Raw genomic sequence first — 115,343 nt, forward strand, 5'->3', positions numbered from 1 at the left:
ACGAAAAGTACGCCATCCGCTCGCAGCACGCGCGCCAATTCGTCTAAGGTTTTACCGGTGTCCGACGTGTGCTCGAGCGCTTCGAAACAAACGACGACATCGAATTGTCCGTCTTCGAAAGGCAGGTCCATCAGATCGCCAACCTCAAACGAGGCATCCGGTACGCGGGCTACTGCGTTGGTGATGGCTTCTTCGGAGATGTCGAGACCGGTCACCTTCAGCGCGCCGGCGTCGAGCAGAAGCTGCGACCCCCATCCGACCCCACATCCGGCGTCCAGCACGGCCTTGCCCCGCACGTAGGGCAGCGCGAATCTGTAGCGAAGCTGGTGTTCGGCCTCGATGAGATCGCCACCCATCGCCTCCGGGATGAATCGTTCACCGGTGGCTTCCAGCGCCATGGCTTTAGGGTCCTGCATAACTAAACGCTCCATATTTTCGGGGTTCAAACGAACTCGACCGGCTTGCGGCAACTGCGGATCATTCTCAGGTATTCGTCGGCGTAACCCTGGCCGTCAAAGGACTTCGCATCGTGCTCGCACTGCGCACGGATCGCAGCTAGTTTTTGAGGGGAGACGCCCAGCGCTCGACGAAGACCGGCCAATAGAGACGTCCCGCTGCGTGGTTGACACAGCCAGCCGTTCTCGCCGTCGCGTATGACCTCATTGAGACCGAAGACATCGACCGCGAGCGTGGGTAGCCCAAACGCCATGCTCTCGAGCACCGATCGTGGCAGCGACTCGACATCGGAGGCGCTAACCAGAATGTCAGCCGCCTGATACCAGGGGTAAGTTTCAGGCTGGATCGGAATGATCCTGATGAACTCGTCAAGCCCTAGGGCGGCGACAATCTGCCTCACGCAGGCCGCATATTCTGTTGGATGGTCGCCGACCAGGACGAGTCTTGCGTCGGGGAACACCTGTGCGATTTCGGCATAAGCCATCACCAGCGCCAGTTGGGACTTGCGCTCCTGAAAGACCCCCATGCAGAGAAGTACACGATGCTTGCGCTCGAATCCCAGCGAGGTGCGGATCTCGTCACGATCATTGGCGCCCCGGTAGTCGGCGATCCGCTGAAGGTCGATGCCGTAGCGCACACACCGCCCGTCGAGATCGGGCACCTGCTCGGCGTACATCTTCAAGGTGGCCTCGGCCTCGAAGATCGTCTTCGCCTGGGTGAGACTGCGATGCCAGTGCTCGGTGATCGCGGGGTGAATCCCATGCTCACCGAAGTTCAGGTAACTGAAGACTTCGAGCGTGAACGACTCATGGATGGCCCAGAAAACCGGAAGTCCGGCCAGCAGCGCCGCCTCCACCATCTGGAAAACGCCGAGAGTGTTGGCGATAACCACCTCGGTGTTCCAGGCACGCAGCAGGTAGACGAGTTCGGTGACTCGCCCAAGGTAGTGAGCCGGGCTCGGCCCCTGCTGGAAGGCCAGGTGGACGGTGATTCCGGCATCTTCGAGTTCCTGCCGCAGCGGTCCATCGTTCGGCGACACGACGAGCAGCTCGACGTCCGGAGCCTCCGCCATCCGCAGGAGCAACTCCTGAAGGTACAGCTCCCCGCCGCCCAGATTCAGCGAGTGGGTGAAGACGCACACCTTGATGGGAGTGCCCGTCTCGCGCGGTACGTCCGGCCGAGCGGGCAGAGACGACAGCAGCGGTGACGGCTGGAGCCGGCCTATCGCCGGAGGGGCTTCGATGATTCGAAGGGATGCCGGGGGAGAGATCCAGGTGCTTCCGGTGGCGGAGGTGGCCCTGACCTGTGCGGTCACCTCGGTCCCAGCCCAGTGTCGGGGAATCGCGACCAGTTCGGCGAAACCAGCGCCGATGGCGTACGGCTCGGTCTCGCCGATCGCTTCAGCCAGGTCGGCCCGACCCTCCCCGCGACGGACCAGGAGGGGGGGTTCGTCACCGAGGAAGAGTTCGATCCGGTCGGCTGGTCGACCGGCAATCAGTATCCATCCGGAGACGTGAATGACCCCGCCCGCGCTGAAGGTGCTGCCATCCATCGGGTAGTCGAGAGCACCCTCGGTCCGAAGCAGGGGGAGGGTTGGCTGGGGGCGGCCCTGCACCCTGCGCGTTCCCAATACCCTGCGTCCGTTTCGGTCGGAGGTCACGACTTCGATCGTGGCGCCGCGGTCGGCCGCGGTCAGCGTCAGGATCGTCGACCAACGCCCTCCGACCCGATCTTCATTGGTGAATTCAGCCGAGCCGGCGCCATCGGCGGGCGTCTCGAAGCTGGCGATGACGCTCGCATCACGGATGATCTGAACGCGGCTCGGGCCGGCTTCGTGGCTGGTCGCCGACCACCCGGCGAAGAGGACATCGCCCTCGGGATAGATGCCGTCGGTCACTGGGAAGTCCCAGTAACCGTCGAGGGAATCTTCTCGGAGCTTGGCTGATAGCCGGTTGCGACCCTTGCCCAGGAGACGACGGGCGCTGCCCTGTGCGGTCATGTAGCTACCTGGCTCCGGCGACGAACGCTCGCGTGGCGCCATCGGGTGGGCCTATCAATTGTTGACCACACCGGGAATCCTCGGAAGCCTGGGCAGCGGGAGGTCCTCGGCGGCGAGGCGGGAGACGTCGTGCCAGGTTCGCGCCAATCCGGCGCGAATATCGGTGGGTTGATAGCTGATCAAGCTCTGCAGCGAACGACTGTCGAGCACGCTGTGGCGAACGTCGTAGGAGCGGGCATCGTGAAATCTGAGCTTTATCCGGTGACCGGTGATTTCGCGCACGATCTGGACCAATTCCACGATGCTGTGGCCGGCACCCGAACCGACGTTCAAGATGCGGGGGGCATCGTCGCGCTCAAGTAGTTCGGCAACCGCGAAGGCGATGTCGTCGACGTAGATGTAGTCGCGGGTGTAGTCACCCGGTCCGTAGACCGGAAGCGTCTCGTGATTGATCGCGCAGCGCATAAGCCGGGCGACAATGCCCTGCCCTCCGGCCCATGATTGGCCGGGACCGTAGGCGTTGGCGATTCGCAGAATTCGAATCGGCAGACCGTACAGGTTGGCGTACATCGAGATGTACCGTTCGGCCGTCAGCTTGAGAATGCCGTACGAGCTGATCGGCTCCGGGGTGGTCGACTCATCGGTCGGTACCTGTTCGACGTTGCCGTACACCGCGCCGCCGGAGGACAAGTAGGTCAAGCGCACCTGGGGTCGCAAGCGCAGCAGTTCGAGCAGTCGCACCAGCGGCGGGATCACCACCGACACATCGCTGGCCGGGTCGAGGTCGGACTCCGTGGGAGATGAGGATCCGACGGCGTAGATCAGATGGTCCACATCGGCCAACGAGCCGGCGATGGTGCTCATCTGGGTCACGTCACCGAGCACCACCGAGGCGCCGGCCAGTAGCGGAGCCACTTCTGGTGATGGTGCTGTCCGGGTTACCACGTCGACGTCGTACCCGCGATCGACAAGTGCGCGAATAACCCGCGCGCCGATGAAACCGGCGCCGAGTACCAGTACTCGCCCGGTTGCCTGATGCGTGTCGTTGACCGGAGAGAGGCGCCGGGGGCGGCTGGATGTTCGTGGCGTCCTTGGCGTTCTGGGCGTTCTGGGCGTTTTGGCCACCTATCACCTCCGTCAAGAGAGGGGGCGATATGCCTTCCGAATAGTGTGCAATCCGTGCCCTCCAGGGACATTAGTGTAACCACGCGCACCTGCCGCTTCGGGGGGACCCGCCGCAGATCGGCAATCCTCGACCAAGCCCGCTCGCGCAGTAGTCTTCGCATTGGCCGAAGTTCGGCGAACAGAACGACGGAGACCGCAGACGTCATGCAGGACAAGCAGGATCTTGCCAGTGCCACGCCCCTGCGCCGGGAGGGTGTACGACATGCTCTCGGTTACATCCTGCTCAACGATGTCGGCTACGCCTATCGAGATGGTGCCGAGTCGGTTTTGCTGGATCGAATACGGGCCGCCTCCGACATCTCGTCGTTGAGTGACGAGCTGAGTTCATCGGCTCAGAACTGGCCTGAGCAGGCTCACCTCGACACCGCCCGGGCAAATGTGATCCGGGCTTTCGACCTGCCGGCGCAGGCCCGAGTGCTCGAGATCGGTGCCGGCTGTGGGGCCGTGACCCGCTATCTGGGCGAGGTCTGCGCCGTCGTTGACGCTTTGGAGCCGGTCGCCGAGCGGGCGGCCATCGCGCGCGAGCGCACACGGGACCTCGCGGGCGTCGAGGTCTTCGTCGGGGATCTTTCGGATATTCCGGATAGTCCGACCTACGACGTTATCGTCGTCGTCGGCGTGCTCGAATACGTCGGCTCAGGTAGTGCTAACCTGACGTACTACCAGGATTTCCTAACCGCCATTCGGCGGCGCTTGATCGACGGCGGAACCCTCATCCTGGCCATCGAGAACCGGCTGGGAATCAAGTATTACGCCGGTGCTCCCGAGGATCACAGCGTGCGGGTCTTCGACTCCGTCGAGGGGTACCCGCACGCACAGACGCCGGCGCGGACCTTCTCCCGTCAGCAACTGGTGTCGCTCATGCGCGACGCTGAACTCGACCCGACCGTCTACCTCGCGTTCCCGGACTACAAGCTGACGCGGGCGGTGATGGACCCGCAGATGCCGCCCCATCTCAACAGCCTTCTCTACCGGATTCCCACCTTTCCGAGTCCGGATTGGTCCCGCCCCCGCCCCAGACTCGCCGACGAGCGCGCGCTCTGGCGTACCTCGGTCGAGGCCGGACTCGCGGCCGAGCACGGGAACTCCTTCGTCGTGGTCGCTCGCAAATCCGGGGCCGAGGCGCTGACGTTGTGGCCGGCTAATCGGGCCGTCTGCTACTTCTCGGTCGGGCGTCGGGCATCCGTCGCTGAGCAGACCACCGTCGACGTCGATGCTGACGGGGAAGCCGCGTGGTTCAACCGTCGGCAACTGCTACCGCCGGACGGCGAGCTGACCAGCGCCCGATTCGTGCCCGGCGAGGATTTTGTGGATGCTTTCCTCGCCTCGCCCGACAGTGAGCGCGCCGCCCTGATGCAGGAGTGGGGCGCCATTGTGGACAACTACGCAGGGCGCGGCGAACTCTCCATGGATATCGTGCCGCACAACTTGATTCGCGGCCTCGACGGCGCACTGCACGTCATTGACATAGTGTTTGAGTCAATTCCGGTCACGGCGCAGCAGGTGCTCGCCCGTGGCGTCTACTGGCTGGCGAATCGGCTGGCCAACGAGACTGCTGCCGACCGGTGGCCCGGCGCACAGTCGATTCGTGATCTGGCCAGTTGGCTCGGATCCCTCGTTGGCCTCGCTGCGGATGGTTCCTGGTTAGAGACCTTCTACGTAGAGGAGGTCGAGATTCAAGCTAGATTCGGCTACCCGCCTGCTGGTCAGGGTGAGGACGCGTGGCGGGCCAGTCTGGCGGCCCGCCTGCGCAGCTGGGGCGAGCGATCACTCACCGAGATGACCCTCGGTACCCGAGACTTCGAAGTGCAGGCCGATGTCGAGCAGTCGAATGCAGTCATGAGCGCCGAGTCCGAGTTGATGCGCGGTCAGTTGGCCGAACTGGATAAGCGTCTGGACGATGCCCGGGCCGAGGTCGAGCAGCTGACCATCGAGCAGGCTGAGTTGAGCGCAGAGCGCAGTGCGCTCGCCGCTGATCGGGCCGCGCTTCAGACCAACCTCAGCGACCTGACGACGGCGCAGCGGTCAGTCCTGGCTGAGCGCGACGCGGCCCGGGCCAGTCTCGCCGGTGCCGCGGACGAGCTCGCTCAGCTGCAGGCGTCGCGGTGGCTGCGGGCCGCCCGAGGCTACCGTCGAGGCTTGGAGCGGTTACTGCCGAACGGCTCGCTACGACGTCGCGTCTACGGCAAAGTTCTTGGTCGGCGCTGACCCGTCGAGCGAGAGCCGCTTTCGACGGAAATCGGCTCTCAGAGTTCATCAAGTCAACGAGATTCGTCGTAGATCAGCGAATTGTTGCGGTGTAGCGTTGCGAGAAGCGAGTTACCGCCGACCTCACAGGAGCCGCCCGATGTCGAAGACCATCCAGAACTTCATCGGGGGCGAGTCCCGGGACGCGCTCAGCGGAGCCCGCGCCGATGTGATCAACCCGGCCACCGGGCTGGCCCTCGGCTCGGCCCCGGTCTCCGACGAGCAGGACATCGACCTGGCCTACAAGGTCGCCGCCACCGCCTTCGAGTCCTGGCGGGACACCACCCCGAGCGAGCGGCAGCAGGCGCTGCTGAAGTTCGCCGACGCCATCGAGTCGCGGGCCGAGGAGATCATCGCGGTCGAGTGTGAGAACACCGGCAAGCCGCTGGAGATGACCCGCACCGAAGAGATCCCCCCGATGGTCGACCAGATCCGCTTCTTCGCCGGCGCCGCCCGGCTGCTGGAGGGGCGCTCGGCCGGTGAGTACATGGCCGGACACACGTCCTACGTCCGTCGCGAACCGGTGGGCGTCTGTGGCCAGGTCGCCCCCTGGAACTACCCGATGATGATGGCGGTCTGGAAGTTCGCCCCGGCCCTGGCCGCGGGGAACACCATCGTGCTGAAGCCGTCGGACACCACCCCGGCCTCCTCGGTGCTGTTGGCCGAGATCGCGTCGGAGTTCTTCCCGCCAGGCGTCTTCAACGTGGTCTGCGGTGACCGGGACACCGGCCGGGCCCTGGTCTCTCACAAGATCCCGGCGATGGTCTCGATCACCGGCTCGACCCGCGCCGGCATCGAGGTGGCCCGCTCGGCCGCCGAGGACATCAAGCGCGTTCACCTCGAGCTCGGTGGCAAGGCGCCGGTCGTGGTCTTCGACGACGTCGACATCGAGGCGGCGGCCGAGGCGATCGCCGTCGCCGGATACTTCAACGCCGGTCAGGACTGCACCGCGGCCACCCGGGTACTGGCCCGCGAGGGCTTCGCCGACGAGTTCGCGGCGGCGCTGGCCGAGCAGGCCCGCAACACCCGCACCGGCCGGCCGGACGAGGACGTCCTCTACGGTCCGCTGAACAACGCCAACCAGCTGGCCCACGTCTCCGGGCTGGTCGATCGCCTCCCGGATCACGCGTCGCTGCTGGCCGGTGGGCATCGTCAGGGTGAGAGCGGCTACTTCTACGAGCCGACGGTGCTCTCAGGCATCAAGCAGGAGGATGAGCAGATCCGCACCGAGATCTTCGGCCCCGTCATCACCGTGCAGTCCTTCAGCGACGAGGACGAGGCGGTGCGCTGGGCCAACGACGTCGAGTACGGCCTGGCCTCCTCGGTCTGGACCCGCGACCACGGTCGGGCGATGCGGGTGACCCGCCGGCTGGACTTCGGCTGCGTCTGGGTCAACACCCACATCCCGATCGTGGCCGAGATGCCGCATGGTGGCTTCAAGCACTCCGGCTACGGCAAGGACCTGTCGATGTACGGGCTCGAGGACTACACCCGCATCAAGCACGTCATGCACAACATCGACTTCTGACACCTCCACCGCTTCACCTCCGCAAGCTAATCCCCCGGCGAAAGATAGGGAAAATCGATGGCACATACCGTCTCCGCGGAGCTGGTCGGCAGTATCGGGCAGGTCTCCGTGCAGGTGGGGGACACGGTGCTGGCCACAGACACCCTGGTCATCATCGAGTCGATGAAGATGGAGATCCCGGTGCTGGCCGAGGTGCCGGGGGTGGTCTCGGCGCTGGCCGTCGAGGTCGGTAGCCAGGTCACCGAGGGTGACGTGATCGCCGTAATCGAAGCAGCGAGCTAGGGAGTCCAGATGAGCGTCAGCCAGCAACGAATCCTCAAGACCGCGATCCCGGGGCCGCTCTCCGCCGAGTTGCAGGCCCGCAAGCTGGCGGCCGTGGCGACCGGCGTGGGCACCACCCTTCCGGTCTACGTCACCGCCGCCGGGGGTGGAATCGTGGTGGACGTCGATGGCAATCAACTGATCGACTTCGGCTCGGGGATCGCGGTGACCTCGGTTGGCAACGCCGCGCCGCGAGTCGTCGCCCGGGTGCAGGAGCAGGTCGCCGACTTCACCCACACCTGCTTCATGGTGACGCCCTACGAGGGGTACGTCGCGGTGGCCGAGAAACTCAACGAACTGACCCCCGGCACTCACGAGAAACGCACCGCCCTCTTCAACTCCGGTGCCGAGGCGGTGGAGAACGCGATCAAGATCGCCCGGGTCGCGACCGGACGGAGCGCGGTGGTCGCCTTCGACCACGCCTATCACGGACGAACCAACCTGACCATGTCGCTGACGGCGAAGAACATGCCGTACAAACAAGGCTTCGGCCCCTTCGCCGGTGAGGTCTACCGCACCCCGATGGCCTACCCGTACCGCTGGCCGACCGGGCCGGAGCACTGCGCCGAGGAGGCCTTCGAACTCTTCGTCTCGCAGGTTCACGCCCAGGTCGGAGAGCAGAACACGGCCGCCGTCATCATCGAACCGATCCAGGGTGAGGGCGGGTTCATCGTGCCGCCGGAGGGATTTCTGCCCCGGCTGGCTGACTGGTGCGCCCAGCACGGCATCGTATTCATCGCCGATGAGATCCAGAGCGGCTTCTGCCGAACCGGTGACTGGTTCGCCTGTGACCACGAAGGGGTGGTGCCCGACCTGGTCACCACGGCCAAGGGCATAGCCGGTGGGCTGCCGCTGGCCGGTGTCACCGGCCGGGCCGAGATCATGGATGCGGTGCACGCCGGGGGCCTCGGCGGAACCTATGGCGGCAACCCGGTCGCCTGTGCGGCCGCCCTCGGCTCGATCGAGACGATGCAGGCCGAGGACCTCTGTGGGGCGGCGAGGCGCATCGAGTCGGTGATGCGGCCCCGGCTTCAGCTGCTGGCCGAGAAGTTCGAGGCGATCGGGGACGTCCGGGGGCGCGGTGCGATGCTGGCCGTCGAGCTCGTCCAGCCGGGGAGCAAGACGCCCGACCCGGCGCTGACCGCGGCCGTCGCGTCGGCCTGCCACCGGCAGGGACTGATCGCGCTCACTGCCGGCACATTCGGAAACGTGCTGCGTTTCCTGCCGCCGCTGGTGATCGGCGACGAGCTGCTGAGCGAGGGCCTGGACATTTTGGACGCCGTCTTCGCGGCCGAAAGCTAGCCGGTTGGGCGCCGGAGAGTAGGGATCTGCCCGGCGGCTAAGTACGCTAGCTGGGGTGAGGGGAGAACTCCGGTGGCCATGACGAGCGGGGGGTTCGGCTCCGGTCCGACCCGACCGCCGCCGGACGAGGAACCGCGGTGGCTCTTTGGCGCCGATTCGGAGCCGGGCACCGCAACCGCGAACTCGCCGTATGACCCGTCATATCCGGCTGGACCCGTCGGTGTCGATTTCGCCGAGGCGTACCGCATCCATTCGCTGGCCATCGCTCGCCTGTCGGTGCTGCTCACCGACGACCGGGCGCACGCCGCCCAGGTCACTCAAGCCGCATTCGTCGCCCTGGATCTGCATCTGAGCGAGTTCGGCGATCTGGCTGATGCGCTGGGGTACCTGCAGCGGAAGGTGATCGAGAAGGCCCGAATCCAGCGACGGCACGAGAAGCACCCGCCTCCGGTCGGTGATCCCTTGATCGACGCGCTGCGGGCGCTGCCGGGTGAGCAGCGCGAAGCGATGGTGCTTGGGCACTGGGCCGGGCTCGGCCAGGCCGACTCAGCGGAACTGCTCGAGGTTCCGCTCGAGGAGGTCGAGCGGCTCAACCGCGAGGCGCGGGCGTCGATAGCGGCGGCCCTGGGGATCGCGCCGCCGACCCCAATGCCCCGCGAACCAATGCCCCCCGAGCCCGTGCCCCCCGTACCGGTGCCACCGGTTCAGCGAGGCAGCGCATGAGCGGCGGTTGGGGCCCGTCCGGTGCGGATCGTGACCCGCTCGACCAGTGGATCAGCGGCGGCCTAAACGCTTTCGCGCAGCGACAGGTGCCGGCCGGTTCGATGCCGCCGGAGATGATCTTTCCGATCGACGACGAGCCGGACGGGCACCGGGTGGCGAGTTGGATTGCGCTGTCTTTTGCGGCCGTCATCGTCGTCGCCATCGCCGTCACCGTGACGGTTGTCGGCGCTCGCAGCCACCGCCACCCCACGGCCCAGACCCTGGCGTTCTCGGCCACCCCGACCCCCGTTCCGGTGGCCGTTGTGCCGTTCGCGATCACCCCTACACCGACTCCGCTGTTGCGTCCGTCGCCCAAGCCGACGCCGAAGCCGAGCCCGACGCGTCGACCGTCGCCGTCTCCGAAGGCCACGGCGAAGCCAACGCCGACCTCGCGACCCACCCCGACTCCTCGGCCCAGGGTGGCGACTCCGAAGCCGACGCGGGCGCCGGCCGGGTCGGTTTCGGCCGGCATCGGTGACGCCGGCGGCACCATCTCGCTGGTCGTCGGGCAGCGACTCGTGGTGAGCCTCGGTGACGGTCAGCCGGGCGGGGCGGACTGGCGGATCCGCAAGGGGACGCCCGGGTCGGTGCTGGATAGCAATCCGCAGAACGTCGACTCGAGTACCGGCCCCGGCTGCTCGCCGGCCGACGACTGCGGGTCGGTCACTCGTAGCTTCACCGCACTGCAGCCCGGCGTCGCCGGCATCTCGGCGACTCGGGACTGCGGGGCGGCCCCCTGCTCGGGTCCCTCCGACTTCCTGCTCGTGGTCATGGTCAGCGACTGAACTCCTCGGTGAACATTTCGATTGGCCGCGGCGGGTAAACTCAGGCGTTGGAAATCGTCATCCGCTCGAGAGGACACCCGGTGGGGCTCGTCGTGCAGAAGTACGGCGGCTCATCAGTCGCCGATGCGGAGCGCATCAAGCGCGTCGCTGAACGCATCGTTGCCCGGCGTCGGGCCGGTGATGACGTTGTCGTCGTCGTGTCGGCCATGGGCGACACCACCGACGAGCTGATCGATCTCGCCGAGCAGGTCGTCCCGGTTCCCGGTGGACGCGAGTTCGACATGCTGCTCACCGCGGGCGAGCGGATCTCGATGGCACTGCTGGCGATGGCGATCAACTCCCTCGGCTACACCGCGCAGTCCTTCACCGGCTCGCAGGCCGGCGTCCTCACCACTTCAGCGCATGGTCGGGCCCGCATCGTTGACATCACCCCGGGGCGCGTCGAATCCTCCTATCGGGAGGGGAACGTCGCGATCGTCGCCGGCTTCCAGGGCGTGAGCCCCGACACCAAGGACATCACCACGCTCGGACGCGGCGGCTCGGACACCACCGCCGTTGCCCTGGCCGCGGCCCTGAAGGCCGACGTCTGCGAGATCTACACCGATGTCGACGGCGTCTACTCGGCCGACCCGCGCATCGTGCCGAACGCCCGCCGGCTGGACACCGTGACCTACGAGGAGATGCTCGAACTCGCGGCCTGCGGGGCGAAGATCCTGCACCTGCGCAGCGTCGAGTACGGCCGCCGGTACGGCGTTCCGATTCACGTCCGCTCGTCATTTTCGAACAAGACCGGCACCACGGTCACCGGATCAATGGAGGACCTCGCAGTGGAAGACGCGATCATCTCAGGAGTTGCGCACGACCGCAGCGAAGCCAAGATCACCGTGGTCGGGGTTCCCGACCGTCCGGGCGAGGCGGCGGCGCTCTTCCGGGTGCTGGCCGAGGCCGAGATCAACCTCGACATGATCGTGCAGAACATCTCCACCGGCGGCACCGGGCGCACCGACGTCTCTTTCACGCTGCCCTCCTCCGACGGCGCGACCGCGCTGCAGGCCCTGAACCGGGTCAAGGAGTCGGTCGGCTTCGCCGACGTGCTCTATGACGACCACATCGGCAAGCTGTCGCTGATCGGGGCTGGGATGCGCTCGCACCCCGGTGTCTCGGCGAAGTTCTTCGCGGCGCTGGCCGGGGCCGGCATCAACGTGGAGATGATCTCCACCTCGGAGATCCGGATCTCGGTGGTCTGCCGCGACACCGACCTGGACAACGCGGTGCGTGCGGTGCACGACGCCTTCGAGCTCGGCAGCGAAGACGAGCAGGCCGTGGTTTACGGGGGTACCGGACGATGAGCGCTTCGAGCAGCGGGCTGCGTATTGGCGTTGTCGGGGCCACCGGCCAGGTCGGCGGCGTCGTCCGCAGCATGCTGGCCGAGCGCGGGTTCCCGGTGTCGGAGATCCGTTACTTCTCCTCGGCCCGTTCCGCCGGCACCAAGCTCCCGTGGCAGGGCGAGGAGATCATCGTCGAGGATGCCTCCCTGGCCGATCCGAGCGGCCTCGACATCGCGATCTTCTCGGCCGGCGGCGCAACCTCGAAGGTGCTCGCACCCAAGTTCGCCGCGGCCGGGGTGAAGGTCATCGACAACTCCTCGGCTTGGCGGATGGACCCGGACGTGCCGCTGGTCGTCAGCGAGGTGAACCCGGAGGCGATCCACGACGCCCGCAAGGGGATCATCGCCAACCCCAACTGCACCACGATGGCGGCCATGCCGGTGCTGAAGCCGCTGCATGACGAGGCCGGGCTGATCCGCATGATCGCCTCGACCTTCCAGGCCGTCTCCGGGTCGGGGCTGTCGGGGGTCGAGGAACTCGATACCCAGGCCAGGGCCGTGGTTGACGGTGCAGCTGGTCTGACGTTCGACGGCCGGGCGGTGCACTTTCCGGCGCCGGTGAAGTATGTCGCGCCGATCGCCTTCAACGTGCTGCCGATGGCCGGCTCGATCGTCGACGACGGTAGTTTCGAGACGGACGAGGAGCAGAAGCTTCGCAACGAGAGCCGCAAGATTCTCGGTATCCCGGAGTTGCTCGTGTCGGGTACCTGCGTGCGGGTGCCCGTCTTCACAGGGCATTCGCTCTCGCTGAACGTCGAGTTCGCGTCGCCGCTGTCGGTGAGCCGGGCGCTGGAGCTGCTGGGCTCGGCGCCGGGGGTGCAGGTCGTCGACGTGCCCACCCCGCTGCAGGCGGCCGGGGCAGACCCGAGCCTGGTTGGTCGGGTGCGGCAGGATCCGGGCGTGCCGGATGGTCGCGGTCTGGCGTTGTTCGTCAGCAATGACAACCTGCGCAAGGGTGCCGCGCTGAACGCCGTCCAGATCGCCGAACTCTTCCTCTAAACCCCTCCCGCTTTTGGCACACCTGCAGGGATAGTCCCTGCAGGTGTGCCAAAAGTTTTGCGGACGGTGCCCCTGTGGACAACCGAATCCACGGTTGCGCAAAATTAGCCACAATCGGCAGCTGTGCACTGGGCCGACATCTCCCGACGCCAAGCCGGCGTGCTCTCCAGGAGCCAGCTGCTCGCAGCGGGCGTCGGCCGGGTCCGGATCGATGAGCTGATACGCCGCGGTCGGTTGGGCGCGACTCGGTGGAGTGCGGTCTATCTCGCGGCGGGGGCGCCGATGACACCGGAGGCGGTTCAGTGGGCCGTCGTGCTCGATACCGCGTCGGTCCTCAGCTACGTCTCGGCTGCTCAATGGTGGGCGCTGCCGGTGGGCAGCGACGGGCGCGTGCACGTCACGGCTCCGGACCGTCGGCGAACCAGAATGCCTTCGGGTGTGCGGGTGCATCGCGTGCAGTTGGCCGCGTCAGCGGTGACGGAACGATTCGGTATGCCGATCACCACCCGAACCGAGACCCTGCTGGACTGCGTCGGGTGGTTGCCCCTGCGCGAGGGAAGCACGCTGCTCGATCGGTCGATGCAGCAGCGTTGGTTGACCGCTCGCGACGTAGAGCAGCGGCTGGAGGAGCAGCCCGGACGGTGGGGCAACCGCCCACTGAGCACCCTTCTGCGGCAGTCTGGTGATGGCGCGCACGCCGAGTCCGAACGTCGAATGATCCGAATCCTGCGTGCGGCGGGACTGACGGGATGGGGCGTCAACGTCGCGGTAACTGTGGCTGGGTCGCGGTTCGTTCTCGATTTCGCCTTCGTCGCCGCGCGGATCGCGATCGAGGTCGACGGGTGGGCCTTCCACTCCGACGTAGACCGATTCCGCGCTGACCGGCGGAAGGGCAACGCACTGGTGGCGGATGGCTGGACGTTGCTTCGGTTCACCTGGGCCGACCTGTTCGATGACAGCAGCCGAGTTGTGGCCACCATCGTCGCGCTTTTGGCACAGGCGCAGGGATAGTCCCTGCAGGTGTGCCAAAAGCGGGCTAGGCGTTCCAGGCGAAGGGTTCCATTGCCCGCAGTACCTTGCGACGCCGGTTTCGCGGCAGGTGGTCGATGTAGAGGATCCCGGACAGATGCTCGGTCTCGTGGATCAGGCAGCGAGCGAAGAAGCCGGTCCCGGTCACCTCCAACGGCGCCCCGGTCTTGTCCACCCCGCGCACGGTCACCGACGACGGCCGATCCAGCTCCTCAAAAGGCCCCGGCACAGACAGGCACCCCTCCTCGCCGTCGTCGATCGGCCCCGCGGTCGCCACCACGACCGGGTTCACGACGTGCCCCACGTGCCGGTGGTGGTCGGAGTCGATGCAGTCGTAGACGAAGACGGCCCGGTCCACCCCGATCTGGGTAGCGGCCAGCCCGACCCCCTCGGCCACGTACATACTCGCGAACATGTCGTCGATGAGATCGCTGAGTTCGGCGTCGAACTCGGTTACCGGCCGGGTGACGGCGTGCAGTACCGGATCGCCGACAACTCTGACCTTGCGTGCGGTTCCAGACACGGCTGCCGAGTCTAGCGGCGCCGCCGGTCGCTCTCCGACGCGTGCTCTGGAGGCTGGTCGGACGGCTGGTCTGGAGGCTGGTCGGACGGCTGGTCGGACGGCTGTTCACCGCCTAGACGGGACGCCCGGACGAGGCAAACCTGCAAAATTGCACGTAACCCAGAGTTTGTCCAGGGTTTTCTCGTCAACGTTCCGTTGCAGGGCGATCACCGTGCTACCGTTGTAAGCGGTTGCCTGCAAGGCATCCCGGTGATTGGCTGACCGCAAGGTCGAAGGTCATCGGGGTTAAAGGCAGCGAGTTTCTTGTTCTTAGTTTTGGGGCCTTGTTTCACGTACGGCCACGGCGCAAGCCGCGGAAGTATCAAAGGCGCGCTCCATGTTGGGATAAGCGATCACGCGGCAACCCGTGGTTCTGCACGGTGCAGCGCCGCGATCATCGCCCCACCTGCCTCACAAAGGCCCCCTCAAGGGAGAAAAACAGCATGACCCAGGGAACCGTTAAGTGGTTCAACTCGGAGAAGGGCTTCGGCTTCATCTCACCCGACGGCGGAGGACCGGACGTCTTCGTTCACTACTCGGCAATCGCGTCTGACGGCTACCGTAGCCTCGACGACAACCAGCGCGTGGAGTTCGACACCACGCAGGGCAAGAAGGGCCCGCAGGCGGAGAACGTCCGCCCGGTCTGATCTAAGACTTAGATCGCCACAACAACCCCCGACCCACTCGGTCGGGGGTTGTTGTGCATTCAGGGCATATGCGGCATCCCCTCGCATACCGTGCAGGGTCCTAGGGCGGTTGGCGCGTTCCAGTCCGCTGCGGGGTTACTGAGCATCCGTGTAAGGACTGCGTTTTGTGGCTGCCTGGGTGGTCGATCACGGTAAAGTCTGCGCATTGGTTGAACATGCGTATGAAATCGCGTGAGGAATGAGGTCCCCGCACGCCCGTGACGTCGGAAGGTTGGTAGAGCTTGAGTCGTCATGCTGCCATCCCGGCGAACCGGTCGAAGGCGGCCCGTCCGGCCGACCCGGTCCCGGCGTCGGCGTCGGCGTCGGCGTCCGGCTCCGGATCCGTCCGTAGCGACTCCGGTCGCCGGAGCACCCCAGGGCTGAGCCGAAGGCAAGCCGGGGCGCTGCTCTGCGCCCTGCTGCTGCTCGTCGGGGCGGTGGTGGCCGCCTCGTCCCTCGTCAAGCCGAGCAAGGCCCGTGCCTTCGACCTCTTCCACGGCTCGATCTTCCTCGGCGATGACCGAGCTCCGGTCGCCGTCGATCTGACCAACGGAAAGCCCACCGTCCGGCTGCTTAACGCCTACGCCCAGGTCAGCGCCGAGAGCGAGACCGGGATCGACGTCGTGCCGCTCAACTCGGGCACGCTGCTGGTGAACAAGGCGACCGGTGAGTTCAATGTGGTCGACACGGCGGGATTCGTCGTCAAGACCACCGACGGTGGCGTGGCGCTGCCCAAGGTAGCCGGGCAGAGCGGAACCCAGGCCGTCCCGGCCGGCGACTCGGCCTACGTCATCCAGTCCGGCGCCCAGAACACGGCCGTCTACCTCGTCGGTCAGACGACGGTCGAAGCCGCCCGCACGGCCTCGGCCCAGGTCCGACCACGGGCCTCGGTGAAGATCGCCGAGTCCACCGCCGGCGCCGCTGGGTCGGCCGTCAGCGCGAATGGCGACCTCTGGATCCTCTCCGGGTCAGCCACCGGCGACCGGACGCTGCGCCAGCTGAGCCTCCCGGCCAACTCCACCGACGGCGTGGAGCTGACGACGGTCATCCGGGGATCCGCCCCGCAGCTGGGGGCACTGGCGGTCAGCTCCAGTGAGGCGACGGGCTCCACGACCGGCACCAGCAATCCCGGCAGCCTCGGCAGCGGTGATTCCATCGCCCTGGCGACGGCGACCACACTGACCCGCTACACCCAGGATGCACAGGATGGCACTGGTTACCACGCCAGCCGTTTCACGATCTCCGGCCTGCCGGGCACCGACCGGATCCTGCCGGCCACCGGCGGGGTCGGGGCGCAGCGATTCCTGTTCCACGGCCCGCAGGGCTGGTCTCTGGTCACTACCCCGTCCTCGGGGCAGTCGGCCGAGCTGACCCGTCTGACCGGAGTCGCGGGCGACGCCGACCTGGTGGCGCCGGCGATCAGCAACGGCACGCTGTACACACTTGACCGGACGAACGGCACGCTGCTGGCCGTCGACCTCGGCAGCGGGCGGAGCAGCGGGGTCGCCGGGATGGCGAAGTACCCGGTGGTGGCCGACGCGACCGGAAAGGCGCTGGAATCGGCCGACTTCGTCGACACCTACATCTTCGCCCGTGGCAGCCGCATCGTGGTGAACTCGCCGAATCACCGCCTCGCGGTCATCCTCTTCACCGACGGAAAAGCCAAGCCGCTCTCGATCGACAAGAGCACCGCGGTCGACCTGAACGCGGCCGGCGGCGCGGCGGCGGTGGCTGACACCCGGACGGCCGAGCAGCGCCGGCAGCATCCGGCCCCGGCCCCGGGGCAGCCGACGCCGGCGATCGCGGCCCCGGCCCAGCAGGTGAACAACACCGCCCAGTGCACTACGACGACCCAGATTCCGCACATCCCGAAGATCACCACGGTTACGCCGGCCGCCCGCTCGGTGAACCTGCTCTGGAGCTACCCGCTGCTCGACAGCCAGGACTGCATACCGTCGACGTACACCGTTGCGGTGACCCTCGTCGGCGGGTCGGCCCCGAAGCCGCCGGGCGCCCTTACCGTGCAGGGACAGAGCGGGGCCAACTTCACCGGCCTCTATCCGAACTCCCGCTACCAGGTGGTGGTGACGGCCTTCATCAACGGCCGGGGCACCTCCTCGACTCCGACGACGTTCACGACCGGACGCGAGGGGCCGGCCGCGCCGACGGCGGTGCAGACGTCGGCCGACAGCAGCGGAGATTGGACCGTCACCTGGAACGCCTGCAACTCGACCCTCAGCGGCTGTGTGCAGGCGGCCAACTGGTCGATCACCCCGACGTTCTGTGACGGCGCAGGGCTGTCGTCGCCGCTGTCGCCGTTGGTGATCACCGCCGATCCGACGCTCTCCAAGGTCACCGCTACCTACCCGGGCACGGCCTCCACCCTCGGTCGCGGGGTGAGCTTCGCCGTGCAGGGCATCGGCCCGCAGGGCGACGCCGGCGCGACGACGGCCGACAGTTCGTGCGTCTACAGCTGGTCTCCGCTGGTCGCTTCGGCTTACTCGCTGCGGGCTAGCCAACCACCGACGACCGGCTTCGGGGAGACCTCGACCTCCACGTTCACCCTGTCGATCACCGGTGATCCGGTGGTCGTCGGGGGCGGCGCCGGGGTTCAGTACAACTACAAGCTGCTCTCCGACGGCAACACCGTGAACAGTCAGGGTCCGACCTCCAAGACCTCGGTCGTCTTCTCCGGGCTGATAGCCGGGAAGGAGTACCAGGCCGAGGTGCTCGTCGTCCCGCCGCCGCATTCGCCGGCCAGTGGCGTCGTCGTCGGCCCGATCGCGATGACCCCGGCTGCTTCGGCCTGGCCTGCCCTCACCGCCACCTCGACCTTCCAGAGCGATGATGATGCGACCACCGGAACGCTGTCGGTCGCGATCGGCGGCCTCGGCGACGGCGCGGCCGGGAGCGAGCGGTACCACCTCGGCAGCGGAACGCTCACCTGCGGGAACACGAGCATGAATCTCCCCCAGGACGGGTCGTTTGACCCGTCAACCCCACTGGTCTTCAACAACATCAACCGGCTGCTCTATCGAGGCTCATGCACGGTGGCCGGACTCACGCTCACGGAGGCCGGGACTGGTTCCTACTTCGGCGGAACCACGTCGCCTTCCTTCGCCGACGACGGGGTGGATCTCGGTCAGCCACCTTATGCCGGCGGCCCGAACGACTTCACCGCCAGCTTCGATGCGACGGCGACCAACGTTCTGGTCAAGTACGTCGGCCATGATCCGGCGGCGAGTCTTTACCAGGGCTTCGTCGTGTCGGTCAGCCGTAACGGCACGCCCTGCGGCACCGCCAGTTACCCCAGCTCGACGCCGAGCGGCACCTACACCGTTGCCCTCACCGACACCGATGACTGCCGTGACAGCCCGGGAGATGCGGGCACCTGGTCGGCGAGCGTCAAGTACACCTTCCTCACCGCGGCGAAGAGTGCGAGCGCCCCGGTCACCGGGTCACCACCCTCCTTCATCCCGGTGACGCCAACCCCTGAGCCCACCCCCGAACCGACTCCCTAATCACGCCAGCAGATGAGTAACCCAGCAAGCAGGAGAGACATGACGAATCCGGACACCGCGGCCACCAACATCGCCCGCGCCGTCGATCGGCTCTGCACCAACATCGGCCAGGTCATCCAGGGCAAGCCCGAAGTGATCCGCAATGCGGTCATCTGCCTGCTGGCTGAGGGACACCTGCTGATCGAGGACGTCCCGGGCACCGGCAAGACCTCGCTGGCCCGGGCGCTGGCATCCTCGATCTCGGTCACCTGGAACCGCATCCAGTTCACCCCCGATCTCCTTCCCTCCGACGTCACCGGGGTGGCGATCTTCAACCAGGGCACGTCGGAGTTCGAGTTCCGTCCCGGCCCCATCTTCGCCAACATCGTGCTGGCCGACGAGATCAACCGCGCCTCCCCCAAGACGCAGTCGGCGCTGCTGGAGGTGATGGAGGAGGCGACCCTGAGCACCGACGCCACCGTCTACCCGATGGATCGTCCGTTCATGGTCGTCGCGACCCAGAACCCGATCGACATGGAGGGCACCTACGTCCTGCCCGAGGCTCAGCTCGACCGGTTCCTGATGAAGCTTACGGTTGGCTACCCGTCGGCGTCGGCCGAGGCGGCGGTGCTGCGCACCCAGAAGATGGAAGCCACGGTCATCCGGCTGAGGCCGGTCCTCACCGCCAACGACATCGAACGAATCATCAATGAGATCAAGCTGAATGTCGATGTCTCACCGGTGATCGAGGACTACATCGTCGCGATCGCCGCGGCCACCCGCACCTACTCCGAGCTACGTCTCGGGGTCTCGCCGCGAGGCAGCCTGGCCCTGCTCCGGGCCGCCCGCGCCGCCGCCGGGGTGGCCGGCCGTTCCTACGTCACACCGGAGGATGTCAAGGAGATGGCGCCGGTCGTGCTCGCCCATCGGTTGATCCTGCAGCCGGAGGCCGAGTTGCAGGGACGCACCGCCGCCGAGATCATCACCCGCGCGCTGCAGAGCGTTCCGGTGCCGCGTACGGCGCCCGTCGGATAGTCCATGACTCGGACCGGGATCATCGCGCTGATCGCCGCGTTGGGAATGCTGACAACGGGGCTCTGGCTGAATTGGGTTGCCTTCTCGGCGATCGGAATCAGCTTATTTCTGTTGCTCATTCTCGGTGGAATCAGTGTCGCCCGTCCCTCGCAGCTGACCATTGATCGGCAGATCCAGCCGCCCCGGGTGCCGAAGGGTTCTCCGGCGATCGCCTTCCTCACCTTCGCCAACCGCGGTCGCAGTAGCGTCGGGGTGACGGTTGCCCGGCAGCCGTTCGGCTCGATCAACGTCCGCACCGTGATCCCCCGGCTGCGTCGCGGCGAACGGGGGATGCGCACCTATCGCCTGCCGACCACACACCGCGGCATCTTCGACGTCGGGCCGGTCGAGGTGAATCGGGCCGACCCGTTCGAACTCTTCCGCGTATCCCGCCGCTACGCCGAGGTGGAGCGGATCTGGGTCTATCCGCGGCTGCTCCCCTTCCGTCCGCTTCCGTCGGGTCAGATCCGCCACCTCGAGGGCCCCTCCTCGGACACCGCGCCGCAGGGCAACATCACCTTCCATCGACTCCGCGACTACAACGTCGGTGACGATCTACGTTTGGTTCATTGGCGATCCTCGGCCCGCACCGGCCGGCTGGTCGTGAAACACAACGTCGACACCTCGCAGCCCTACAGCGTGGTGCTGCTCGATCAATCTTCGTCGGTCTACACGCCTGCGACCTTCGAGTCGGCGGTCGACGTCTGCGCCTCGGTGCTCACCGCCGTCTCCAGCAACAAGGCTCCGGCCGAACTGCGCAGCACCGACGGGACGATTCTCGGTGGCCCGCGGCTGCGGGACGTGACATCGCTTATCGACTATCTGACCGGTATCAAGGCGTCCGACGCCGCGCCGTTGGAGGCTCAGCTCCTTGCCCTGCGGCGAGCGCATGGCGGCACGTCGCTGGTGGTCGTCACCGGAGTACTGGACCCCGCCGACCTCCCCGCCGTGGCGGCGCTGCGGCGTCGCTTCGAGCGGCTCGTCGTCATCTCCATCACCTCGCAGCAGAAAACGCCGATCTCCTTTGCCGGTGTCCGGGTGATCGTCGCCGAGGACGCCGACGAGGCGTGCGCGCTCTGGAATGTGCAGGGGCGCTAGATGATTCGTCGCCTGATGCCCATGTGCATCTTTCCGCTCGCGGTGATTGCCAACGGCTTCGCCAGTTCGCCGTGGCTGCGCGCGTTCCCGGCCGCCACACTGGCCCTGCCGCTCTTCGGCGCGGCGCTGATCAGCGTCCTCCTCCCGCTGGTGACGGCCCGGCTGGGTGCGTCGCTGCTGCGTGGGGTCATCGTCGACATCGCCGCGTTCGTCCTCTATTCACTGGTCGTCGTCCTCGGCGAGCCGCTCGGGTTCGGTGACCTCGTGGACGGGCTGGTGCACGGGCCTTCGCAGCTGCTCACCTTCGCCCTGCCGCTGGTGAGCCCGCCGACCCTGATGGTCACGCCGGTGGCGATCTGCTGGCTGGCCGGGGCGATCGGGGGCGAGGTGCTGAGCCGCCGCCCGAGTTCGCTGGTGCCGTACGCGGGCTGGCTGATCGCATTTGGTATCTCCTACGCCGCGACCGAGCGGGCCACCGGCATCGACCTGGGCGCCGCGCGGATCATCGAGGCGGAACTCGCCGGAGGACTACTGGCCACGATGGCGCTGCTGCGCCTCGTGCAGGTATGGACCCGGGACTCAGTCGGGCGGGACGCGACCGAGGGGGATGGCGAGCTCCCGTTACGGCCGCTGCTGGTCGGGGTCGTCTCAACCGTGGTGGTTGCGGTGCTGGCGGGATTCCTCGTGCAGGCCGATCTCTTCGGGGGAGTGCCGAAGGCGCCGGAGCGGGTGCCGGCGGTGAACCAGGCGGCGCCGGTGACGCCGTTGGCCTTCGTCTCGTCGCTTCGGCCGGCGGCCGGTGCCCCGGTTGGCCCGGCGCTGTTCACCGTCTCCACCGATCGGGCGTCGAACGGATACTTCGCGCTGGCCAGCGTGGATCTCTACGACGGCGACAGTTGGTCGTTCAACCGGACATTCCGCCCCTCGGGAGGTGTCGTACCGGCCGACGTCGACCCGACCCTGACCCCGGATGTGCAGGAGATATCGCAGGTTTACCGGGTCGCCTCGCCGACGCTGGTCAATTCACCCTGGATGCTCTACCTCAACCGGCCGATGAGCGTCACCGACCTCGGCATCAACGTCGACTCGATGAGCGGCATGATCGTCCCCGCTGAGGCAGTGCGGGCCGAAGCCAGCTACCAGGTCTCCTCGCTGGCTGATGCGCGCACTCTCGCCGGGCTGCCGACGACCTCGCAGCTCGAGGTGGGGGGTGCCCCGATCAACACCCAGCTGCCGGCGTCCATCCGCGCCACGATGCTGAAGGTGGTCGACTCCTTCTCCAACGAGACCGGCAAGTCAGCCACCTCCTCGGTCGAGTTCCTGCAGGCCCTGGCGGCCGACCTGCGGAACAACTATGGGCTCTCCGGCGGTCCGTCGACGGCGTCGTCCTCGCCGGCGTCAGACGCCGTCCCCGAGTCGGGGACGCACACCGGCGGCACCAACTTCTCCGACGTGGTGGCCTCGATCATCGGGCCGCAGCGGGCCGGCACCCCGGAGCAGTTCGCCACCATCTTCGCCCTGGTCGCGCGGCAGCTCGGGGTCCCGGCCCGGGTGGTGACCGGATTCCGAGTGCAGCCCAGGGGCAGCGATGTGCCCGCCGGTACCTATTCGGTGACGGCGACCCAGGCGACGACCTGGGTCGAGGTTCCGGTGCAGGGCGTCGGTTGGGTTCCCGTCGACACCGTCCCCGCCTCCTACCTCAACCAGCAGCAGAGCCGCGGTATTGGTGCCGCGGTCCCCACCCCGGCCGCGACGGCGCCCCCCAGCCAGAATGCGCTGATCGACACGAACAACGGCGGTCACGCGGTCGCCGGCAAGAGCGCAGTGCCGGGCAGCGGCGGCTCCTCCGTGCTACTGACGACCCTGCTGGTGGTGGCACTGGCGCTGCTGTTGGCGGCGCTCGTCGTCACGCTGCTGCTACTGCGCAAACGCCGTCGCCGGCGGCGGCGCTCGCAGCTGGCCGATCCACGGCAGCGACTCATCGGCGCCTGGGCCGAGAGCCTCGACCTGCTGGCCGAGTCCGGCCTCAGTGACATCACACACCTCACCGGCGCTGAGATAGCGACGCAGACGGCGCTGCACTTCGGTGATGAGTCGGGCGGGCAGATAGCAACACTGGCCCGCTCGGCCGACCGCGCCCTGTACAGCCCGCGGAGCACGATCGGTGAGGACGCGGCCGACGATGCCTGGCAGACGCAACTCGCGCTCGCCCGGTCGGTACACGAACAGCTCGGTCGGCGGGAGCAGCTTCTCGCCATGCTCCGACACTCGACGGTCTCCAGGCCCGCGGCAGGGCCGGAGGGCCCAGCCTCGTGGGATCGCCCGCTGCTGGAAGGCGGGGCGGGGTCTCGATCTGGGCGGTTAGGGCGACTCTTCGGGTTCTTCGGCCGTCGTCACTGACATCGCCAACGGTCCCGGACCGTCTGAGGCACCAGAGTCGACTCCGGGCGGGAGGGCGATCTGCGCTAGTGGGTGGCGCGGTCCGACTTTCGCGGCGCGAGGGACTCGCCGATCCGATACCGCTCCTGATAGCCCTCGACGATCGCCAATAGTCGATTGGTCGCTGTCGTCGCTCCGGCCGTCGGCCAGAGCAGCGTCTCGTCGTCGGTGGCGTGGGCGACCAGGAGGCTGCGGTCGCTCTCGGTGCGGCTGTCGGGCAGCGGCCGGAGTTGAATGCTCCGCACGTCGCTCCAGTCGAGGGTGACGCTGCGGAAGCCGTCGCGCGTCCGTATCCCGACGTCATCGACCGTCAGCGTGCGGCGGGCTTTGACGCACACCAGGCTGGTGACGAGCGCAAGTGCGACGACCACCAGCAGGACCAGGCCGGTGTGGGAGGTGGAGCCGCCGAGGCTGGCGATCGCGTAGAGGAAGAGCGAGATGAGGACGGCACCCCACAGGATTCCGCCGACCCAGAAGACCCCGGGATTGTCGGCCGCCGTGTGTGACCAGGACTTCAGTAGCAGGTGCGGAGGCAGTGACTTGACGTCGACTGGCTCGGTGGAGTCAGCCGGTCGGGCGGAGATCGCTTCCGTGCGCACGGCCGGGGCAGCCTGGTTGAAGGCCGGAGGTGCCAGCGGAGTCGAGGCCGTCGGAATCAGCGCTGGATGGGTGGTCGCCTCGGCTTCGTCGTCGGTCGCGTCGACTGCCGGCTCGCTGACCGTCTCGTTGGGCTGCTCCGGGACCTGCTCGGACGGGTGCGCAACCATGTCCAACCCGGAGTGCGCACGCGCGGGCTCATCGGTAAGCCCGGGCTCGGGGGTGAGGTCGTAGGTACCCGGTTGAGCCGGCCGGGGGTGGGCCGACTCGACCTCCAACTCGTCCATGCCATCGAAGAGGTCGGGCCCACGGTGCTGGCCGGCGGCCTGGGTGGGCGGTATCCCGATGGGCGGTATCCCGATGGGCGGAATCGGGTACTGCACGATCACAGGTTCGGACCAGGAACTGCTCGCCGCCGCCAGCACCGGCGCGGGGGGCGCAGTGTGGGCCGCGCGGAGCGGTTCCGGCTCTGGCTCTGGCTCTGGTTCTGGGTCTGGTTCTGGTTCGGGCTCTGGTTCGGTTTCGAGCTCTGGTTCTGCCGGTGCCGCCGCCGGTTCGGCCGCTGCCTCCGCATCGGTCGGGGCTTCCGGCTTGGCCGGAGCACCAACGTCGATCGCTTCCGCGGCCTGAAACTCCTCTCGGGAGGCGGCCAGCGGGTCCACAAACTCGGTTGTTCCGGGATTCACGACGAGCATCCGCACGAAGGGAATCGGTGTCGGGGGTGCGGCGACCGACGGCGTGGGGGCCGCGGTAGCGAATACCGTCGAAGCGATCAGCGGCTCGGTTGCTATCGCGGCCTCCGCGACGGCGGGTTTTTCGGCGGCGACCGGGGCATCGGCGGCGACCGGGACTTCAGCAACTACTGGTTCGTCGGCGACGACTGGGACTTCAGCAACTACTGGGTCGTCGGCAACGACCGGTTCTTCGTGAGGGGGCCGGGTTTCGATGAAGCTGGATTCGAACCTGTCGACCGCGGGCGCAGGCGTGGCCTCCGGAGCGGGCGGAATGAATACGGGCTCGGGCTCGACCATGGCGACCGGCTCGATTGCCGGGATCGGCTCGGGCACGGCGATCACCTCGCGGTGCTTGACCGGTCCCGGCAGCCGGCTGATCGACGGCTGGCTCCCTATCGTCGCCGTACCCCCGGCCCCGCGAACCAGGAACTGGGTCTGCGGCCACCCCTGCGCCTGCTCGACCTGCGCAAGTTCGGCCGCGAACTCGGCAGCCGTCTCCGGACGGTGATCCTTGTCCTTCGACATCGCCGCGATGAGCAGATCGGAGAGCTGGACGGGCACGCCTTGGGCCAGCACCGGGCGCACCGGGTCTCGCAGAATCCGTAGGATCACCGACGCTGGCGACTCACCCTCGTAAGCACGAAAAGCGGACTGTCCGGAGACCAACTGGTAGAGGGTCGAGGCCAACTCATAGACGTCTGTCGCGGCGGAGGTCTGCTTCCCCTCCAGCAACTCCGGTGCGGCGTGCAGCGTGGTGAAGTCGAAGAGGCCGGCCGTCGTCTCGCTGGCCGACTGCAGCATCGCAACCCCGAAATCGGCCAGGGCCGGCTCTCCGAACTCGGTGATCAGGATGTTCTGCGGCTTGACGTCGCGGTGCAGTATCTGTGAACGGTGGGCCGTCTCCAGTGCCCCCGAGACCTTGATCGCGATCGACACGGCCTCGTCTGCTGGCATCCCCTCGCCGCCGCGAATCCGGTCGGAGACCGAACCGACACAGAGCTCCAATACGAGCACGGGCCGCCCGTCGGGGGTCTGAAAGGTTCGATAGAGCGTGACGATGTTGGGGTGCGAGCTCAGCGCCCCGAGCGCGATCGACTCACGGTGAAACGACTCCAGCGCCCGAGGCGAGACGTCGCGCACGTTCAACAGTTTCAGGGCGACCGCGCGCCCGGTGCTGCTCTCCTTGGCGCGGAAGACCGTCGCCAGGCTGCCGATGCCGATCTCCGACACGTCGACGAAGCCAGGGAAGAGCGACGTCTCGCCGCCCCGCTCCCTGCGCCAGCGTGCCATTCACTCTCCCGACTCACTGAGACCGATTCTCCGGCGCGCGCCCTTAGGCAGCGCGCCCGCTCACTGGCAGGGTATCAACGGCCGCGCTAACGGGCACCACACATCGGTGCGGACTCAGTACGCCAGCGGCTAACCCGCCTCGGCCGGGGCCTGTAGGAGTCTGAACGCGGCGCCGGTCGGATCGACCATGTCGGCGACCCGTCCGAACGGAGTGTCTTCAGCCGCGCGAACCACCGTGCCGCCGAGTTCGACCGCTTGGGCCACCGCCGCGTCGGTGTTGGCGACGGCGAAGTAGACGGCCCAGTGCGACGGCACCTCGGCCGGCAGGAATCCGCTTGAATCCATCATCCCGGCGACGGCCTCGCCGTTCACCGTGCCGGTGGAGTAACGGAAGTCGTCGGCGTCGGACATGACATCGAGCTTCCAACCGAAAACGGTCGTGTAGAACGATGTCGAGGCGGCGTAGTTCTTGCTGTGGAACTCGTCCCACGTGACTGAACCGGGTTCGTTGTACTTCTGGAACCCGGTGTGTTTGCCAGGCTGCCAGAGCCCGAACATGCCGCCGGCCGGGTCTTGCAAGATAGCCATCGAGCCAAGGTCCATGACCTCCATCGGCGGCGAGATGACCTGCGCGCCCGCCGCGCTCGCGGAGGCCGTCGTGGCGTCGATGTTGTCGGTGGAGATATAGGTGTTCCAGCGGTCTGGACCCATCTCAGACGGATTGGCGTTCTCCATCATGCCGGCCACGCCGTGGCCGTCGGAGAAGAAGTTCACGTAGCCGCCGAAATCGGGGCCACCGTCGACGTTGGTCCAGCCCAAGATGCCACCGTAGAAGGCCTTGGCCTTCTCGACATCTGAACTGAGCAGGTCGACCCAGCAGGGTGTTCCGGGTGCGAAGGGTGTGTCTCTGGTGGTCATGTCAGTTGCTCCTGAGCGTAGGGCGATAGGCAAGGCGCGAACAGAAACAACCCTAGGCCGGGGGTACGACATGGTCGAGAGTCATAAGACCCTTCGAAGGGCGCGCCTCGGTCACGCCGGAGGTTTCCCTTCGACGACGTTCAGGAACTCCACCTCGATGCCATCGAGATGCTGCTCGCGGGCGGTGAGGAAGTCCCGTACGTGCGGCTGGCGCTCATGCTCGGCGAAGGCCTGCTCGTCGCGATATAGCTCGTAGAAGACCCGAATCCTCGGTTCACCGGCGACCGCATGCGACAGATAGACCAGCGTCCCCGGCTCCAGCTCACGGATGCGAGCTGCTGCCGTCGCCGCTAGGCGATCGAACTCCGGTTCGTGACCAGCCTTCACGATGTGCCGAACAATTAAGCCGAAGCCCTCCATGGTGTCCTCCGACTCTGTCTCAGGATCCGCTCCCGGAGCCCTGCGCGGCGATGCCGACGATGATCAGCAGGATAAGGCCGACGATACCGATCCATCCGATGATCCGGCCGGCGGTGGCCAGGCCACTACCGCTCTGGCCGGTCTGCGCGATCTGCCGCTTTGCCTTGCGGGCGAAGACGATGGCCAGGACGCTGCCGATGCCGTAGATCCAGAACAAGCTCAGCACTAACGAAGCGACAGCCATTCCATTGGTTCCGGTCTTCGTGCCGGAAGTGAGCGGTGCCCGGTAGACCGGCGGGGGCTGCGGGCGCTGCGGGGGCTGCGCGGGCTGTGGGTGATACGGCGGCGGCGCACTGTAGGTCGGGTTGTAGGGCGGTTGGTTACCGTACGGCGGCTGGCTGCTGTACGGCTGGTTGGTGTACGGAGGTGGACTCTGGTTCCAGGCCGGCGCATTCGGGGGCTGCGGTGGTGGTGCCCGGTAGGCCTCCGATGGGGGAGGTGGCGGGGGTGGCGGCGGTTCCGTGGTCGGCTCCGGTCGGCGCGCCTCGCCGCGGGCGGCCGTTGCGGCGGCGTCCGGCGGCGGTTCAGCTGCCGGTGGGACCGCCTTCGGTGGAGCCGGTCGCACGAAGGCCTCCACCCGCAGGATCTGCACGCTGCCCGTGAGTCGATCGCGAACCAGGACCTTTCCCCGGTTATTGCCCGGCACGGGGGAGAGCGTCACGACCAACTTGTCGCCGATGAGCGCGACGTTCAGCCAGTCGTCGAAGGTCTCAGCCGTGATCGAGATGTCATCGTCGCTGAACCGGAGGATCTCCACAATCTCCGGACGAAGCTTCTCGTCGTGGTCGACGTCGCGAAGGGTGATCACGCTCTCCGACAGGCCGAATGGCGCCTCTGGCGTGTGCCGTGACCTGGTCGGTTCGGCGGCGATCGCGATCGGCGGGGACGGCTGCTTGATCCGGGCCAGCGATATGTCACCGTCACCGTCGAATCGGCTGTGCGGGATCTGCTTACTGGTCTCAGCCAGTCGCTTCTTGACGTAGTCGTAGATCTCGTGAAGATCGATCAGCCCGTCACCGTTCGAGTCGACCGCCCCACCGAGCAGACCCTCCACGAGGTGTTCGGTGAAGAGGCTGGTGCCGGTCGGTGATTGGGAATCGTTGGCGAGCGTCTTACCGCGGGCACTCGACACCACGTAGCGGCCCGGTCCGCCGAGCTGGGTGTCGATGGCCCCACCTTTGAACATGCCGCTGCTACAGCAATCCAGCACGAGGATGGTGCGCATCGACGACGCGCCGCGGATGAAGTCGTTGATCGTCTCGTCGCTGATGCCGGTACGCGGTAGCCGATCGGAGCGGGTGTCCCGCCCGCAGAGGTAGAGATGGCTGTGGTCGTCCAGGAGTCCGTGCCCGCTGTAGTAGAGGAGCATCAGGTCCTCGCGCCCACCGGAGGCGAAGAACTCGTCGAGTTCGTCGAGGATCTCGTCGTGCTTTCGCTCGGTGACCAGGCGGACGTTCTCGTCGCTGAACAGGCCCGTCTCGGAGTCGACGAGGGCGCGATGCAATCTTGCGACGTCCTTGGTGGGTGCGTTCAGCGGGTTGAGGCCGGCGTCCGCCTCGAACGTGCTGTTGCCTATCAGCAGGGCGCGATAGGTCATGACGTCGCCTCGATCTTGCGAGCCAGGGCTTCGACCAGCGGGGCCAGCGTCGTCGAATCGGCGTTCTCGGCCGACAGCGTGACTTCGCGACTCGCGCCCTGGTCGTCGGTCCAGACCGCATGTACGGAGCGAGTTCGGTCCCGGGCCAGCCAGATCCGCAGCATCTCGATGGTGGTGGTGAACGCGCCGGCCGACCCGAGGGAGAGGATGATCTGGTCCAGGCCACCCTTCATGCCCGGCGTCGGCACTGCTGCTACCTGGACGCAGCCGGTCTCGACTCGTAGTTCGTGGCGAAACTCTGCGACCTGAGCGAGCCAGCGATCATCGTTCTCGTCATACCGGTCGGTCTGCGCCGTGACCGTTATCGCGAGGGCATCGGAGCTCATGAGCGTCATCCCCAAGGCTAGGCAGCGCCCGGGCACGGGTCAGTATTGGCCGTGTTGCGGGCAGTATCCATCTTGAGCCATCGACCACCGATTTGATACACCTCGGCGCGATTGGCCGGGCAAACGACAGGCCCAGACGCACCGACACCGGTATCGGCGAAGCGTCAGCTCGCTTCTCACTCAGAGCGGACTCAGCCCAAGGATGTGAGAGCGTCTATGGCTCGCCGCTTGAAAGTGCAGACATTGCAGCGGTCTGCCGGGACGCTATGGCTACTCCGGTCAATCCACCCACCCGGTTCGACCGCGCGGAAGCGATCGCCGGATGCCAATACGGAGAATGGGTCTACGACAACTGACTCTTTGTCGGAGGTCGGTCCCGGCCGGCCCCAGATATGTGGAGGGTGCGCGCTATACGCAAGCCAGCACTGCAGACCGTATCGAGATCGACTCGGCAAATCCCCTTGGACCTACGGGTCCGTGCGCTTTCGAGGACCGGCCGGGGCGTGCGCGCCGCCAGGTCCGGAGCGGGGACGTTGGCCAATCGGGCCGCGCCGGCGTTCGTTTGACCGGTGCCGGCCAACTGCGGCCGTTCTCGGTTTCGTGCCGGGAGGGTGAGACGCTCGTCAGCGGCGTAGTTGAGGCTTCCGGTATGACCGATACCGATGAGCTGGCTGCCGAGGCCTACCTGTACTACTACCCGCTGGTGGAGAACCTTCGTCAAGTCGTGCGGTATGTGACCACGGGAGTTGGGTCGAACCCACCACGGGACTTCAACACGTTCTCCCACGCCCGTAAATTGGCCGGGCCGCAAGACACATTTGTCACGATCAACAACGACACGCTGTATTCGATCGCCCAGCTGGATCTCTCGGGCGGTCCCGTGCTCGTCGAGGTTCCCGACACCGGTGACCGGTACTACGTGCTGCAGTTCGTCGACGCGTGGTCGAACAACATTGCCTACATCGGGACCAGGTCGACCGGGTCAGGCACTGGTCGGTTCGTGGTCGTCCCCCCGCGTGGTGCCGACGGCTTGCCCGACGGGTACACCGCGGTCACCGCCTCGACGAACATCGTGTCCATCGTGGGGCGGTTCGCCTGCGCTGGTCCCGACGACGTCAAAGCGGCCAACGCCGCACAGGACGCATTGGTGCTGCGCCCCTTGGTAGAGGCCGCGTCGTACATCGGCATTCCATCGGTCGGGGATGGGTTGTCTCATGAGCTGCGGTTCTGGGAGCAGGCCAGGGTCTGGTCCCAGACATTCCCCGCACCGGCTGGCGACGACGAGTTCACCGACAAATACCGCCCTCTCGGGATCGTGGAAGGGGAGTCGCCCTATCTCGAACCCGGCGAGTTCACCGACGCGATGAGTGCCGGCTATCGCAGCGGAATCGAGAAGCTGGAGTACCTCACCCATCACGGCAGTTCGCCGGTGAACAACGGCTGGACCGTCGGCATGCATATGTTCGACTACAGCGTCTACAACCTCGGGCTCGGCACCCGCGACGAGGTGGAATGGAAGATCGGCGACCCGGCGCGTCGCATCGTCGAGCGTGCCGTGGCCGATCGCCTCGGTCTGTGGGGCAATCACGGTTACGAAGCCGTGTACGCCCAAGCCTTCACCGACATCAGCGGCGCGCCGCTCGTCGGTGAGAAGACCTACGCCGCGACGTTTGACGAACCGCCACCAGTGGGCGCGTTCTGGTCGATCACCCTGTACAACATCCCTCAGTACTACCTGGTTGAAAACGCCATCGACCGCTACTCCATCGGCGACCGCACACCCGGGATCCGGTACGACGCTGACGGCAGCCTCACCATCACGTTCAGCCATACCGAACCCACCGACCCAACCAGCCGCGCCAACTGGCTGCCGACCCCCAGCGGCCCCTTCCGTCTCGTCCTGCGGCTCTACATCCCCGGAGACCCCGTCCTCGACGGCACCTATCAGCTCCCAGCTATCACGGAAGGTGTCGGGCATCGGTGAGCGAAAGCGAACCCCTACAGTGACGCCGCAGGCGAACTTAACGGTGGACCAATTTGAGGGCCCGGAGATGCACGAAGGCCCGTGTCTCCGAGGAAACACGGGCCCTGTGTCGGGAAGTTGTTCTGTCGGGGTGACAAGATTTGAACTTGCGACCTCTTCGTCCCGAACGAAGCGCGCTACCAAGCTGCGCCACACCCCGCTCTGTCTGATCACAGCCAGTGGCCACGATCAGCACAACCGCTCCAGCATAGCCTGTCCAAAAGCGAGTCGCGAAATGAGCCCTGGCCCAGCCGTGCGGAGGCACCGTCACACCCGCCGCGCCCAGCCCTCGCGTTCCCGTCTGACCGCATACTGGGCCTATGGACGATCTCACCTTCTCAGCCTCGATCACGGTGGCCCGCAGTGCCGATGACCTCTACGACCTCGTCGCCGACGTGACCAACATGGGCGACTGGAGCCCGATCTGCAAGGCCTGCTGGTGGGAAGAGGAGCCCGGCGGCCCCGCCGTCGGGGCCTTCTTCCGGGGACGCAACGTCACCCCGGAGCGCACCTGGGAGACGCGGTCGGAGGTCGTCGCGGCCGAGCGGGGCCGGGAGTTCGCCTTCGAGGTAACGACGTCGCGGGTGCGCTGGGGCTACACCTTCCGCGCCCTGGGCGACGGGCCGGACGCCGGCACCGAGCTGACCGAGCGGTGGGACTTCCCCGGGTCGGCGTTCGCGTTCTTCCAGGAGCGGTACGGCGACCAGGCCCAAGCCCAGATCGAGGAGAGGACCAGAGCCGCTCACGAAGGGATCCCCGAGACGCTGGCCGCCATCAAGGCCGCCGCCGAGAAGTGAGCTCGGCTAGCTTCGATCCACTAATCTGTTCGATCCACTAATCTGTTCGATCCACGAGAGTCAGTAGTGACGCCTCCGGGCGGCAGGCGATCCGGATCGGCATGTACGGACTGGTGCCCAGACCGGCGCAGACGTGAAACCACATCTTCTCGTCCCATTTGTGCAGCCAGCGGGCCCGGTGCACGTCGATTCCGCAGTTGGTGACCAGCGCCGGGCCGAAAGGCACCCGCACCTGCCCGCCATGTGTGTGTCCGGCCAGCACCAGGTCGTAGCCGTCAGCGGCGAATCGGTTTAGCAGCGCGGGCTCCGGAGAATGCAGCACGCCGATCCGCACCACCGCGTCCGGCTCGGCCGGGCCCTCGATGAGCGAGTAGCGAGCACGCTTCAGGTGCGGGTCGTCGGTACCGGCCAGCGCCACTTGCGCCCCCTGCGCCCCGACCTTCACCGTCGTCCGGACGTGCGTGAGATCGTGCCACCCAGCGTCACTGATCGTCGCCGCGATCGCCGGCCAGGGCAGCCGCTCGCCGTGGGTGAACTCCTTCTGCGGCTCGAAGTATCGGGTCGGGCTCTTGGGCTTGGGGGCGTAGTAGTCGTTGTTCCCCGGCACGAACGCGCCGGGGTACTCCATCAACGGCTCCAGCGAGCGCATCAACGCCGGAACCGCCCGCACCGAGGAGAGGTGATCGCCGGTGTTGATCACCAGGTCAGGTTTGAGACGGGCCAGGTCGCGGATCCAGGCCTGCTTGCGCCGTTGATTCGGCATCATGTGCAGATCGGAGAGATGCAGCAGCCGGATCGGGCGGCTACCCGGCGTCAGGACCGGCACCTCGAACTCACGCAGCGTGAAGGCGTTCCGCTCGATCAGCGAACCATAGGCGGCGGTCGCCACCCCGGCCGCAGTCCCCGCGGCGAGGGCTCGGAGGAAGACGGACACCCGATCAGCCTACGTGCCGGCTAGGCGGGGTCGCGCAACTCTCGCTCGTCGGCCAGGCTTCGCCCGTAGCGGGCCACCACCCGGGCCCGGACCGCGGCGTCCGAGCGGGCGGTGGGCTGGATGAAGATCTCGTCGAGCTCGCTGAACTCCTCGCGCAGCGTGCGGTCGATGCGGACGCAGGCATCCTCTAGCTCCCCGGCGGTGAAGGTGTCGACGAAGTCGGCCCGGACGCAGAGCAGCACCTGGTCGGTGCCGACCATCATGGTGAGGACGTCGACGACTGAATCGATCTCGGGCTGCTGAGCCAGTCGATCGTCGACGGCCTGGATGAGTCTGACGTCGGCCTGCTGCCCGATGAGCAGGATTTCGCAGGTGCGGGCCAGCAGGAAGGCGACGATGACGAGGAGCAGGCCGATCAGCAGTGACGCGGCGCCGTCCCAGAAGGCCGACCCGGTGATCTGGTGCAGCGCCACCCCGGTTGCGGCGATGACCAGACCGATGATGGCGGTGGTGTCCTCGAGGACGACACTCTTCACCGTCGGGTCATCGGGATCGTGCAGGTAACCGACGAGGCTGCGGCCGTGACGACGGGCCGCCCCCCGGGCCTGCCGCACCCCCTGGCGCAGCGATAGCCCCTCCAGCACCCCGGCGATGATCAGCACCGGATAGTTGATCCAGAGGCTCTCACTGGCTCGTTCGTAGTGCCCGAGCATCGTGTGCAGGCCTTCATAGATCGAGAAGGCGGCGCCGGAGGCGAAGATGCCGATCGCGGCGAAGAGCGACCAGAAGTAACGCTCCTTGCCGTATCCGAAGGGGTGAACGCGATCGGCTCGCCGCTTCGATTTGCTCAGGGCGGTGAGGAGCAAGACCTCGGTCGAGCTGTCGCCGAAGGAGTGCGCGGCCTCTGAGAGGAGAGCGCTCGATCCGGTGAAGAGCCCGGCCGCGAGTTTGGCTAGCGCGACTCCGATGTTGGCGGCCAGCGCAAGGAGCACCGTCAGCCGGCTCTCGCCGCCACTCGGCGGTGCGGCGCTGGTATCGTCCGACGTTCCCGTTGAGGCTTCGCTCACCCCACGATGCTACGTGGCTCAGGCTGGTGCGGCCGCGGCGCCGGCCGCAGCGGGCGGGGTGCTGCTGCGGCTCACCGACAGCGGATTGGCTATATCTTCCAGGGATTTCCGCTCGGCATCGACGCCGAAGTACCAGGCCACGACGCCGCCCAGGATCATGATCACCCCGCCGATCACGTAACCCCAGGACAGCGGCGTCCGATCCGGATTGGGGTTGTTGGCCCCGCCGATGAGATGGCCGAAGAGGAACGGTGCCACCACTCCGCCCGCACCCTGCGACAGGGCGAAGAAGAACGAGATCGCCTGACCGCGAAGCTCCAACGGGAAGATCTCACTCACGGTCAGGTACGCCGAGGAGGCTCCGGCCGAGGCGAAGAAGAAGATGACGCACCAGAAGATCGTCTGGGTGGTGGCGTTGAGCAGCCCGGCGTGGAAGAAGTAGGCCGAAACCAGCAGCAGCAGGCCGGAGAGGGTGTAGGTGAAGCAGATCATCCGGCGCCGGCCGACCGTGTCGAAGAGGTGCCCGAGAAGCAGCGGACCGAGGAGATTGCCGAGGGCGAAGGGGAAGAAGTAGTAGCTGGTATGCGCCTTTGACACCCCATAGAAATTCTCCAGAACAAGCGCGTAGGTGAAGAAGATGGCGTTGTAGAGGAACGCCTGCGTCACCATCATGCTGAAGCCGAGGAAGGACCGGGACGGGTACTGGCCGAAGAAGATCTTTCCCATCTGGATGTACCCGACGTTCGGCACCGGGGTGACGTCGAGTGCCTTGCTGTCGGGCACCGGCTCCAGCTTCTTCCCCTCGGCCTCGACCCGCGCCTCGATGTCGTCGACGGTGCGTTCGGCCTCCTCCTCGCGCCCGTGGGTCATCAGCCAGCGCGGGCTCTCCGGAATGTGGCGCCGCAGCCCGATCACCGCCAAGCCGATGAGCGGTCCGATGAAGAATCCGAGACGCCAGCCAATATTTTCCGGCACATTGTCCGACAGCAGATAGAGGTTGGCCATGGCGCCGAGCGCAGCGCCGCCCCAGTAGGTTCCGTTGATCGCGATGTCGACCCGGCCCCGGTAGTGCGACGGGATGAGCTCGTCGATGGCCGAGTTGATGGCGGTGTATTCGCCACCGATGCCGAGGCCGGCGACGAAGCGGAAGAGGAGCAATGACCATAGATCCCAGCTGAATCCGGCCAGGCCGCTGGCGATGAGGTAGACCCCGAGGGTGATGATGAACAGCCGTCGACGACCCAGGCGGTCGGTGATGCGCCCGAAGACGAGGGCTCCGATCACCTCACCGGCAAGGTAGACGGAGCCGACGGCCCCGACCTGCCCGTTGCTCAGACCGAGGGAATCCTGGTAGCCGGCCTGCGACACGATCTGGATCTCCAGGCCGTCGAGAATCCAGGCGACGCCCAGGCCGACGATCACCAGCCAGTGGAACCGGCTCCAGGGCAGACGATCGAGTCGAGCCGGCACGAGGCTGCGGTGCGATTGAGACAACGTCTGGTTTGCCACGCCGGTACTCTTCCCGTCCCGGATGGGCTCTAAACACAACCGGCGAAATTCAGCTAACCCGCCTAGTTTTCTTCACCTTCGACGAGTTCCTCTCGAGCCTGCACCGCCTTCTCGAGCGCGCGCTTCGCCTGCCGGGTGGCGAGCTCGTGACGCTGCAGCTGAGTCTGACGCCGACGGGCCTCTCGTTCGGCCGATCGCTGCCCGTCGAGTGCCTCCTCCAGCTCGTTACGCAGGCGCTCCACCTCGGCCGCCGCAGTCTCCTCGGCCGTCTGGGCCTCGGCGAAGGCGCCCCGGGCCGCGGCGAGATCCTCACTCACCGCCTCGGCGTGGGTCATCGCCTCGTTGAGGTTGCTTTCGGCCCGTTCCAGCGCCGCCGCGTTGCGTCGGACCGCGGGATCCGTAGCGGGTTCTGCGGCGATTCCGGCGGACGCCACCAATCGCAGTTTCGGGCGGGCGGATCCAGTGGCGCCGGCGATCAGCTCGGCCTCCTCTTCGCCGAAACCGCTGCGCCGCAGCGGGCCGGTCAGCCGCCCGGCCAGCAGTTGCTGGGCCGCCTGCTCGTCGGCCAACGCCGCGTGCAGGGTCGCCTCCAGCCCCCGTCGGTTCTCCTCGCTGAGGCTCTTCTGCACGGCCGTCGCGATCACTTTGGCCTGCCCGACAAGGGCATTCACCAGCTGTCGCTGCCTGGCGGTGAGGTCGCGCAGCTGATCCATGCTCAGCTGCCTGGTCGCCTCCCGCATGGCGGCGCCGATGTCGATCAGCGGCGCCAGCTCGTCGGCGTGTTGACGGGCCAGTTGGTTGGCCAGCCAGCCGACCATGTTCGGTTTGCCGAGGGCCCGGATCGCAACGGCGAGCTCGGCGTTGCCGGCCGACTTCGCCAGCTTCTCCCGGTCATTGCGGGCGGCGATGAACTCCTCCGGCAGCAGGGCGTAGAGGTCGTCGGCAATCTCGTCGAGTTCCCCGGATGCATCATCGGCCACGGTGGCGCTCCGCCTCTAGCTGACTGATCAGTCGTCGTCGGTTGGCGGGGGAAAGCCGCCGGTGGCGATCGGGCCCCAACGTGACGGGGTGATCCGGATGAGCGACTTGTTCTGACGCACCATCGCCTCGCGGTACTCGTCCCAGTCCGAATGTTCGCCGGCGATCACCCGAAAGTATTCGACGAGTGGCTCCACCGCCTCCGGAACATCGAGCACCTCGGCCGCCCCGTCAACCTGCACCCACGGGCCGTTGAAGTCGTCGGAGAGCACCAGGATCGAGGCCCGCCCGCGGTGCCGGGCGTTGGACGTCTTGGCTCGCTGCGGGTAGGTGGCGACGACGATCCGCCCTTGCCCGTCCACACCGCAGGTGACCGGCGAGGTCTGCGGGGAGCCGTCGCCCCGCTCGGTGATGAGGATGCCTCGGTGGCGAGGACGCAGGAACTCCAGCAGCCCGTCGAGGTCAACCTTGGTGTTCGTCGCTATCTGTGGGGCCATGGTTTCCACCCTAGCGATCGTCGAGTTGACGTGCGTCATCGTGAGTATTGGCTGGCCGTGGTCACTAACCTAGAGACATGTCTGACTTGAAGGCTCGTCTACGCGCCGACCTGACCACCTCCATGAAGGCCCGTGACGAACTCGCCACCGCCACCATCCGGATGACACTGACCGCCATCGCCACCGAGGAGGTCTCCGGTAAGGCGGCCCGCGAACTGGGTGACGACGAGGTGCTGCGGGTCATCACCAAGGAGGCGAAGAAGCGGCGCGAAGCGGCCGAGGCCTTCGCCGCGGCCGGGCGCACCGAGCAGGCCACGCGGGAGACCGCCGAGGGCGACTTTCTGGAGACCTACCTGCCCAAGCAATTGGGTGACGACGAGCTGGTCGCCATCGTGACGGCCGCGGTCGCGGAGTCGGGTGCGACCGAGGCCCGTCAGATGGGCCTGGTGATGAAGCTCGTATCGCCCCGGGTAGACGGCCGGGCCGATGGCAAGCGGGTCAGCGACGAGGTCCGCCGCCAGCTCTCCTGAGCTCCGCGATGCGCGAGCGTCAGTGAGCCGGAGCGCCCGGGGCGTGGCCCGGCTTCGGCGTCGGGTTGGGCTTGGGAGTAGGCGCGCCCGGCTTCGGCGTCGCGGCACCGGGCTTGGGGGTGGCCGCGCCCGGCTTAGGCGTCGCGGCCGGCTGCGGCCTCGGCGTCGGAACGTAGGCCCGGACGCCGCTGCTCAGGCACACCGAGACCGTTGCGCCGGCCGGTGCGATGCCGGACGGCGACTGGTAGCCGACGTCGCCGGGGCCGGCGTTGGAGGCGCAGGTGAGGCCGGTGTACGGGCTGCCGTCGGCCTCGGTATAGCCGGCGCTGTACTCCTTCAGCTTGAAGCCCGCCGCGGCCAGCTTGGCCGTCGCCACGGCCTGACTCTCGCCCACCACGTTCGGCACCGAGACTCCGTTGGCCATCACCTGCGGCGACTGCCAGTCCCAGGTCGACTGCTTCAGCGTCGAGCCGAGTGCCTTCATCCAGAGCGTGGCCGCCGTCGTACCGGTGGCCTGCCCGTTGGCTGCGCCCGGCACGTCGAGCACCGGATTGCTCGGCGCGTTCGGGTCGAAGATCGCCATCGAGGCGGCCAGGTTCGGCGTGGTGCCGACGTACCAGACGGCCGAGTTCTGCTTGGAGTTCTTGCCATCGGCGGCCTGCGTTCCGGTCTTGCCGGCCACCGTCGAGCCGCCGTCGTTGTAGTAGTCGTGGAAGGCGGGTGCCGCCGTGCCGACTCCCACGGACTCGGCGTTCATGATCTGCACCATCTCGCGGGCGACCTGCGGATCGATGACCTGGGCGCAGGCGGCGCGCTTCACCGGTAGTGAGTTGCCGTCGGCGTTGGTGACCGAGAGAACCGGCGCGGGCGGGCAGTAGGTGCCGTCATTGGCCGACGCCGCGTACGCGCTGGCCAGTTCCAGCGGACTGGTGGCCGGGGAGCCGATCGTGAAGGAGTACTGCTGCGTCGCGATGTACTTCTCGGCCACGGTCTGGGACTTCGGGTTGTTCGGGTCGGTGAGGTCGTTGAGTGACGTCAGGCCCATCTGGACGGCGGTCTGTACCACGGGGGTCAGATCGCACTGGTAGAAGAACTTGTCTTCCATGCCGACGAAGTAGGTGTTCGACGAGCGGGCGAAGGCGTCCTTCATCGTCGTCGTGGTCGGGATCGACGTGGAGTCGTTGGAGATGGCCTTGTCGCCGCCGCAGGAGGTGGGCTTGTACGGGCTGGGGGCGCTCAGGATGAAACTCGGCGAGACGCCGGCCTTCAGTGCGGCCAGCGCGGTGAAGTACTTGTAGGTGGAGGCGCCGGCGGCGCTGGCGTCGGTGAAGAGCAGGTTCTCCGACTGGTTGGGGGCCACCCCGTACTGCTTGTTGGTCGCCATCGCCAGCACGTTGCCGGTCTTCGGATCAACCACCGGCAGGATCGCGGTGGATCGGGCCTTGGTCGACATCGCCTTCGACAGTGACGTCTGCACGGTGGTCTGCAGTTTCGCGTCCATTGTCGTGATGATCTTCAGACCCGACGTGTAGAGGGTGTGGTCGGTGACGGTCTTGTTGGCCTTCAGCCAGTTCGTGACGTAGGCGCAGAAGAAGCCGGCGTTGGCGACGACCGCGCTTGTGCAGTCCGAGCGCACCACGGGCGGCGAGGAGTTGGTGAGGGTGAGCGGCTGGGCCTTGTACTTGTCGGCCTCGGCCTGGCTCAGTTTTCCGACCTCGACCAGGTTCTGGATCACGACGTTTCGTCGCTGCTTGGAGGCGACCGGGTGCAGGTACGGGTCGTAGTCGCTGGGCGCCTGCAGTGCGCCTACCAGCACGGCCGACTCGGGGAGGGTCAATTTGCTGACGTCCTTGCCGAAGAAGTTCTGCGCGGCCGACTCGATGCCGTAGGAGTTCTCCCCGAAGAAGGCGATGTTCAGATAGTTGTCTAGGATCGTGTCCTTCGACTCGTGCTTCACGTTCTCCAGGTAGAGGGCACAGTTCGCATCCTCGATCTTGCGATCGATGTTCTGGCTGATCGCCGCGGCCTGCAGCTTCGCGGCGGCCTCTTTCTCGGCCTCCGTCGAACTGGGAGTGGTGACCGCCTGGTAGTACCGCACCTGCTTGACGTACTGCATGGTCAGCGTGGAGCCACCCTGAGTGTCGCCGCTGCCGGTGCTGAAGGCGGAGCGCAGCAGCCCACGCATGTCGACCCCGGTGTGGCTGTAGAAGCGCCGGTCCTCGGTGGCCACCAGGGCCTGCACAAGGTAGTTCGGGACCTGGGAGAGCGGCACCGGCTGGCGGTCCTGGGTGAAGAGCGTGGCGATCACGGTCTTGCCGTCGTTGGCGTACAGCGTCGTCTTCTGCGGCGGAGCCGTCTCCTGCAGGTCGCAGCTGGTGGTCAGGAACTTGTCGGTCTGCGTCTTGGCGGCCAGTCCGATGCCGCCGACGACGGGGAGAATTGATCCCGCGACGAGGACTCCGGCGACCACGACGAGTCCTACGAGTTTGAAAATGGCTTTGTTTCGGTCGCGCGTTGAGTCAGCTGGCACGGCTTTGAGGGTACGGCAGGAACCTTAAGGGAAGCTGATTGCGGCATTTGTCGGAATCGTTGACGCTAGCTGTCATCGCCGGTGAGCAGGGCCCCGATCTCGCGTAGCCCGTCCAGGTCGTGGACGTCGCTGGGCAGCGCCCGGACACTCACCCGGGGCACCTCGGGGTGGGCCGAGGCGAAGCGTTTGATCATCCGCTGATCGTGTTCGGCCGAGAGCGCGACCTCCACCTGGACCCGCAGCGCCGCCTCGGCCAGCTGCAGGTCGGCGGCCTTCACCCGGCGCTCTGGTCGCTCGCCGGCCAGCGTCTTGCCGGCGGCTGGGCGATGCCCCGACCCGCGGGAGGTCGTGCCGCTGCCGGCGATCAGCTCCTCGGCCCCGGCCTCGGCTCGGCTGGAGGAGAGGCCGTCGACGGCGAAGTGCACCCGATTGACGACCAGCCCGGCCAGCGGCATCTGATCGGCGCTGAGCCGCTCGACGAAGTAGGAGGCCTCGCGGAGGGCATCGGGTTCCGGGGCGGCGACGACGACGAAGAGCGTCCCGGGGGCCTTCAAGAGCTGGTACGTGTGGTCGGCCCGCTCCCGGAAGCCCCCGAACATCGCCTCCAGCGAGGAGACGAAGGAGGCGACGTCGGTGAGCAGCGCGCTGCCGAGAATCTTCGACAGGATCCGGGTCACCACGCTGAAGGACGCTGTGACGACCTTCAGGTAAGCCTTCCCGCCGACCCGGGCCGGAGCGGTGAGCAACTTGATCAGCCGGCCATCCAGGAAACGCCCGAGCCGCTGCGGCGCGTCGAGGAAGTCCAGCGCGGAGCGCGACGGCGGCGTGTCCACCACGATCAGGTCCCAGGTATCGACCCCGTCGGTGCTCTGGGCCTCGCGAAGCTGTCCGAGCTTCTCCATCGCCATGTACTCCTGGGTTCCGGCGAAGGAGCTGGAGAGCGCCTGGTAGAAGGGATTCTCGAAGATGGCCTGGGCCCGGTCCGGCGTCGAGTGGGCGGTCACCACGTCGTCGAAGGTCCGCTTCATGTCGAGCATCATGGCGTGCAGGTTGCCGTCGGTGCCCGGCACCTCCCGGGGGGTGTTGTCGAGCTCGGTGAGCCCCATCGACTGGGCGAGCCGGCGCGCCGGGTCGATGGTGAGGACAACCGTGCGGCGGCCGGCCTCAGCTGCCTTCATCGCCAGCGCCGCCGCGGTGGTGGTCTTCCCGACGCCGCCGCTGCCGCAGGTCACGATGATCCGGGTGGCCGGATCCTTGATGAGGCTGCCGAGATCGAGCGTGTCACTCATTGGGGCCGCCGGACGGGGCGGTGAGGAAGTACTCGGAGAGTTCGTGCAGCTCGCCGACCGTCACCGGTGGGGCGAGCTCCGGCAGCACGATGCGCGGGGCCCCGATCGAGGAGAGTGCCTCGGTGTTGGCCAGCTGTGAGCCCTGGTGGCGGGCGTACTCGGCGAGCTGCTGCGCGAGCGCCCCGGCCAGCGCCGGGTCGATGTTGCTTCCCTTCAGACCGCGAGCCAGGGAGGCGGCGTCGACACTGCCGTCGGCTCCCACCTGGCCGGCTTCGACCAGCTGCGGCCGCGCGCGGTTCACGATCACACTGCCGAGCTGATACCCCGCCCCGGTGAGATCCGCAGCCGCCTCGACCGTCTCCTGCACCGGCATCTCCTCCAGCAGGGTGACCAGGTGCACCGACGTCCGAACGCTATGCAGCAGGTCCATGACGCCCTTGCTCTGCCGGTTGATCGGGCCGACCTTGGCCAGGTTGGCCACCTCGGTGGTCGCCTCCAGGAAGGGCCGGATCCGGCCGGTCGGGGGTGCGTCGAGTACCACCGCGTCATAGACGGGACGGCCGTTGCCGTCACTGCGCACCGCCGCCTCCTTCACCTTTCCGGTGAGCAGGACGTCACGGACGCCCGGCGCCAAGGTGGTGACGAAGTCGATGAGACCCATCTTGCGCAGCACCCGGGCCGACCGACGCAGGTTGTAGAACATGTCCAGGTAGTCGATGAAGGCCTCCTCCGGGTCGATCGCCAGCCCGACCACCGTCCCACCCCCGGCCACCGTCGCCAGCTGATGCTCGGCGTAGGGGAGGGCCGGCACGTCGAAGAGCTGGGCGAAGGCCTGCCGCCCCTCGACCTCGATGAGCAGCACCCGGCGCTTACCGCGGGCCAGGGCCATGGCCAGCGCCGCGGCGACGGTCGTCTTCCCGGTGCCACCCTTGCCGGTGACGATGTGCAGCCGGGCCGCGCTGGAGATGCCAGGCGCCAGCGAACGAGGTGCGGTTGCGGCGTCAACGGATGCCGCGGGTGCTGATGCTGCGCCTCGGGCCATACATTCACCCTAGTCACCGTCGCGGATCCGAATGATTCACGGGCTTTACAGCTGGCCTTGCCGCCGCGTTTACGACTGCCTATACAGCTGGCTTTACATCTGGGGCAAGAATAGGGGCATGACCTCCCCCCTCGCTCGACTCGCAGAACTCGGCGTGCGCCTCCCCGCGGTCGCCGCACCCGTCGCCGCGTACGTTCCCGCCGTCCGCAGCGGATCGCTGGTCTACACCTCCGGTCAGCTCCCGTTCGTCGACGGTGCCCTGCCGGCGACCGGCAAGGTCGGCGCGGAGGTGGATGCGACGGCGGCCGCGGGTCACGCCGAACTCTGCGCGCTGAACGCACTGGCCGCGATCGATGCGCTGGTCGGGCTGGATTCGGTCGTGCGGGTGGTGAAGGTTGTGGGCTTCGTCGCCAGCGACCCCTCCTTCACCGGGCAACCCGGGGTGATCAACGGGGCCAGCAATCTTCTCGGCCGGGTCTTCGGCGATGCCGGAGCGCACGCCCGGTCGGCCGTCGGAGTCGCCGTTCTTCCGCTGGATGCCCCGGTCGAGGTCGAGCTCATCGTGGAGGTCTCATGACCGAGTTCGACGCCGTCGACGGCGCCGACCCGGCGGCCACCGTGAACGGCAGTGCCCCAGCGGTCGCAGTCAATGGCGCTGACCCGGTGGCCGCCGATGTGCCGATCCGCGATGCCGCCACGGTGGTACTGCTGCGCGACAGCGCGCATGGCGTGCAGACGTGGCTGCTCACCCGGGTCGCCCAGATGGCCTTCGCCCCGCAGATGACCGTCTTCCCCGGAGGCCGGGTCGATCCGACTGACTCGTCGATCGCCCTCGTCGCCACCGAGGTGGCCGCCCGCTTCCGCTGCTCGGAGCTGGAGGCAAGAAGCCTGGTCGGGGCGGCGGCCCGGGAGACGTTCGAGGAGGCCGGAGTGCTGCTCACCTCGCCGCCCCTGCACCTGGGGGCCGACCGCTCGGAGGACGTCGAGGCCGGGCGGATCAGTTTCGGCGACCTGCTCCGTGAGCACTTCGTGGCGGTTGATGAGTCGCTGCTGCGCCCCTGGGCCCGCTGGGTCACGCCGGCCGGGGAGACCCGTCGCTACGACACCCGCTTCTTCGTCGCGGCGATGCCGATCGGCGCCCACGCGGAGGACCTGACGACGGAGTCCTCGACGGCCAGCTGGGTCACCGCGCGCGATGCGATCGCCCAGTTCGAGTCCGGCGAACGGTTGATACTGCCTCCGACGCTGGCGACGCTGCACTCGATCGCCGCCCACGACACGGTCGAGCAGGTGTTGGATGCCGCCGCCGGCCGGGATCTCTCCCCGGTGCGCCCGGCGGTCACCGTGGACTCCGACGGCATGCGGGTGACCTTGGATGACGGAACGGTGTATCAGGTTCAGGCACCGCCCGCAGCCCCGCCGGCCAGTGTCTGAGGGCGGCGCAGCGGGCGCTGCGACGGACGGGTCGGACCAGTTTGCCTACGAGACACCGCGTCAGGTAACCGATTTAGCCAGTGTGGTGCTGGCCCGCAACCCGCACCCGATGACGCTGGAGGGGACCAACACCTGGATCCTGCGGGCGCCCGGAGAATCGAGCGCGATCGTCGTCGACCCAGGGCCGGAAGAGGAGCAGCACCTGGCCGCGGTACAGGCCGCCGCCGGACGGGTAGCGGTGATCCTGTTGACCCATGGGCATATCGACCACAGTGCGGGGGCCAGACGCCTGCACGAGATGACCGGCGCCGCGGTTCGCTGCCTGGATCCGGCCTTCCGCTTCGGCGGCAGCGGCCTGCAGGAGGGCGACGTGGTCGCCGCGGCCGGCATCGAGGTGCGGGTCTGGGGCACCCCGGGGCATACCTCGGACTCACTGTCGTTCCTGCTCGAACCGGGGAGCCCGGCGGCCCGGGATACGCCCTCGGCGGCGGCCGCCGTGCTCACCGGTGACACCATTCTCGGGCGCGGAACCACGGTCGTCGCCTACCCCGACGGCGATCTGGGGCAGTACCTGACTTCGCTGCGACGCCTGGAGCAACTCGGCCCGGCGACGGTGCTACCCGGGCACGGGCCGGAGCTGGCGGAGGCGGGGGTAGTTGCCGGCATGTATCTGGCCCATCGACAGGCGAGATTGGGTCAGGTCGATGCCGCGTTGAGCGAGCTCACGGCGGTCGCCGGATCGCCGGTTACGGCACGCCAGATAGTCGAACGGGTCTACCGCGATGTCGACCAGGCGCTCTGGCCGGCCGCGGAACTATCGGTTGAGGCGCAGCTGCACTACCTGCGGGCCGGTCGAGACTAGAGACGTTAGCGACCGGTTAGCGGGCCGTTAGCGGGCCGTTAGCGGGCGCGGCGGGCCAATCGCTCGCGGTCGAGGATGACGACGCTCTTACCCTCCAGGCGCAGCCAACCGCGCTGGGCGAAGTCGGCCAGCGCCTTGTTGACGGTCTCTCGGGAGGCGCCGACGAGTTGCGCCAGCTCCTCCTGAGTGAGGTCATGCGTCACCCGAAGCTGGCCGCCGTCAACCGAGCCGAACTGCTGGGCCAGTTGCAGCAACTGCTTGGCGACCCGCCCCGGCACGTCGACGAAGATCAGGTCGGCCAGCATGGTGTTGGTGCGGCGCAGCCGACGAGCCACTACGCGCAGCAGCTGCAGCGCGATCTCGGGACGGTCGTTGACCCACTTCTGCAGCGCGGACTTCGGGAGGCGGGCCAGCCGGGCGTCGGTGACGACCACGGCCGTCGCGGTGCGCGGGCCGGGATCGAAGATGGAGAGCTCGCCGAACTCGTCAGCCGGGCCCATGATGGCGACCAGGTTCTCGCGCCCGTCGGTCGAGCGGCGTCCGAGCTTTACCTTGCCGGCGAGGACGATGTAGAGGCTGTCGCCCGGCTCGCCTTCGTGGAAGAGGGTAGTGCCGCGCGCCGCGTCGAAGATCTCGAACTGGCTTCCGAGCGCCTCGGCGTCGTCATCATCAACGCCTTGGAACAGGCCCGCTCTGCGCAGAATGTCGTCCACTTTTTGCTCCCCTTAACTCGCAGTAGTCATGCGAGCGCCATCACAGTTTAGATAATCGTACGGGTACTGTGCGCATAATGTCGCGCAGAGCGCCGCGGTCACTCACACTTCAGGGCCTGTCGACCCTGGGCTGCGAGGCCCCGGTGCATTGGCCGGTGCGTTGGCTGGAGACGGACGTCTGCGGCCTGTGCGTGGGCGCCGCAAGCGTAGTCGATTCCGGAATCGGCGTAGCGCCGAATCGGTTCCTTCGCGAACGAGTGTGTTCAGTTCCTCAGGGTTGGCGTCGTCGAGGAAGCGGGCAATGTCGTTCTCCGTGGTGACAGTGCGTAACGGCTCCTCGACTTTCTGCATGAACAGAATGAAGCCGAGCAGCGCGATCGGAAACAGCACAACGAGGAATCCAGCCATCACCACCACCCTAGTCGCGCCCTACAGCCTCCGGTCGAAGGACTCTCCGCTGCGCGCTCACAGTGTTGAGGTCACTACGTTGTCGGCACGCCTGCGTAGGGTTACTTCTCGTGCCGGCTGACGCGACTCCACCCCGTTCCAACGCAGTGCCTAAATCAAGCACAGTGCCTAAATCAATCGCAGTGCCCAACTCTGTCGAGACGCCGCTGGCCCTGACCCGCCGGGCTCGCCGGATGGACCGCGAGTTGGCGCAGCTCTATCCGGACGCCCACTGCGAGCTGGACTTCATCAACGCCCTCGAGCTCTCCGTCGCCACCATTCTCTCCGCCCAGTGCACCGACAAGCGCGTCAACCTGGTGACGCCGGCCCTCTTCAACCGCTATCGCAGCGCGGCCGACTACGCCGGCGCCGAGCGCGGCGAACTGGAGGAGATGATTCGTTCCACCGGTTTCTACCGGAACAAGGCGAATTCGATAATCCGGCTCGGGCAGGAGTTGGTGGAGCGTTTCGACGGGGAGGTGCCGAACCGGCTCAAGGATCTGGTGACGCTGCCCGGATTCGGACGTAAGACGGCGAACGTCGTGCTCGGAAATGCCTTCGACGTCCCGGGGCTGACCATCGACACCCACTTCGGTCGGCTGGCCCGCCGCTGGGCCTGGACCAGCAACTCCGACCCGGTGAAGGTCGAATCCGACGTCGCGGCCCTCATCCCCCGTAAGGACTGGACGCTGCTCTCGCACCGGGTGATCTGGCATGGCCGGCGGGTCTGCCACTCCCGTCGTCCGGCCTGCGGGGCCTGCGCGCTGGCCAAGCTCTGCCCCTCCTTCGGCGAGGGGCCGACCGATCCGCAGGTCGCGGCGAAGTTGCTGCGCACCGGAAGCCAGCTCGCGGATGCGGTCTGATGCCGACCCCCGAATGCCGATGACCGAGGCTCCGCCCGAGTGGCTTCAGCCGCTGGCCAGCGCCGCGTCGACGGTCCGCGCCGACGAGATCACCCGTTTCTCGGTGGTCCCGGATGGTGTCACCGCTCGCCGATCGGCGGTGTTGATCGCGGTGAGCCAGACCGTGGCCGGCCCGTCGGTGCTGCTGCTCGAGCGGGCCGCGCGGATGCGTAATCACGCCGGTCAGGTTGCCTTCCCGGGTGGGGCGCTGGACGAGACCGACCCCGATCTCACCTACACCGCACTGCGGGAGGCCAACGAAGAGGTCGGCCTGCGTCCGGAGTCGGTCGACGTGGTGGCGGTGCTGCCGGACCTCTTCCTGCCGCCGTCACGCTTCCTGGTCACCCCGGTGATCGCCTGGTGGCGCGGCCTGCACGAGGTCGGTGTGGTGGACGCCAACGAGGTGGCCCGGGTGGCCAACGTGCCCATCGCCGAACTCGCCGATCCGGCCAATCGCTTCCGGGTCAGCCACCCGTCCGGATTCCGCGGCCCGGGGTTCGCGGTCAGCGACCTCTTCGTCTGGGGCTTCACCGCCGGCCTCCTGGACGCCCTGCTGCGGCTGGGTGGCTGGGCGCAACCCTGGGACGAGACGGTCGAGCGTCCCATTCCGTGACGCACCGCGGGGTGAGTAGCCGCTTAGAGTCGCCAGGCGTACTTGGGCATCAATCTGTAGCGTCATGCCCATGATGCGGCGAGTACACCCCTGCTCGCGTGCAGTCGGCCCACTGCTGGTGCTCGCTCTCGGCGCGACGCTGACCGGATGCCAGAGCGTCCCCCCGGTGAATCGGGGTGGACACTCCGGCGCCACCACGGCCACCGTCGTCAACGGCGTGCAGAGCGTCACGATCACCACCGACGACCATTACCGCTTCGATCCGTCGACGATCACCGTGCACCCCGGCAAGGTGAAAATCACCCTCGTCAACAACGGGCACGGGGCGCCGCACGATCTGCAGGTCGTCGGTCTCCCCGGCGACTACGTGCCGCTCACGCAGGGCTCGTCGACTTCTGTCGCCACCTTCGACACCCCGGCTCCCGGCAAGTACACGTTCATCTGCACGATTCACGTCAAGCAGGGTCAGACTGGGGTCCTGATCGTGCTGCCGAGCTAGCGCCCATGAATCTGGTCGACTTCCTCATCGTCGCGACAGCCTTCGCCTTCGCCCTCGGTGGATTCCGCAACGGTGCGGTGGTGGGTATCTGCTCGCTCGCCGGTTTCGTGCTCGGCATCGCCCTCGGCGCTCGAATCGCCGAGCCGGTCACCTCCCGATTCGTCAGCGGATCGGCTCAGGTCCCGGTCGCGATCGTCATCGTGGTCCTCACTGCGCTGCTCATCCAGGGTGGCGTGGTCTACCTGGGGCGGCTGCTGCGTCAGCGGATCACCTGGAGCTACGTACAGCGCGCCGACGCGGTGGTCGGAGCGGTCTTCGGCGTCGTCTCGGTGCTGGTGGCGTCCTGGATCATCGCCGTCCCGCTCGCCTCGGCGCCCTACCCCTCGATCGTCGCGGCCGTCCGGAATTCCGTCATCGTCCGCGACGTCGACGGAGTAATGCCCGACGGGGCGCGCAACATCTACTCCTCGCTGCGCACCTACCTCGATCGCAGTGGCTTCCCGCCGGTCTTCGGCGACCTGCAGGCCACCCAGATCGTAGACGTCCCGGCTCCGGATCCGTCGCTGGTGACCTCGGCCGCGGTGGTGCAGGCCCGCGCATCCGTGGTGAAGATCTACGGCATCGCCCGCTCGTGCGACCGGCAGATCGAAGGCAGCGGATTCGTCTACGCCCCGAACCGCATTCTGACCAACGCGCACGTCGTGGCCGGCACCTCGGAGGTGACGGTGCAGACCGCCTCCGGGTCGACCAGCGCGCGCGTCGTCGTCTACGACCCCGAACGGGATCTGGCGGTGCTGGCCGTCTCCGGCGTGAAGGCGCCGGCCCTGGAGTTCGCGGCGGATGAGGCGAAGACCGACGCCAACGCGATCGTGCTGGGTTACCCGGAGGACGGCCCGTTCGACGTGCGGTCGGCCCGGGTCCGCGAGCGGGAGAACCTGGTCGGGCGTGACATCTACGGGGCCGGCCGGGTGACCCGTGAGATCTACTCGATCCGCGCCCTGGTCCGCAGCGGAAACTCCGGTGGCCCCCTCATCTCGACCGACGGCAAGGTTCTCGGGGTGGTCTTCGCGACCGCGCTCGACTCGACTGACACCGGCTTCGCGCTCACTGACGCCGAGGCCGCGCCGGACTACAACGCGGGCAAGACCGCGACCCAGCCGGTCAGCACCGGAAGCTGTACCAGCTGACGAACCGGCCGGCTGACCGTGACCAGAGCCCTACCACGACCCAGCAGGTCAACCGAGTTTGGCCCAGCGGATCAGCTCGCCGCTGACCAGTTCCGGCGCCTCGTTCTGCGGGTAGTGCCCGACCCCGTCCAGCAGCCGCCACTCGTAGGCGCCGCTGACATAGCGTCCGGAGCCCTGGGCGGTCGAGGTGAGTACGCAGCCGTCGAAGTCACCGTGCAGGTGCAGCACCGGAGCGCTGATCGACTGCCGCAGCGACTGGGCGTAGCGGCGTCCGTCCCCGCGTGGGATGGAGCGGACCAGCCAACGGAACAACTCCAGCGAGCAGTGCGCCACCGGTGGGATCCGCATCGCCTCGGCATAGCGCTCGACGTCGGCCTCATACTCCGGCGTGCCCCGCCACCGTGGGCCCGTCCAGGTCTGAAAGAGGCTGCGCACGTAGTCGGAGTTGCGGGTTAGCGACGACTCGGGACGGCGCGGGACCTGAAAGTGGCGAAGTGCGTAGGCCGACGCGTTCTGCTGCCGGCGGCCGCGATCGGGCTTCGGAGCGACGCTCGACTCGTTGTCGGCGCGCCCGATCCGGGGGCGGATGGCCTCACGCAGGCGAAGGGGGTGGGCCGCCCCCAGGACCGCGATTCGGCGCACCACCTGCGGGTGCGTCGCGGCGATGGTCCAGGCAAGCAGCCCGCCGACGTCGCTGCCAACAATCACCGCGTCCTGCTCGCCGAGCGAGGTGACCAGCGCGGCGATGTCGGCCGCCAGAGTCGGCACGTCATACCCGCGGGGCGGTTTGTCGCTGGAGCCGTAGCCGCGCAGGTCGACCGCGACCGCCCGGAAGCCGGCGTCGGCCAGATCGATCATCTGCTGACGCCAGGTCCACCAGAACTGCGGAAAACCGTGCAGCATCAGCACCATCGGCCCGGCGCCCAGTTCGGCGACATGCAGTGCGATTCCATTGGCTCGTACCTTGCGGTGCGTCCATGGACCCTCGATGAGGACTATCGAGTCGTCTGGTGCTGAGGCCACGTTGATCTGTGTCTTCTGCGTTCTCGGGGGATTGAGAGGCTTGGAGACTATGAGGCTTGGGTGGGATGGCGTAGGTAGGCGACCGTGTCCTTGGTGGTCTCGATCGTCCGAGTGGGTGCCCGAACCTTCTTGACCATCCGGTAACCGATGAACGCGATCACCACGGCAACGACGAAGATCGCCAGGAAGACGATGAGGTACGCCAGCCAGCGGGGCACCACATTGGTCAGACCCTCCGCCGCGGAGATGAACGCGAAGGTGAGGGCGTAGAGAAAGAGCACACCGGCCAGGATGAAGAAGACGACGCCGACGCCGCCGCTCTTGATGCTGGCCCGCAGCTCCAGCTTGGCCAGCTCCACCTCGCCGCGGATGAGCGTCGAGATGTCCATCGTGGCGCCGTGAACGAGCCGGCCGATCGATGCGTCCGGGTCGAGGGCAGGGGCCTGCGGCGCCGGGACGGGGTTGCCGGCGGCGGTCGGCGCCGCCGTGGCCGTGCTGTGCTTCGGGCTCGGATGACTCGACTCGGTGCTCACGGGCAGCTCCTTCGTAACTCATTGCCTACCGCCACTCTAGGGCAGCGGCGGCTGGTCGCTGAGACGGTGCACCCCGATTGCCGAACCGGCCAAGGGAACGAATCCGTAGACTGCGCTGAAACACGCTTCGGTTGTCGGCGGCCCGGACCCTGCCGCATCTGTGCGTTGGCAACTTGAGAGCGAGGCCGGTCGGTGCCCGACGAAGAGAGCCGCGTGGCTGTCCGCCGACCGATCTCGGCGATCGCCGAGGTGCTGCGGACCGAGACCGTCGGTGGATCGCTGCTGCTGCTGGCCGTGCTGGCGGCGCTCGTCTTCGCGAACACTCCGCTGAGCACCGCCTACGACAAACTCGCTCACTACGAGATCGGTCCGCACGTCGGGCACCTACATCTTTCCCTGGAGGAGTGGGCCGCCGACGGCTTGCTGGCCATCTTCTTCTTCGTCGCCGGACTGGAGCTCAAGCGCGAGTTCGTCGTCGGCGAGCTGCGGGATCCGCGCCGGGCGGCGGTCCCGGTCGTGGCGGCGATCTGCGGAGTGGCGGTGCCCGCGATCATCTACAGCGCCGTGGTCTGGCACGACCCGACGCTGCGCATCGGCTGGGCGATACCGGCGGCCACCGACATCGCGTTCGCGTTGGCCGTGCTGGCCGTGGTCGGCCGGCGGCTGCCGGGCGCGGTGCGCACCTTCCTGCTGACGCTGGCCGTGGTGGATGACCTGATCGCCATCCTCATCATCGCGGTGGTCTACACCGACACCGTCCACTGGTGGCCGCTCCTCGGGGGTGTGCTGGCAGTGGCGGCCTTCGCGCTGGTCATCCGGATTCGATGGGCGCCGAGATGGTTGATGCTCTCCGGGGCTCTGCTGCTGGGTTGCCTGGCCTGGGCCTTCGTGCACGCCAGCGGTATCCACGCCACGGTCGCCGGTGTCGCGTTGGCTCTGGTCGTCCCGGTCCGTGCGCGGCCCGGCGAGGAGGTGTCGGTCGAGGAGTGGCTCGATCACCGCATCCGTCCGATCAGCGCCGGCTTCGCGGTCCCGGTCTTCGCCTTCTTCGCCTCGGGCGTGGCGCTGTCGGGGGCGGCGCAGGCGCTGCACGATCCGGTGGCCTTCGGGGTGCTCTTCGGCTTGGTCGGCGGCAAGGCGATCGGCGTCTTCGCCGGCACCTGGCTGGTCGTCAAATTCACCGGTGCCGTGCTCGACCCGACCATCCGCTGGAGCGACTTGGCGGGCGTGTCGCTGCTGTCGGGCATCGGGTTCACCGTCTCGTTGCTGATCGGTGAACTGGCCTTCGGCAGCGACTCGATACACGACGACGCGAGCAAGCTGGCCGTGCTGGCCGCGTCGGTGATCGCTGCGCTGCTCGGTGCGCTGGTACTGGGGCGATGGGGCAGCGAAGCGGCCGAACCGGGTTAGTCCTCGCTGGCCGCGGCCGGCAGCTTCTCGCTGATCAGGTTCATGACCGTGGAGTCGGCCAGCGTGGTCACGTCACCGATCTGGCGATTCTCGGCCACGTCCCGCAGCAGGCGTCGCATGATCTTCCCGCTGCGGGTCTTGGGAAGCTCGGGGACGATCAGAATCTGTCGGGGCTTGGCGATGGCGCCGATCTCGCTGGCCACATGCGCCCGTAGCTCGGCGACCAGCGTCTGCCCGTCGGTCGCGTCGCCGCGCAGGATGACGAACGCGACGATGCCCTGACCGGTGGTCGGATCAGTGGCGCCGACCACGGCCGCCTCGGCCACGGCCGGGTGTGAGACCAGTGCCGACTCCACCTCGGTCGTGGAGATGTTGTGCCCGGAGACCAGCATGACGTCATCGACTCGTCCCAGCAGCCAGAGGTCGCCGTCGTCGTCCTTCTTGGCGCCGTCACCGGCGAAGTAGTAACCCTGCTCGCTGAAGCGGGACCAGTACGTCTGCTGATAACGCTCCGGGTCGCCCCAGATCCCGCGCAGCATGGAGGGCCACGGCTCGGTCAGCACCAGGAAGCCGCCGCCGCCGTTGCCGACCGGCGTGCCTTCGTTGTCGACCACGTCGACGCTGATGCCGGGGAGCCCGCGGGTCGCCGAACCGGGCTTGGCCGCCGTCACCCCCGGCAGCGGGCTGATCATCATGGCGCCGGTCTCGGTCTGCCACCAGGTGTCGACGACCGGAGTCTTCTCGGCGCCGATGGCCCGGCGGTACCAGATCCAAGCCTCGGGGTTGATCGGCTCACCGACCGAGCCCAGCAGCCGCAGCGAGGAGAGGTCGTACTTGGCCGGGATCTCGTCGCCCCACTTCATGAAGGTCCGGATCGCGGTCGGCGCCGTATAAAGGAGTGTCACGCGATAGCGCTGGACGATCTCCCAGAAGCGGCCGCGGTCGGGGGTGTCCGGCGTCCCCTCGTAGAGGACGATGCTGGCGCGGTTGGCCAGCGGGCCGTAGACGATGTAGCTGTGCCCGGTGACCCAGCCGATATCGGCCGTGCACCAGTAGACGTCGCTGTCGGGCTTCAGATCGAAGACGGCATGGTGGGTATACGCCGTCTGAGTCAGGTATCCGCCGGTGGTGTGCAGGATTCCCTTTGGTTTCCCGGTCGTTCCTGACGTGTAGAGAATGAAGAGCGGGTGTTCGGCCGGCAGCGCAGGGGCCTCGTGGGTGTCCTGCTGCCGCTGGAGTACCTCGTCCCACCAGACGTCGCGCTCCGGCGTCCAGGCGACTTCGTTGCCGCCGCGCTTGACCACCAGCACGTGTTTGACGTTGGTCTCTCCCTTGGCCAGCGCCTCGTCCACGGCGGGCTTGAGGGCTGAGACCGCGCCGCGCCGGTAGCCGCCGTCGGCGGTGATCACCAGGGTGGCGTCGGCGTCGGTGATGCGATCGAAGAGGGCCTGCGCCGAGAAGCCACCGAAGATGACCGAGTGCGGGGCGCCGATGCGGGCGCAGGCAAGCATCGCGATGACCGCTTCGGTGATCATCGGCAGGTAGATGGCGACCCGATCGCCGGTCTTCACCCCGAGTTCGGTGAGCGCATTGGCCGCCCGTGAGACCTGACTCAGCAGTTCGGCGTAGGTCAACTCCAGGCGGTCACCGGGCTCGCCCTCGAAGTAGATCGCCACCTGATCGCCGTAGCCGTCGGCCACATGCCGGTCTACGCAGTTCACCGCCGCGTTGAGGGTCCCGTCGGCGAACCACTTCGCGAACGGCGGCTGCCAGTCCAGCGTCTGCGTCCAGCGCTTGCTCCACAGCAGCCGGTCGGCCTGGGTCTGCCAGAAACCGAGTCGATCGGCCGCGGCCGCCTCGTAGGCTTCGGCGGTCACGTTCGCCTGCGCCGCGAACTGCGGGTCCGGCGGAAACCGCCGCTCTTCTCGGGCCAGGTTGGAGAGGGCTTCGGTTCCAGACATGTGTCGAACCTAACTGGTCAAGTCGGGCGACTTCAATCGCCTACCCTGGTTCATCGTGACTGACCCGCTCGCACCACTGATGGACCTGCCCGGCGTCGCGGCCGGTGTCGACTCCGCCCGCAACGCGGTGGACACCCTCCTCAACAACCGGGTGCTGCGGCGCAAATCCACGGAGGTCTCGACTGAGTCTTCGCTGCGCGGGGCCTGGGCCTCGGCCTGGCTGTCGGGTGCAAAGCTCTCGCTGGACGATGTGCGCGCCGGGACATCGCCGGTGGTCAGCGATCCGACCCTGCAGGGCGCGCTGCGGGCGCAGGCCGCGATCGGCACCCTCACCGACACCTGGACCCGGGCGCCGCGGCAGGTGCTGGCCCGGCTGCACGTGCTGGCCGCCGCCGACCTGGTCGAGGATCGCGAGACGCTCGGTCGCCCGCGCGAGCTCGCCTCCACCCGGCTGGACATCCTGGCCGACGTGCTGGCCGCCACCTCCGCTCCGGCCGTGGTGGTCGGCGCGATCGTGCACGCCGAGGTGCTCTCACTGGACGCCTTCGCCCCCGCCTCGGGCGTGGTAGCCCGGGTGGCGAACCGGCTCACCCTCATCGAGCGGGGCCTCGACCCCAATTCCCTGGTGGTGATCGAGGCCGGGCACCGGGAACTGGAGCAGGAGTACATCGAGGCCCTGGCTGCCTACCGGACGTCGACGCCGGCCGGTGTCGGCGTCTGGATTCGGCACTGCTGTGAAGCGGTCGTCACCGGAGCCCGCGAGACGACCGCCATCTGCGAGGCCATCGCCCGGGGCTGAGCGATACTGGACCAGCCACCGGCTGCCACAACTTTCGCCGCGGAGAGGGGGTCGTACGTGAGCGCCGTCCAACCGAATGCCGCTGCGCTGCGCCGTACGCGGCGTTCGTATCTGGCGATGGGTGGCTGCCTGCTACTGGCCACCGGTTACCTCACCGTCGCCAATCCCCATGATCGGCACGCGCTCATGGTGCCCTGCCCGACGAAGCTCGTCACCGGGTTGGACTGCCCGCTCTGCGGTGGCCTGCGGCTGGCCCACGACACCATGCACCTGCAGTTCAACTCGATGCTGCACGACAATCTCTTCCTGATCATGCTGGCCCCATTGCTCGTGTTTTACGGGGCAAAGTCGGTACGGGCCAACTGTCGAGGTGAGCCGCCGGTCGCCATTCCGAAGCCGGTCTGGATGACGGTGGTGGCGCTGTCGTTTGTCTGGATGCTGATTCGCAACCTGCCGGCGTGGCCGTTGAAGCCGACGACCTTCGGCTGAGGCGCACGCATGAAACGGCGCCGCGACCGTGGATCGCGACGCCGTTGAGACGAAGAAGCTGGGTTACCAGGCGTGCATCTTTTATGTCTGACGCGGGCTTGCGGCGGTGCTGGTCCGCGTCGACTCACCTTGCGTGGTGCGATCGCCGCGTGGGTGCCCTGGTCCTTCGTCCCGGTGAGTTTCGCTGGGGGCGGTACCGCCATGGACGAACCTCATCGGTAGTTGCTATTGGACTACCAGTAGTCGGTGCGGGCAATAGCCACTCGGCGTGTCGCAGCGGCTAAATTCGCTAGCCAGGGCCGCGAAATCGGCTAGCTGCGCCCACTGCGCCGCTTGGCCAGATACCAGACCAGTCCGGTGGCGGCGACGGCGCCGACGGCAACGGTGGCGGTTGCGGTGCTGTTGGCCGGGCGCAGACCCGAGAGACGAGCCCGTAGCGGCACGGCGTTGGAGAAGACCAGGACTGGCCAGCCGCGCTCGGTGGCGATTCTGCGCAGTGCCCGGTCCGGATTCACCGCGAACGGGTGCCCGACCTCCTCCAACATCGGAGTGTCGGTGACCGAATCGGAGTAGGCGTAACACTCGGAGAGGTCATAGCCTCGCTGCTCGGCCAGGGCCCGCATGGCGTCGGCCTTGCCGGGGCCGTAGATATAGGTCTCGATCTCCCCCGTGTACTTGCCGTCCTGCTCGACCATGCGGGTCGCGAGGACGTCGTCTGCTCCGACCATGGCACCGATCGGGGCCACCACCTCAAAGCCTGACGAGCTGACGATCACCACGTCCCGTCCGGCGGCCTTGTGCTCGCCGATGAGCGTCACCGCCTCGTCGTAGACGATGGGGTCGATGATCTCGTGCAGCGTCTCACCGACGATCTCGCGGATCTGAGCCACGTCCCAGCCGGCACACATGGCCTGCAGGTAGTCGCGCATCCGGTCCATCTGGTCCTCATCGGCCCCGGAGAGGGCGAAGACGAACTGGGCGTAGGCGCCCCGCACCACAGCCCGGCGATTGATGAGCCCACCCTGGTAAAAGGGCTTGCCGAAGGCGAGGGCGCTCGACTTGGCGATGATCGTCTTGTCGAGGTCGAAGAACGCCGCTGCTCGTGCCACGGGATTCACGATACTGATGGAGGCTGGCGGTGTCCTGTGGACGCGCGACGATTGGTCAGCTACGCCTACCTTTTGCGCGGCCGACCGGTGGCCACGCTGGTTAGCTGCACACGGCTTGCCGCCTTAGCCGAGCATCGCCTCGAGTTTACGGACCGTGTTCGCGTTGCGCGCGGTGACCGGCGTGCCGACGATCTTCTCCCAGCCGCTCTTGGAGAGCCGGGATTTCAGCACCCCGTCGGTCATCCATAGGTAGACGTGCTTTCCGCGCACGGCGATCCGGTCCGGAGGGAGGTCGAGGGCGTTGAGCTGCTTGACCGCCGCCGCGGTCGGGGCGTCCTGAAGAAATCCGATGAGGTGCCTGGATCCGTCCACCGCGATGTCGGTGAGGGGGTCGGCGGCGATCGCCTGACGCAGTTCGGCCGCCGTTCGGATGACGACGGTGGAGCTCACTCCGGCCTGCTCCTTAAGTGCCTTCTCCAGCTTGCCGGCGCAGCCCTTGGCCTGGCCGGCGGTCGCCTCGAAGACTGCGTTTCCGCTCTGCAGGAGGGTTCGCGGATTCTGGTAGCCCAGGTCGGTGATCAGCTCGCGGAGTTGGGCCATGGAGATCCGGTTGGCCCGCCCGACATTGACGCCTCGCAGTAGTGCAATCAACTCGGTCACCCTCCTCACGATGCCAGACGAGATCCGACGCCGGAATCGCGACTATTTCGGTGGCCCGCCGGTGTCTGTACGACGCTGGAGAGGCCGCAGTTGCTGAGCGAGAGGGTGATGGGGTGACGGCTGACCTGATCTTGAGCGCCCGATCCAGCGATGGGGATGCCTTCCGAGCACTGACCGGTAGCCAAAACTGCTGGTCCACCGATCAGTTCGGAGTCGCCGAGGTGTCTACCCTTCGATTGGCGCAGACCGGACTGGTTCGGCCAGTTCGCCGAGTACAGACCTGCACGCCTGGACGAAGCTGGGGACCGAAGAGGCAATGAATGCCGAGGCACTGCTGGGACGACCTTCGGCGCCACCAGCGACAGTCTCATCCACAGGCCGGACGGTTGTCCACAGACGGAAGCGAATCGCCCTGTGGCACGAATCTGCCGTGTTTGCTTAGCCCATGCAGCTCATCACCGAGTCCCAGAGCCAAACCGCCGGCCCGACGATCGCCCCGGTTGTCGGAGTGGTCGGCGGTCGAGGCGGGGTCGGGGCGAGTCTGTTTACGGCGGTGCTGTCGGCCGTCGGGGCACGGCGTGGGCACTCGGGACGGAGTGTCCTCGTCGATCTGGAGGCGGTTGCAGGTGGCATTGATGTCCTGCTGGGCGTGGAGGGAGTACCCGGTCCCCGTTGGTCGGGTCTGCGCTTGGCGGGCGGCTACCTGCAACCGTCCCTGCTCGCCGGCGGCCTGCCCCGGTGGGGTCCGGTCTCCGTGCTCGCCGCCGACCTGCTGCCAAGTGCCGAGAATGTCGAGCAATTGTTGCCGGCTGCGGCCGAGATCGGGCCGGTCGCCATCGAACTCGGCCGCTGGTCTTCATCTCCGCGCTCGGCCGCACTCGCGGCATGTGACCTCGTCTGTCTGGTGACGCGCTGCGATGTCGCGTCGGTGACCGCGGCCCGCACCGTCGCCCTTGCCCTGGCCGACGATGGACTGGCCGCGCCGCTGGGCATCGTCGTGCGTCGGATGCGCACCGCCCCGGCCGCGGCCGAAGTCGCGGCGTTGATCGGGGCACCGCTGATCGGCTCGCTACCGGCCGCCGACGGGGGCGATCTGTCCCTTCCCTTCGACTCCGACCACCTTCCGCGCAGCATGGATCGCATCGCGACCGGAATCTGGGACGGCCTCCTGGCGGTGGCCGCTCCCGCCGTCGCTGAAGTGACACGTCATGGCTGAGGTCGAGCTGCTGCAGCGGGTCCGGGAACGCCTGGCGGCCGAGCCAGACGCCACCCAAGGGGGTGAGATAGCCGCATTTCTGCTCGACGACGCCTCCATGATCGCCGATGAGCGGGTGCTCGCTGATCTGTCGCAATCGGTCGCGGCCGAGCTCGCCGGCGCGGGTCCACTGGAGAGCCTGCTCGCCGTTGCTGGGACCACCGACGTGCTGGTCAACTCCCCCGATGAGATCTGGCTCGACCGGGGTGCCGGGTTGGAGCGGGCGGCGGCAGAGTTCCGGAGTGAGTCCGAGGTGCGCCGGCTCGCGCAGCGACTGGCCGCCGGTGCGGGGCGCCGCCTTGACGATGCCCAGCCCTTCGTGGATGCGGCGCTGGCCGACGGCACTCGACTGCATGCCGTGATCCCGCCGATCAGCCCGCACACGATCATCTCCTTGCGGGTACTCGGGCGGCGCAGCTTCGGACTTCATGAGTTGGTCGACGACGCTCTGGGCGACCTGCTCCGCGCAGTTGTGACCGCTCGGCTGGCCTTCGTGGTGGCGGGCGGGACGGGATCTGGAAAGACAACCCTCCTAGGGACCATGTTGGCTAACTCCGATCCCGCGCACCGCCTGCTCGTGATCGAGGATGCCCGCGAGTTGGTGATCGACCATCCACACGTGGTGCGGTTGCTCTGCCGTACGGCGAACGTCGAGGGAGGTGGCGCGGTCGAGCTGCGCGATCTGGTCCGGCAATCGCTACGGATGCGCCCGGATCGCATCGTCGTGGGCGAGTTCAGAGGCGCGGAGACGGCTGAACTGATGCTGGCGCTCAACACCGGCCATGAGGGGGGAGCCGCGACGCTGCACGCGAACTCGGCCGAGGACGTACCGGCCCGACTGATCGCGTTGGGCTCACTGGCCGGATTGTCGGCTGAGGCTGTCACGCGGCAATTGGCTGCCGCCTTCTCCGTGGTAGTTCAGTTGCAGCGAGTCGGCCGGGAGCGGCGCGTACAGAGTGTGTCGGTGCTGGAGCGGGCCGGCGCCGAGTCGGTGGTGACTCCGGTCTGGTCGTCTCCGATCGGGTCCGCTTCGATCGGGTCCGCTTCGGTCGGATTCGGTCCTGGCTCTGGAGGTCCTGGCTCTGGAGATCCTGGTCAGATCGATCCGCACGGTGCGGACACGCTGGCCCGGCGCCTCCTCGCTCGTGGCGTCGCGGTACCGGAGCTACTGCGGTGCTGAGCGCTCCGGTCGCCGCGTTGGGGCTCGCCGCGACCGGCTGCCTCTGTTGGCCGACCTCGTCGCCGGCGCTTGCTCGCCTGCGGAAATTGACGCTGAGTGGCCGATTGGCGCGCGATGAACCCGGGCTGGGCCGACGGTATGCCCTCGAATCGCTGATGATCCAGCCACGACCTCGAGCTTGGCGGCCGGCAATCCTCAGCGCAAGCCTGGTCGTTCTCGTCGTCGTAGTCGCACTGGGGGGCGGACTTCTCGGCCTGCCCGCCGCGGCCGCCACAGCAGCGTTGATGAGTTGCCTGCGCAAGCGCCGACAGGCAGCTCAGGTGGCGCGTGACCGCTCCGCGCTGCTGGCCGCGGTGGCGACACTTCGAGGGGAGCTACTCGCGGGCAGCCGCCCGGCCGATGCACTTGAGGCTGTGCGGCCGGCGCTCGGGCGCTCGGCGACACTCAGTGCCGCCTTCGCCGCGGCCGAGGCTTCGGCCCGCGAGGGCGAGGAGGTGGCCGAGGTCTTGTTGGCCCATGACACGACTGCCCTGCTGAGGCCCGTCGCCGCGGCTTGGCGTCTCGCCGAGGCGACCGGAGCGCCTATCGCGACGGTGCTCGGACGGGTGCAGGCGGATCTGCGGGATGCCGGGGACATCGAGCGGGCGGTCCAGGTCGCGGTGGCCGGTCCCCGCGCCTCGGCGATGATGCTGGCCACGCTCCCGGTACTCGGCCTGGTACTCGGCTCCGCCGTTGGGGCCAGACCGATCAGCGTGCTCACCGGCTCGGTTCCCGGCCAGCTTCTCGGCTGCGCCGGGGTTCTCCTAGAGCTGGCCGGAGTCGCCTGGACCGGACGCATCACGGCGGCGGCAAGCCGGTGCTGATCGCTGCGGCGGCCTGGTCTGTGCCGACGGCCTGGTCCGTACCTGAGGGCTGGTCTGTACCGGCGGGCTGGTCGGTGCGGGCGGGCTGGTCTGTGCCGGCGATCTGGTCCGCGGCGGCCCTGCTGCTCTGGTCCAGCCGCCGCCCCACCGCCCGCCCCCAAGGAGCAGTGTCGAGCGACCTCCGCACGCAAGGCCGGACCACGGGGCCGCCCGTTGGACGGAGGTTGACTCCGCCCATTGTGGTCGGGGCCGCCTCGGCAGTGGCCGCCTTCTTGGTCGTCGGTGGCGCGTCTGGAGTCGTGGCGGCGTCGATCGTCGGCGCGATCGTGGTTCTCACGCTTGATCGGCTGGATCGCCAGCACCGCCTGAACATCAGCAAAAATAGGAGGAATCCGGCGTTGGTCGCCGACCGGTCGACACCGCTCACGGTCGACCTGCTGGCCGCGGTGCTGAGAAGTGGGCAGCCGCTTTCGGTCGCACTCGGGCTGGTCGCCGATGTCGGCGAGCCACCGCTGGCAGTGTCGTTGGAGCAGGTTGGGCGGCTGCTTCAACTCGGAGCCGATCCGGCCACCGCCTGGGCGCGAGTGAGTGATGATCCGACTCTCGCCGAGATCGCCCGCTCTGCTATCCGTAGCGCCGAGAGCGGGATACGGCTGGCCGACGACTTCGAACAGCTCGCGACCGAGTTACGTAGCCGGCGCAGAAGTGTCGCCGCCGCCCGTGCTGCGCGGGCGGAGGTCTGGTCGATCGCGCCGCTAGGACTCTGCTTCCTCCCGGCCTTCGTCTGTCTCGGCATCGCGCCCATCGTCGTCGGTGTTGCCCATGACGTCTTCGGCCAGATCGGGCGGTGATCACTGATGTGGTCGGCCAGACCCGGACGAATTGCGGCAAGATTGCCGCTATGGAGATCGAGCTCGTCGCGGGTGATATCACTGATCAGCACGTCGACGCCGTGGTCAATGCGGCGAACTCCGGGCTCCTCGGCGGCGGCGGAGTGGACGGTGCCATTCACGCGCGCGGGGGTGGTGAGATTCTGGCCGCCTGCCGGGAGCTGCGGGCGACGACGTACCCCAAGGGGTTACCGACCGGGCAGGCTGTCGCCACCATCGGTGGAGAGCTCCCCGCCCGATGGGTCATTCACGCCGTCGGGCCGGTCTACTCGGCTCGACAGGATCGCTCGTCATTGCTGGTCGCGGCGTACCGCAACTCACTGCGGGTCGCCGACGAACTCGCTGCCCGGCAGGTGGCCTTCCCAGCGATCTCCGCCGGCGCTTATGGTTGGCCCCTCGATGACGCCGCGCGCATCGCGCTCGCCACCGTTGGCGGTGCCGAGACATCAGTCGAGCTCGTTCGCTTTGTGCTGTTCAGTCCGGCAACGATGCACGCATTCAGGTTGGCGAGTCGAAGGCCAACCGGTTGACCGATCCGGGGGAATCGATGGTCAGCACAGTCAGCTATACAGTCACCCGCACCTCGCGGGTCGGCGTCCAGCAACTCTTCGACGAGGTGGTACAGGAGGATGTGCTGCCCAAGGTGCTGCACCGCTACCTGCTCATCCCCGCCGTCTCCCACACCGAGGGAAACACGGGGCCCTGGGATGTGCCCGGCTCGGTGAGAACAATACGTTTCACCGACGGGACCAGCGCCCGTGAGGAGGTGCTGGAGTGGGAGTCGGGGCGTCGTTTCGGCTACCGGGTGGACCACTTCTCCAACGCCCTCGGCCCGCTGGCCACCCACGCGATAGGGGAGTGGGACTTCCAGCCGGCACCGGACGGCTCGGGGTTCCACTGGACGTACACGTTCTACCCACGTAACCGTGCTGCGGTCCCGGCGGTTCGACTACTGGTGCGGCTGATCTGGCGGGGTTATATGGCCAAATGCGCCGATCGCTGCGTCGAACTCGCAGAGCGGGCGAGCGCCGACTAGCGGCGCCGCCGTCTGAGCACGGTCGCGCTTCCCAGGGCCAGCAGCCCAGCCACCCCGAATGCCAGAGCCCACTCCAGTAGCGCATCGATCGGCGCCGTTGGCCCAGTGGTGGCGAGCGTGTCGTCGCCTCCGGTGCCGGGTGATCCGTCGTCCGGTCCGATGGCTATCGGGTCGACGCCGAAACTTGGCGTCGGGGCCGGCCCGATCGGTGTCGGTGCGGGTGGGGTCGGCGGAACGGGTGTCGGGGGGGCTGCGGTGATGTCAATCGAGACGACGGCAAGCGAACAGAGCTGATCGGCACCGAGACTGCAACGCTGATAGGTGAAACTATCCGTCCCGATGAACCCGCCAGTCGGGGTGTAGGTGATTCTGCCGTCCGACTCCAACGTCAAGTCTCCGTTGGTCGGCGGTCGGAAGATCGTCGCCGATTCGGCGTCGCCGACGTCGTTGGCATTGACGTCGATGGTCACCGGCACCCCGTCGACCGTGGAGGCCGAATCGTCGCGGGTGTCGGGCAGCACGCGGATGGACAAGGTCGCGATGCCGCAGACGGTCGGGCTCACCGGCGAGCAGCGCTGGTAGCCCACCGTGTCGTGCCCGGTGAATGCGCCGGTGGGTGTGTAGTCGATGGAGCTGCCGATCACGGCGCTTCCGTTCGCCGGCGGGGTGATGATCACCGGCGGTCCGAGCGTGCCGATGTCGTTCGCCTCAACGGTGGCAACGACCTTCTGCCCGGCCAGCGTGGTCACAGCGTCGTTGATCAGAATCGGATCGACAACCAGAGCGACCAGTGAGGAATCACAGTAGGTCCCGCTGGCCGCATCGCAAGCTGAGTAGGTGAAGCTGTCCAGTCCGACGAATCCCGGATCCGGCGTATAGAGAATCCCACCCGGAGTTGCTGACGCCGTGCCATGCCCGGGCTGGGTGGCGACAGACGGTGCACCCACGTCTCCGACAATGCTCGGCACGACGGTGACGACGCTGTTGACGTTCAGGGCCGTACTAGCCGCCGACGCGATCGGAAAGATGTCGATGGAGACCGTTGCCGTTGCGCAGAGCGGTGTCGTCGCGTCGTCGCAGACCTTCACTTGAAAGGAGTCCCGCCCGACGAACGTGTCGGTTTCGGTGTACGTGTAAGCCCCGGCGGCCGACACGGTCACCGTCCCATGGGCCGGCGTCGAGGCGGCCGAGTAGGTCAGTGACTGACCGGCGTCGGCGTCGGCCCCGACGAGTTGTCCGCCGACCGGGACGCTGACCGTCGTGCGCTGGGTCTGCCCTCCGAGCACCGGGGCGTGATTGGGCAGCGCGTCAACCTGCACGGTTACTCGGGCGGTGTCGCAGAGGTCGGTATCGGGGACGCTGCAGATCTCGTAGGTGAAAGTGTCGCTGCCCGTGTAGCCATTCGCAGGCCGGTAGGTGATCGTGTGGTCAGCCTCGACGGTCGTCGTTCCGTGGCTAGCCGAGCTTGCTATCGACGGCGCCCCGACCGTGCCGGCATCGTTCGCACCGACTTCGATCGACACCGGGGTATCGACCTTCGTGGTGGAGGCGTCGTCGGCCGCACTCGGACTGACATTGACCCGCACCGTGCCGATGGCGCACTTCGAGGGGCTCCCGTCGTCACAGAAGCTGACCGTGAACTGATCGCGACCGGAGAACTGACCGGACGGTGTGTAGGCGACTGTTCCATCGCTCTGGACGACCGCGGAGCCGGCGGCCGGTCCAGCGGCCAGTGTTGCCGTCAGGGTCTGGCTGGCGTCGGGATCGGTGGCAGTTATCCGGCCGCTGACCGTCCGCCCGGTCTGCGTGGCCAGCGCGATGTCCTCAGCCGACGGCTGCCGATTGGGCAGCGCAACCACGTTTATCGTCACCTGCGCACTAACGCACACGTCCGCGCTCTGCACACTGCAGACCGAGTAGCGGAACAGGTCGGTGCCGACGAACGCCGGGTCCGGAACGTATCGCACGGTGCCGTCGGCCAGCACGGTGATGGCGCCGTTCGTTGTGGGAAGCACGATCGTCGCTGCCCCAGTCGTTCCGATGTCGTTGGCCGACACGTTCATCACCAGGGTGGTTCCCTGGTCGATCGTCTGGGTGCTGTCGCTGGCGACCGGCAGCACGAGGACCGTCACCGTCGCCGCCGTGCATAGCTGCGGTGACCCGTTGTCGCAGGCCCGGACGCCGAAGCTGTCCCGTCCGGTGAAGTCCTGCTGCGGTACGTAACGGTAGGAGCCGTCAGAACTGACCTGGACTGTGCCGAAGCCAGGCGGCGTGGTGGCTTCGATCTGGACCACCTGCCCCGGATCCGGATCACTGAAGGCGAGCAGTCGGTACAGCGGCACGTTGGCAACCGTCGAGTCCGAAGTGTTGCCGATCACCGGCGGCCGGTTGGGCGGAGGCGCCGGGACAATCACCGTGGTTACCGAGGCGGCCGGGCTGCTTCCGTCATTGTTGCTGCTGATCGGATCGTTGCTGGTGGTGGTGCCCGACGCGTGGTCGGTGAGTTGTCCGGTGGCGGGCGCCGTGCCACTGATGGTGAAGGTCCGGGTGCTGCCGTTGGCCATCGATCCGATGCTCCAGGTGGCTACCCCGCTGGCGATGACGCCGCCGTCGGAGGCCACCGGGTTGACCAGGTTGGGTGGAAGCAGGTCCTGCACGATCACGCCGAGCGCAGTGCCCGGGCCGGCGTTGGTCGCTACGACGCTATAGCTGACCGTAGCGCCAGCACTGGTCGTGCTCTGCCCGGTCTTGCTGACCTGCAGATCTGCGCTGGGCGTCGCCCCGGCACAGTCGACCGGCTGGGCATTGATGAGCTGGTCGGAGACGGTTCCGCTGACCGCGTTGGCCACGGTGCCGTTCTGGGTGTCGAAGATGCGCCCGGCGGTCGGGGTGAGGTCCTGTACGACGATAGGCGCGCTCGGCGAGTCGCCGACGAAGGTTCCCTGCGTCTTTGTGGTGCCGGAGAACCGGTATCTCCCGTAGCCGGTGACGCTCTGGTCGTTGCCGAAGTCGCGACCGACCGTTACGCCAGGCGGGTCCTGGCGTAGTCGACCGTTGTTCTGCAGCTGTCCGGTCAGGTCAGAGATCACGCCGGAGTTGTTCAGCGCCCCGCCATTGGTGAGATCCGAGCCCACCGTGAGACGGCATGAGTTCGTCAGCGTGCTGCCGCCGTTCACCGTCAACCGGCCGGTCACCGTTATGTTTCCGGTATTGGCGACCACCCCGTTCACCGTGGAGTCACCGTTGACGGTAATCACGCCGGTGTTGGCGAGCACCGTCCCTCCGTTGAGGTTGACGCCCCCGGCGACGGTCACCGTGCCGTCGTTGAACAGCTGCGCACCGCCGGAGATCGAGATGCTGGTACCGACGGTGAGCGTCCCCCGGTTCTCCAGCGTGGACGGCCCGTTCGTATTCACGCCCTGGGGAAATGACGCCGTGCCCTCGTTCTCCAGTATGAAGCTGCCCTGGACGGCCGCCGAGGGGAAGGTCGCAGTCCCCAGGTTGTAGACGGCGCCGCCGGCGTTGTTCAGATAGCTGGGGGCCAGGGTCGCGTTGGCCGAAACGCAGAGGACGGCGCCGCTGGGGAAGTCATTGGATCCGCCCGTGTAGGTGCCACCGGTGAGCAGTACGACCTCGCCGACGGCTACCTGGAGCGACTGCGACCCCCCGCCTGAGATCGTTCTCGTGGGGGCTGCGCAGGCGGTGGCGTAGCTAGGCACCGGTGGCGCGGCATCGGCCGAGCTCGGGGGCAGCAGAACGGAAGCGGCGATCAGCGTGAAGGCCGCACCACCACCGAGAAGCCTGCGCGATGCAACCTGCGACAACCTGTCCTCCACGTCTGAGTGCCAGCACTTACGACGCTGCGCCCCGGCCCTCGTGCGAGCCTCATTCGGCCAGAGTGAACCCGCCCGGAATGCCCGGCGCCCCTCGCGGCGTTGAAGCCCAGGTAATCCGGACGAGAGTCCGAACAACGACGTCGAAAGCGGAGAGACTCCATCCATGAAGGTTGAGATCTGGTCGGACATCGCCTGCCCCTGGTGCTACGTCGGGAAGCGCCGTTTCGAGGAGGCGTTGACCAGTTTTGCGGCGACCGGGGAGCCGGTCGAGATCGACTGGAAGAGCTTCGAGCTTGACCCGGGCACAGTGTCGAGCCCGGTTGGCGAGCCGGCTGACTACGCCGGGCGGCTCGGAAAGAAGTTCGGCACCTCGCGCGACCAGGCGGCGAAGATGCTCGATTCCATGACGGCCACCGCGGCCGAGGTCGGCCTGGACTTCCATTTCGAGAAGGCCGTCCCGGCCAACACCTTCGACGCCCACCAGCTCGTGCATCTCGGGCGGGCCCACGGCCTCCAGCAGGAGGTCAAGGATCGGCTGCTGCAGGCCCATTTCAGTGACGGTGAAGCGGTCGGCGACCGCGAGACGCTGGTCCGGCTGGGCGTCGAGGCTGGTCTGGATGCCGACGAGATCCGCGCCGCCCTGGAAGATCAGCGTTATGCAGCCGCGGTGCGCGCCGATGAGGCCGAGGCGGCCGAACTCGGGGTGAGCGGAGTTCCGTTCTTCGTCATCGACCGTCGCTACGGCATCTCCGGGGCCCAGCCGGCGGCGGTCTTCCTCCAGGCCCTGAACCGCGCCCAGGCCGACAGCCGTGCCCTCACCATGGTCTCCGCGTCCGCCGCCGGTGGGTCGCCCGACGCTGCCGACGAGAGCTGCGGCCCGGACGGCTGCGCCGTCTGAGCGCGAGCTGAGATATCAGCCCGTCGACTGGCCGCGTCGGCGTCCCTTGACTCGCCTGACGGGTCGTCTGAGGCATGCTTGAGCGATGGCCTCCCCAACCGACGTGCAGCCAGAAGGTGAGCTCGCATCGCTGAGTCTCGTCGATCTGGCCCTTTCCCGGTTGCGCGCGGAGATCCTCAGCGGCGCACTCGAGCCGGGGGAGCGTCTCGTCGAAGAGCAGCTGACTCGCCGCTTCGGCATCAGCCGGGCACCGGTGCGCGAAGCCCTTCGGCTGCTGGCCGAGCAGGGACTGGTCGACCACCTTCCGCGCCGCGGCGTGCGGGTCACCACCCTCTCCGAGCGCGACTTCGACGAACTCTTCGCCGTCCGGGACGCGCTCGAGCAGTTCGCCATCGGTGAGCTCATCAGCAACTCAAAAGGGCAGCCGGACGTGACGATGCTGGCCGCCGAGTTGCAGCAGATGTCGGCCGCCGCCGAGACCGGAGACCGGCTCGCCGCCAGCCAGGCCCACCGGGCCTTTCACCTGGCCCTGGTCGGGCTGGCCGGCAGTCGGCAACTCACGCTCACCTACGAACCGGTGATTCTGAAACTGCAGCTGTATATGGCGGCGAACCTGCGCCGGGAGGCCGACGAGCGCTCACCGTCGGACGGCGCCCTGCGTCACCGCAGGCTTCTTGAGGTGATCGCCGCCGGGGACCCCGAGCTGGCCCGCCTCGAACTCGCGCACCACGGCTCGCGCTCCTTCTTCCACTGAGTCCGCCACTGAGCCCGCCACTCAGCCCTCCGCTGAGTCCAGCCGCTCAGTTCGCGGCTCAGCATCCCGGCCGTTCTGCATCATTTGTCAGGGTTTGTCATGTCTGTGAGCGCTCTGCCATCTGCCGTTAACAAGCAATCGAGAGTGTCGAAACATTTCTGTCGACAATCGACAGGAAGCGAAGATAGGTTTTTCGACCGCTCGGGAGCTAGAGATGACAGCCGCACCCTCCACTGTTTCGACCGCAACATCGACCGGAGCCGGCTCGGCCGGGGGCACCGCCGAATGGCGCGTGGGTCCGGTGAACGCCAAACCGTACGCCTGGCCCTACGACGGCTCGGTGAGCACTGAGCATCTCGCCGTCATCAACATCGACTGGCAGGTCGACTTCTGCGGAGCCGGCGGCTACGTCGACCGCATGGGCTACGACATCAGCCTGACCCGGGCCGGCCTGCCGGCCACCGCGAACCTGCTCAAGACCGCCCGAGAGACCGGTATGACGGTCATCCACACCCGCGAGGGGCACGAGCCGGACCTCGGCGACCTGCCGCCGAACAAAAGATGGCGTTCGGCCCAGATCGGCGCCGAGATCGGTGCCGACGGGCCCTGCGGTCGAATCCTGGTGCGCGGCGAACCCGGCTGGGAGATCGTCCCCGAGGTTGCCCCGATCCCGGGTGAGGTGATCATCGACAAGCCCGGAAAGGGCGCGTTCTACGCGACGAACCTGGACCTGGTGCTGCGGACGAAGCGCATAACGCACATCATTCTCACCGGCATCACGACTGACGTGTGTGTGCACACCACGATGCGCGAGGCCAACGATCGCGGCTACGAGTGCGTGATCCTCTCCGACTGCACTGGCGCCACCGATCCGGCCAACCATGCCGCGGCCCTGCACATGGTCACCATGCAGGGCGGCGTCTTCGGCTGTGTCTCGACCTCGACCGACATCATCGCAGCGACCCAACTCACGACTGGAAGTGCATCATGAGCAGTGAAACATTGGCGGTTGAGGCCGAACCGGGAGCCTTCACCTTCGACCCGGCGACCACGGCACTGGTCATCATCGACATGCAGCGCGACTTCGTCGAGCCGGGGGGGTTCGGCGAGACGCTGGGTAATGACGTCTCCGTGCTGCAGGCGGTCATCCCGCCACTGCAGCAGGTGCTGGCGCGTTCTCGTGAGATCGGCATGACGGTGATCCACACCCGTGAGGGGCACGTGCCGGACCTCTCCGACTGCCCGCCGGCCAAACTCTCGCGGGGAAAACCGTCCATGCGTATCGGTGATCCCGGGCCGAAGGGGCGGATTCTCATCCGCGGTGAGTACGGCCACGACATCGTCGACGAGCTCAAGCCGTTGCCGGAGGAGCTCATCATCGACAAGCCGGGGAAGGGGTCGTTCTACGCCACCGGGCTGCAGGACTTCCTTGTTTCTGAGGGAATCACCAGCCTGATCGTCACCGGCGTCACGACTGAGGTCTGTGTTCACACGACGGTCCGGGAGGCCAATGACCGGGGCTACGAGTGCCTCGTCCTCTCCGACTGTGTCGGGTCCTACTTCGCCGACTTCCAGCAGGCCGGCCTCGCGATGTTCAGCGCCCAAGGCGGGATCTTCGGTTGGGTGGCGCCGTCAGCCAGCCTCCTCGACGTGCTCGCAACCGTACAAGAAGCGGCGCCGTCGTTGCCCGCCGCCGTCAACTCCTAACCACCGCCAGCACACCATGAGGAGCCTGTCATGACCACCACCGCGAGCAAGCCGGACACAGTCCAACCTGAACCTCTCAAACTTCCCTGGTGGTCCTCCGGGGAGACCAACGCCTTCTTCGGCCTGGGATTCAACATCCTGGTCAACGTCCTGGTGCTGAGCGGTCTCTGCATCGGCGTCATCAACATCTCCTCCAGCAAGGTGTACGGCACGATCCTGCCGGCGCTGGGCATCGAGCTGCTGGTCGGCAACGTGTACTACACCTACCTCGCGCGTCGGCTGGCCCGTAAGGAGAATCGCGACACCGTCACCGCGATGCCCTACGGCCCGAGCGTGCCGCACATGTTCATCGTCACGTTCCTGATCATGCTGCCGGTCTTCCTGAAGACGAAGGACCCGCTGAAGGCGTGGGAGACCGGCCTGGCCTGGGCCTTCATCATCGGCGTCATCGTCATCATGGGCGCCTTCGTCGGGCCGTACGTACGTAAGTACACCCCGCGTGCGGCGATGCTCGGAACGCTGGCCGGTATCTCGCTGACTTTCATCTCCATGCGACCGGCCGCCCAGATGTGGAACACCGCCTGGGTTGCACTGCCGGTGCTGATCATCATCCTGGTCGGATTCTTCAGCAATATTAAGCTTCCCTTCGGCATTCCGGTCGGCTTGGCCGCACTGCTGGTGGGAACCGCGATCGGCTGGGCCGGCGGGATCATGTCGGTTCCGGACGTCACCGCCGCGGCCAAAGACATCGCCGTCGGCCTCCCCACCTTCCAGTTCCATATGCTCGGTCAGGGGCTGAGCAGTATCGGTCCACTGCTGGCTACCGCCATTCCCCTCGGCATCTACAACTTCACCGAGGGCATGACCAACGTCGAGAGTGCTGCCGCGGCCGGTGACAAGTACAACCTGCGCAGCGTCCTGCTCGCCGACGGAATCGGGGCCATCGTCGGCTCGGCGCTCGGCTCGCCGTTCCCGCCGGCCGTCTACATCGGTCACCCGGGTTGGAAGAGCGCCGGCGGCCGCACGATGTACTCCCTCGCCAGTGGTATCGCGGTGGCGCTGCTGTGCTTCCTCGGTCTCTTCGGCCTGATCGGTGCGCTGCTACCGGTGCCGGCGATCGTGCCGATCCTGCTGTACATCGGGTTGCTCATCGGGGCCCAGGCGTTCAAGGCATCACCGCAGGCCCACTACGTCGCGGTGGTCATCGCCATCATCCCGAACATCGCCTCGTGGGCGCAGGGCCTCATCGACAATGCCTTGGGCGCGGCCGGAACGTCGGCGGCGAAGGTCGGTGAGACCGCCCTTGAACAGAACAGCGTCATCTACCACGGCTTGCTGATCCTGGGCAGCGGCGCGGTGCTCTGCGGCATGGTGCTGGGGGCGATCGTGGCCTTCATCATCGACCGCAACTTCATAGCCGCCACGATCTACTGCCTTGTCGCGGCCGGACTATCCTGTGTCGGCATCATCAATGCGGAGACGGTCAAGTGGAACGCCAGTCCCGGGGTGACGCTCGGTTACATCTTCGCCGCCGTCGTCTGCATCGCCTTCGCGCTGACCAAGCCGACCCGCCGGGAGAAGGAAGCCGACGAGCTGCTCATGGACGCCGAGGAGGGTATTGCCGGATGAGTCTGGACAGCGGCGAACTAGGTGCCCCGACGAGTGAGGTCGTCGCGTCGACCGTACTGGAGGCCTTCGCCTCCTACGAGAAGGCGTTGAGCGACCACGACGTCGAGACGATGAACGAGTTCTTCTCCGACAGCACCGAGATCGTCCGCTTCGGCATCGCCGACGAGGAGTGGGGGGTGGAGCAGCTGCGGGCCTGGCGCGCGGCTGCTCCACCCGTCCCGGCCGGGCGCACGCTGGCCAGCACGCAGGTCCAGCTGGTCACCGACCGGTCGGCGGTGGTGACGACGCTCTTCCGCTACCCCGGACGGTCGCTGCTGGGGCGCCAGACTCAGGTCTGGGCCTGCCTCGGCGGGCCGGTCACGGACGCCTCCAGCTGGAGGATCGTCAATGCCCACGTCTCCGAGCGAGAGGAGCAGCGGTGACCCTGCTGCGTCCGGCCAGCCCGCTCTCACCGGCCGAGGCGCTGGCCGCGGCGCGCCGACTCGAGGAGCCGGCCTTCATCAGTCTGGCCTCGGATGAACAGCTGGCCGACTTCGAGGCGGCGGCGGCCCTGGCATCGGCCGACTCGCCACTGGCCGGAATACTCTTTGCGGTAAAGGACAATATCGATGTGGCGGGCTTCGCGACCACCGCGGCCTGCCCGGCATTGAGCACCCCGGCCGGGGCCTCGGCCTTCGTTGTCGACCGGCTGATCGGCGCCGGTGCCGTGCCGATCGGCAAGACCAACATGGATCAGTTCGCCACGGGGCTGGTGGGGACGCGCACCCCCTACGGGGCGTGTCACAGTGTTGACTCGGTAGAGCACATCAGCGGCGGCAGCAGTTCGGGTAGTGCGATTGCCGTCGCCGTCGGACTGGTGCCGCTGGCTCTGGGCACCGACACAGCCGGCAGTGGGCGCGTGCCGGCCGCCTTCAACGGGTTGGTCGGCATGAAACCGAGCCGGGGGTTGGTGAGTGCGACCGGATTGCTGCCGGCCTCACCGTCGCTGGACTGCATCTCGACCTTCACCCGGAGCGTGGCCGATGCTCGGGCCGCCTTCGACGTCATCGTCGCCCCGGACCCGCTGGACCCGCGCTCCAGGCCGATGCCGCCGGTGGCGCCCCTGGGAATTGCCAAGAAAATGCAGGTGGTGGGCGTTCCGAGCGGCGCCCTGGACCTCGACGACGAGTATCGCGACGCCTGGGGTCTTGCCGTGCAGGACGTTTCGCGGCAGGTTGACGTGGTTCCGATCGACGTCTCCGCATTCCTCGAGACGGCACGGCTGCTCTACAACGGGCCGTTCGTAGCCGAGCGTCTCAGCGCCTTCGGCCACCACCTCGAGCCGGACGGCGATCACCTGGACCCGGTGGTCCGCCGGATCGTGCTGGCCGCCCGCAGCCTCACTGCCACCGAGGTGTTCGACGGTCTGGAGCGCCTCGCTGAACTCTCCCGAGTGGCGCTAGCCGCCTTCGTCGGCGTCGACGCGGTGATGCTGCCGGTGACGCCGTTCCATCCGACGCTGGCCCAGGTGGCCGCCGACCCGATCGGGGTCAACTCACGCCTGGGCACCTATACGAACATGGTGAACCTCCTCGACCTCTGCGCGATCGCCCTCCCGGGCGGGCGACTGCCAAGCGGACTGCCCTTCGGCTACCAGTTGCTGGCCCCGACGTTCGCCGACCGTCCGCTGCTGGACCTGGCCGCCCGACTCAACGGCGAGGTCGTGGCGCCCAGCGGCGGTCACGGCACCGGAAGTCAGGATGGCGTCGCCGGTGGTGGCCCGCCAGCTCACTCGGCTCTGCTGGCGGTGAGCGGGGCCCATCTGAGCGGGCAGCCGCTGAACAGCGTGCTCATCCAGCTCGGTGGCCGGCTGCACTCGCGCACCCGGACCGCGCCGGGGTATCGGATGTACCGGGTGCCGGGACGGTTGCCGCGACCTGGGCTCGTCCTCACCGGCGATGGCCCGGCCGATGGGATTGAGCTGGAACTGTGGGAGATGCCCTATCAGGGGCTCGGGATGCTGCTGCCGTCGGTCGATCCGCCGCTCTCACTGGGAACCGTGCTGCTGCGGGACGGGAGCAGCGTGGTCGGCTTCGTGGCGAACCCGGCCAATCTGACCGCCGAGGATGACATCTCGCACAACGGAGGCTGGCGTTCCTATCTTGATGGAGACGCCTGACCGGCCGACGAGGAGCCTGCCGGTTCGGTGGCCAGGGGGATCCTGCGGTGTGAAGGGTTTGAGCCTGAAGGGATCGGTGGCCCAGAAGATCCTGCAGTTTGCGGGGCATAGCCCCCAGTTCGCAGGATCTTCGGGCGAGGTGGCGACGCTTGGTGCTTGGTGCTCGGTGTGCCGGGCCGTCGCAGAGAACTTGATCTGCGGATAGCCGTGGAAATGTCAGAGGCCGCAGTGCCTACTTCGCGTCCAGTCGAAGCAGGCACCACGGCCTTGAACTGACAAGCGCGCTGGGCCCCGGACGCGAAGCGAGTAGGTGATCGAATCCCCTGATCCCGACCAATTTCTCGCGTCTAGTCACCTGCGCTGTACAGACTCGCCACTCCCGAACGGCGGTTGATCGTCCCTCCCGAACGACAAGGAATATATTTCCTTGGAAACTATTGTCCGTCAAACCGAAACGGCATCCGGGATAAATATAGGCATTTGTCCAGCTTTACGGCAGGCCTAGGACCCCTCCAGTGACGCGAGCAGGGCCGTGCCATCGGGCACCCCGAGCCCTGTGCAGGCATCCCAACCGGCCGCGGCTGACCAGTCGCCGTTGTCTCCATCGGTGATGTCGCGGAAGCCGGGCGGCACCGTCTGGCTGCCGGAGCCGGCATAGAGCGCCTGGTTCAGCAGCCCGAAGCGGCGGCCGCTGGCCTGGGCCATCCGGGCCACCAGCCCGGCCCAGAGCGGCGCCACTGCGCTCGTACCGCCGATGACCATGTCATTGCCGTCGACACGTACCTGGTACCCGGTGCGCGGGTCAGCCACTGCGGCGACATCCGGCACTCCTCGGCCAGGGCGTCCCGACAGCAGCGGAACTCCGGCCGACTGCTGCCAGTCGGGCAGTGCGAACGTGTCGCTCACCCCGCCGCCGGTTGCCCCGCCCGAGCGGCCGTTGTTCCAGACCACCTCTGAACTGACCGCCGACGTCGCCACATCGGCGTGAAGCGTCGTGCCGCCGCAGCCCAGCACATGTGGGCTCGAGGCCGGAAAATCAACATGGGGTTCGCCATCGGTCACGCCGGCGGCGTCGCTGCTGCCGTTGTCACCCGCTGCGGCCGTCACCGTCACGCCCAATGCCGCCGCATCGGCGAAGGCATCGTCCATCGCGGTGCGGGCTTGCTGGGTCCAGGCATCTTCACTCTGTCCCCAACTGATACTCATCGCGACCGGGGTGGGACTGGCATGGGCCGCCTGGCTCACGGCGTCGATGAAACCCGCGTCAGTATTGGGTGCAAAATAAACCAGAATCTCCGCTGCCGGTGCCACCGCGCCCACGACTTCGATATCAAGTAGCACCTCCCCGTCGGCGCCGGTCGGGTCCTGCCCGGCCTCGTTGGTCGCGCCGTCAACGCTCACCGCAGTGACCTTCGGTGTCGCGAGGCCAAGCGAGGCGAAGTACACGTCGAGATCCTCCTCTCCGAATCCGCCGCCCAGTTCGATGATCGCGACGGACTGGCCGGATCCGTCGGTCGCTTCCGGAAATCTGTAGATCGCGGCGAGCTCGACCGGTGTGTAGCTGGTGGTGACCTGGGCCGCCGGCACGAATCGGAGGAGCGCCCTGGTCTGGGGACGATCGTCGAGACCGAGGACTGCAGTCACCACGCCGTCCAATGCGGCCGGAACGCTGAGCTCGCCGGTGCGATGCCGGTGAGTGGCCGTAGCGGCCGGCTCAGCGCCGGTGGTCGCCTGCTCCAACGTGGTTCCGAATACCCGGTCGAGCAGGGATGTGGTGCCTGCGATACGGACTCGACGGGATGCGGCGTGGGTCTGCAGGATCTGCACGCCGAGCGCGGACAGGGTGGAGGTGACCAGAGCCAGATCCGACTCGGATGCGCCATATTGCTCAGCGAACTCCTCCGGGGTGAGGTGTTGGTCGTAGTTGTCAGGCAGCGGGTTACTCCGACGAAGCACGAGCGTGACCTCGATCCGCGCGTCCGGATCGAGCGGCTCGACTGCGGTGATGTCTGCGGCCGGGCGGCGCGTGCTGCCTGGTAGGGGACGTAAATCTAGGGGTTCGGTAGCCGGTGATTCGTTCATGTCCTCAGGTGTACCCCGCAGTGCTGACACTTTCACCAGCTCGCCGCTGGTCCACAGGGTCGGCGGCTATCCACAGGTGACCGCCGCCGGCCCCGCACCCCCGCCGGTTCGAGTTGGCTGAAGGCATGGAGCGGGCGCCGTCGCCGTGGGTGGCTTTGGGCGGCGCCTGCTCCACCGATGACAGCCAATAGATATAGGGGGATCCGATGCGAATGTGGTCGAAGATGCTGAGCCGCTGGCGCGCTGCTGTTCGGTGCGTTGCCGCCCGACGCGTTGCTGGTGAGCGGGCTGACGCATCGCGCGATGAGGGCTGGCCCGCGGTGGGATGGGCGAGTGGCGACGCCGGGATGACGACTGCGGAGTATGCCGTAGGCACGGTGGCGGCGGTGGCGTTCGCGGTCGTGCTTTACAAGGTGGTGACCAGTAGCGCGGTCGGCGATGCCCTGCGAGGTCTGGTCATCTCCGCGCTGCAGTCACTGTAGATGTGGCCCGACAAATGTGGGCCGACGATCACGCCCGGGACATGCAACAACCCAGCGCCTCGGGGGGTGGCGCTGGGTCGCTGCTGTCTCGGGGGCGGCGCAGCGAAGAAGCCTCTCAAACTGCAGGCTCCCTCGAGTCATTCCCGACTCCGCTGGCTGATGTGCGCCGCCGGGGGACTTCGCACTCAGTCAGTGAGTCGGTTGACGATGCAGTCGGTCAGCATTGGGTGTCTGCCGGGCCGCTTCGCCGGGTGTGGAGATTGCTTGCGTCTTCGACACTAGGCACGCCGGGAAGGCAACTGCAACCAACTTTGGACAATCGACCAGGATTGAGGTCATTCCGCCTATGGATCGCCCGACCCCTGACATTGCGGCCATTTCGTCGGTGTAAAGAAAATGAGGATCGCGCCGGCCGGGTCGAGCAAAACTGGCTAAAAATAAAGGGCCGCGACGCAGGAATGGTCACCGCTGAAGTCGCGGTCGCCCTTCCGGTGATGCTGCTCCTGCTTGGCGTCGGGCTGGGCGGCATCAGCGTCGCTCAAGCCCAGGTCCAGGCGCAGGACGCAGCGAGGGAGGCGGCCCGCGCCGCCGCTCGCGGAGACTCGGAGATGGTCTCGGCGGCGGTCAGGTCGCTCGGTCCCGGGGCCGAGCTGCAGTTGAGCCGGTCGGCCGGGATCGTCTCAGCGCGGGTCACGCTCGCCTGCCATCCACTCTCGAACGTGCTGCCCTCGATCACCCTCGTCGCCAGCGCTGTCGCCGCAGACGAGCCGGAGATCGCGCCGTGAATCCGGTGGCGAGCCGAGTGCCCGTGCCGCCGGCGTCGCCAATCGGGTCGCGCAGATCGGGTTCTGAGCGCGGCGCCGGGGTGGTGTGGGTGGTCGCCTTCTCAGCGGTGCTCCTCCTGCTCGCGACCGTGGTCGCGGTTCGTACGACGGCGGTCCTGGCGCGGCATCGAGCCGAATCCGCAGCCGACCTGGCGGCGCTGGCGGCCGCCACCAGAATCGGGGTCGGCACCGACGAATGCGACGCAGCGCGGATGGTCGCGGCCGCGAATCGAGCCGCGCTGGTCGGATGTGACCTCACCCTGGACTCTGACGGGCGCAGCGGCGAGGTCCGGATAGTGGTGCACCTTCCGGTGCAGCTCGGCCTCGGCCTCGGCCATCAGTTGGTCACCGCATCTGCTCGGGCGGCACGATTGGCGCCAACCGGTGGCTAGAGTCAGGATCGTGCATAGACCGATTCAGCGTGGACGTGGATTGCGACAGATCACTGAGGGCCTCGGGTCGCTGGATCGCGAGGTTTTCGAGGCGGTGGCGAACTCGCCCAGCCCGCTGCTGGACAACGTCATGCCCCGTCTCACCCGAACCGCTGACCACTCGAAACTCTGGTTCGCGATCGCCCTTGCTTTAGCCGCTTCCGGGCGGCCTTCAGCTGAGCGGGGAGCGGCCCGCGGTGTAGTCAGCCTGAGCATCGCCAGCGCCGTCACCAATCAGGTCGCGAAGCGGCTCCGACGTCGGCCTCGTCCGGTCTTCGATTCGGTTCCGCTGGCTCGCCGGGCCGCCCGATTGCCCACCTCCAATTCGCTTCCGTCCGGGCACTCGGCCAGTGCGGCCGCCTTCGCGGTCGGAGTCGGTCTGGAGAATCCGGCGCTGGGGCTCGGACTGGGCGTTCTCGCCGGATGCGTCGGTGTCTCGCGGGTCGCCACCGGGGCGCACTACCCAGGCGATGTGCTGGCGGGTCTGAGTATCGGCGCCGGGATCGCCGTACTCGGCGCGAGGTTGGTCCCGCCGATCGTCCCCTCCAAGATCTCGGCCGCCGAGCCCCTGAGGGTCGAGTGCCGAGCCCGGCCGAAGGGAGCCGGCCTGATCGTGGTCATCAATCCGGAGTCGGGCAGCGGCAGCGGTACGCGGGTCGTCAAAGAATTGCGGGCCGAGCTGCCCGAGGCGGAGATCGTTGAACTCACGCCGGATGACGACGTGCTCGCAGTTCTTCGTTCCGCCGCCGAACGGGCTGAAGTCCTCGGCATCGGTGGCGGTGATGGCACCGTCGCCGCCGCAGCGACCCTAGCGATCGAGGCAGACGTTCCACTGGCGGTCTTCCCGGCCGGAACCTTCAACCATTTCGCCAAGGACATCGGTTGCGCGAAGGTGGCCGACGTGGTCGCCGCGGTACGCGCCGGTTCGGTCTCCCGGGTTGACGTCGTTCGGATCAATGACGATGAGGTGCTGTTGAACACGGCCAGCATTGGTGCCTACCCGGCCTTCGTCCGCACCCGTGAGTCGCTCGAATACAAGATCAGCAAGCCGTTGGCCGGCGCCTGGTCGATGCTGCACACGCTGCGCAGTGCTGATCCGGTGCGAATCGAGTTCGACAACAAGGTGATCGATACGTCCTTGTTCTTCTTGGGGAATGGGACGTATCTGCCCTCGGGCTTCGCGCCGTCGCGGCGGCTGCGGATGGACGACGGGCTCCTCGATGTCCGGATACTGGATGCCGGGGCGCGTCTGGCGAAGCTGCGCACGCTCGTATCGCTCGCGTTTGGGCGCCTGGAGCGCAGCCGGTTGTACCACCAACTACTGGTGCCGGAGTTCACCTTCACAGCGACGGAAGGCCCGACCACCGTGGCCCACGACGGGGAGGTGGGATCGAAGTACCGACAGGCTCGATTCAGCGTGGAATATCGCGCTCTGCAGGTGTTTCAGCCAACGACCCGGCTGGGTTGACCGGTCCGGCTGGGTTGGTCGGCACTGCTTGGTTGGTCGGCACTGCTTGGTTGGTCGGCACTGCTTGGTTGGTCGGCACTGCCTGGTTGGCCGGCACCGTGAGCTGGATCGGTTCCGGTCGAATCATCAATAGACAGGCGAAGTACCAGAGGTACCCCAGCGCCCATCCGGCGAGCACATCGGTCGGGTGGTGCACGACCAGCGCGACCCGGCCGAACCCCACCGCCAGAACGAGCAGTGCGCTCCCGCCGACGACGCTGAACCGGACAGCGGGGTGCCGCGGAGTCAGCAAAGGCCAGAAGATCGTCAGCAGGCTCAACACCCCGACCATCACGCCCACCGCATGTCCGGAGGGGAAGGCGGAGCTGAGGGCGGCGGTCAGCTGGCCCGGTGGTCGTGGTCGGTCGGCAAGATTCTTCGCCGCCTGCGCCACCGGCCCGCTGAGCCCGATGCTGGCCAGCAGAAAGAGGGCCGCCGACCAGTTCCGGCGCAGCAGCGCCAGTACCACGGCCAGCGCTCCGAGCAGCCGGAATGCATTTGGTCCGGCGATAGTGCAGAGGTCGGCCCAGAACCGGACCCACCCCGGATGATCGGTGCCGAAGTCGCGCATCCAGTCGAGCGTGTTGGTATCCAGGGACTCCACCCAGGCCCACTGCTGCCGGTACCCGATCCAGGCAATCGCGTAGACGACGGCCGAAAATGCGGCCAACGAACTGAGCCATCTCCAGCGGCGCGTCATCGAGGCTCCGATCTGATTGCCACGTTTCGCCGGTCGCCGTTCTGTCAGTCCGCACCCGTACGCTGGATACCGAGATGAGTGATCAAGTCATACCTAGTCATACCCCAACGATCCCCCGTCCGAACGGGGATCAGCACCCTTCGGCGGCGGAGCGTGTCGAAGCGCTGCTCGACGGGCTCAACCCACAGCAGCGCGAGGCGGTGACCCACGAAGGTGGGCCGCTGCTCATCGTCGCCGGCGCGGGCTCGGGAAAGACCCGGGTGCTCGCCCATCGGGTCGCCTACCTGCTGGCCGCCCGTCATGCGACACCCGGTGAGATCCTCGCGATCACCTTCACCAATAAGGCCGCGGCCGAGATGAAGGAGCGCGTCACCACGCTGGTCGGGCCACGGGCCCGAGCGATGTGGGTGAGCACGTTTCACTCCATGTGTGTGCGCATTCTGCGGGCCGAGGCCAAGCATCTGGACTTGAAATCCTCGTACTCGATCTACGATGCGGACGACTCCCGCCGCCTCATCACGCTGGTCACCCGAGAACTGGACCTGGACCCGAAGCGATATCAAGCTCGCAGCCTGGCCGGCCAGATCAGCAACCTGAAGAACGAGCTGGTCACGGCCGCGAAATGGGCCGACCAGGCCAGTACCGCGCCGGAGAAGGTGCTGGCCGACGTCTACACGCTCTACCAGCGACGCCTCGCCGAGGCCCATGCGCTGGACTTCGACGACCTCATCATGACGACGGTGCAGCTGCTGCAGCGGCACCCGGACGTCGCCGAGCACTATCGACGTCGCTTCCGGCACGTATTGGTCGACGAGTACCAGGACACCAATCACGCGCAGTACGTCCTCGTGCGTGAACTCACCGCCCCAGTCGAGGGGCACGAGCCGGGCGAACTGGTCGTCGTCGGTGATGCCGACCAGTCGATCTACGCCTTCCGCGGCGCGACCATCCGCAACATCCTCGAATTCGAGCGCGACTACCCGAACGCGACCACCGTGCTGCTCGAGCAGAACTACCGCTCCACCCAGACGATCCTCAGTGCGGCCAACGCGGTGATCGCGCGCAACCCGGACCGCCGGCCGAAGAACCTCTGGTCCCAGGCCGGCGCCGGTGAACCGATCCTCGGCTACGTCGCGGAGAACCAGCACGATGAGGCGGCCTGGGTTGCGCAGCGGATCGACGAGCTGAGCGATGACCACAATCTCCCGCACTCGGCGATCGCCGTCTTCTACCGCACCAACGCGCAGTCACGAGTCTTCGAAGAGGTCTTCATCCGGGTCGGGATGCCCTACAAGGTCGTCGGCGGAGTCCGCTTCTACGAGCGGCGCGAGGTACGGGATGCACTGGCCTACCTGCGGGTGCTGGCCAACTCCGATGACATGGTCAGCCTGCGGCGGATTCTGAACACCCCGCGCCGCGGGATCGGCGACCGCTCCGAGGCGTTCCTGGAGCGTTACGCCGATCAGGAGCGGATCTCCTTCGGGGCCGCCCTCGACCGGGCCGACCTCATCGGTGGCATCAACCCCCGCTCCCTCAACGCGATCCGTGACTTCGCCGCCATGCTCACCGAGTTGAGGGCGGTCGCGGTGAGCAGCCCGCCCAGCGAACTGCTGGAGGCGATCCTCGACAAGACCGGGTACCTCAAGGAGCTCGAGGCCAGTCACGACCCACAGGACGAGGGGCGCGTCGACAACCTGCGCGAGCTGGTCAACGTGGCGCGCGAGTTCGAGGAGCAGCGCGAGGGCAGCGGCGAGCCGGCTGACCTTGACGCCTTCCTGGAGCGTGTCTCGCTGGTCGCCGACGCCGACTCCATCCCCGATAGCGACGACAGCGGCGGGGTCGTCACGCTGATGACCCTGCACACCGCCAAAGGGCTGGAGTTTCCGGTCGTCTTCCTCACCGGTCTGGAAGACGGAATCTTTCCGCACATGCGCGCCCTGAGTGACAACGACGAGCTCGCCGAGGAGCGGCGACTGGCCTACGTCGGAATCACCCGGGCCCGGGAGCGGCTTTACCTGAGCCGGGCGCTGAGTCGCAGTGCCTGGGGGAGCCCGCAGTGGAACCCGCCGTCCCGCTTCCTGGATGAGATCCCGGCCGAATTGGCGAGCTGGAGCGGTGCCGTCGATCGCAAACCATTCGTCAACAGCTACGGCGACGAGCCGAGCAGCGGGCGCTACTCCGATCACGGGTACCGTGCGGCGTCCCGCCCATCGGCCCAGGAATCACTGGCATCCTCCCGGCTGGCCTCCGGCGGGCTGAAGGGTGGCGTCGGCAATCGTGCCGTGCTGGCGCTCTCGCCGGGCGATCGGGTCACCCATGACGGTTGGGGGCTCGGGCAGGTCGTAGATACCCGCGGCAACGGTGAGAACGCGCAGGCCCAGATCGACTTCGGCAGCTCCGGCGTCAAGTGGCTGGTGCTCCGCTACGCCAAGCTGGAGAAGATCTGAACCGCTAGTTTTACGGGTGATTCTTGCCGACACCGAGGGGTCGGCACTCCGGCGTGGGGCCGCTGTAGTCCGGCGACTGCAGTACCACCATCGAGCCGTCGGTGAAGACCGGTTTGTAGCCACGGGCGATCGCCGCCGCGTAGACAGACTGCGGCGTCGCGGCCGGTGGGTTGCCGCCGACGTCGCGGACCGACATATCGAGGGCGATGAAGTCGGCCGTCCAGTTCTGGGTATTGGCCAGCGAGACGTAGTTCCGGTTGGTCAGGTGGGGCACCAGCGTGTTGGCCGCCTCGACACAGGTGTTGGCCGGCAGGAATTCCACCGTGGCCATCTGGGCTCGAACCGCCGCGGTGATGGCCAGGGTGACCTCGTCGCGCGTCTTGGTGATCGGCGTCGGGCCGGCCGTCGACGGGTTCACGATGAGCAACACCGGGAAGACCACCAGCCAGGCCGCGAGGGCCAGCCGACCCCAGTGCGCCCACCGGGCGCTCGAGAAGAGACCCAGCCGAGCCGCCCCGTCCAGGGTGGCCAGCGTGAGGATCAGCCAGGGCAGCGCGTTGTAGTGGAAGTGCGGCTGCCAGAGGTTGGCCCGTGAGTTGAAGAAGCGTTCGGCCAGCAGTGGCACGGCCAGGATCGAGTAGCGCGAGCGTAGCGGGAGGAAGGCGAAGGGCACGACCAGATACAGGATCGTGGTGAGCTTGGTCTGCGGGCTGACCAGCAACTTCGCCGCGGTGAGTGGATGCTTCACGATGTTGCCCAAGGCCTCGCCGACGCTGTTGCCGAGGGCGTCGTACTGGCTGCCGTAGGCGAAGGAGTGCCCACTGGCGAAGTGCGGGATGATCACCGCGGTTGAGACCAGGTAGGCCACGATGCCGGCCGCGATCAACGCCACTGCGGGCCAGCGCCGGCGCCACCAACTGCCTGTCGCCGGGCTCGGATTCGCGGCGGCTGGCTGCGCGCCCGCCGGGTCCGGCGGGGATTCGCGAACGCCCTGCAGAATCCGCAGCACTCCGAGCAGCGCGACGACGACCCCCATGTCTTCGCGGACGCCGAAGAGCAGCAGCGACCAGATGAGCAGCGAGCGGTCGTCGCGCCGGTCGAGGGCGTCGATGGCGAAGGCAAGTAGCGGCGTCGCGAAGGCGATCTCGTGGAAGTCGAAGTCGATGAGCGCCATCACCGGCCAGCCGAGGCCGTACGCGGCGCTGATCAGCAGCGACAACCAGCGACTGGTACGCCGCGCTGCGAACCGGTAGACGATCGGAATCGAGGCGCTGATCAGCACGGCCTGCGCGATGATCAGCATGTCCGGGTTGTCCCAAACCCAGTAAAGCGGGGCGAGCAGTGCGATTATCGGATGAAAGTGGTCGCCCAGGACGTCGTAGCCCGGGCCTTTGAGGGCCACCATCGGCGCCTTGAAATGGGCGTAGGCCCGCACCGCCTGGTCGAAGATGCCGAGGTCGAAACCGGTGGTGCGGTAGCTGCGCTGTTCACCGATACCGTGCCACAGGTAGAAGGCGAGGCAACCCAGCGTCAGCGCCAGTAAGGCCGGCGAGTGGCGCAGGGTTCGAAACCAGCTGGGCGTGTGCTCCTCAGCGGTGGCCTCGCGGCCGGCGACTTCGTCGATCACTCAGACGTCCGGGCGGCCGGAGCGCTGGCGGCGTCGGCCGTCTCGGCGGCCAGTTCCGCCTCGCTCGCCTGCTGCGCCTCGTTGCTGTGCGAGGTGTGGCTCCAGGCCTCCTTGCAGACGAGCCAGGTGATGTACAGCAGGATGATGTTGCGGGCCGCCAGCAGCAGCGTGACCCAGAACGTCTGTTCGCTGATGTTCATCAGCTTCGAGTATTTGACCGGGTAGATGACATGCGTGATGACCGCCGCCGCCATCAGCCAGCGAGCCGCCTGCTGGGCCACCCCGCCCGACTCGTGGGCGGCTCGGCGGAAGATGAGCAGCGCCGCCAACGGTCCGCCGAGCCAGACCAGATACTGCGGGCTCAGGGTCTTGTTGGTGACGGTGATGAGCATCGCGGCGGCCAGCAGCAGCCACCCCATCGTCTGAGCGGACACCTCTTTCATAGTGCGGGCCCGCACGACCAGGATGCCGAGAAAGATGAGCGCGGCGATCGTCGCCACTGTGGTCAGTGTCAGCACGGTCGAGACGGCCGGTCCGAAGATCTCTGCTGACTTGTACTTGCTGGGGTGGACCTGCCAGATCCCATGGGGATGCACGCCTCGTAGCAGCATCAGCGGCACGGCCGGGACGGATTCGATCTGCAGGCCGCGGGCGTCCTGCCAGCTCAGCGGTGAGATCGAGCGACCAACCCCGCCGATGAGCAGGCAGATCGCGGCGATTGCGGCGCCGGTGGCCAGGAAGGAGGTGAGCACCTGGCGCTGACCGGCCCGGCGTACCAGCAGGATCGGCAGCATGATCGCCGGCCAGAGTTTCAGGGCGGCACCGAACGCGGTGAACATTCCGGCGATCGCGGGGCGACGTACTGCGGTGAGTACGACGCCGGCGGCGAAGGCAGCCGGCAGGAGGTCGAAGCGGAAATAGGCCATCGGCCCGATCGCCGGCAGGAACCACAGCCAGAAAGTGACGGCCGGCCCCCGGGTGCGCCGGCTGGCGACCCAGAACAGACGGGTTAGCGCCGCGTCGACGGCCAGCATGCTCCCGACGAAGACGAGGGCGAATGCCGTCGGGTTCAACCAGCCCGCCGCGAACTGCGGTACCAGGATGCCGAGCACCGGTAGCGGGTACTCCTGGAGCGTTTCGCGTACCCCGCCGCCGTCGAACATGCTCTGCAGGCTGCGCGCGTAGTAGGCCACGTCACCGGCCACCACACCCTCGATCCAGACCAGAAACGTCACGACGAAGGCCCGGGTGGCGATCCAGGCCAGCGCCAGCGCGCGGCCGGAGTCAGGGTCGGTCAGCTCGACCGGGAGCGGCGGAATCCCCAGACGTCGCAGCGTTCTGGAGCCCGGGACCGGCGGAGACGACCCGTTCAGCGCCGTGGTCGCCATGTCCCCCTCGCGGTGTGTGTGCCCGTCTGCGTGTCCCAGCGTGGCTGAACGTGAGCTAACAGGTCAAATCTGTGGTTCGACCAAGTCCGGACCGCACGGACGGGTAACCCGAGACCCGAGCGGGGCGGTCCGTGGTGCAGGTAACACGTACCTGACTTTACAGGTACCGGACGTACCGCTAAGATCAAGTTTGTTGAAAGGAGTGATCCCAATGATCGCTACAACGGCCAGCATGCAGATCCTCGTAGTCGTCGCCATCGTGGCGGCACTCGCGATCGCCATCTTCGGCGGCAGCCACCAGCACTGAGCGGAAGCCGCTTGACTGAGCGGCTGCCGCTCCCAAAACCACCTATATCGGCCCAGATGACCCACCGTCGAGCGCTCTCCCCGAACCGGGCGCTCGCGGTGGGTCATTTACGTCGGCGGGGTCTGTCCGTCAGCGGGCCTCGTATCTCAGCCGGGTAGGCAGACGCTGGGCGACGTACCCGCGCTGGTGTTTCTCGTCCCCCATCAGGCACACTTAACTGCTCGCCCTCCATGACAATCAACGGTGATTGTCCGGTTACCGGGTAGTCCGCAACCCTTGCGGATTTACTTGATTTTCATCACCCTTAATCTGCTCGACTCAATGCGTTCGACGCATCTAAGCTCTCCCGGGGTCAACGGCGTCCCTTTCGGTGATCAGCGTGAATGTCTATGCAGTTGCACTACCTGCACATCATCAGGGAGAAGAATGCCGACCAACCGACCCGCCCAGCAGGGGCTATACAGCCCGGCGAACGAACATGACGCCTGTGGTGTCTCCTTCGTCGCCCAGATCGACGGAGAGCGCACCCACCGCCTCGTCGATCAGGCTGTCTCCTCGCTGTGCAACCTGGAGCACCGGGGTGCCACCGGCGCTGAGCCGAACAGCGGTGACGGCGCCGGCATTCTCATCCAGGTCCCCGACCGCCTCTTCCGGGGCGACGTCTCCTTCGCCCTCCCGGCCGCCGGTGCCTACGCCGTAGGCCTGGCCTTCCTGCCGGCCGACGCCATCGCCGCGAGCGAGGCCCAGGACGCGATCGGCAAGATCGCCGACACCGAGGGCGTCACGGTCCTCGGTTGGCGCGACGTCCCCACCGACGCCGTCGCCGCCGACATCGGCGCCACCGCGCTCGCCGTCATGCCATCCTTCAAGCAGCTCTTCCTCAGCTCGCCGGAGGGGCTGACCGGAATCGAGCTCGACCGCAAGGTCTTCGTGGTGCGCAAGCGGGTTGAGCACGAGCTGCGGGCCGCGACCGGTGATGCACTCGTCTACTTCCCGTCGCTCTCCTCGCGCACGCTGGTGTACAAGGGAATGCTGACGACACCGCAGCTCGCGCCGTTCTTCACCGACCTGCTCGACGTGCGCACGGAGTCGGCGATCGCGCTGGTCCACTCACGCTTCTCCACCAATACCTTCCCGTCCTGGCCGCTGGCTCACCCGTACCGCTTCGTCGCGCACAACGGTGAGATCAACACCGTGCAGGGCAATCAGAACTGGATGCGGGCCCGCGAGTCGATGCTCGCGTCGCCACATTTCGGTAACGAGATCGACCGCATTCTGCCCATCTGTACGCAGGGCGCGTCGGACACCGCCCGCTTCGACGAGGCGCTCGAGCTGCTTCACCTGGGCGGCTACTCGCTGCCGCACGCCGTGCTGATGATGATCCCGGAGGCCTGGGAGAACCACGCCACGATGGACCCGGCTCGTCGCGCCTTCTACCGCTTCCACTCCGCCATGATGGAGCCGTGGGACGGCCCGGCCTCGGTCGTCTTCACCGACGGCACGCTGGTCGGTGCGGTACTGGACCGCAACGGCCTGCGCCCGAGCCGCTACTGGGTCACCGACGACGGCCTGGTCGTGATGGCCTCAGAGGTCGGGGTCCTCGACATCGCGCCCGAGAAGGTGATCCAGAAGGGCCGCCTGCAGCCGGGAAAGATGTTCCTCATCGACACCGCGGCCGGCCGGATCGTCGACGACGAGGAGATCAAGTCCTCGCTCGCGGCTGAGCACCCGTATCAGCAGTGGCTGGACGAGAACGTGCTGCACCTCGGTGACCTTCCCGAGGTCGCGCACAAGGTCGAGGCAGCGGCCGACGTGCGCCGCGAGCAGCAGACCTTCGGCTACACCTACGAGGAGCTCAAGTTCATCGTCGACCCGATGGCCAAGGCGGCCTACGAGGCGCTCGGGTCGATGGGCACCGACACCCCGCTGGCGGTGCTCTCCAACCGACCGCGGCTGATGTTCGACTACTTCGCCCAGCTCTTCGCCCAGGTCACCAACCCACCGCTGGACGCGATCCGCGAGGAGCTGGTCACCAGCGTCGGCCGGATGGTCGGCCCGGAGGGAAACCTCCTGGAGCCGACACCGAAGAGCGCTCAGCTGATTGAATTGAGCCGTCCGATCCTGCACAACGACGACCTGGTGAAACTGGAGCAGGTCGGCCGCACCCACCCGCATTTCCGGAGCAAGCGCATCTCCTGTCTCTACCGGGTCGCCGACGGCGGCCCCGGGCTGCGCGAGGCCATCGAGCGTATCCAGCGCGAGGCCACCGAGGCCATCGCCGCCGGGTACAGCCTGCTCATCCTCTCCGACTGGGGCTCGTCGCAGGAGCAGGCACCGATTCCGTCGCTGCTCTACACGGCGGCCGTGCACCACCACCTCATCCGCAACAAGACGCGGACCCAGGTCGGCCTGATCGTCGAGACCGGTGAGGCCCGCGAGATCCATCACTTCTGCCTGCTCATCGGCTTCGGTGCCGCGGCGGTGAACCCGTACCTCGCCTTCGACTCCATCGAATACCGGCTGCGCAACGAGTCGATCGTCGGACTCTCCTTCGAGCAGGCCGTCGAGAACTACATCAAGGCGGCCAGTAAAGGCATCCTCAAGGTCATGTCCAAGATGGGCATCTCGACCGTGGCCTCCTACACCGGTGCGCAGAACTTCGAGGCGATCGGCCTAAGCGCCGACGTCGTCGACGAGTACTTCACCGGCGCGGTGAGCCGCCTGGGTGGCATCAGCCTCGACACCGTCGCCGAGGAGGTACGTCGCCGGCACGCGCAGGCTTACCCGGCGCGACCGAGCGAGTTGGCCCACCGCGAGCTGGAGTACGGCGGCGAGTACCAGTGGCGGCGTGAGGGGGAGTACCACCTCTTCAACCCGAAGACGGTCTTCAAGCTGCAGCACTCCACCCGCACCGGCCAGTACAGCGTCTTCAAGGAGTACACCGCGCTGGTCAACGACCAGTCCGAGAACCTGGCCACCCTGCGTGGCCTCTTCCGGCTGCGCACCGATGCCGTCACGGCCATCCCGATCGAGGAGGTGGAGCCCGCGTCGGAGATCGTCAAGCGCTTCTCCACCGGTGCCATGAGCTACGGTTCGATCTCGGCTGAGGCGCATGAAACGCTGGCGATCGCGATGAACCGCCTCGGCGCCAAGTCGAACACCGGCGAGGGCGGCGAGGACCCGGAGCGCTTCCTGCCGATGGCCAACGGCGACTCGAAGCGCTCGTCGATCAAGCAGGTCGCCTCTGGTCGTTTCGGTGTCACGTCTCAGTACCTGACCAACGCCGATGACATTCAGATCAAGATGGCGCAGGGGGCCAAGCCCGGCGAGGGTGGCCAGCTGCCCGGGCACAAGGTGTACCCGTGGGTGGCCAAGACCCGTCACTCGACGCCCGGCGTCGGACTCATCAGTCCGCCCCCGCATCACGACATCTACTCAATCGAGGATCTGGCCCAGCTGATCCACGACCTGAAGAACTCGAACCCGGCGGCGCGCGTGCACGTGAAGCTGGTCGCCGAGAACGGGGTCGGAACCGTGGCCGCCGGGGTGGCCAAGGCGAAGGCCGACGTCGTGCTCATCAGTGGTCATGACGGGGGTACCGGTGCCTCGCCGCTCACCTCGCTGAAGCACGCGGGCGGTCCCTGGGAGCTCGGTCTGGCCGAGGCTCAGCAGACGCTGCTGCTCAACAACCTCCGCGACCGGATCGTGGTGCAGGCCGACGGCCAGCTCAAGACCGGCCGTGACGTCCTCATCGCGACCCTGCTCGGGGCCGAGGAGTTCGGCTTCGCCACCGCGCCGCTCGTCGTCTCCGGCTGCGTGATGATGCGGGTCTGTCACCTCGACACCTGCCCCGTCGGCGTGGCGACGCAGAACCCGGTGCTGCGCGAACGGTTCACGGGCAAGCCGGAGTTCGTCGAGAACTTCATGCTCTTCATCGCCGAGGAGGTGCGCGAGCTGCTGGCGTCGCTGGGGCTGCGCTCGGTGGCCGAGGCGGTCGGGCATGTGGAGCTGATCGACGCGGACGCCGCGATCGACCACTGGAAGGCAGCCGGCCTCGACCTGTCGCCGATTCTGCACCTGCCGGAACTGGCGGAGGGAACCGCGCGTCGCAATACCACCACGCAGGACCACGGCCTGGACGCAGCGCTTGACCGCACGCTCATCGAGAGGGTCGGCTTCGCGCTGGCCGACGGTGAGAAGGTCCGCTTTTCACAGCGGATTCGCAACGTGAACCGGACGGTCGGCACCATGCTCGGCCACGAGCTGACCAAGCTGCACGGTGGCGAAGGTCTGCCCGACGACACGATCGAGATCGACTTCACCGGCTCGGCCGGCAACAGCTTCGGGGCCTTCCTCCCGCGGGGCATCACGCTGCGCCTGCATGGCGACGCCAATGACTACGTCGGCAAGGGCCTCTCCGGTGGGCGCATCGTGATTCGCCCGGAGGACGCGTCGCCGTTCTCGTCTGAGGAGAACGTCATCGCCGGCAACGTGATCGGCTACGGGGCAACCGGTGGCGAGGTGCTGCTGCGGGGACGCGTCGGTGAGCGATTCTGCGTGCGAAACTCCGGCGCGACCGCAGTGGTCGAGGGCGTCGGTGACCACGGCTGCGAGTACATGACCGGCGGCCGTGTGGTCGTGCTCGGCCCGACCGGGCGCAACTTCGGCGCCGGGATGTCCGGTGGCATCGCCTACGTCTACGACCCCTCCGGCACCTTCCCGGCCCTGCTGAACCGCGAGATGACGACGCTCGAGGAACTCGACGAAGCCGATCGCATCTTCCTGCGGGACATCATCATCAAGCACGTGACGGAGACCGGTTCCGACGTCGGCGAGCGAATTCTGGCGATGGGGGATGGAGAGATCTCCAACTTCGCCAAGGTGATGCCGACCGACTACCGCAAGGTGCTCAACGCCATCTCGGCCGCCGAAGCTGAGGGGCGTGACGTCGACGAGGCGATCATGGCCAGCGCGCGCAGCTGACCTGCTCCGAACCCCCTGCTTTTATAGACCCGTTTGCTGAACATTGAAGGAGCCCGCCATGGGTAAGCCCACTGGATTCTTGGAGTACGGCCGGGAGACGCCACCGCGTCGTCCGGTGCCGGTGCGTCTGCTGGACTGGAAAGAGGTCTACGAGGACTTCCCGGCGCAGTCGTTGAAGAACCAGGCCAGTCGCTGCATGGACTGTGGCATCCCGTTTTGCAACAACGGTTGCCCGCTCGGCAACATCATCCCGGACTGGAACGACCTGGTGTACCGCGAGCAGTGGCAGGCGGCCATTGAGCGACTGCACGCGACGAACAATTTCCCAGAATTTACTGGGCGTCTCTGCCCCGCTCCCTGTGAGGGCGCCTGTGTACTCGGGATCAATCAGGATCCGGTGGCGATCAAGCAGATCGAGGTCAGCATCATCGACCGCGCTTGGGAAGCTGGTCTGGTGGCGCCGGTGATGGCCTCCAAGAGCACCGGCAAGTCGGTTGCGGTCATCGGCTCCGGCCCGGCCGGCCTCGCCGCCGCCCAGCAGCTCACTCGCGCCGGACACAGCGTGGTCGTGCTGGAGCGGGCTGATCGCATCGGCGGGCTGCTCCGCTACGGCATCCCCGAGTTCAAGATGGAGAAGCACCAGTTGGAGCGGCGTCTGGAGCAGATGCGCGCGGAGGGGACGCAGTTCCGTACCGACGTCAATGTCGGCGTGGACATAACCGTCGACGAGCTCAATGCCAACTATGACGCCGTGGTGATCGCCACCGGCGCGACAGTGAGTCGTGACCTTCCGGCGACTGGTCGAGATGCGGTCGGCATCTACCAGGCGATGGAGTACCTGCCGCTGGCCAACCGGGCGCAAGAGGGCGACCTCGCCGTTGACGAGGTCGCCATCAACGCCAAGGGTAAGAAGGTCGTCATCATCGGCGGCGGCGACACCGGAGCGGACTGCCTCGGCACGGCCCACCGGCAGGGGGCTGAGTCCATTCACCAGTTCGAGATCCTGGCCCGGCCGGTCGATGGCCGCCCTGAAACGAACCCGTGGCCGACTTTCCCCTTGAGTTACAAGGTGACTTCGGCTCACGAAGAGGGTGGCGAGCGGCTGTACTGCGTCAACACTGAGGAGTTCCTCAAGGGTCCGGATGGCGCGCTGACCGGGCTTCGCTTCCACGAGGTCGTGCAGAAGTTCGAGGACGGCTGGATGAGCTTCGAGCGGGTCGAGGGTAGCGACACAGTTCTCGAGGCCGATCTGGTCTTCCTGGCGATGGGCTTCACCGGCCCCGAGCAGAATGGACTGCTGACCGAGCTGGGGGTGTCGCTCGACGCGCGCGGCAACGTCGTGCGTGACGGCAACTGGTCGACCAATGTCTCCAAGGTCTTCGTCGCCGGCGACGCCGGACGCGGTCAGAGCCTCATCGTCTGGGCGATCGCCGAGGGACGAGCGTGTGCGGCGGCGGTGGATGCCTTCCTGGAGGGTGCGACCGATCTCCCGTCGCCGATCCGCCCCACCGATCGCCCACTGGTCTAGTAGTCGCTGCGGCCCAGTCGGGGCCCAAGTTCGAATTCACCACGCACAGGCCCAAGTCGCAATTCGCCGTCGTCCAACGGGGTGCAGCGCGCCCCACCCTTGCCGCGGAGCGCCTTCCAGGAACCCGGTGCGATCTCGGTGTCCATCCAGCGGCACGGGTTGGCGGCCCGGTTGAGCTTGAAACGCACCGGACCGGCCCCGCTGTCAAGCGTGAGGATTCCTCCGACCGCCGCGTCGATGTCGATCCCGTCGAGCAGGATGTTGCGCCGCGTCTCGGTCAGGCCGACGGCCTTCCGCCTGTCGTCGTCGGCATCAAGTGCGACGAGCGCCGCGAGAGGCAGCAGCGCGTCCAGCGTCATGATGGTGACCGCAGCGTCCCGATGGGCCGGTACCGCGAAGTAGCGGTCCCCGACGATTCCCAGCCCGGCCCGTATCGAGATCGACTCCACCAGCTCGTCACCTCCGCCGGCGACCGGGCCGTCGGCCGGGCGCCCGGCGTAGCGGTGCAGGGGAGATCGCAGCAACTGCACGATCTGAGGTTGTCGAGGGTCAGACTCGTTGCCGGTCACTGGGCTCGATCAGAACTCGACGAGACGATCAGAACTCGACCGGGCCGCCGATGGCCCACACCGCTTCGGCCAGGATCACCGCGTCCGCCTCGTCCGCAGCGGCCGTCGCCGCCTCGCCGGCCGCTGGGTCCCGGGACTGGTCGTCTTCGACCTGCTCAGAGAAGGCCGGTGCACCCAGCCCGCGCCGCCGGCGGTCGTGGACACCGCTGAAGGCGGCGTGGGGGCCCGTCGCCCGCCTCCGCTCCCAGTTCGGCCCGACTGCTCCGCGTCCGGAGAGAATCTCGATCACCGAGCGCACCGCGTCGTAGTCGACCAGCAGCGCCAGATGGCCGACCCCGTGCACGCGGATGTTCACCGCCTTCAGGTCCGGGTGATCGAGCCGGGCGTTCGCGGCCGGAATGATGACCTCGTCGAAGTCACTCCAGATTGCGACGAAGCGACTGCTGCAGCGGGCGGGCTTGGCCAAGTCCCGGATCACGCGCGACCCCGGATGCAGCTGCCGGGCAACGAAGAAGGGAAAGAGGCGCGCCAGGTTTGAGCCCCGATGCGGTGAGCCGAGCGTCACCAGGGTGTCCACCCGGCGGTCGCCGCCCTGCCGCTGCACGTAGTACCGCGCGATCACCCCGCCGAGGCTGTGCCCGACCACGTGCACCTTCTCGTACCCGCTCTGCGCGCAGATTCGCTCGATGTGGCGGCCGAGTCGAGCCGCCGCGCTCGGCACATCGGCCGTCAGAGGCGAGTAGTTCACCGTACTGATCCGGCCGAAGCCGCGCCGACGCAGCGCGCGCCGCAGCACGGCGAAGGCCGAACGATTGTCGACCAGCCCATGGACCAGCACGATCGGCGTGCCGTGCGCCTCGATGTCGCTCAGGATCAGGCCGCGGGTAACCGGGGTCAGGTTGTCGATCCGGAAACGCGGGTCGACGGTGCGGTCGGCCTCGGACAACAGCCCGGCCGGATACAACACCACATGCGCCGCCGCTGTCGCGGCCTCTTTGGAACTGGCTCGCACGACGTCGCCGGCGAGGGTGACGACCCCGGCCGTTGAGCGGGCGGCCCCACGAATGGTGACCCGGGTCAGCCGGTAGGGCGCGCGCCAGAGTTCGCCGACCACGCTCGTCACCGACGACAGCCGTGCCTCACGGCGCTCACCTCCACTCCCGTCACAGAGTCCTCCACTTCGGCCACCCGGTGGCCGCCTACCCAACCGATATCGTGCGCCGCACCAGCTCAACCTGCCCGCTAACCGGCGATACGAATCGTCAATCTATGCCAAAACTCGACTTCTATGCGCTCTCAACTAGTCCAATCTTTGGAATTTCCGACTAGTGGTTGAGAATTTCGGCCTAGCCTGGGTGTACTGCTCAAGCAGAGCCCACCCGCGTGCGAGTGATACCGAACGACGCCGAGACACAGGGAGCGTGCCGTGCGACTCAGAATCGTGGTTGCGAAACCGGGACTGGACGGCCATGACCGTGGTGCCAAGGTCATCGCCCGAGCGCTAAGAGACGCCGGGGTGGAGGTCGTCTATACCGGTCTGCATCAGACGCCGGAGCAGATCGTGCAGACCGTGCTGCACGAAGACGCCGACGCCCTCGGCGTCTCCATCCTCTCCGGCGCGCATATGACCCTTTTCTCCCGAATAATGGAGTTGCTCCGGGTAAATCAGCTGGAGGACGTAGTCGTCTTCGGCGGCGGAATCATCCCCGCGGAGGACATTCCGCTGTTGAACGAGCTGGGCGTCGCCAAGATATTCACGCCCGGCGCCACAACCACGGAGGTGGTTGACTGGGTGGCGCAGAACGTGGGCCCGTTAGGTGAGACCGGTCTCAGCAACGCCTCGACCGAGGTGATTCAGGCTTAGTCTGGCGTAGTTTTTCGCGTGCGGAACTACATGTGCTCGCGGGGCGATGCACCCAGCATCACCACCAGCTTTCCTACCCATCGTTAACTTTGCGTAGAACGGACAACAAAGAGCGTGGATCTGTTCGAGTACCAAGCCAAGCAGCTGTTCCAGAAGTACGGAGTCCCGGTCGGACTCGGCGAGGTCGCCACGACGCCCGCCGAGGCGAAGGCCGCCGCCGAGCGCATCGGCGGCGTCACGGTCGTCAAGGCCCAGGTGAAGATCGGTGGTCGCGGAAAGGCCGGCGGCGTGAAGGTCGCCAAGAGCCCCGCCGACGCCGAGACGCTGGCCGGCGAGATCCTGGGTATGGACATCAAGGGCCTCACCGTGCACAAGGTGCTCATCGACCCCGGTGCCCAGATCGAGGAGGAGTATTACGTCTCCTACCTGCTGGACCGCTCGAACCGCACCTTCCTGGCGATGGCCTCCTACGAGGGCGGCATGGAGATCGAGCAGCTCGCGGTGGAGCGTCCGGATGCGCTGGCCAAGGTTCCGGTCGATGCGCAGACCGGCGTCGACCTGGCCAAGGCGCGGGAGATCGCCGCCGCCGGCAAGTTCCCGGAGTCGGTTGCCGAGCAGGTGGCCGAGGTGCTGGTGAAGCTCTGGGATGCCTTCGTCGGCTCCGACGCGACCCTCGTCGAGGTGAACCCGCTGGCCCTGGTCAAGGGTGCCGACGGCGGTCCGAGCGAGGTCAAGGCCCTCGACGGCAAGGTGACGCTGGACGACAACGCGAACTTCCGCCAGGCGGCCAACGAGGACCTCGTCGACCTCGACGCGACCGACCCGCTCGAGCAGCGCGCCAAGGAGAAGCACCTCAACTACGTCAAGCTCGAGGGCGAGGTCGGCATCATCGGTAACGGCGCCGGGCTGGTGATGTCCACCCTGGACGTCGTCGCCTATGCCGGTGAGAATCACGGCAACGTCAAGCCGGCCAACTTCCTGGACATCGGCGGCGGCGCCTCGGCCGAGGTGATGGCCAACGGCCTGGAGATCATCCTCTCCGACCCCGACGTGCGCAGCGTCTTCGTCAACGTCTTCGGCGGAATCACGGCCTGCGACGCGGTCGCCAACGGCATCGTGGCGGCGCTGGGAATTCTCGGCGACGCAGCCACCAAGCCCCTGGTCGTGCGACTCGACGGCAACAACGTCGAACTCGGACGGCAGATTCTCAATGATGCCGCGCATCCGTTGGTGACGCTGGCGACCACTATGGACGACGGCGCAGCGAAGGCTGCGGAACTTGCGAACGCGGGAGTCTGAGTAGATGTCTATCTTCCTTAACGAAAACTCGAAGGTCATCGTGCAGGGCATGACCGGCGGCGAGGGCATGAAGCACACCGCCCGCATGCTCGCCTCCGGCACCCAGGTCGTCGGTGGCGTCAATGCCCGTAAGGCCGGAACGAAGGTCGACTTCGACTCGGCGACGCTGCCCGTCTTCGGCACCGTCGCCGAGGCGATCGCCGAGACCGGTGCTGACGTCTCCGTGCTCTTCGTCCCGCCGCCGTTCACCAAGGACGCCGTCATCGAGGCGATCGACGCCGCGATCGGCCTCGCCGTGGTGATCACCGAGGGCGTCCCGGTGCACGACTCGACCTACTTCTGGTCCTACAACCAGGGCAAGTCCACTCGTATCATCGGCCCGAACTGCCCCGGTCTGATCAGCCCCGGAAAGGCCAACGCCGGCATCATCCCGGCCGACATCACCGGCCCGGGCAAGATCGGACTGGTCTCGAAGTCCGGCACCCTGACGTACCAGATGATGTACGAGCTGCGTGACATCGGCTTCTCGACCGCGGTCGGCATCGGTGGCGACCCGGTCATCGGCACCACTCACATCGACTGCCTGCAGGCCTTCCAGGATGACCCGGACACCGAGGCCATCGTGATGATCGGCGAGATCGGCGGCGACGCCGAAGAGCGGGCGGCCGCCTTCATCAAGGCGAACGTCACCAAGCCGGTCGTCGGCTACGTCGCCGGCTTCACCGCGCCGGAGGGTAAGACCATGGGCCACGCCGGGGCCATCGTCTCCGACGGCGCCGGCACCGCGCAGGGCAAGAAGGAGGCCCTGGAGGCCGCCGGGGTCCGCGTCGGAAAGACCCCGAGCGAGACGGCACGGCTGATGCGCGAGCTCATCGGCTAGCTAGATCGACTCCGGCGACAGCTCGGAGAAGCAACACTTAGCTCTGCCCTAAGCAACACGTAGCTGGGCATCAAGCAGGCACCCCGGTATCAGGGCCCGTCAACTCGGCTCTCTGGGGTGCCTGCTTTGTTTGCTTCCCCGCGAGGGATAAGTTTTCAACAGAGCCTCACAGCACGGGACTAGGAGACACCCAATGACGTTTCAGCCGCCCGACCCGGGTCAACAGCCCGGCGATCAGCCTCCGAACTCGCCACCGAGTTCGCCGCCGGGCGGGGTGACGCCTCCGGGCGAGCCGGGGCAGTGGGCGCCCCCACCGCCACCGCCGCAGGCTCCACCGGCCCCGCAGTACGGCCAGAACCCGCCGCCCCCGCCGCAGTATGGGCAGGCGCCGCCGCCCCCGTATGGGCAGGCCCCGCCTTACGGCCAACCGCCGCAGTACGGCCAGCCGCCGGCCTATGGGCAGGCCCCGTTCGGTCAGCCGCCGCAGCCGCCGGCCGGCTACCCACAGCCGCCGACCGGATATCCGCAGCAGCAGTGGCAGGCTCCGCCGCAGGCTGTGGGCGGAGTTGATGTGAAGGCGGTCAACCCGATGGATTGGGGCATTCTGGCCGCCGGTCCGCTGCTGCTTCTCTTCTCGTTCGTCAGCTACTACTCCTACTCGGTCTCGTTTGCGAACTTCGGATCGTCGAGCGGATCGTGGAGCGCCTGGCACGGCTTCTTCGGTTGGTTCGGCATGTTCGTGGCGCTAGCGGCGTCGGTGCTGCTCGCCGTGTCGATCTTCCTGCCGACGGTGAAGCCGCCGGTTCCGGTGCGGTTGGCGGTGCTCGGTGGCTACGCGCTGGCGACCCTCTGCGTCCTGCTGGCCCTCTTCGTGGTCCCCGATCCCGGTGACGGTTCGAAGGTCGAGGATCTCGGGATCAGCATCGACAAGGGGCATGGATTCGGCTACTGGATCAGCCTGCTGCTGGTCATTGCGGGGCTGGTTCTCTCCGTGCTGCGCTTGAAGGAGACCGGTGGGGCGCTGCCCTGGGAGAAGAAGGCCACCCCCTCGCCGGTGCCCGGCGGGTTTGCGCCGCCCGCCGCCGGGTTCGCTCCTCCGCCGCCCGCTGGCTACGGGCCACCGCCGACGGGCCACCAGTCGCCGACACCGGGAACGCAGCCGGGAACCCAGCAGCCCGCAACGCAGCCGGGAACTCAGCAGCCCGGAACGCAGCCGGGAACTCAGCAGCCCGGAACCCAGCCACCCGGAACCCAGCCACCTCCCGGGCAGTATCCTCAGCAGTGACCAACCTGAGCTAGGTCGGTCCTCGAACGTCAGGTCAGCGTCGGACCCGGTGTCTGTGCCCAGTCGGCACAACGGCACACCGCGGTCCGGCGCTGACTTCTGTTAGAGCGTCTCGAGGTCGGTCCTGGACCTTTGAACGAAGTCTGAGGAAATCTGCATGGCGTCACGTTCGGCCCACGCCGCCCCACGGCACTCTCGTGAAGTCACCCTCGACGCGGTCGGGCGCCTGGACTGGGTGATCGTCGCCTGCGGTCTCGCCGCGCTGGTGCTGAGCTTCGGCACCTATTACACCTACAGCCTGGACGTGGTCTCGGTGATTCACCAGCACAGCACCAACGCCTGGAGCGGTGTCTACGGCTGGCTCGCGGCCTTCTGCGCCATCGCGGCCTCCGCCGTACTCGGCTGCGGGCTGATGGTGCCGCAACTGCGACGATCGGTCGGTCTGCGGGGCACGGTCCTGGGGCTCTACCTGGTTGCCCTGGTCAGCGTCGTCTCGGCCCTCTTCTCGGTGCCGAAGGGCTCCCTGAACAGCTACGTCGTCTTCTTCGCCCAGGAACACGGTCACGGGTACGCCTACTGGTTCAGCTTGCTCGTCATCGCTTTAGGAGCGACGCTGTCAACTGTCCAGTTCCTGCACTTCCGCGCGCACAACTGATTGCAGTTGTGCGGCCAGGGGGTTAAGAATGGGCAGGCATTCCGCGGCGAAGCACCCGGCAGAGCGGCGTTCTCCTTCCAAGGGCGGTCTGATGGCGGCACAGGGGTCGGCTGGTGAGTCACCGGCCGATGAGCTGCGCACGGAACCTATTCCGCCGCTGCCTGCGCCGATCTCCCAACCTGCCAAGCCGGTAGAGGAGAAGCCCGTCGCGCAGCGGACCTGGTCCCACGGTGGCCAGCAGGCGGGCTGGCGTAAGCAGAAGGAGGCGGTCGCGCTCGTCCCCCGGGATCTGCGCATCACCGACTGGATCGCCATCGGTGCGGGTCTGGCCGTGCTCGCGGTCTCGTTCTTCTACTACTACATCCACGACTTCGATCAGTATTTCGCCGGCTCTCGTCGCGCTTCGGGGGCCTGGACCGGCTGGAGCGGCATCTACGGTGAGATCTCGACCGTCCTCGCCGCGGGCTCCTCGCTGCTGCTACTCGTCTCGGTGTTCGTGCTGAACAAGGGACGCTCGGTGCCGATGCGAATCGCCGTCGTCCTCGGCTACGCCCTCTCAGCGGTGGCGGCGATCGGCGCGTACTTCGTCATCCCGTCGTTCCGCTTCACCGCCAACGACTCGCTCTTTCCGCGCCCGGTCTCCGACGGTCACGGCTACGGCTACTGGGCCGCGCTGCTGCTGATCCTCGCTGGGCTGGTGTGCTCCTGGCTGCGTCTGACTCAGGTGCGGGCCGCCGCCGCCGAGCGCGAAGGTGCGGCCGTCCAGGGTGAGGCGGCACCGAGTGTCGACGCGGCGACGCCACGGCGGGCCCGGCACGCCAGTTGAGGCGCGGCCTTTGCCTGACTCTGCGCGTCGCTGGATCTGCTCTTCGCTGACTCATCACTGCTGCGCAGCCGACCTCCGGCGAGCCTGCGGTGAATTGACGGCAAGGTTTGTCAGCCTGGATGCATGTCTGCCTCCAGCAACCGACCGGCTGCTTCGGAGGTCTATCCGCCCTCGATCTGGCGGGTCGCGGCGGGCTCCGGCCTGGCCGCGGCGAGCATCGGTGCGGCGATTGCGGTTGGAATCGCGCTGCTCTGCTGGCTACCCGACGCGGCCGCCTCTGGACGCCCAGGGTCGGTGCTGAAGGCCGGGGTCTTCGCCTTCCTGATCGCCCACCACGGTGGCAGCCTCGACGGCGTCGTGCTCGCCGGCACCCGGGTCGCCTTCCTGCCGCTAGGCATGCTGCTGGCCGTCGGCTGCCTCTGCTGGCGGGCTGGCACGCAGCTGGGTGCGGCGGTCCAGCTGGAGACTGCGGGTCAGTACGAAGCGGGTCAGTACGAAGAGCAGGACGACGCTTATCCGGAGGAGCCAGCCGACGATGTCGGGGCCGACCCGCGCCGGCTATCGCTGGCTCTGCTGCTGCAGATCGGCTGTTACGCGGCCGTCTGTGCCGCGCTCTGCGGCTACGCCCGCTTCGGCTCGACCTACGTGACGATGCTGCCGACGTTGCTGGGCAGCGCGCTCGTCTGTGGGTTCGCCTCAGGCGCCTCAGCGCTGCGTTATGTGGCGCTGCCGGCGACACCCCGCTGGCTGGCCGCCGCCGCTCGGGCCGCCGCCGTCTCGGTCTGCGTCTATCTGACGGCGGGGAGCCTGCTCGCCGTCGGGTCGCTGATCACTCACGCCAGTCGGGTCATGCAGCTCTCCCGGGAGGTCGGCGGTGGGCTGTCGGGGGCTCCCATCGCGCTCCTGGGCGCGCTCTCGACCCCCAACGCGGTCATCGCCTCCTCCTCCTACCTGGCCGGACCCGGCTTCACGGTCGGGCATGGCGGCTCGTTCTCGCCGTTCGCCAATTCGCACGCGGTGCTGCCGGCCTTCCCGCTGCTCGGCGTGTTGCCGACCGGCCACTCGGCCAGCGTCACCGTGCTGGCGCTGATGCTCTCCACGATGATCGCGGCGGGTGGGATGGCGACCCGGATGCTGCTGCGCGCCCACCTGCCCGGGCGCCGGTTGCTGCTGGCCAGCCTCGTCTCCAGCGTCGGAGCCGGTCTCCTGATGGGTCTGCTGGCGTTGCTCGGCGGCGGGGGTATCGGCGCCCAGCGCCTGCGCACCGTCGGGGCCTCGGCCTGGCAGGTCGCCGGCGTGGTGACCGGCGAGACGGCCGTGGTGACGCTCGCCCTGGTCGGTGGGGTGGAACTCTGGCGTTGGATCGCCGGCCACGGTCGTGCGGCCGAGACCGTACCCGTACTGGCACCGACCGTCTCCTTGGTGAAGTCGCCTCGGGCCGCCGTCGATTCCGTCCCGTCGCCGGAGCCCCTGCGGACGCCTGCCGCGACCCGAGAGGCGGCCGCGGCGGCCGCGATCAGCCGGCGGGTCAGCTAGCCCGAAATTCCCCGGTAAAGTTTCCTGTTGTGCCAGCCCGTCTCGTCATCCTCGCCTCCGGAAGCGGCACCACCGCGCAGGCCATCATCGACGCGGCGGCGGCCGAGGAGTTCGGCGGCACCGTAGTCGCGCTTGGGTCCGACGTCGTCGGCTGCACCGCCCTGGATCGGGCCGTCACCGCCGGTGTCCCGACGTTCACCGAATCGCTGACCGACTACCCCAGTCGCATCGATTGGAACGAAGCACTGGCCGACACGATCGGCCGCCACCGGCCGGATATCGTCTGCCTCGCCGGCTTCATGCGGATCCTGGGTCCGGCGGTCGTGTCCCGGTTCACTCTGGTGAACACGCACCCCTCGCTGCTACCCGCCTTCCCGGGCGCACACGCGATCCGCGACGCGCTGGCCCACGGCGTCAAGGTCAGCGGGGTCACCGTGCACCGGGTCGATGAGGGGCTGGACACCGGCCCGATCCTGGCCCAGGCCGCTGTCGCCGTCTTGGACGACGACAGTGAGGACACCCTGCGCGACCGCATCCAGGCCGCCGAGAAGCCGCTGTACGTCGACACGATCAGTCGACTCTGTAAGGAGATTCAGTGAGTGAGCATCGTAGCGAGCGTCAGCGAGCGAGGAGCGGAGCGATCGCCGTGATGAGCGCTCGCGCGAAGAACAGGGACATTCAGTGAGTGAGCATCGTAGCGAGCGTCAGCGAGCGAGGAGCGGAGCGATCGCCGTGATGAGCGCTCGCGCGAAGAACAGGGAGATACACGCATGACGAAGATTGCCGTTCGACGGGCGCTGATCAGCGTCTACGACAAGACCGGACTCGACGAGCTGGCTCGTGGCCTCAATGACGCCGGGGTAGAGATCGTCTCCACCGGTTCCACCGCGGCGCGGATCCGCTCGCTCGGCGTGCCGGTCACCGCGGTGGAGGACGTCACCGGCTTTCCGGAGATCCTCGGCGGCCGGGTGAAGACGCTGCACCCGAAGGTGCATGCCGGGCTGCTGGCTGATCAGAACGATCCGGAGCACGTCGCCACCGTCGACGAGCTCGGCATCGAGACCTTCCAGCTGCTCGTGTCGAACCTCTACCCGTTCCGCGAGACGGTGGCCAGCGGCGTAAGCCAGCCCGAGGTCATCGAGCAGATCGACATCGGCGGTCCGGCGATGGTCCGGGCCAGTGCCAAGAATCACGGCTCGATCGCCGTCGTTACCGACCCGTCCATGTACGCGGACGTCCTGAGCGCGGTGCGCTCCGGTGGCTTCGACCTGCCGGCGCGCCAGGCTCTCTCGGCCCAGGCCTTCCGCCACACCGCCTCCTATGACATTGCGGTCGCCAGCTGGCTCGGCAGTGTGGTCGTCCCGGATCCGACCAGCACCTTCCCGGGCTGGGTCGGCGCCTCCTGGGAGCGGGCCGCGGTGCTGCGCTACGGCGAGAACCCGCACCAGCAGGCCGCTCTCTACGTCTCCCACGACGGCACCGAGGGGCTGGCCCAGGCCGACCAGCTGCACGGCAAGGAGATGAGCTACAACAACTACGTCGATGCCGACGCCGCCCGCCGGGCCGCCTACGACTTCACCGAGCCGTGTGTGGCGATCATCAAGCACGCCAACCCCTGCGGCATCGCGGTCGGCGCCGATGTAGCCGAGGCGCACCGCAAGGCGCACGCCTGTGACCCGGTGAGTGCCTTCGGTGGAGTCATCGCCACCAATGTCGCGGTGAGCATCGAGATGGCCAAGCAGGTCGCCGAGATCTTCACCGAGGTGATCGTCGCCCCGTCCTACGAGGAGGGCGCGGTCGAGGTGCTTTCGGCCCGTAAAAACCTGCGGGTTCTCGTCGCGGCGCCGATCAGCGACAGTGCGTCCACCGAGATCCGTCCGATCTCCGGCGGCCTGCTGATGCAGCAGACGGACCGGGTCGACGCGCCCGGCGACGACGTCGCGAGCTGGACGCTGGCGACCGGAACACCGGCATCGGCGCAGGAGCTGGCCGACCTGGAGTTCGCCTGGCGGGCCATCCGGGCCGCGAAGTCGAACGCGATCCTGCTGGCCAGCGACGGCGCCACCGTCGGTATCGGCATGGGTCAGGTGAACCGGGTGGACTCCTCGCGCCTGGCCGTGTCGCGGGCCGGTGACCGGGCCAGCGGCTCGGTGGGCGCCTCCGATGCCTTCTTCCCCTTCCCGGACGGGCTTGAAGTGCTGCTCGAGGCCGGAGTGCGGGCCGTCGTGCAGCCCGGTGGGTCGGTGAACGACAAACTCTCCATCGCCGCCGCCGATGCGGCCGGAGTCACGATGTACTTCACCGGGACAAGGCACTTCGCTCACTGAGCCACCGCGCTTCGCGCACTGAGCGGCAGCTGACTTCTGGCAGGATAGGTAGACGTGACGGCGACGATCCTTGACGGCAAGGCAACCCTGGCGACCATCAAGTCCGAACTCAAGGAGCGCATTGCCAACCTGGCGGCCCGCGGGGTCGTCCCCGGGCTTGGCACCGTGCTCGTCGGTGACGATCCGGGGAGTGCCTGGTACGTCGGCGCCAAACACAAGGACTGCGCCGAGGTCGGTATCGCCAGCATCCGTCGTGACCTGCCGGCCTCGGCCACCCAGGCCGAGATCGAAGCTACGGTCGACGAGCTCAACGCCGACCCGGCCTGCACGGGGTTTCTGGTTCAGCTCCCGCTGCCGAAGGGGCGTGACGAGTACTCGGTGCTGGCCCGGGTCGACCCGGCGAAGGATGTCGACGGCCTGCACCCGATCAACCTCGGCCGGCTGGTGCTGAACAAGCAGGCGCCGATCGCCTGCACGCCGTACGGCATCGTCGAGCTGCTGCGTCGCTTCGACGTCCCGATCGCCGGGGCCGACGTCGTCGTGGTCGGACGCGGCACCACCGTCGGGCGCCCGCTCGGGCTACTGCTCACCCGCCGCACCGAGAACGCGACGGTCACCCTCTGCCACACCGGAACCCGCGACCTGGTCGCCCACGTGCGGCGGGCCGACATCGTGGTCGCCGCGGTCGGCGTCCCCGGGTTGATCACCGCGGAGATGGTGAAGCCGGGCGCCGCCGTTCTCGACGTCGGAGTGAGCCGGGTCGACGGCAAGATCGCCGGCGACGTAGCGGCCGACGTGGCCGAAGTCGCGGGTTTCCTGGCCCCCAATCCGGGCGGCGTGGGCCCGATGACCCGCGCGATGCTGCTGAGCAACGTCGTCGAGGCGGCCGAGCGGGCGCTGGGGTGAGTGCGGCCGTGCCCGCCCCCCATCCGTCGGTTCAGACGTCGGTCCGGCTCTGGATCAGACGGCAGCTGCACGGCCTGCGCGACCAGTGGCCGTTCATGCTGGTACTGCTGGTCTGTGCCGGCGGCTTCTTCGCCGGCGTGATCCGGCCCCAGCACTGGCTGCGGGCGGTCAGCGTGATGGCGGCCGGGATGCTCCTCGGGGCGTTGCTCAGGCTGGTGCTCCCGCCGGTGCGGGCCGGCTGGCTGGCGGTGCGCAGCCGGTCGCTGGACTGTGCCATCTACGCCGGGCTGGGTGTGCTGACGTTCACCTTCGGGGTCCTTGTTCACGGCTGAGCTGTCGCGAGGACTAGCCTGTGGGGCGATTCGATCTATCTACCTCGTTTAGGAGTGCTCCATGTCTGCACCTGCTCGCCGTGGCAAGGCCACCGTCGTCGGCGCCGGTTTCTACGGATCCACCACTGCCCAGCGGCTGGCTGAGTACGACGTCTTCGAGACCGTCGTCCTCACGGACATCGTCGAGGGCAAGCCGGAGGGCCTCGCGCTCGACCTGAACCAGTCTCGCCCGATCGAGGGCTTCGAGACGACGGTCGTCGGCGCCACCACCACCGCGGACGGCGGCGGCTACGAGGCCACCGCCGGTTCGGACGTCGTCGTGATCACCGCCGGTCTGCCCCGCAAGCCGGGTATGAGCCGCATGGACCTGCTCGAGGTGAACGCCGGGATCGTGCGGTCGGTGGCCGAGAACATCGCCAAGCACTCGCCGAACGCCGTCATCATCGTCGTCTCCAACCCGCTGGATGAGATGACCGCGCTGGCCCAGCAGGCCTCCGGGTTCCCGAAGGAACGCGTCTTCGGCCAGGCGGGCGTGCTCGACACCGCCCGCTTCACCAACAACGTCGCCACCACTCTGGGCGTCCCGGTCGGCTCGGTCACCACACTGACCCTGGGTTCGCACGGCGACACCATGGTGCCGGTCCCGTCCGCCTGCTTCGTCGACGGCAAGCCGCTGGCCGACGTGCTGGACGCCGAGAAGATCGAGGAGTTGGTCACCCGCACCCGCAACGGTGGCGCCGAGGTTGTAGCGCTGCTCAAGACCGGCTCGGCTTACTACGCCCCGTCCGCTGCCGCGGCCCGGATGGCCCGCGCGGTCATCACCGACTCCGACGCCGTGATCCCGGCCTGCGCCTGGGTCGACGGCGAGTACGGCATCTCCGGCGTGTACCTCGGTGTCGAGGCCCAGATCGGGGCCGGCGGGGTCAAGAAGGTCGTCGAGCGCGACCTCACCGCCTCCGAGCTGGAAGGCCTGAAGGAGGCGGCCGAAGCCGTCCGGGCCAAGCAGGCCGACGTAGCCACCCTGTAGCACCGCCCCCCCTGACGTTGTGGGGTGTTTTCTTCCCGGAATCCGGGAAGAAAACACCCCACGTTTCGTTTTCCGGTGCGTTCAGAGGAACTGGCGGATCGTCGCCACCACGTACTCGGGCCGCTCGGTGAGGTCAGCCCAGGTGAACCGCAGAACTCGCCAACCTGTGGCGATCAGATCGTTCTGACGCCGGCGGTCGTTGCGGAAGCGGTCGACGTCGACGTGGTAGGCCATGCCGTCCATCTCGATCGCGACCTGGCTCGACAGCAACGCGACGTCGACGATTCCGATGCGACGCCCCCGCCAATAGACGGGGTGATTGGCCCGCCATCCGGTGATGCCGGCATCGCGGAGTAAGCGATGCAGCCGCCGCTCGGACTCAGCCGCCGCCCGGTCGCCCATCAGTTGTGCGATGTGCCGCAGTGTGGCATTTCCCCGATGCCGGGGCTGCCGCTGCAACCGTGTCAACACGTGTTCAGGCGTAATCCATCCCTGCTGAAGGCCACGATCGGCCAGCTTCACCGCCGCCGATCGCGGGAGGGTGGTGAGGTGATCGAGCAGGCTCGTCGGTCGGGACGTGATCGGAAGGTGCCGGCGAGTGGTCTGCCCGACGATGGGCGTCCGGGTGCGATGAACGCGAACCCACTCCGGCGGATAGACCCGCCGGGCATGGGCGATGAGCACGTGGATCTGCGCCGGCTCGGCCTCGATGAAGCCCCACAGATGCGCGGCTGAGGTGAACCCGACTACTCCGTCAGTGGCGATGGCGGCCGCCCACAGCTTCGCCGCGAGGGTGACCGGCGCACCGCGAACCAGGAAGACACCGGCCAGAATTGGCACGAGCTGCCCACCGTCACGTAGTCGACCGATGCCGGAGCTGGAGACGTCGTAGCGGATGAGCTGTCGTCGGGAGATCACGCCGCCCTGACGCCGGGCCAGGGCGGCCCACGTCGTCGGGTGCGAGGCGAATCTCTGGTTTGTTCGCGGCGGGTACAGCGGTGCGGGCACCAGAACATCATCGGCGAAGCGCATCCTCCGACCCGGAGTTATCCACAGGTGTGGCCGGCGGCCGATTTTCAGTTGGGGAGTTTTCTTCCCGGAATCCGGGAAGAAAACTCCCCACAACGCGAGGGCGGGACAGACCCCGCTCAGCCGTTCTGGTCGCGGCGGAGCACCTGGAGCAGTTCCTCGTAGGGCCCGACCAGATAGGCCTGGTCACCCGGTTCGAAGCGGGTGTCGCGGCGCGGCGGGTACTCCATCGCCCCGCCGAGCCGGCTGATCGCGATCACCCGGGTGCGGGCACTGAGCTCGTGCATGGTGGCGCCGGCCAGCCCGCCGCCTACGGCCACGGTGAGGCGCCCGACCAGGAAGGGCTGCCGGTCGACGTAGAACGTGTTGAGCACATCGAGTCCCAGAGCGGCCCCGACGAACCAGGGTGCGGCCAGCGCCGAGGTGGAGCGGACGTGCTGGAAGCCGAACCCGCGCTCGATGGTGCGGGCCAGTTGCCGGTCGAAGACCCGCAGCACCACGGGCACGTCGGCGCTGCGCTCGGCCAGCAGGTCGTCCACCGCGAGGCCGGTCTCGATGTTGGCCAGGTCGTTACTGGTGAGGACGGCCACCGCACTGGCACCCGGCAGGTTGGCCGCCATCAGGTTCTGCGGGATTGTCGAGTCGCCGATGATGATCGGCACACCGGTGCTGCGAGCGGCGGCCAGGAAGCGGTTGTTCTCGTCCCGTTCCAGCACGACCACGTCACGCCCCTCGGCCAGCAGCCCCTCCAGCACCCGCATGCCGACCGAGCCGAGTCCGATCAGCACCACGTGATCGCTCAATCCGCTGGCCGCCCGCCGCCCGGCAGTGGCCTCGATGCGCCGGCTGATGAGGAGGTTGGTGAGCATCGCGTAGACCACCGTCACCAGGGTGGCGCCGATGATCATCAGCGCGATCGCCCAGAGCCGCAGCCAGAGCCGCTGGTGGGCGAAGGAGAAGTCCCCGAAGCCGACCGTGGTCAGCGTCTCGGTGGTGAAGTACGCCGAGTCGACCAGCCCCATGTGCGGCCGGCTCCCCTCCTCGGACTGGTAGGAGCCCATCAGTAGCAGGATGGAGACGACCGCGACCCCGAAGAGCGCCAGCAGCGTGGCCCACAGCGATCGCTCGGTCTCGGCCAGGAAGCCGCCGGTGACGCTGCGGGCCTGCCGGAAGGCCGATCGGATCCGGTGGCTCGCCGGCAGCGAGTCATCGCCCCCGGCCGTGGCCCGGAGATCCTCGAACTCCTCGGCCGGCCCGATCAGGGTCACCACGTCGCCAGGGTCGGCGTGCACGTCGCGTCCCGGGCAGATGAGCATCTCGGCGTCGTCGGCCTGGGGCACCACGGCGATGGGTGCGAGGTCACCGAAGATCGCCCGGAGCTTCCCGGGGACGCTGACCCGGCGGTGGGCCACGATGAACTCCTTGCCGCCGAGGTTCAGCACGTGGTGCTGGCGGCGCACGCAGGACTCGACGAACGTCGGGGCGGCTAGTTCGGCGACGTCCAGCACGGTCCCAGGCCCGGTGAGGCGCTGCACGGCGCGCCCCACCGCGGCGTTGGTCAGGGAGACCACCAGCCGCATGTCCGGTCGCATCTCGCGGGCCAGCAGCGCCACGCCCAGATTGTGCAGGTCGCCCTCCTCGGCGCAGATGAGGGCCGCCGCGGTCTCCACCCCGGCTAAGCGCAGCGTGGTCATCCGGCGGGTGTCGCCGGTCATCCGGCGCACCCCGAGGCTGTCGACGATTCGGGCCAGCCGGGCCGAGGCGCCGTCGTCGACCACGATCACCTGCTCGCCGGCCGCCTGCAGCTGCTCGATCACCCGCAGGCCGACGTCGTGCAGCCCGCAGACGATGGTGTGGCCGCTCCACTGCTCCTGCTCCCCGGTGGTAGGGGGCGGTACCGCGGGAGCGCTCACGGACGCATCCTCCGGATCGGCGGGTGGCTCATTGGCGGATCATGACGGGAAGGTGTTTCGTGAAGATTGCTAACGGCCAGCAAACAAGCGCCCTGCAGATCGGGACGGGCGCTCAGCTAGATTCCAGCACCGCATCCCGGAGCACGTCCAGCCCGACACTGCCGACGTCCAGCGCCCGCCGGTGGAAGGCCTTGAGGTCGAAGGGGCGTCCAGCTGCGACGGCGGCCTCCCGGGCCTGATCGCGCAGCTGCAGCCAGGCCCGCTCGCCGAGCTTGTAGGAGGGCGCCTGGCCCGGCCAGCCGAGGTAGCGATCCAGCTCGAAGCGGAGCACCTCCGTCGGCTGCAGGCAGTTCTGCGACAGCAGGCTCCAGGCCTTCTCATACGTCCAGGCGCCGCCTCCCACCGCGGCCGGGGCGCGGAAACCGCAGTGCACGCCGACGTCCACCACCACCCGGGCCGCGCGCAAGGACTGCCCGGCCAGCATCCCGAGGTAGTCGCCGGGGTCGTCGAGGTAGCCGAGCTCGGCCATCAGCTGCTCGGCGTAGAGGGCCCACCCCTCGCCGTGCCCGGAGACCCAGCACCCCAGCCGCCGCCAGCGGTTGAGCTGCTCGTGCCGGTAGACCGTCTGACCGACCTGCAGGTGATGGCCGGGGACGCCCTCGTGGTACACCGTCGTTCGCTCCTGCCAGGTGGTGAACTCCGTCATGCCTGCCGGGACTGACCACCACATCCGGCCCGGGCGGCTGAAGTCCTCGCTCGGGCCGGTGTAGTAGATGACGCCGGTGCTGGTCGGGGCGATCCGGCACTCCAACCGCCGCACCGGCTCCGGGATGTCGAAGTGGGTGTCGGCCAGGGCATCGATCGCCTCATCGGAGACCCGCTGCATCCAATCTCGCAGGGCCCGGGCGTCATCCAGGCGGCGGGCCGGATCGCGGTCCAGGTGCTGCACCGCCTCGGCCACCGTCGCCCCCGGATGGATGCGTCCGGCCGTGTCGCGCATCGCCTGAGTGATCCGGGACAACTCCTGCTGGCCCCATTCGTAGGTCTCCTCCAGATCGACCGAGGTGCCCAGAAAAGAACGGGAGAGGAGGGCGTACCGCTCCCGTCCGACGGGGTCCGCCGCCGGTGCGCCGGGCAGCAGCTCATCGGCCAGGAAGCCGGCCAGCCGCTGGTAGGCCTCGGCGGCCGACCCGGCGGCCGCCCGCAGCTGCGAAGCGGCCGCCTCGCTGCCCGCGCGCTGGCCGCCGTCACCGGCCAACTTGGCGAAGAAGCCGTCCGGGCCGACGTTCTCACCGGCCTGCTTGATGGCCGCCTCCACCTGACGACGGGCCGCCACCTGACCCCGGTCGCGGGCGACCCGCAGCGACTCGATGTAACCGTCCAGGGCGGGCTGCACCTGCTGCAGACGTGCGGTGAGGACCTGCCAATCCTGCGCGGTTTCGGTCGGCATCAGGTCGAAGACGTCGCGGACGTCCTGCACCGGACTGGCGATGTTGTTCAGCCGGCGCAGGTCCTCGCCCTGCTCGTGCAGCGACTCCTCCACCCCGAGCCGCTCACGGGCCGCGGCGACGCTCACCCGGTCGATGGGGTCCAACCCGGTGCCGGTGGCGGTGAAGTCGGACACGGCCCGATCCAGGGCAGCCAGTGTGTCCCGGCGCAGCTGCGAGCGGGCGGCGAGCCCGTCCGGGGAGAGATCGGGCAGTTGCGCGTCGAAGCCGAGCACTCCCTGCGCGGTGGCGAAGATCGGGTCGAGCGCGGCGTAATCGTCGAGGTAGCTGTCGAGCTGGGTGTCAACCGCGCTCTGTGCGCGCACGAATTCGGCCATTTCTGAACGATAGTGGGGGTGCGTCTGGGGGTCCTGAGGCGAGGAGATATCTTGAAGCCAAGAAACCGTTGACCGTGCTGGAGGCAAGCCGAACCATGTCGAAGATCAAGGTTGAGGGAACCGTCGTCGAACTTGATGGCGACGAGATGACCCGCATCATCTGGCAGTTCATCAAAGACAAGCTCATCCTCCCGTACCTCGACGTCAACCTCGAGTACTACGACCTCGGCATGGAGCACCGCGACGCCACCGACGACCAGGTGACGATCGACGCGGCCAACGCCATCAAGAAGCACGGCGTCGGCGTCAAGTGCGCCACCATCACCCCCGACGAGGCCCGCGTCGAGGAGTTCGGCCTGAAGAAGATGTGGAAGTCGCCCAACGGCACGATCCGCAACATCCTGGGCGGCGTCGTCTTCCGCGAGCCGATCATCATGAGCAACGTGCCGCGTCTGGTGCCGGGCTGGACCAAGCCGATCGTCATCGGCCGTCATGCCTTCGGTGACCAGTACCGCGCCACCGACATGAAGGTTCCGGGCAAGGGCACGCTGACGCTGAAGTTCACGCCCGAGGACGGTGGCGAGCCGATCGACCTCGAGGTCTTCGAGTTCCCGGGCGCCGGCGTCGCGATGGCCATGTACAACCTGGACGACTCGATCCGCGACTTCGCCCGCGCCTCTCTGCGCTACGGCCTGGCCCGCAACTACCCGGTCTACCTCTCGACCAAGAACACCATTCTCAAGGGGTATGACGGACGCTTCAAGGACATCTTCGCCGAGGTCTTCGAGGCCGAGTTCAAGGCCGACTTCGAGGCCGCCGGAATCACCTACGAGCACCGCCTGATCGACGACATGGTCGCCGCGGCGATGAAGTGGGAGGGCGGCTACGTCTGGGCCTGCAAGAACTACGACGGCGACGTCCAGTCCGACACGGTGGCTCAGGGCTTCGGCTCGCTGGGCCTGATGACGTCCGTGCTGATGACTCCGGACGGCAAGACGGTGGAGGCCGAGGCCGCGCACGGCACGGTCACCCGCCACTACCGCCAGCACCAGGCCGGCAAGCCGACCTCGACCAACCCGATCGCCTCGATCTTCGCCTGGACCGGCGGCCTCAAGCACCGCGGGCTGCTGGACGGCCAGCCCGAGGTCACCGCCTTCGCTGAGACGCTGGAGCGGGTCTGCATCGAGACCGTCGAGTCGGGTCAGATGACCAAGGACCTGGCCCTGCTGATCAGCAAGGACGCCCCGTGGCTCACCACGGAGGACTTCCTGGCCGCCATCGACAGCAACCTCAACAAGGCCCTGTCGAGCCAGTGAGCAATTAGGGCGCTGACGCGTGGACTACCAGAGCAGAGTGGCCCGGCTGCGTGAGCAGCTGGCCGAGGTCGGACCGGACCAGCCGGTGCGGCTGCGGAAGAAGACATCGAACCTGTTCCGTCCGCGAGCCAAGGCGCCCGGCACCCTGGATGCCGAGCTCTTCAACGGGGTTCTCTCGATCGACGTCGAGGCGCGCACCGCTGATGTAGGTGGGATGACCACCTACGAAGACCTGGTCGCGGCGACGCTGCAGCATGGGCTGATGCCGCTGGTCGTCCCGCAGTTGAAGACGATCACCCTCGGTGGCGCGGTGACCGGTCTGGGGATCGAGTCCTCCTCCTTCCGCAATGGCTGCCCGCACGAGTCGGTGCTGGAGATGGACATCCTGCTCGGCGACGGCACCCTGGTGACCGCCGCGCCGGGTGGGGATAACGCCGATCTCTTCTATGGATTCCCGAACAGTTACGGCTCACTCGGGTACGCGCTGCGGTTGCGTATCGAGCTGCAGCCGGTGAAGTCCTTCGTGCACCTGCGGCACCTGCGTTTCGATGATCTGGCCAGCTGCGTCGAGGCGATGCATCAGATCGCCACCAGCGGCGAGTACGGCGGGGAGGCGGTGGACTTCCTCGACGGAACCTGGTTCACCCCGTCCGAGAGTTACCTCAGCCTGGGCACCTTCAGCGACACCGCGCAGAGCGTCTCCGACTACACCGACCAGAAGATCTACTACCGCTCGATCCAGCAGAAGCGGCAGGACTGGCTCACCATCGCCGACTACATCTGGCGCTGGGACACCGACTGGTTCTGGTGTTCGCGGGCCTTCGGGGCACAGAATCCGCGGCTGCGCAGATTGTGGCCGAAGCGTTATCGACGCTCTGACTTCTACTGGAAACTGATCGCCCTCAACCGGCGGGTGCACTTCGCCGAGCGGCTGGATCGCCGGCGTGGTCTGCCGGTGAGCGAGGAGATCGTCCAGGACATCGAGGTGCCGATCGACCGGGTCGCGGAGTTCGTCAGTTTCCTCAATGAAAGAACGGGGATTGAGCCCGTCTGGCTCTGCCCGCTGAAGCAGCGGGACGAGAACGCGGTGTGGGATCTCTACAAGTTCGATCCGTCCATCCTGTATGTAAATATCGGGTTCTGGTCCAGTGCCTACCTCCCCGACGGTGAGCAGGACGGCTACCACAACCGGGCCATCGAGGAGATGGTGGCCAAACTTGGTGGCCGAAAGTCTCTGTACTCGACGTCGTTCTACCCGGAAGATGAATTTTGGAGCATCTACTCGGGTTCGGCTTATAGAATGCTTAAGCGGAGATACGACTCCGATAACCGTCTCTTGGACTTGTACGAGAAGACCGTCGCACGAAGGTGAGGATTGCTCATGCAGCGAACGCCGACCGCCAAGGTTCTGTACACCACCCTTGGTCATCCGCAGTTGCAGATCAAGGATTATGACGACGTCTCGGCCGGCTCGCCGGATGCGAAGGCGACGATCACTGTTCGCAGTCCCAAGGCACTGTCCTACATGATCACCGCGCCGAGCACGCTCGGCCTTGCGCGGGCCTATGTCAGCGAGCAGCTCGATGTCGAGGGTGACCTGTACGAGGCGCTCTCAGCGATCTGGAACGACGGCGACGCCGACGTGCGCTTCGGAGCGCGCGTGCAGGCCCTGCTCAACCTCGACCCGAAGGCGCTGCGCTGGGTCGCCCCGCCGTCGGTCGAGATCGGGCCGCGGGGGCTGATGGGGCTACGTCACTCCAAGCGTCGCGATGCCCAGGTGATCAGCCACCACTACGACATCTCGAACAAGTTCTACGAGTACATCCTCGGGCCCTCGATGACCTACACCTGTGCCTGCTACCCGGATGAGACCTCGACGCTGGAGGAGGCCCAGGCACACAAGTACGACCTGGTCTGCCGCAAGCTCGGGCTGAAGCCGGGCATGCGCCTGCTCGACGTCGGCTGCGGCTGGGGCGGCATGGTCCGTCACGCGGCCAAGCATTACGGCGTCACCGCGCTCGGTGTCACCCTCTCCCAGCGGCAGGCTGAATGGGCGGCCAAGGCGATCGCCGCCGACGGCCTGGAGGGCGTGGCCGAGGTCAAGTACATGGACTACCGCGACGTCGACGACAGCGGCTACGACGCCATCTCCTCGATCGGGCTCACCGAGCACATCGGTATGAAGGAACTGCCGAACTACTTCGCATCCCTCTACGCCAAGCTACGCCCGGAGGGCCGGCTGCTCAACCACTGCATCACCCGCCCGACCACGACCGAGGGCGTGAAGAGCGAGGGATTCATTGACCGCTACGTCTTCCCCGACGGTGAACTGGAGGCCGTCGGCGTCATCACCGGCGTCATGCAGGATGCCGGCTTCGAGATCCGCCACGAGGAGAACCTGCGTGAGCATTACGCGATGACGCTGGCCGCCTGGGGTCGCAACCTGGAAGATAACTGGGACGCGGCGGTGGCCGAGGTCGGGTTGGAGCGGGCTCGGGTCTGGCGTCTCTACATGGCCGGTTCCCGGCTGGGCTTCGAGCGCCGCGGCATCGAACTGCACCAGGTCCTCGGGGTGCGGGTGGGCAACGGCGGCAAGGCCGGGGTCCCGCTGCGTCCCGACTGGGGGGTTTAGCCGCGGACTGTCCGTAGAATCGGGCAGTGTGATCGGCCGACATACCAACCCTGCTAGCAGGGTTCTCCCCTCGATGAGGGCTACCTGGTGAATAGCAGCATCCTGAACGTCGGAATCGTCATCGGGCTGATCCTGATCGAGGGCGTCTTCGTCGCGGCCGAGATCGCGCTCGTCTCGCTGCGCGAGGGTCAGGTCCGGGCCATGGCCGAGACCTCGCGGCGTGGTGCTGCGGTGGCCAAGCTCGTCCGTGACCCGAACCGGTTCCTGGCCGCGGTGCAGATCGGGGTCACCTCGACCGCGCTCCTCTCCAGCGCCTTCGGCGCGGTGACGCTCAGCGACGAGGCCAAGGACTTCCTGCTGCAGCACGGCTGGAGTGAGGGGTTGGCCGGGGCCACCGGCATCATCGGGGTCACGCTGATCATCTCCTTCGTCACGCTGGTCGTCGGCGAGCTGGCTCCGAAGCGACTCGGGCTGCAGCGGGCCGAGGCGGCGGCCCAACTCTTCGCCCCGGCGCTGAGCCGGATGGCCTCGCTGCTGCGGCCGGTGATCTGGCTGCTCTCCAAGTGCACCGATGGGCTGGTGCGGCTGCTCGGGGGTGACCCGAACACGGGGCGGGAGGCGATCAGCGAGGAGGAGCTGCGGGATCTGGTCTCCGTCCATGAATCGCTGACCAAGGACGAACGGCGCCTCATCGACGAGGTCTTCGCGGCCGGTGAGCGGTCGCTGAGTGAGGTGATGGTGCCGCGCACCGAGGTGACGTTCCTGGAGTCGTCACAGACGGTGAGCCGGGCGGCCAAGCTGGCCTTCGACTCGCCGCACTCGCGGTACCCGGTGATCGGGGCCAGCCAGGACGACGTGCGGGGCTTCGTGCACATCCGCGACCTGCTGACCGGGGAGGCCCGGGCCGATCACGGCCGCACGGTCGGTGACGTGCTGCGTGAGGTGAAGCAGCTGCCGGGGTCGAAGAACGTGCTGGTCGCGCTGTCGGAGATGCGTCGCGAGGGGCACCACCTGGCCATCGTGGTCGACGAGTACGGCGGGACCGATGGGATCGTCACCCTGGAGGACCTGATCGAAGAGGTGATCGGGGACATCCGCGACGAGTACGACGAGGCCGAGGCCGGCACCACCAGGATGCTCGGCGGGGTCGTCGAGATCGACGGGCGGGTCAACCTGAACGAGTTCACCGAGTCGACCGGGCTGAAGCTGGCCGAGGGGCCCTACGAAACGGCGGCCGGGTACGTGATGGCAGCGCTTGGACGGCTGCCGGCGGTGGGTGACTCGGTGGAGGCCGATGGGCACCGGCTGCTGGTGACCGAGGTGGACGGACGCCGGGCGGCCCGGATCCAGGTGACCCCGCCCGAACCCGCCGAGCCGGCCGAATAACCCCCTCGCTTTTGGCACACCTGCAG

The 115,343-nt window shown here is 67.4% G+C and carries 96 protein-coding genes and 1 tRNA gene (1 of these 97 only partly in view); 63 read left to right on the forward strand and 34 right to left on the reverse strand.

The features are described 5' to 3' along the window. The 3 genes in view from CPH63_RS06555 to CPH63_RS06565 are tightly spaced (at most 54 nt apart) and all read right to left on the reverse strand, a layout consistent with a single transcriptional unit that may run on beyond the window. Positions 1-470: the 5' portion of a bifunctional 2-polyprenyl-6-hydroxyphenol methylase/3-demethylubiquinol 3-O-methyltransferase UbiG gene (locus CPH63_RS06555; RefSeq protein ID WP_157749338.1), read on the reverse strand. It extends 880 nt beyond the left edge of the window; only the first 470 of its 1,350 coding nucleotides appear in the window; the start codon lies at positions 468-470; its stop codon lies beyond the left edge, outside the window. Beyond that, positions 443-2,455 (reverse strand): glycosyltransferase family 4 protein, encoded by a 2,013-nt coding sequence (locus tag CPH63_RS06560; protein ID WP_172892171.1) that lies wholly within the window; start codon positions 2,453-2,455, stop codon positions 443-445. Before CPH63_RS06560 ends, CPH63_RS06555 begins: the two co-directional genes overlap by 28 nt. A gap of 54 nt (positions 2,456-2,509) precedes the next feature. Next, on the reverse strand, positions 2,510-3,580 hold the full coding sequence (locus tag CPH63_RS06565; RefSeq protein ID WP_096302107.1) for an NAD-dependent epimerase/dehydratase family protein: 1,071 nt from the start codon (positions 3,578-3,580) through the stop codon (positions 2,510-2,512). A gap of 204 nt (positions 3,581-3,784) precedes the next feature. Between CPH63_RS06565 and CPH63_RS06570 the strand changes: the two genes are divergently transcribed. The 9 genes from CPH63_RS06570 to CPH63_RS06610 all read left to right on the forward strand — a co-directional run bounded on the left by CPH63_RS06570 (position 3,785) and on the right by CPH63_RS06610 (position 13,982). Continuing rightward, positions 3,785-5,848 carry a class I SAM-dependent methyltransferase gene (locus CPH63_RS06570; RefSeq protein ID WP_157749339.1) on the forward strand — a complete coding sequence of 688 codons (2,064 nt, stop codon included), beginning with the start codon at positions 3,785-3,787 and terminating at the stop codon, positions 5,846-5,848. Between the two features lie 139 nt (positions 5,849-5,987). Then, complete coding sequence (locus tag CPH63_RS06575; protein WP_096302110.1) at positions 5,988-7,415, forward strand: gamma-aminobutyraldehyde dehydrogenase; 1,428 nt, start codon at positions 5,988-5,990, stop codon at positions 7,413-7,415. A gap of 57 nt (positions 7,416-7,472) precedes the next feature. Then, the gene (locus CPH63_RS06580) at positions 7,473-7,697 is read left to right on the forward strand and encodes a biotin/lipoyl-binding carrier protein (RefSeq protein ID WP_096302111.1); all 225 of its coding nucleotides are present in this window, start codon (positions 7,473-7,475) and stop codon (positions 7,695-7,697) included. Between the two features lie 9 nt (positions 7,698-7,706). Next, complete coding sequence (gene gabT, locus CPH63_RS06585; RefSeq protein WP_096302112.1) at positions 7,707-9,038, forward strand: 4-aminobutyrate--2-oxoglutarate transaminase; 1,332 nt, start codon at positions 7,707-7,709, stop codon at positions 9,036-9,038. Between the two features lie 78 nt (positions 9,039-9,116). After that, the gene (locus CPH63_RS06590) at positions 9,117-9,761 is read left to right on the forward strand and encodes a hypothetical protein (protein WP_096302114.1); all 645 of its coding nucleotides are present in this window, start codon (positions 9,117-9,119) and stop codon (positions 9,759-9,761) included. After that, positions 9,758-10,585 carry a hypothetical protein gene (locus tag CPH63_RS06595; RefSeq protein ID WP_096302115.1) on the forward strand — a complete coding sequence of 276 codons (828 nt, stop codon included), beginning with the start codon at positions 9,758-9,760 and terminating at the stop codon, positions 10,583-10,585. The genes CPH63_RS06590 and CPH63_RS06595 overlap by 4 nt, the downstream gene beginning before the upstream one ends. An 80-nt stretch (positions 10,586-10,665) precedes the next feature. Then, positions 10,666-11,934 carry an aspartate kinase gene (locus CPH63_RS06600; protein ID WP_096302116.1) on the forward strand — a complete coding sequence of 423 codons (1,269 nt, stop codon included), beginning with the start codon at positions 10,666-10,668 and terminating at the stop codon, positions 11,932-11,934. Then, positions 11,931-12,971: an aspartate-semialdehyde dehydrogenase gene (locus CPH63_RS06605; protein ID WP_096302118.1), complete on the forward strand. Its 1,041-nt coding sequence runs from the start codon at positions 11,931-11,933 to the stop codon at positions 12,969-12,971. The genes CPH63_RS06600 and CPH63_RS06605 overlap by 4 nt, the downstream gene beginning before the upstream one ends. Positions 12,972-13,094: 123 nt before the next feature. After that, a complete protein-coding gene (locus tag CPH63_RS06610; protein WP_096302120.1) occupies positions 13,095-13,982 on the forward strand; it encodes a DUF559 domain-containing protein in 888 nt (295 codons plus the stop codon). 25 nt (positions 13,983-14,007) lie between these two features. Here CPH63_RS06610 and def read toward each other — a convergent pair whose 3' ends face one another. After that, on the reverse strand, positions 14,008-14,523 hold the full coding sequence (def, locus tag CPH63_RS06615) for a peptide deformylase (RefSeq protein ID WP_096302121.1): 516 nt from the start codon (positions 14,521-14,523) through the stop codon (positions 14,008-14,010). A gap of 482 nt (positions 14,524-15,005) precedes the next feature. Here def and CPH63_RS06620 point away from each other — a divergent pair, with 482 nt between their 5' ends. The 5 genes from CPH63_RS06620 (at position 15,006) to CPH63_RS23485 (ending at position 23,320) form a co-directional block, all read left to right on the forward strand. Further along, positions 15,006-15,209, forward strand: coding sequence for a cold-shock protein (locus CPH63_RS06620; protein WP_091361013.1), 204 nt, complete (start codon positions 15,006-15,008; stop codon positions 15,207-15,209). Positions 15,210-15,490: 281 nt separating this feature from the next. Continuing rightward, a complete protein-coding gene (locus CPH63_RS06625; RefSeq protein WP_096302123.1) occupies positions 15,491-18,769 on the forward strand; it encodes a hypothetical protein in 3,279 nt (1,092 codons plus the stop codon). Between the two features lie 39 nt (positions 18,770-18,808). Continuing rightward, a complete protein-coding gene (locus tag CPH63_RS06630) occupies positions 18,809-19,783 on the forward strand; it encodes a MoxR family ATPase (protein ID WP_096302124.1) in 975 nt (324 codons plus the stop codon). Positions 19,784-19,786: 3 nt separating this feature from the next. Beyond that, on the forward strand, positions 19,787-20,920 hold the full coding sequence (locus CPH63_RS06635; protein ID WP_096302125.1) for a DUF58 domain-containing protein: 1,134 nt from the start codon (positions 19,787-19,789) through the stop codon (positions 20,918-20,920). Continuing rightward, positions 20,921-23,320, forward strand: coding sequence for a transglutaminase family protein (locus tag CPH63_RS23485; protein WP_096302126.1), 2,400 nt, complete (start codon positions 20,921-20,923; stop codon positions 23,318-23,320). 65 nt (positions 23,321-23,385) lie between these two features. On the opposite strand, the gene CPH63_RS06645 is transcribed toward CPH63_RS23485, so the two are convergent. The 5 genes from CPH63_RS06645 to CPH63_RS06665 form a co-directional block, all read right to left on the reverse strand. Continuing rightward, positions 23,386-25,980, reverse strand: coding sequence for a protein kinase (locus CPH63_RS06645; protein WP_096302128.1), 2,595 nt, complete (start codon positions 25,978-25,980; stop codon positions 23,386-23,388). Between the two features lie 129 nt (positions 25,981-26,109). Beyond that, positions 26,110-26,898, reverse strand: coding sequence for a VOC family protein (locus CPH63_RS06650; RefSeq protein WP_096302130.1), 789 nt, complete (start codon positions 26,896-26,898; stop codon positions 26,110-26,112). A gap of 111 nt (positions 26,899-27,009) precedes the next feature. After that, positions 27,010-27,318, reverse strand: coding sequence for a putative quinol monooxygenase (locus CPH63_RS06655; RefSeq protein ID WP_096302132.1), 309 nt, complete (start codon positions 27,316-27,318; stop codon positions 27,010-27,012). 19 nt (positions 27,319-27,337) lie between these two features. Next, positions 27,338-28,975 (reverse strand): caspase family protein, encoded by a 1,638-nt coding sequence (locus CPH63_RS06660; RefSeq protein WP_096302133.1) that lies wholly within the window; start codon positions 28,973-28,975, stop codon positions 27,338-27,340. After that, the gene (locus tag CPH63_RS06665; protein ID WP_157749340.1) at positions 28,972-29,361 is read right to left on the reverse strand and encodes a hypothetical protein; all 390 of its coding nucleotides are present in this window, start codon (positions 29,359-29,361) and stop codon (positions 28,972-28,974) included. Before CPH63_RS06665 ends, CPH63_RS06660 begins: the two co-directional genes overlap by 4 nt. A 649-nt stretch (positions 29,362-30,010) precedes the next feature. Here CPH63_RS06665 and CPH63_RS06670 point away from each other — a divergent pair. Continuing rightward, a complete protein-coding gene (locus tag CPH63_RS06670; protein ID WP_096302137.1) occupies positions 30,011-31,345 on the forward strand; it encodes a DUF1254 domain-containing protein in 1,335 nt (444 codons plus the stop codon). A gap of 125 nt (positions 31,346-31,470) precedes the next feature. Here CPH63_RS06670 and CPH63_RS06675 read toward each other — a convergent pair. Next, a tRNA-Pro gene (locus tag CPH63_RS06675) sits at positions 31,471-31,544 on the reverse strand. Positions 31,545-31,704: 160 nt separating this feature from the next. Between CPH63_RS06675 and CPH63_RS06680 the strand changes: the two genes are divergently transcribed. After that, positions 31,705-32,181: an SRPBCC family protein gene (locus CPH63_RS06680; protein WP_096302138.1), complete on the forward strand. Its 477-nt coding sequence runs from the start codon at positions 31,705-31,707 to the stop codon at positions 32,179-32,181. A gap of 37 nt (positions 32,182-32,218) precedes the next feature. Here CPH63_RS06680 and CPH63_RS06685 read toward each other — a convergent pair whose 3' ends face one another. The 5 genes from CPH63_RS06685 to CPH63_RS06705 all read right to left on the reverse strand — a co-directional run bounded on the left by CPH63_RS06685 (position 32,219) and on the right by CPH63_RS06705 (position 37,166). Beyond that, positions 32,219-33,115 (reverse strand): metallophosphoesterase, encoded by an 897-nt coding sequence (locus CPH63_RS06685; RefSeq protein WP_096302140.1) that lies wholly within the window; start codon positions 33,113-33,115, stop codon positions 32,219-32,221. Between the two features lie 20 nt (positions 33,116-33,135). Beyond that, complete coding sequence (locus CPH63_RS06690; RefSeq protein ID WP_096302141.1) at positions 33,136-34,182, reverse strand: cation diffusion facilitator family transporter; 1,047 nt, start codon at positions 34,180-34,182, stop codon at positions 33,136-33,138. Between the two features lie 18 nt (positions 34,183-34,200). After that, positions 34,201-35,691 (reverse strand): MFS transporter, encoded by a 1,491-nt coding sequence (locus tag CPH63_RS06695; protein WP_197704602.1) that lies wholly within the window; start codon positions 35,689-35,691, stop codon positions 34,201-34,203. A gap of 62 nt (positions 35,692-35,753) precedes the next feature. Continuing rightward, entirely contained in the window at positions 35,754-36,671 is a 918-nt protein-coding gene (locus tag CPH63_RS06700) for a hypothetical protein (protein ID WP_096302142.1), read from the reverse strand. A 27-nt stretch (positions 36,672-36,698) separates the two neighbouring features. Next, entirely contained in the window at positions 36,699-37,166 is a 468-nt protein-coding gene (locus CPH63_RS06705; protein WP_096304989.1) for a PPOX class F420-dependent oxidoreductase, read from the reverse strand. Between the two features lie 77 nt (positions 37,167-37,243). On the opposite strand from CPH63_RS06705, the gene CPH63_RS06710 reads away from it, so the two are divergent. After that, positions 37,244-37,696 (forward strand): GatB/YqeY domain-containing protein, encoded by a 453-nt coding sequence (locus CPH63_RS06710; RefSeq protein ID WP_096302143.1) that lies wholly within the window; start codon positions 37,244-37,246, stop codon positions 37,694-37,696. 19 nt (positions 37,697-37,715) lie between these two features. Here CPH63_RS06710 and CPH63_RS06715 read toward each other — a convergent pair whose 3' ends face one another. From CPH63_RS06715 to CPH63_RS06725, 3 genes are all read right to left on the reverse strand, one after another. Further along, positions 37,716-40,166, reverse strand: coding sequence for a transglycosylase domain-containing protein (locus CPH63_RS06715; RefSeq protein ID WP_172892172.1), 2,451 nt, complete (start codon positions 40,164-40,166; stop codon positions 37,716-37,718). Between the two features lie 125 nt (positions 40,167-40,291). Continuing rightward, positions 40,292-41,515: an ArsA-related P-loop ATPase gene (locus tag CPH63_RS06720; protein ID WP_096302147.1), complete on the reverse strand. Its 1,224-nt coding sequence runs from the start codon at positions 41,513-41,515 to the stop codon at positions 40,292-40,294. Beyond that, positions 41,508-42,557 carry an ArsA-related P-loop ATPase gene (locus CPH63_RS06725; RefSeq protein ID WP_096302148.1) on the reverse strand — a complete coding sequence of 350 codons (1,050 nt, stop codon included), beginning with the start codon at positions 42,555-42,557 and terminating at the stop codon, positions 41,508-41,510. The genes CPH63_RS06720 and CPH63_RS06725 overlap by 8 nt, the downstream gene beginning before the upstream one ends. A 118-nt stretch (positions 42,558-42,675) precedes the next feature. Here CPH63_RS06725 and CPH63_RS06730 point away from each other — a divergent pair, with 118 nt between their 5' ends. From CPH63_RS06730 to CPH63_RS06740, 3 genes are read left to right on the forward strand one after another with little or no spacing between them, the layout of a single operon-like run. Further along, complete coding sequence (locus CPH63_RS06730) at positions 42,676-43,134, forward strand: RidA family protein (protein WP_096302150.1); 459 nt, start codon at positions 42,676-42,678, stop codon at positions 43,132-43,134. Continuing rightward, on the forward strand, positions 43,131-43,991 hold the full coding sequence (locus CPH63_RS06735) for an NUDIX domain-containing protein (protein WP_096302152.1): 861 nt from the start codon (positions 43,131-43,133) through the stop codon (positions 43,989-43,991). The genes CPH63_RS06730 and CPH63_RS06735 overlap by 4 nt, the downstream gene beginning before the upstream one ends. Then, positions 43,984-44,853: an MBL fold metallo-hydrolase gene (locus tag CPH63_RS06740; RefSeq protein ID WP_241895829.1), complete on the forward strand. Its 870-nt coding sequence runs from the start codon at positions 43,984-43,986 to the stop codon at positions 44,851-44,853. The genes CPH63_RS06735 and CPH63_RS06740 overlap by 8 nt, the downstream gene beginning before the upstream one ends. A gap of 38 nt (positions 44,854-44,891) precedes the next feature. Here the strand turns inward: CPH63_RS06740 and CPH63_RS06745 are convergent, their stop codons facing one another. Further along, positions 44,892-45,566, reverse strand: coding sequence for a Crp/Fnr family transcriptional regulator (locus CPH63_RS06745; protein ID WP_096302154.1), 675 nt, complete (start codon positions 45,564-45,566; stop codon positions 44,892-44,894). 641 nt (positions 45,567-46,207) lie between these two features. Between CPH63_RS06745 and nth the strand changes: the two genes are divergently transcribed. The 4 genes from nth to CPH63_RS06770 all read left to right on the forward strand — a co-directional run bounded on the left by nth (position 46,208) and on the right by CPH63_RS06770 (position 49,214). Continuing rightward, positions 46,208-46,876, forward strand: a complete 669-nt coding sequence (nth, locus tag CPH63_RS06755; RefSeq protein WP_096302155.1) for an endonuclease III — start codon at positions 46,208-46,210, stop codon at positions 46,874-46,876. Between the two features lie 19 nt (positions 46,877-46,895). Continuing rightward, the gene (locus CPH63_RS06760; RefSeq protein ID WP_206745653.1) at positions 46,896-47,528 is read left to right on the forward strand and encodes a CoA pyrophosphatase; all 633 of its coding nucleotides are present in this window, start codon (positions 46,896-46,898) and stop codon (positions 47,526-47,528) included. Positions 47,529-47,598: 70 nt separating this feature from the next. Continuing rightward, entirely contained in the window at positions 47,599-48,027 is a 429-nt protein-coding gene (locus CPH63_RS06765) for a cupredoxin domain-containing protein (RefSeq protein ID WP_157749341.1), read from the forward strand. Between the two features lie 5 nt (positions 48,028-48,032). After that, positions 48,033-49,214, forward strand: a complete 1,182-nt coding sequence (locus CPH63_RS06770) for a MarP family serine protease (protein ID WP_096302159.1) — start codon at positions 48,033-48,035, stop codon at positions 49,212-49,214. A 48-nt stretch (positions 49,215-49,262) separates the two neighbouring features. Here CPH63_RS06770 and CPH63_RS06775 read toward each other — a convergent pair whose 3' ends face one another. Then, entirely contained in the window at positions 49,263-50,237 is a 975-nt protein-coding gene (locus tag CPH63_RS06775; protein ID WP_096302160.1) for an alpha/beta fold hydrolase, read from the reverse strand. A gap of 47 nt (positions 50,238-50,284) precedes the next feature. Further along, positions 50,285-50,770, reverse strand: a complete 486-nt coding sequence (locus CPH63_RS06780) for a phage holin family protein (RefSeq protein WP_096302161.1) — start codon at positions 50,768-50,770, stop codon at positions 50,285-50,287. Between the two features lie 213 nt (positions 50,771-50,983). Here CPH63_RS06780 and nhaA point away from each other — a divergent pair, with 213 nt between their 5' ends. Further along, entirely contained in the window at positions 50,984-52,180 is a 1,197-nt protein-coding gene (gene nhaA, locus CPH63_RS06785) for a Na+/H+ antiporter NhaA (RefSeq protein ID WP_206745654.1), read from the forward strand. Here the strand turns inward: nhaA and acs are convergent. Next, the gene (gene acs, locus CPH63_RS06790) at positions 52,177-54,141 is read right to left on the reverse strand and encodes an acetate--CoA ligase (RefSeq protein WP_096302163.1); all 1,965 of its coding nucleotides are present in this window, start codon (positions 54,139-54,141) and stop codon (positions 52,177-52,179) included. The genes nhaA and acs overlap by 4 nt on opposite strands. A 55-nt stretch (positions 54,142-54,196) precedes the next feature. Here acs and CPH63_RS06795 point away from each other — a divergent pair, with 55 nt between their 5' ends. Further along, positions 54,197-54,940, forward strand: a complete 744-nt coding sequence (locus tag CPH63_RS06795) for an oxidoreductase (protein ID WP_157749342.1) — start codon at positions 54,197-54,199, stop codon at positions 54,938-54,940. A 57-nt stretch (positions 54,941-54,997) separates the two neighbouring features. Continuing rightward, positions 54,998-55,429 carry a DUF2752 domain-containing protein gene (locus CPH63_RS06800; protein WP_157749343.1) on the forward strand — a complete coding sequence of 144 codons (432 nt, stop codon included), beginning with the start codon at positions 54,998-55,000 and terminating at the stop codon, positions 55,427-55,429. A gap of 311 nt (positions 55,430-55,740) precedes the next feature. Here CPH63_RS06800 and CPH63_RS06805 read toward each other — a convergent pair whose 3' ends face one another. Further along, entirely contained in the window at positions 55,741-56,538 is a 798-nt protein-coding gene (locus CPH63_RS06805) for an HAD family phosphatase (RefSeq protein ID WP_241895831.1), read from the reverse strand. 123 nt (positions 56,539-56,661) lie between these two features. Then, complete coding sequence (locus CPH63_RS06810; RefSeq protein WP_157749344.1) at positions 56,662-57,198, reverse strand: DUF1697 domain-containing protein; 537 nt, start codon at positions 57,196-57,198, stop codon at positions 56,662-56,664. A 445-nt stretch (positions 57,199-57,643) separates the two neighbouring features. Between CPH63_RS06810 and CPH63_RS06815 the strand changes: the two genes are divergently transcribed. The 6 genes from CPH63_RS06815 (at position 57,644) to CPH63_RS06840 (ending at position 62,422) form a co-directional block, all read left to right on the forward strand. Then, on the forward strand, positions 57,644-58,414 hold the full coding sequence (locus CPH63_RS06815; protein WP_096302172.1) for a hypothetical protein: 771 nt from the start codon (positions 57,644-57,646) through the stop codon (positions 58,412-58,414). Next, complete coding sequence (locus tag CPH63_RS06820) at positions 58,407-59,633, forward strand: TadA family conjugal transfer-associated ATPase (RefSeq protein ID WP_096302174.1); 1,227 nt, start codon at positions 58,407-58,409, stop codon at positions 59,631-59,633. Before CPH63_RS06815 ends, CPH63_RS06820 begins: the two co-directional genes overlap by 8 nt. After that, complete coding sequence (locus CPH63_RS06825) at positions 59,627-60,496, forward strand: type II secretion system F family protein (protein ID WP_096302176.1); 870 nt, start codon at positions 59,627-59,629, stop codon at positions 60,494-60,496. Before CPH63_RS06820 ends, CPH63_RS06825 begins: the two co-directional genes overlap by 7 nt. Before the next feature lie 224 nt (positions 60,497-60,720). Further along, complete coding sequence (locus CPH63_RS22120) at positions 60,721-61,347, forward strand: type II secretion system F family protein (RefSeq protein ID WP_157749345.1); 627 nt, start codon at positions 60,721-60,723, stop codon at positions 61,345-61,347. Positions 61,348-61,397: 50 nt separating this feature from the next. Next, positions 61,398-61,916, forward strand: a complete 519-nt coding sequence (locus CPH63_RS06835) for an O-acetyl-ADP-ribose deacetylase (protein ID WP_096304991.1) — start codon at positions 61,398-61,400, stop codon at positions 61,914-61,916. 17 nt (positions 61,917-61,933) lie between these two features. Then, positions 61,934-62,422, forward strand: a complete 489-nt coding sequence (locus CPH63_RS06840; protein WP_157749346.1) for an SRPBCC family protein — start codon at positions 61,934-61,936, stop codon at positions 62,420-62,422. Here CPH63_RS06840 and CPH63_RS06845 read toward each other — a convergent pair. Further along, positions 62,419-66,246 (reverse strand): Ig-like domain-containing protein, encoded by a 3,828-nt coding sequence (locus CPH63_RS06845; protein ID WP_172892174.1) that lies wholly within the window; start codon positions 66,244-66,246, stop codon positions 62,419-62,421. The genes CPH63_RS06840 and CPH63_RS06845 overlap by 4 nt on opposite strands. Positions 66,247-66,421: 175 nt before the next feature. On the opposite strand from CPH63_RS06845, the gene CPH63_RS06850 reads away from it, so the two are divergent. The 7 genes from CPH63_RS06850 to atzF all read left to right on the forward strand — a co-directional run bounded on the left by CPH63_RS06850 (position 66,422) and on the right by atzF (position 73,404). Further along, entirely contained in the window at positions 66,422-67,156 is a 735-nt protein-coding gene (locus tag CPH63_RS06850) for a DsbA family protein (RefSeq protein ID WP_096302184.1), read from the forward strand. Between the two features lie 85 nt (positions 67,157-67,241). Continuing rightward, positions 67,242-67,910 (forward strand): GntR family transcriptional regulator, encoded by a 669-nt coding sequence (locus CPH63_RS06855; protein WP_096302186.1) that lies wholly within the window; start codon positions 67,242-67,244, stop codon positions 67,908-67,910. A 214-nt stretch (positions 67,911-68,124) separates the two neighbouring features. Beyond that, positions 68,125-68,901 carry a cysteine hydrolase family protein gene (locus CPH63_RS06860; RefSeq protein ID WP_096302188.1) on the forward strand — a complete coding sequence of 259 codons (777 nt, stop codon included), beginning with the start codon at positions 68,125-68,127 and terminating at the stop codon, positions 68,899-68,901. After that, positions 68,898-69,617 carry a cysteine hydrolase family protein gene (locus CPH63_RS06865; RefSeq protein ID WP_096302190.1) on the forward strand — a complete coding sequence of 240 codons (720 nt, stop codon included), beginning with the start codon at positions 68,898-68,900 and terminating at the stop codon, positions 69,615-69,617. Before CPH63_RS06860 ends, CPH63_RS06865 begins: the two co-directional genes overlap by 4 nt. 30 nt (positions 69,618-69,647) lie before the next feature. Further along, positions 69,648-71,246, forward strand: coding sequence for a regulator (locus CPH63_RS06870; RefSeq protein WP_096302192.1), 1,599 nt, complete (start codon positions 69,648-69,650; stop codon positions 71,244-71,246). After that, the gene (locus CPH63_RS06875) at positions 71,243-71,668 is read left to right on the forward strand and encodes an AtzH-like domain-containing protein (RefSeq protein WP_096302194.1); all 426 of its coding nucleotides are present in this window, start codon (positions 71,243-71,245) and stop codon (positions 71,666-71,668) included. Before CPH63_RS06870 ends, CPH63_RS06875 begins: the two co-directional genes overlap by 4 nt. After that, positions 71,665-73,404, forward strand: a complete 1,740-nt coding sequence (gene atzF / locus CPH63_RS06880) for an allophanate hydrolase (protein ID WP_197704604.1) — start codon at positions 71,665-71,667, stop codon at positions 73,402-73,404. The genes CPH63_RS06875 and atzF overlap by 4 nt, the downstream gene beginning before the upstream one ends. 501 nt (positions 73,405-73,905) lie before the next feature. Here atzF and CPH63_RS06885 read toward each other — a convergent pair. Further along, positions 73,906-75,486, reverse strand: a complete 1,581-nt coding sequence (locus CPH63_RS06885) for a protease pro-enzyme activation domain-containing protein (RefSeq protein WP_096302196.1) — start codon at positions 75,484-75,486, stop codon at positions 73,906-73,908. Positions 75,487-75,710: 224 nt separating this feature from the next. Here CPH63_RS06885 and CPH63_RS23375 point away from each other — a divergent pair, with 224 nt between their 5' ends. The 4 genes from CPH63_RS23375 (at position 75,711) to CPH63_RS06905 (ending at position 78,691) form a co-directional block, all read left to right on the forward strand. Next, positions 75,711-75,968, forward strand: coding sequence for a DUF4244 domain-containing protein (locus CPH63_RS23375; protein WP_096304993.1), 258 nt, complete (start codon positions 75,711-75,713; stop codon positions 75,966-75,968). Between the two features lie 458 nt (positions 75,969-76,426). Further along, entirely contained in the window at positions 76,427-76,753 is a 327-nt protein-coding gene (locus CPH63_RS22125) for a TadE family type IV pilus minor pilin (protein WP_157749347.1), read from the forward strand. A gap of 23 nt (positions 76,754-76,776) precedes the next feature. Beyond that, positions 76,777-77,184, forward strand: coding sequence for an Rv3654c family TadE-like protein (locus CPH63_RS06900; protein WP_256385834.1), 408 nt, complete (start codon positions 76,777-76,779; stop codon positions 77,182-77,184). A gap of 7 nt (positions 77,185-77,191) precedes the next feature. Continuing rightward, positions 77,192-78,691 (forward strand): bifunctional phosphatase PAP2/diacylglycerol kinase family protein, encoded by a 1,500-nt coding sequence (locus tag CPH63_RS06905; RefSeq protein ID WP_096304994.1) that lies wholly within the window; start codon positions 77,192-77,194, stop codon positions 78,689-78,691. Here the strand turns inward: CPH63_RS06905 and CPH63_RS06910 are convergent. Continuing rightward, a complete protein-coding gene (locus CPH63_RS06910; RefSeq protein WP_096302202.1) occupies positions 78,636-79,430 on the reverse strand; it encodes a phosphatase PAP2 family protein in 795 nt (264 codons plus the stop codon). The genes CPH63_RS06905 and CPH63_RS06910 overlap by 56 nt on opposite strands. 74 nt (positions 79,431-79,504) lie before the next feature. Between CPH63_RS06910 and pcrA the strand changes: the two genes are divergently transcribed. Beyond that, complete coding sequence (pcrA, locus tag CPH63_RS06915) at positions 79,505-81,877, forward strand: DNA helicase PcrA (RefSeq protein WP_096302203.1); 2,373 nt, start codon at positions 79,505-79,507, stop codon at positions 81,875-81,877. Positions 81,878-81,887: 10 nt separating this feature from the next. Here the strand turns inward: pcrA and CPH63_RS06920 are convergent, their stop codons facing one another. Together CPH63_RS06920 and CPH63_RS06925 are read right to left on the reverse strand one after the other, a co-directional pair. Next, the gene (locus CPH63_RS06920) at positions 81,888-83,504 is read right to left on the reverse strand and encodes a DUF2079 domain-containing protein (RefSeq protein ID WP_096302206.1); all 1,617 of its coding nucleotides are present in this window, start codon (positions 83,502-83,504) and stop codon (positions 81,888-81,890) included. Continuing rightward, positions 83,501-84,892 carry a glycosyltransferase family 87 protein gene (locus tag CPH63_RS06925; protein WP_096302208.1) on the reverse strand — a complete coding sequence of 464 codons (1,392 nt, stop codon included), beginning with the start codon at positions 84,890-84,892 and terminating at the stop codon, positions 83,501-83,503. Before CPH63_RS06925 ends, CPH63_RS06920 begins: the two co-directional genes overlap by 4 nt. Before the next feature lie 733 nt (positions 84,893-85,625). On the opposite strand from CPH63_RS06925, the gene gltB reads away from it, so the two are divergent. Continuing rightward, positions 85,626-90,182: a glutamate synthase large subunit gene (gene gltB, locus CPH63_RS06930; RefSeq protein WP_096302210.1), complete on the forward strand. Its 4,557-nt coding sequence runs from the start codon at positions 85,626-85,628 to the stop codon at positions 90,180-90,182. A 58-nt stretch (positions 90,183-90,240) separates the two neighbouring features. Continuing rightward, complete coding sequence (locus CPH63_RS06935) at positions 90,241-91,710, forward strand: glutamate synthase subunit beta (protein ID WP_096302212.1); 1,470 nt, start codon at positions 90,241-90,243, stop codon at positions 91,708-91,710. Here the strand turns inward: CPH63_RS06935 and CPH63_RS06940 are convergent. Beyond that, positions 91,707-92,240 (reverse strand): molybdenum cofactor biosysynthesis protein, encoded by a 534-nt coding sequence (locus CPH63_RS06940; RefSeq protein ID WP_197704606.1) that lies wholly within the window; start codon positions 92,238-92,240, stop codon positions 91,707-91,709. The genes CPH63_RS06935 and CPH63_RS06940 overlap by 4 nt on opposite strands. Positions 92,241-92,307: 67 nt before the next feature. Further along, positions 92,308-93,402 (reverse strand): triacylglycerol lipase, encoded by a 1,095-nt coding sequence (locus CPH63_RS06945; RefSeq protein WP_197704607.1) that lies wholly within the window; start codon positions 93,400-93,402, stop codon positions 92,308-92,310. Between the two features lie 303 nt (positions 93,403-93,705). Between CPH63_RS06945 and CPH63_RS06950 the strand changes: the two genes are divergently transcribed. From CPH63_RS06950 to mdh, 12 genes are all read left to right on the forward strand, one after another. Further along, positions 93,706-94,143, forward strand: coding sequence for a cobalamin B12-binding domain-containing protein (locus CPH63_RS06950; RefSeq protein ID WP_096302215.1), 438 nt, complete (start codon positions 93,706-93,708; stop codon positions 94,141-94,143). A 114-nt stretch (positions 94,144-94,257) separates the two neighbouring features. Beyond that, entirely contained in the window at positions 94,258-95,442 is a 1,185-nt protein-coding gene (gene sucC, locus CPH63_RS06955; RefSeq protein WP_096302217.1) for an ADP-forming succinate--CoA ligase subunit beta, read from the forward strand. A gap of 4 nt (positions 95,443-95,446) precedes the next feature. Beyond that, a complete protein-coding gene (sucD, locus tag CPH63_RS06960; RefSeq protein WP_096302219.1) occupies positions 95,447-96,322 on the forward strand; it encodes a succinate--CoA ligase subunit alpha in 876 nt (291 codons plus the stop codon). A 193-nt stretch (positions 96,323-96,515) separates the two neighbouring features. Beyond that, a complete protein-coding gene (locus CPH63_RS22930) occupies positions 96,516-97,607 on the forward strand; it encodes a hypothetical protein (protein WP_157749348.1) in 1,092 nt (363 codons plus the stop codon). Between the two features lie 157 nt (positions 97,608-97,764). Continuing rightward, complete coding sequence (locus CPH63_RS06970; protein WP_096302221.1) at positions 97,765-98,262, forward strand: hypothetical protein; 498 nt, start codon at positions 97,765-97,767, stop codon at positions 98,260-98,262. A gap of 91 nt (positions 98,263-98,353) precedes the next feature. Continuing rightward, positions 98,354-99,088, forward strand: a complete 735-nt coding sequence (locus CPH63_RS06975) for a hypothetical protein (protein ID WP_096302223.1) — start codon at positions 98,354-98,356, stop codon at positions 99,086-99,088. Positions 99,089-99,211: 123 nt separating this feature from the next. Next, complete coding sequence (locus CPH63_RS06980) at positions 99,212-100,624, forward strand: DUF6350 family protein (RefSeq protein ID WP_096302225.1); 1,413 nt, start codon at positions 99,212-99,214, stop codon at positions 100,622-100,624. 29 nt (positions 100,625-100,653) lie between these two features. Further along, a complete protein-coding gene (gene purN / locus CPH63_RS23140; protein ID WP_096302227.1) occupies positions 100,654-101,223 on the forward strand; it encodes a phosphoribosylglycinamide formyltransferase in 570 nt (189 codons plus the stop codon). A gap of 171 nt (positions 101,224-101,394) precedes the next feature. Next, positions 101,395-102,951 (forward strand): bifunctional phosphoribosylaminoimidazolecarboxamide formyltransferase/IMP cyclohydrolase, encoded by a 1,557-nt coding sequence (gene purH, locus CPH63_RS06990; RefSeq protein WP_096302229.1) that lies wholly within the window; start codon positions 101,395-101,397, stop codon positions 102,949-102,951. Positions 102,952-103,005: 54 nt separating this feature from the next. Then, positions 103,006-103,857 carry a bifunctional methylenetetrahydrofolate dehydrogenase/methenyltetrahydrofolate cyclohydrolase gene (locus CPH63_RS06995; RefSeq protein WP_096302231.1) on the forward strand — a complete coding sequence of 284 codons (852 nt, stop codon included), beginning with the start codon at positions 103,006-103,008 and terminating at the stop codon, positions 103,855-103,857. A gap of 8 nt (positions 103,858-103,865) precedes the next feature. After that, positions 103,866-104,189, forward strand: coding sequence for a DUF3017 domain-containing protein (locus tag CPH63_RS07000; RefSeq protein WP_197704608.1), 324 nt, complete (start codon positions 103,866-103,868; stop codon positions 104,187-104,189). Positions 104,190-104,250: 61 nt separating this feature from the next. Next, positions 104,251-105,216 carry a malate dehydrogenase gene (gene mdh / locus CPH63_RS07005; protein ID WP_096302233.1) on the forward strand — a complete coding sequence of 322 codons (966 nt, stop codon included), beginning with the start codon at positions 104,251-104,253 and terminating at the stop codon, positions 105,214-105,216. An 81-nt stretch (positions 105,217-105,297) separates the two neighbouring features. On the opposite strand, the gene CPH63_RS07010 is transcribed toward mdh, so the two are convergent. The 3 genes from CPH63_RS07010 to CPH63_RS07020 form a co-directional block, all read right to left on the reverse strand. Next, positions 105,298-106,224, reverse strand: coding sequence for a DUF559 domain-containing protein (locus CPH63_RS07010; RefSeq protein ID WP_157749349.1), 927 nt, complete (start codon positions 106,222-106,224; stop codon positions 105,298-105,300). Positions 106,225-106,364: 140 nt separating this feature from the next. Further along, on the reverse strand, positions 106,365-108,158 hold the full coding sequence (locus CPH63_RS07015; RefSeq protein WP_096302237.1) for an NAD-binding protein: 1,794 nt from the start codon (positions 108,156-108,158) through the stop codon (positions 106,365-106,367). A gap of 112 nt (positions 108,159-108,270) precedes the next feature. Further along, positions 108,271-109,983, reverse strand: coding sequence for a DUF885 domain-containing protein (locus CPH63_RS07020; protein ID WP_096302239.1), 1,713 nt, complete (start codon positions 109,981-109,983; stop codon positions 108,271-108,273). A gap of 95 nt (positions 109,984-110,078) precedes the next feature. Between CPH63_RS07020 and CPH63_RS07025 the strand changes: the two genes are divergently transcribed. The 4 genes from CPH63_RS07025 to CPH63_RS07040 all read left to right on the forward strand — a co-directional run bounded on the left by CPH63_RS07025 (position 110,079) and on the right by CPH63_RS07040 (position 115,317). Further along, entirely contained in the window at positions 110,079-111,299 is a 1,221-nt protein-coding gene (locus CPH63_RS07025; protein WP_096302242.1) for an NADP-dependent isocitrate dehydrogenase, read from the forward strand. Between the two features lie 19 nt (positions 111,300-111,318). Next, complete coding sequence (locus CPH63_RS07030) at positions 111,319-112,671, forward strand: FAD-binding oxidoreductase (RefSeq protein ID WP_096302243.1); 1,353 nt, start codon at positions 111,319-111,321, stop codon at positions 112,669-112,671. A 9-nt stretch (positions 112,672-112,680) separates the two neighbouring features. Continuing rightward, the gene (locus CPH63_RS07035; protein ID WP_096302245.1) at positions 112,681-113,931 is read left to right on the forward strand and encodes a cyclopropane-fatty-acyl-phospholipid synthase family protein; all 1,251 of its coding nucleotides are present in this window, start codon (positions 112,681-112,683) and stop codon (positions 113,929-113,931) included. An 87-nt stretch (positions 113,932-114,018) separates the two neighbouring features. Continuing rightward, entirely contained in the window at positions 114,019-115,317 is a 1,299-nt protein-coding gene (locus tag CPH63_RS07040) for a hemolysin family protein (RefSeq protein WP_096302247.1), read from the forward strand. The last annotated feature ends 26 nt before the right edge of the window (positions 115,318-115,343 follow it).

This window comes from Jatrophihabitans sp. GAS493 (assembly GCF_900230215.1).
GTDB lineage: Bacteria > Actinomycetota > Actinomycetes > Mycobacteriales > Jatrophihabitantaceae > MT45.

What these genes read in the sequence shown, in the direction of transcription:
- CPH63_RS06560 (WP_172892171.1), bottom strand. Translation starts at nt 2,455, where the DNA reads ATGACCGCACAGGGCAGCGCCCGTCGTCTCCTGGGCAAGGGTCGCAAC.
- CPH63_RS06570 (WP_157749339.1), top strand. Translation starts at nt 3,785, where the DNA reads ATGCAGGACAAGCAGGATCTTGCCAGTGCCACGCCCCTGCGCCGGGAG.
- CPH63_RS06575 (WP_096302110.1), top strand. Translation starts at nt 5,988, where the DNA reads ATGTCGAAGACCATCCAGAACTTCATCGGGGGCGAGTCCCGGGACGCG.
- CPH63_RS06580 (WP_096302111.1), top strand. Translation starts at nt 7,473, where the DNA reads ATGGCACATACCGTCTCCGCGGAGCTGGTCGGCAGTATCGGGCAGGTC.
- gabT (WP_096302112.1), top strand. Translation starts at nt 7,707, where the DNA reads ATGAGCGTCAGCCAGCAACGAATCCTCAAGACCGCGATCCCGGGGCCG.
- CPH63_RS06590 (WP_096302114.1), top strand. Translation starts at nt 9,117, where the DNA reads ATGACGAGCGGGGGGTTCGGCTCCGGTCCGACCCGACCGCCGCCGGAC.
- CPH63_RS06595 (WP_096302115.1), top strand. Translation starts at nt 9,758, where the DNA reads ATGAGCGGCGGTTGGGGCCCGTCCGGTGCGGATCGTGACCCGCTCGAC.
- CPH63_RS06605 (WP_096302118.1), top strand. Translation starts at nt 11,931, where the DNA reads ATGAGCGCTTCGAGCAGCGGGCTGCGTATTGGCGTTGTCGGGGCCACC.
- CPH63_RS06620 (WP_091361013.1), top strand. Translation starts at nt 15,006, where the DNA reads ATGACCCAGGGAACCGTTAAGTGGTTCAACTCGGAGAAGGGCTTCGGC.
- CPH63_RS06630 (WP_096302124.1), top strand. Translation starts at nt 18,809, where the DNA reads ATGACGAATCCGGACACCGCGGCCACCAACATCGCCCGCGCCGTCGAT.
- CPH63_RS06635 (WP_096302125.1), top strand. Translation starts at nt 19,787, where the DNA reads ATGACTCGGACCGGGATCATCGCGCTGATCGCCGCGTTGGGAATGCTG.
- CPH63_RS23485 (WP_096302126.1), top strand. Translation starts at nt 20,921, where the DNA reads ATGATTCGTCGCCTGATGCCCATGTGCATCTTTCCGCTCGCGGTGATT.
- CPH63_RS06645 (WP_096302128.1), bottom strand. Translation starts at nt 25,980, where the DNA reads ATGGCACGCTGGCGCAGGGAGCGGGGCGGCGAGACGTCGCTCTTCCCT.
- CPH63_RS06650 (WP_096302130.1), bottom strand. Translation starts at nt 26,898, where the DNA reads ATGACCACCAGAGACACACCCTTCGCACCCGGAACACCCTGCTGGGTC.
- CPH63_RS06655 (WP_096302132.1), bottom strand. Translation starts at nt 27,318, where the DNA reads ATGGAGGGCTTCGGCTTAATTGTTCGGCACATCGTGAAGGCTGGTCAC.
- CPH63_RS06660 (WP_096302133.1), bottom strand. Translation starts at nt 28,975, where the DNA reads ATGACCTATCGCGCCCTGCTGATAGGCAACAGCACGTTCGAGGCGGAC.
- CPH63_RS06665 (WP_157749340.1), bottom strand. Translation starts at nt 29,361, where the DNA reads ATGAGCTCCGATGCCCTCGCGATAACGGTCACGGCGCAGACCGACCGG.
- CPH63_RS06670 (WP_096302137.1), top strand. Translation starts at nt 30,011, where the DNA reads ATGACCGATACCGATGAGCTGGCTGCCGAGGCCTACCTGTACTACTAC.
- CPH63_RS06680 (WP_096302138.1), top strand. Translation starts at nt 31,705, where the DNA reads ATGGACGATCTCACCTTCTCAGCCTCGATCACGGTGGCCCGCAGTGCC.
- CPH63_RS06705 (WP_096304989.1), bottom strand. Translation starts at nt 37,166, where the DNA reads ATGGCCCCACAGATAGCGACGAACACCAAGGTTGACCTCGACGGGCTG.
- CPH63_RS06710 (WP_096302143.1), top strand. Translation starts at nt 37,244, where the DNA reads ATGTCTGACTTGAAGGCTCGTCTACGCGCCGACCTGACCACCTCCATG.
- CPH63_RS06720 (WP_096302147.1), bottom strand. Translation starts at nt 41,515, where the DNA reads ATGAGTGACACGCTCGATCTCGGCAGCCTCATCAAGGATCCGGCCACC.
- CPH63_RS06725 (WP_096302148.1), bottom strand. Translation starts at nt 42,557, where the DNA reads ATGGCCCGAGGCGCAGCATCAGCACCCGCGGCATCCGTTGACGCCGCA.
- CPH63_RS06730 (WP_096302150.1), top strand. Translation starts at nt 42,676, where the DNA reads ATGACCTCCCCCCTCGCTCGACTCGCAGAACTCGGCGTGCGCCTCCCC.
- CPH63_RS06735 (WP_096302152.1), top strand. Translation starts at nt 43,131, where the DNA reads ATGACCGAGTTCGACGCCGTCGACGGCGCCGACCCGGCGGCCACCGTG.
- nth (WP_096302155.1), top strand. Translation starts at nt 46,208, where the DNA reads ATGGACCGCGAGTTGGCGCAGCTCTATCCGGACGCCCACTGCGAGCTG.
- CPH63_RS06760 (WP_206745653.1), top strand. Translation starts at nt 46,896, where the DNA reads ATGACCGAGGCTCCGCCCGAGTGGCTTCAGCCGCTGGCCAGCGCCGCG.
- CPH63_RS06765 (WP_157749341.1), top strand. Translation starts at nt 47,599, where the DNA reads ATGATGCGGCGAGTACACCCCTGCTCGCGTGCAGTCGGCCCACTGCTG.
- CPH63_RS06770 (WP_096302159.1), top strand. Translation starts at nt 48,033, where the DNA reads ATGAATCTGGTCGACTTCCTCATCGTCGCGACAGCCTTCGCCTTCGCC.
- acs (WP_096302163.1), bottom strand. Translation starts at nt 54,141, where the DNA reads ATGTCTGGAACCGAAGCCCTCTCCAACCTGGCCCGAGAAGAGCGGCGG.
- CPH63_RS06815 (WP_096302172.1), top strand. Translation starts at nt 57,644, where the DNA reads ATGCAGCTCATCACCGAGTCCCAGAGCCAAACCGCCGGCCCGACGATC.
- CPH63_RS06820 (WP_096302174.1), top strand. Translation starts at nt 58,407, where the DNA reads ATGGCTGAGGTCGAGCTGCTGCAGCGGGTCCGGGAACGCCTGGCGGCC.
- CPH63_RS06835 (WP_096304991.1), top strand. Translation starts at nt 61,398, where the DNA reads ATGGAGATCGAGCTCGTCGCGGGTGATATCACTGATCAGCACGTCGAC.
- CPH63_RS06840 (WP_157749346.1), top strand. Translation starts at nt 61,934, where the DNA reads ATGGTCAGCACAGTCAGCTATACAGTCACCCGCACCTCGCGGGTCGGC.
- CPH63_RS06850 (WP_096302184.1), top strand. Translation starts at nt 66,422, where the DNA reads ATGAAGGTTGAGATCTGGTCGGACATCGCCTGCCCCTGGTGCTACGTC.
- CPH63_RS06855 (WP_096302186.1), top strand. Translation starts at nt 67,242, where the DNA reads ATGGCCTCCCCAACCGACGTGCAGCCAGAAGGTGAGCTCGCATCGCTG.
- CPH63_RS06860 (WP_096302188.1), top strand. Translation starts at nt 68,125, where the DNA reads ATGACAGCCGCACCCTCCACTGTTTCGACCGCAACATCGACCGGAGCC.
- CPH63_RS06865 (WP_096302190.1), top strand. Translation starts at nt 68,898, where the DNA reads ATGAGCAGTGAAACATTGGCGGTTGAGGCCGAACCGGGAGCCTTCACC.
- CPH63_RS06870 (WP_096302192.1), top strand. Translation starts at nt 69,648, where the DNA reads ATGACCACCACCGCGAGCAAGCCGGACACAGTCCAACCTGAACCTCTC.
- CPH63_RS06875 (WP_096302194.1), top strand. Translation starts at nt 71,243, where the DNA reads ATGAGTCTGGACAGCGGCGAACTAGGTGCCCCGACGAGTGAGGTCGTC.
- CPH63_RS06885 (WP_096302196.1), bottom strand. Translation starts at nt 75,486, where the DNA reads ATGAACGAATCACCGGCTACCGAACCCCTAGATTTACGTCCCCTACCA.
- CPH63_RS23375 (WP_096304993.1), top strand. Translation starts at nt 75,711, where the DNA reads ATGCTGAGCCGCTGGCGCGCTGCTGTTCGGTGCGTTGCCGCCCGACGC.
- CPH63_RS22125 (WP_157749347.1), top strand. Translation starts at nt 76,427, where the DNA reads ATGGTCACCGCTGAAGTCGCGGTCGCCCTTCCGGTGATGCTGCTCCTG.
- CPH63_RS06910 (WP_096302202.1), bottom strand. Translation starts at nt 79,430, where the DNA reads ATGACGCGCCGCTGGAGATGGCTCAGTTCGTTGGCCGCATTTTCGGCC.
- pcrA (WP_096302203.1), top strand. Translation starts at nt 79,505, where the DNA reads ATGAGTGATCAAGTCATACCTAGTCATACCCCAACGATCCCCCGTCCG.
- CPH63_RS06925 (WP_096302208.1), bottom strand. Translation starts at nt 84,892, where the DNA reads ATGGCGACCACGGCGCTGAACGGGTCGTCTCCGCCGGTCCCGGGCTCC.
- gltB (WP_096302210.1), top strand. Translation starts at nt 85,626, where the DNA reads ATGCCGACCAACCGACCCGCCCAGCAGGGGCTATACAGCCCGGCGAAC.
- CPH63_RS06935 (WP_096302212.1), top strand. Translation starts at nt 90,241, where the DNA reads ATGGGTAAGCCCACTGGATTCTTGGAGTACGGCCGGGAGACGCCACCG.
- sucD (WP_096302219.1), top strand. Translation starts at nt 95,447, where the DNA reads ATGTCTATCTTCCTTAACGAAAACTCGAAGGTCATCGTGCAGGGCATG.
- CPH63_RS22930 (WP_157749348.1), top strand. Translation starts at nt 96,516, where the DNA reads ATGACGTTTCAGCCGCCCGACCCGGGTCAACAGCCCGGCGATCAGCCT.
- CPH63_RS06970 (WP_096302221.1), top strand. Translation starts at nt 97,765, where the DNA reads ATGGCGTCACGTTCGGCCCACGCCGCCCCACGGCACTCTCGTGAAGTC.
- CPH63_RS06975 (WP_096302223.1), top strand. Translation starts at nt 98,354, where the DNA reads ATGGCGGCACAGGGGTCGGCTGGTGAGTCACCGGCCGATGAGCTGCGC.
- CPH63_RS06980 (WP_096302225.1), top strand. Translation starts at nt 99,212, where the DNA reads ATGTCTGCCTCCAGCAACCGACCGGCTGCTTCGGAGGTCTATCCGCCC.
- purH (WP_096302229.1), top strand. Translation starts at nt 101,395, where the DNA reads ATGACGAAGATTGCCGTTCGACGGGCGCTGATCAGCGTCTACGACAAG.
- mdh (WP_096302233.1), top strand. Translation starts at nt 104,251, where the DNA reads ATGTCTGCACCTGCTCGCCGTGGCAAGGCCACCGTCGTCGGCGCCGGT.
- CPH63_RS07020 (WP_096302239.1), bottom strand. Translation starts at nt 109,983, where the DNA reads ATGGCCGAATTCGTGCGCGCACAGAGCGCGGTTGACACCCAGCTCGAC.
- CPH63_RS07025 (WP_096302242.1), top strand. Translation starts at nt 110,079, where the DNA reads ATGTCGAAGATCAAGGTTGAGGGAACCGTCGTCGAACTTGATGGCGAC.
- CPH63_RS07035 (WP_096302245.1), top strand. Translation starts at nt 112,681, where the DNA reads ATGCAGCGAACGCCGACCGCCAAGGTTCTGTACACCACCCTTGGTCAT.